This is a genomic window from Bradyrhizobium sp. sBnM-33, assembly GCF_032917945.1.
Lineage (GTDB): Bacteria > Pseudomonadota > Alphaproteobacteria > Rhizobiales > Xanthobacteraceae > Bradyrhizobium.
The window spans coordinates 6,383,289-6,498,631 of the sequence record NZ_CP136624.1 but is presented as its reverse complement, the minus strand read 5'-3'; the positions used below and the strand labels follow the sequence as shown (position 1 = coordinate 6,498,631).

Annotated in this window: 101 protein-coding genes, 1 tRNA gene and 5 pseudogenes (2 of these 107 cut by a window edge); 54 read left to right on the top strand and 53 right to left on the bottom strand. The window is 60.8% G+C overall.

Translation table 11 applies throughout. The annotated features are described in order from the left end of the window. The 4 genes in view from RX328_RS30725 to RX328_RS30710 are tightly spaced (at most 40 nt apart) and all read left to right on the top strand, a layout consistent with a single transcriptional unit that may run on beyond the window. Positions 1-572: the 3' portion of a branched-chain amino acid ABC transporter permease gene (locus RX328_RS30725; RefSeq protein WP_213253181.1), read on the top strand. 475 nt of this gene lie to the left of the window's left edge; 572 of the gene's 1,047 nt are visible here — the last part of the coding sequence; its start codon lies off the left edge, out of view; it ends in the stop codon at positions 570-572. Continuing rightward, positions 572-1,348 (top strand): ABC transporter ATP-binding protein, encoded by a 777-nt coding sequence (locus RX328_RS30720; RefSeq protein ID WP_213253180.1) that lies wholly within the window; start codon positions 572-574, stop codon positions 1,346-1,348. The genes RX328_RS30725 and RX328_RS30720 overlap by 1 nt, the downstream gene beginning before the upstream one ends. Next, positions 1,341-2,045, top strand: coding sequence for an ABC transporter ATP-binding protein (locus tag RX328_RS30715; RefSeq protein WP_213253179.1), 705 nt, complete (start codon positions 1,341-1,343; stop codon positions 2,043-2,045). The genes RX328_RS30720 and RX328_RS30715 overlap by 8 nt, the downstream gene beginning before the upstream one ends. 40 nt (positions 2,046-2,085) lie before the next feature. After that, positions 2,086-2,406 carry a Rieske (2Fe-2S) protein gene (locus RX328_RS30710; RefSeq protein WP_213253240.1) on the top strand — a complete coding sequence of 107 codons (321 nt, stop codon included), beginning with the start codon at positions 2,086-2,088 and terminating at the stop codon, positions 2,404-2,406. Here the strand turns inward: RX328_RS30710 and RX328_RS30705 are convergent. Next, positions 2,403-3,251, bottom strand: a complete 849-nt coding sequence (locus tag RX328_RS30705; RefSeq protein ID WP_213253239.1) for an alpha/beta hydrolase — start codon at positions 3,249-3,251, stop codon at positions 2,403-2,405. The genes RX328_RS30710 and RX328_RS30705 overlap by 4 nt on opposite strands. A gap of 180 nt (positions 3,252-3,431) precedes the next feature. Here RX328_RS30705 and pncA point away from each other — a divergent pair, with 180 nt between their 5' ends. Next, positions 3,432-4,055, top strand: a complete 624-nt coding sequence (gene pncA, locus RX328_RS30700) for a bifunctional nicotinamidase/pyrazinamidase (protein ID WP_213253178.1) — start codon at positions 3,432-3,434, stop codon at positions 4,053-4,055. Between the two features lie 115 nt (positions 4,056-4,170). Here the strand turns inward: pncA and RX328_RS30695 are convergent. From RX328_RS30695 to RX328_RS30650, 10 genes and pseudogenes are all read right to left on the bottom strand, one after another. Then, positions 4,171-4,707, bottom strand: a pseudogene (locus RX328_RS30695) (ABC transporter ATP-binding protein); the annotation flags it as partial. Further along, a complete protein-coding gene (locus RX328_RS30690; RefSeq protein ID WP_213253177.1) occupies positions 4,665-5,513 on the bottom strand; it encodes an amidohydrolase family protein in 849 nt (282 codons plus the stop codon). The gene RX328_RS30690 and the pseudogene RX328_RS30695, both read right to left, overlap by 43 nt. A 1-nt stretch (position 5,514) precedes the next feature. Beyond that, positions 5,515-6,492 (bottom strand): aldo/keto reductase, encoded by a 978-nt coding sequence (locus tag RX328_RS30685; RefSeq protein WP_213253176.1) that lies wholly within the window; start codon positions 6,490-6,492, stop codon positions 5,515-5,517. An 87-nt stretch (positions 6,493-6,579) separates the two neighbouring features. Continuing rightward, on the bottom strand, positions 6,580-7,512 hold the full coding sequence (locus RX328_RS30680; RefSeq protein ID WP_213253175.1) for a sugar-binding protein: 933 nt from the start codon (positions 7,510-7,512) through the stop codon (positions 6,580-6,582). An 89-nt stretch (positions 7,513-7,601) separates the two neighbouring features. Next, on the bottom strand, positions 7,602-8,684 hold the full coding sequence (locus tag RX328_RS30675) for an ABC transporter permease (protein WP_213253174.1): 1,083 nt from the start codon (positions 8,682-8,684) through the stop codon (positions 7,602-7,604). Further along, positions 8,684-9,448: an ATP-binding cassette domain-containing protein gene (locus tag RX328_RS30670; RefSeq protein WP_213253173.1), complete on the bottom strand. Its 765-nt coding sequence runs from the start codon at positions 9,446-9,448 to the stop codon at positions 8,684-8,686. Before RX328_RS30670 ends, RX328_RS30675 begins: the two co-directional genes overlap by 1 nt. Before the next feature lie 12 nt (positions 9,449-9,460). After that, positions 9,461-10,783, bottom strand: a complete 1,323-nt coding sequence (gene xylA, locus RX328_RS30665; protein WP_213253172.1) for a xylose isomerase — start codon at positions 10,781-10,783, stop codon at positions 9,461-9,463. Further along, positions 10,780-12,237, bottom strand: coding sequence for a xylulokinase (gene xylB / locus RX328_RS30660; RefSeq protein WP_213253171.1), 1,458 nt, complete (start codon positions 12,235-12,237; stop codon positions 10,780-10,782). The genes xylA and xylB overlap by 4 nt, the downstream gene beginning before the upstream one ends. 70 nt (positions 12,238-12,307) lie before the next feature. Continuing rightward, the gene (locus tag RX328_RS30655) at positions 12,308-13,354 is read right to left on the bottom strand and encodes a LacI family DNA-binding transcriptional regulator (RefSeq protein ID WP_213253170.1); all 1,047 of its coding nucleotides are present in this window, start codon (positions 13,352-13,354) and stop codon (positions 12,308-12,310) included. A gap of 194 nt (positions 13,355-13,548) precedes the next feature. Then, on the bottom strand, positions 13,549-14,232 hold the full coding sequence (locus tag RX328_RS30650; protein WP_312018054.1) for a LysR substrate-binding domain-containing protein: 684 nt from the start codon (positions 14,230-14,232) through the stop codon (positions 13,549-13,551). Positions 14,233-14,604: 372 nt separating this feature from the next. On the opposite strand from RX328_RS30650, the gene RX328_RS30645 reads away from it, so the two are divergent. Together RX328_RS30645 and RX328_RS30640 are read left to right on the top strand one after the other, a co-directional pair. Beyond that, entirely contained in the window at positions 14,605-15,600 is a 996-nt protein-coding gene (locus RX328_RS30645; protein WP_409410855.1) for an NmrA/HSCARG family protein, read from the top strand. A gap of 420 nt (positions 15,601-16,020) precedes the next feature. Then, the gene (locus RX328_RS30640) at positions 16,021-16,488 is read left to right on the top strand and encodes a metallophosphoesterase family protein (RefSeq protein WP_213253237.1); all 468 of its coding nucleotides are present in this window, start codon (positions 16,021-16,023) and stop codon (positions 16,486-16,488) included. Between the two features lie 339 nt (positions 16,489-16,827). Here RX328_RS30640 and RX328_RS30635 read toward each other — a convergent pair whose 3' ends face one another. Continuing rightward, entirely contained in the window at positions 16,828-18,363 is a 1,536-nt protein-coding gene (locus RX328_RS30635) for a serine hydrolase domain-containing protein (protein WP_213253169.1), read from the bottom strand. Between the two features lie 336 nt (positions 18,364-18,699). Between RX328_RS30635 and RX328_RS30630 the strand changes: the two genes are divergently transcribed. Beyond that, entirely contained in the window at positions 18,700-18,888 is a 189-nt protein-coding gene (locus RX328_RS30630; RefSeq protein ID WP_156439620.1) for a hypothetical protein, read from the top strand. Positions 18,889-19,483: 595 nt separating this feature from the next. Here the strand turns inward: RX328_RS30630 and RX328_RS30625 are convergent. Beyond that, a complete protein-coding gene (locus tag RX328_RS30625; protein ID WP_213253168.1) occupies positions 19,484-20,974 on the bottom strand; it encodes an Nramp family divalent metal transporter in 1,491 nt (496 codons plus the stop codon). Between the two features lie 367 nt (positions 20,975-21,341). Beyond that, positions 21,342-22,211, bottom strand: coding sequence for a cytochrome c (locus RX328_RS30620; protein WP_213253167.1), 870 nt, complete (start codon positions 22,209-22,211; stop codon positions 21,342-21,344). 245 nt (positions 22,212-22,456) lie between these two features. Here RX328_RS30620 and RX328_RS30615 point away from each other — a divergent pair. Together RX328_RS30615 and RX328_RS30610 are read left to right on the top strand one after the other, a co-directional pair. Continuing rightward, positions 22,457-22,806 (top strand): annotated as a pseudogene (locus tag RX328_RS30615) (molybdopterin cofactor-binding domain-containing protein); the annotation flags it as partial. A 55-nt stretch (positions 22,807-22,861) separates the two neighbouring features. Further along, entirely contained in the window at positions 22,862-23,125 is a 264-nt protein-coding gene (locus RX328_RS30610; RefSeq protein ID WP_213257595.1) for a hypothetical protein, read from the top strand. Positions 23,126-23,206: 81 nt separating this feature from the next. Here RX328_RS30610 and RX328_RS30605 read toward each other — a convergent pair whose 3' ends face one another. The 4 genes from RX328_RS30605 to RX328_RS30590 form a co-directional block, all read right to left on the bottom strand. After that, positions 23,207-24,934, bottom strand: a complete 1,728-nt coding sequence (locus RX328_RS30605) for a methanol/ethanol family PQQ-dependent dehydrogenase (RefSeq protein ID WP_317258542.1) — start codon at positions 24,932-24,934, stop codon at positions 23,207-23,209. Positions 24,935-25,019: 85 nt separating this feature from the next. Further along, entirely contained in the window at positions 25,020-25,607 is a 588-nt protein-coding gene (locus tag RX328_RS30600) for a ubiquinol-cytochrome c reductase iron-sulfur subunit (RefSeq protein WP_317258541.1), read from the bottom strand. A gap of 129 nt (positions 25,608-25,736) precedes the next feature. Further along, positions 25,737-26,018 (bottom strand): hypothetical protein, encoded by a 282-nt coding sequence (locus RX328_RS30595; protein WP_213256369.1) that lies wholly within the window; start codon positions 26,016-26,018, stop codon positions 25,737-25,739. Between the two features lie 554 nt (positions 26,019-26,572). After that, complete coding sequence (locus RX328_RS30590) at positions 26,573-27,850, bottom strand: S41 family peptidase (protein ID WP_213256367.1); 1,278 nt, start codon at positions 27,848-27,850, stop codon at positions 26,573-26,575. A 338-nt stretch (positions 27,851-28,188) separates the two neighbouring features. Between RX328_RS30590 and RX328_RS30585 the strand changes: the two genes are divergently transcribed. Then, on the top strand, positions 28,189-29,958 hold the full coding sequence (locus RX328_RS30585; RefSeq protein ID WP_249727199.1) for a Rieske (2Fe-2S) protein: 1,770 nt from the start codon (positions 28,189-28,191) through the stop codon (positions 29,956-29,958). 155 nt (positions 29,959-30,113) lie between these two features. Here RX328_RS30585 and RX328_RS30580 read toward each other — a convergent pair whose 3' ends face one another. Further along, complete coding sequence (locus tag RX328_RS30580; protein WP_213256365.1) at positions 30,114-30,599, bottom strand: adenosine-specific kinase; 486 nt, start codon at positions 30,597-30,599, stop codon at positions 30,114-30,116. Here RX328_RS30580 and RX328_RS30575 point away from each other — a divergent pair. Next, the gene (locus tag RX328_RS30575; protein ID WP_213256363.1) at positions 30,598-30,828 is read left to right on the top strand and encodes a hypothetical protein; all 231 of its coding nucleotides are present in this window, start codon (positions 30,598-30,600) and stop codon (positions 30,826-30,828) included. The genes RX328_RS30580 and RX328_RS30575 overlap by 2 nt on opposite strands. Positions 30,829-30,881: 53 nt before the next feature. Next, on the top strand, positions 30,882-31,208 hold the full coding sequence (locus RX328_RS30570) for a hypothetical protein (protein WP_213256361.1): 327 nt from the start codon (positions 30,882-30,884) through the stop codon (positions 31,206-31,208). Here the strand turns inward: RX328_RS30570 and RX328_RS30565 are convergent. Further along, complete coding sequence (locus RX328_RS30565) at positions 31,205-31,411, bottom strand: DUF2905 domain-containing protein (RefSeq protein WP_249727198.1); 207 nt, start codon at positions 31,409-31,411, stop codon at positions 31,205-31,207. The two genes, RX328_RS30570 and RX328_RS30565, sit on opposite strands and share 4 nt — an antisense overlap. Before the next feature lie 153 nt (positions 31,412-31,564). On the opposite strand from RX328_RS30565, the gene RX328_RS30560 reads away from it, so the two are divergent. The 10 genes and pseudogenes from RX328_RS30560 (at position 31,565) to RX328_RS30515 (ending at position 41,383) form a co-directional block, all read left to right on the top strand. Continuing rightward, positions 31,565-32,293: an S-adenosyl-l-methionine hydroxide adenosyltransferase family protein gene (locus tag RX328_RS30560; protein WP_213256359.1), complete on the top strand. Its 729-nt coding sequence runs from the start codon at positions 31,565-31,567 to the stop codon at positions 32,291-32,293. A 777-nt stretch (positions 32,294-33,070) separates the two neighbouring features. Then, complete coding sequence (locus RX328_RS30555) at positions 33,071-34,609, top strand: amidase (protein WP_213256377.1); 1,539 nt, start codon at positions 33,071-33,073, stop codon at positions 34,607-34,609. A gap of 293 nt (positions 34,610-34,902) precedes the next feature. Continuing rightward, positions 34,903-35,814, top strand: coding sequence for a protease modulator HflC (gene hflC, locus RX328_RS30550; RefSeq protein ID WP_213256358.1), 912 nt, complete (start codon positions 34,903-34,905; stop codon positions 35,812-35,814). Between the two features lie 35 nt (positions 35,815-35,849). Continuing rightward, positions 35,850-36,884, top strand: coding sequence for an acetamidase/formamidase family protein (locus RX328_RS30545; protein WP_213256355.1), 1,035 nt, complete (start codon positions 35,850-35,852; stop codon positions 36,882-36,884). Between the two features lie 43 nt (positions 36,885-36,927). Then, positions 36,928-37,539 (top strand): annotated as a pseudogene (locus tag RX328_RS30540) (cation transporter); the annotation flags it as partial. Next, positions 37,519-38,661, top strand: coding sequence for an FtsH protease activity modulator HflK (gene hflK / locus RX328_RS30535; RefSeq protein ID WP_312018137.1), 1,143 nt, complete (start codon positions 37,519-37,521; stop codon positions 38,659-38,661). The pseudogene RX328_RS30540 and the gene hflK (RX328_RS30535), both read left to right, overlap by 21 nt. Positions 38,662-38,731: 70 nt before the next feature. Then, positions 38,732-39,691, top strand: coding sequence for a protease modulator HflC (gene hflC / locus RX328_RS30530; protein ID WP_249727203.1), 960 nt, complete (start codon positions 38,732-38,734; stop codon positions 39,689-39,691). After that, the gene (hflK, locus tag RX328_RS30525) at positions 39,688-40,659 is read left to right on the top strand and encodes an FtsH protease activity modulator HflK (RefSeq protein WP_213256350.1); all 972 of its coding nucleotides are present in this window, start codon (positions 39,688-39,690) and stop codon (positions 40,657-40,659) included. Before hflC (RX328_RS30530) ends, hflK (RX328_RS30525) begins: the two co-directional genes overlap by 4 nt. A 3-nt stretch (positions 40,660-40,662) precedes the next feature. Beyond that, entirely contained in the window at positions 40,663-40,866 is a 204-nt protein-coding gene (locus RX328_RS30520; protein ID WP_312018135.1) for an amidase family protein, read from the top strand. A gap of 220 nt (positions 40,867-41,086) precedes the next feature. Then, a complete protein-coding gene (locus RX328_RS30515) occupies positions 41,087-41,383 on the top strand; it encodes an MTH938/NDUFAF3 family protein (protein ID WP_213256348.1) in 297 nt (98 codons plus the stop codon). A gap of 374 nt (positions 41,384-41,757) precedes the next feature. On the opposite strand, the gene RX328_RS30510 is transcribed toward RX328_RS30515, so the two are convergent. Both RX328_RS30510 and RX328_RS30505 read right to left on the bottom strand, forming a co-directional pair. Then, a complete protein-coding gene (locus RX328_RS30510; RefSeq protein ID WP_213256346.1) occupies positions 41,758-44,946 on the bottom strand; it encodes an efflux RND transporter permease subunit in 3,189 nt (1,062 codons plus the stop codon). Positions 44,947-44,987: 41 nt separating this feature from the next. Next, entirely contained in the window at positions 44,988-46,214 is a 1,227-nt protein-coding gene (locus RX328_RS30505) for an efflux RND transporter periplasmic adaptor subunit (protein WP_213256339.1), read from the bottom strand. A 203-nt stretch (positions 46,215-46,417) separates the two neighbouring features. Between RX328_RS30505 and RX328_RS30500 the strand changes: the two genes are divergently transcribed. Together RX328_RS30500 and RX328_RS30495 are read left to right on the top strand one after the other, a co-directional pair. Continuing rightward, positions 46,418-47,017 carry a TetR/AcrR family transcriptional regulator gene (locus tag RX328_RS30500; protein ID WP_213256373.1) on the top strand — a complete coding sequence of 200 codons (600 nt, stop codon included), beginning with the start codon at positions 46,418-46,420 and terminating at the stop codon, positions 47,015-47,017. A 288-nt stretch (positions 47,018-47,305) separates the two neighbouring features. Beyond that, positions 47,306-49,627, top strand: coding sequence for a molybdopterin guanine dinucleotide-containing S/N-oxide reductase (locus RX328_RS30495; protein ID WP_213256337.1), 2,322 nt, complete (start codon positions 47,306-47,308; stop codon positions 49,625-49,627). A gap of 821 nt (positions 49,628-50,448) precedes the next feature. Here RX328_RS30495 and RX328_RS30490 read toward each other — a convergent pair. Next, positions 50,449-51,480, bottom strand: a complete 1,032-nt coding sequence (locus RX328_RS30490; protein ID WP_317258540.1) for an IS110 family transposase — start codon at positions 51,478-51,480, stop codon at positions 50,449-50,451. Positions 51,481-51,984: 504 nt separating this feature from the next. Between RX328_RS30490 and RX328_RS30485 the strand changes: the two genes are divergently transcribed. Beyond that, complete coding sequence (locus RX328_RS30485) at positions 51,985-52,392, top strand: NUDIX domain-containing protein (RefSeq protein ID WP_312018105.1); 408 nt, start codon at positions 51,985-51,987, stop codon at positions 52,390-52,392. A gap of 62 nt (positions 52,393-52,454) precedes the next feature. On the opposite strand, the pseudogene RX328_RS30480 reads toward RX328_RS30485, so the two are convergent. After that, positions 52,455-53,500, bottom strand: a pseudogene (locus RX328_RS30480) (redoxin domain-containing protein). A gap of 313 nt (positions 53,501-53,813) precedes the next feature. Here RX328_RS30480 and RX328_RS30475 point away from each other — a divergent pair. Both RX328_RS30475 and RX328_RS30470 read left to right on the top strand, forming a co-directional pair. Further along, on the top strand, positions 53,814-54,266 hold the full coding sequence (locus RX328_RS30475; RefSeq protein WP_312018108.1) for a hypothetical protein: 453 nt from the start codon (positions 53,814-53,816) through the stop codon (positions 54,264-54,266). A 753-nt stretch (positions 54,267-55,019) separates the two neighbouring features. Further along, positions 55,020-55,223, top strand: coding sequence for a hypothetical protein (locus RX328_RS30470; protein WP_213255195.1), 204 nt, complete (start codon positions 55,020-55,022; stop codon positions 55,221-55,223). Between the two features lie 382 nt (positions 55,224-55,605). On the opposite strand, the gene RX328_RS30465 is transcribed toward RX328_RS30470, so the two are convergent. After that, the gene (locus RX328_RS30465) at positions 55,606-56,877 is read right to left on the bottom strand and encodes a hypothetical protein (RefSeq protein ID WP_317258539.1); all 1,272 of its coding nucleotides are present in this window, start codon (positions 56,875-56,877) and stop codon (positions 55,606-55,608) included. 703 nt (positions 56,878-57,580) lie between these two features. On the opposite strand from RX328_RS30465, the gene RX328_RS30460 reads away from it, so the two are divergent. Further along, positions 57,581-58,093, top strand: a complete 513-nt coding sequence (locus RX328_RS30460) for a hypothetical protein (RefSeq protein WP_213255190.1) — start codon at positions 57,581-57,583, stop codon at positions 58,091-58,093. Between the two features lie 454 nt (positions 58,094-58,547). Here the strand turns inward: RX328_RS30460 and RX328_RS30455 are convergent, their stop codons facing one another. Then, a complete protein-coding gene (locus RX328_RS30455; protein WP_213255188.1) occupies positions 58,548-59,933 on the bottom strand; it encodes a calcium-binding protein in 1,386 nt (461 codons plus the stop codon). Between the two features lie 713 nt (positions 59,934-60,646). Here RX328_RS30455 and RX328_RS30450 point away from each other — a divergent pair. Continuing rightward, positions 60,647-61,438 carry a hypothetical protein gene (locus RX328_RS30450; protein WP_213255178.1) on the top strand — a complete coding sequence of 264 codons (792 nt, stop codon included), beginning with the start codon at positions 60,647-60,649 and terminating at the stop codon, positions 61,436-61,438. Between the two features lie 267 nt (positions 61,439-61,705). On the opposite strand, the gene RX328_RS30445 is transcribed toward RX328_RS30450, so the two are convergent. The 4 genes from RX328_RS30445 to RX328_RS30430 form a co-directional block, all read right to left on the bottom strand. After that, positions 61,706-61,802 (bottom strand) — tRNA-Arg (locus RX328_RS30445). A 749-nt stretch (positions 61,803-62,551) separates the two neighbouring features. Then, entirely contained in the window at positions 62,552-64,192 is a 1,641-nt protein-coding gene (locus RX328_RS30440; protein WP_213255176.1) for an FAD-dependent oxidoreductase, read from the bottom strand. A gap of 7 nt (positions 64,193-64,199) precedes the next feature. After that, on the bottom strand, positions 64,200-64,784 hold the full coding sequence (locus tag RX328_RS30435; RefSeq protein ID WP_213255175.1) for a thiamine pyrophosphate-dependent enzyme: 585 nt from the start codon (positions 64,782-64,784) through the stop codon (positions 64,200-64,202). Next, positions 64,784-65,827 carry a thiamine pyrophosphate-binding protein gene (locus RX328_RS30430; protein ID WP_213255173.1) on the bottom strand — a complete coding sequence of 348 codons (1,044 nt, stop codon included), beginning with the start codon at positions 65,825-65,827 and terminating at the stop codon, positions 64,784-64,786. The genes RX328_RS30435 and RX328_RS30430 overlap by 1 nt, the downstream gene beginning before the upstream one ends. A gap of 117 nt (positions 65,828-65,944) precedes the next feature. Between RX328_RS30430 and RX328_RS30425 the strand changes: the two genes are divergently transcribed. The 6 genes from RX328_RS30425 (at position 65,945) to RX328_RS30400 (ending at position 71,967) form a co-directional block, all read left to right on the top strand. Then, positions 65,945-67,348 (top strand): FAD-binding oxidoreductase, encoded by a 1,404-nt coding sequence (locus tag RX328_RS30425; protein WP_213255170.1) that lies wholly within the window; start codon positions 65,945-65,947, stop codon positions 67,346-67,348. Positions 67,349-67,550: 202 nt separating this feature from the next. Continuing rightward, positions 67,551-68,501 carry a Bug family tripartite tricarboxylate transporter substrate binding protein gene (locus tag RX328_RS30420; protein ID WP_213255166.1) on the top strand — a complete coding sequence of 317 codons (951 nt, stop codon included), beginning with the start codon at positions 67,551-67,553 and terminating at the stop codon, positions 68,499-68,501. Between the two features lie 65 nt (positions 68,502-68,566). After that, positions 68,567-69,922 carry an aromatic ring-hydroxylating oxygenase subunit alpha gene (locus RX328_RS30415; RefSeq protein WP_213255163.1) on the top strand — a complete coding sequence of 452 codons (1,356 nt, stop codon included), beginning with the start codon at positions 68,567-68,569 and terminating at the stop codon, positions 69,920-69,922. After that, on the top strand, positions 69,919-70,767 hold the full coding sequence (locus RX328_RS30410; RefSeq protein ID WP_213255161.1) for an SDR family NAD(P)-dependent oxidoreductase: 849 nt from the start codon (positions 69,919-69,921) through the stop codon (positions 70,765-70,767). The genes RX328_RS30415 and RX328_RS30410 overlap by 4 nt, the downstream gene beginning before the upstream one ends. Continuing rightward, positions 70,751-71,341: a 3-phenylpropionate/cinnamic acid dioxygenase subunit beta gene (locus RX328_RS30405; RefSeq protein ID WP_213255159.1), complete on the top strand. Its 591-nt coding sequence runs from the start codon at positions 70,751-70,753 to the stop codon at positions 71,339-71,341. The genes RX328_RS30410 and RX328_RS30405 overlap by 17 nt, the downstream gene beginning before the upstream one ends. A gap of 218 nt (positions 71,342-71,559) precedes the next feature. Continuing rightward, positions 71,560-71,967 (top strand): hypothetical protein, encoded by a 408-nt coding sequence (locus RX328_RS30400; RefSeq protein ID WP_213255156.1) that lies wholly within the window; start codon positions 71,560-71,562, stop codon positions 71,965-71,967. Positions 71,968-71,997: 30 nt separating this feature from the next. Here the strand turns inward: RX328_RS30400 and RX328_RS30395 are convergent, their stop codons facing one another. Further along, positions 71,998-72,891 (bottom strand): IclR family transcriptional regulator, encoded by an 894-nt coding sequence (locus tag RX328_RS30395; RefSeq protein ID WP_312018104.1) that lies wholly within the window; start codon positions 72,889-72,891, stop codon positions 71,998-72,000. A gap of 499 nt (positions 72,892-73,390) precedes the next feature. Between RX328_RS30395 and RX328_RS30390 the strand changes: the two genes are divergently transcribed. Beyond that, positions 73,391-74,116 carry a Bug family tripartite tricarboxylate transporter substrate binding protein gene (locus RX328_RS30390; protein WP_213255153.1) on the top strand — a complete coding sequence of 242 codons (726 nt, stop codon included), beginning with the start codon at positions 73,391-73,393 and terminating at the stop codon, positions 74,114-74,116. Between the two features lie 96 nt (positions 74,117-74,212). Continuing rightward, entirely contained in the window at positions 74,213-75,211 is a 999-nt protein-coding gene (locus tag RX328_RS30385) for a Bug family tripartite tricarboxylate transporter substrate binding protein (protein WP_213255151.1), read from the top strand. 57 nt (positions 75,212-75,268) lie between these two features. On the opposite strand, the gene RX328_RS30380 is transcribed toward RX328_RS30385, so the two are convergent. Then, positions 75,269-77,026: a thiamine pyrophosphate-requiring protein gene (locus tag RX328_RS30380; RefSeq protein WP_213255148.1), complete on the bottom strand. Its 1,758-nt coding sequence runs from the start codon at positions 77,024-77,026 to the stop codon at positions 75,269-75,271. Between the two features lie 336 nt (positions 77,027-77,362). On the opposite strand from RX328_RS30380, the gene RX328_RS30375 reads away from it, so the two are divergent. Continuing rightward, entirely contained in the window at positions 77,363-78,904 is a 1,542-nt protein-coding gene (locus RX328_RS30375; protein ID WP_317258538.1) for an FAD-dependent monooxygenase, read from the top strand. 358 nt (positions 78,905-79,262) lie between these two features. Next, positions 79,263-82,367 carry a DEAD/DEAH box helicase gene (locus RX328_RS30370; RefSeq protein ID WP_213255142.1) on the top strand — a complete coding sequence of 1,035 codons (3,105 nt, stop codon included), beginning with the start codon at positions 79,263-79,265 and terminating at the stop codon, positions 82,365-82,367. Between the two features lie 49 nt (positions 82,368-82,416). Here the strand turns inward: RX328_RS30370 and RX328_RS43895 are convergent. Then, positions 82,417-82,575 (bottom strand): annotated as a pseudogene (locus RX328_RS43895) (hypothetical protein); the annotation flags it as partial. A gap of 829 nt (positions 82,576-83,404) precedes the next feature. Next, positions 83,405-83,677: a TetR/AcrR family transcriptional regulator C-terminal domain-containing protein gene (locus tag RX328_RS30360; protein WP_213255140.1), complete on the bottom strand. Its 273-nt coding sequence runs from the start codon at positions 83,675-83,677 to the stop codon at positions 83,405-83,407. Between the two features lie 488 nt (positions 83,678-84,165). On the opposite strand from RX328_RS30360, the gene dusA reads away from it, so the two are divergent. Both dusA and RX328_RS30350 read left to right on the top strand, forming a co-directional pair. Beyond that, positions 84,166-85,125, top strand: coding sequence for a tRNA dihydrouridine(20/20a) synthase DusA (gene dusA / locus RX328_RS30355; RefSeq protein WP_249727046.1), 960 nt, complete (start codon positions 84,166-84,168; stop codon positions 85,123-85,125). A 273-nt stretch (positions 85,126-85,398) separates the two neighbouring features. Next, positions 85,399-86,013 carry a hypothetical protein gene (locus tag RX328_RS30350; protein WP_213255135.1) on the top strand — a complete coding sequence of 205 codons (615 nt, stop codon included), beginning with the start codon at positions 85,399-85,401 and terminating at the stop codon, positions 86,011-86,013. A gap of 36 nt (positions 86,014-86,049) precedes the next feature. On the opposite strand, the gene RX328_RS30345 is transcribed toward RX328_RS30350, so the two are convergent. The 6 genes from RX328_RS30345 to RX328_RS30320 form a co-directional block, all read right to left on the bottom strand. Continuing rightward, complete coding sequence (locus tag RX328_RS30345; RefSeq protein WP_213255133.1) at positions 86,050-87,117, bottom strand: maleylacetate reductase; 1,068 nt, start codon at positions 87,115-87,117, stop codon at positions 86,050-86,052. Positions 87,118-87,181: 64 nt separating this feature from the next. Then, a complete protein-coding gene (locus tag RX328_RS30340; protein WP_213255130.1) occupies positions 87,182-87,709 on the bottom strand; it encodes a hypothetical protein in 528 nt (175 codons plus the stop codon). A gap of 147 nt (positions 87,710-87,856) precedes the next feature. After that, positions 87,857-88,285, bottom strand: coding sequence for an MFS transporter (locus RX328_RS30335; RefSeq protein ID WP_409410890.1), 429 nt, complete (start codon positions 88,283-88,285; stop codon positions 87,857-87,859). A gap of 311 nt (positions 88,286-88,596) precedes the next feature. Then, entirely contained in the window at positions 88,597-89,622 is a 1,026-nt protein-coding gene (locus tag RX328_RS30330; RefSeq protein WP_213255128.1) for an amidohydrolase family protein, read from the bottom strand. Between the two features lie 27 nt (positions 89,623-89,649). Beyond that, on the bottom strand, positions 89,650-90,882 hold the full coding sequence (locus RX328_RS30325; RefSeq protein ID WP_213255126.1) for a flavin-dependent monooxygenase: 1,233 nt from the start codon (positions 90,880-90,882) through the stop codon (positions 89,650-89,652). 52 nt (positions 90,883-90,934) lie between these two features. After that, a complete protein-coding gene (locus RX328_RS30320) occupies positions 90,935-91,453 on the bottom strand; it encodes a flavin reductase family protein (protein ID WP_213255124.1) in 519 nt (172 codons plus the stop codon). 174 nt (positions 91,454-91,627) lie between these two features. Here RX328_RS30320 and RX328_RS30315 point away from each other — a divergent pair, with 174 nt between their 5' ends. Then, complete coding sequence (locus RX328_RS30315; RefSeq protein WP_213255121.1) at positions 91,628-92,110, top strand: MarR family winged helix-turn-helix transcriptional regulator; 483 nt, start codon at positions 91,628-91,630, stop codon at positions 92,108-92,110. Positions 92,111-92,202: 92 nt separating this feature from the next. Here RX328_RS30315 and RX328_RS30310 read toward each other — a convergent pair whose 3' ends face one another. Next, a complete protein-coding gene (locus RX328_RS30310) occupies positions 92,203-92,394 on the bottom strand; it encodes a hypothetical protein (RefSeq protein WP_213255119.1) in 192 nt (63 codons plus the stop codon). A 336-nt stretch (positions 92,395-92,730) separates the two neighbouring features. On the opposite strand from RX328_RS30310, the gene RX328_RS30305 reads away from it, so the two are divergent. After that, positions 92,731-93,786 (top strand): IS110 family transposase, encoded by a 1,056-nt coding sequence (locus RX328_RS30305; protein ID WP_317258537.1) that lies wholly within the window; start codon positions 92,731-92,733, stop codon positions 93,784-93,786. Positions 93,787-94,068: 282 nt separating this feature from the next. Here RX328_RS30305 and RX328_RS30300 read toward each other — a convergent pair whose 3' ends face one another. Then, positions 94,069-94,701: a leucine-rich repeat domain-containing protein gene (locus RX328_RS30300; RefSeq protein ID WP_213252992.1), complete on the bottom strand. Its 633-nt coding sequence runs from the start codon at positions 94,699-94,701 to the stop codon at positions 94,069-94,071. A 180-nt stretch (positions 94,702-94,881) separates the two neighbouring features. Here RX328_RS30300 and RX328_RS30295 point away from each other — a divergent pair, with 180 nt between their 5' ends. Further along, positions 94,882-95,331 (top strand): hypothetical protein, encoded by a 450-nt coding sequence (locus RX328_RS30295; protein WP_213252991.1) that lies wholly within the window; start codon positions 94,882-94,884, stop codon positions 95,329-95,331. 76 nt (positions 95,332-95,407) lie between these two features. Here RX328_RS30295 and RX328_RS30290 read toward each other — a convergent pair whose 3' ends face one another. From RX328_RS30290 to RX328_RS30275, 4 genes are all read right to left on the bottom strand, one after another. Continuing rightward, positions 95,408-95,965 carry a TIGR02281 family clan AA aspartic protease gene (locus RX328_RS30290; protein WP_213252990.1) on the bottom strand — a complete coding sequence of 186 codons (558 nt, stop codon included), beginning with the start codon at positions 95,963-95,965 and terminating at the stop codon, positions 95,408-95,410. 28 nt (positions 95,966-95,993) lie between these two features. After that, positions 95,994-96,197, bottom strand: coding sequence for a DUF1289 domain-containing protein (locus RX328_RS30285; protein ID WP_213253000.1), 204 nt, complete (start codon positions 96,195-96,197; stop codon positions 95,994-95,996). A 46-nt stretch (positions 96,198-96,243) separates the two neighbouring features. Further along, a complete protein-coding gene (locus RX328_RS30280; RefSeq protein ID WP_213252989.1) occupies positions 96,244-97,848 on the bottom strand; it encodes a sensor histidine kinase in 1,605 nt (534 codons plus the stop codon). Between the two features lie 202 nt (positions 97,849-98,050). Beyond that, complete coding sequence (locus tag RX328_RS30275; RefSeq protein WP_213252988.1) at positions 98,051-98,923, bottom strand: NAD(P)-dependent oxidoreductase; 873 nt, start codon at positions 98,921-98,923, stop codon at positions 98,051-98,053. A gap of 172 nt (positions 98,924-99,095) precedes the next feature. Between RX328_RS30275 and RX328_RS30270 the strand changes: the two genes are divergently transcribed. From RX328_RS30270 to RX328_RS30255, 4 genes are all read left to right on the top strand, one after another. Then, on the top strand, positions 99,096-99,533 hold the full coding sequence (locus RX328_RS30270) for a VOC family protein (RefSeq protein ID WP_213252987.1): 438 nt from the start codon (positions 99,096-99,098) through the stop codon (positions 99,531-99,533). Between the two features lie 176 nt (positions 99,534-99,709). Beyond that, entirely contained in the window at positions 99,710-100,843 is a 1,134-nt protein-coding gene (locus tag RX328_RS30265; RefSeq protein WP_213252986.1) for an Mrp/NBP35 family ATP-binding protein, read from the top strand. Between the two features lie 181 nt (positions 100,844-101,024). Further along, positions 101,025-102,113 carry a TRAP transporter substrate-binding protein gene (locus tag RX328_RS30260; RefSeq protein ID WP_213252985.1) on the top strand — a complete coding sequence of 363 codons (1,089 nt, stop codon included), beginning with the start codon at positions 101,025-101,027 and terminating at the stop codon, positions 102,111-102,113. 171 nt (positions 102,114-102,284) lie between these two features. Further along, a complete protein-coding gene (locus RX328_RS30255; RefSeq protein ID WP_213252984.1) occupies positions 102,285-103,373 on the top strand; it encodes a TRAP transporter substrate-binding protein in 1,089 nt (362 codons plus the stop codon). 92 nt (positions 103,374-103,465) lie between these two features. On the opposite strand, the gene RX328_RS30250 is transcribed toward RX328_RS30255, so the two are convergent. The 6 genes from RX328_RS30250 to RX328_RS30225 form a co-directional block, all read right to left on the bottom strand. Further along, a complete protein-coding gene (locus RX328_RS30250) occupies positions 103,466-105,121 on the bottom strand; it encodes a TRAP transporter large permease subunit (protein WP_213252983.1) in 1,656 nt (551 codons plus the stop codon). Between the two features lie 28 nt (positions 105,122-105,149). After that, complete coding sequence (locus RX328_RS30245) at positions 105,150-105,731, bottom strand: TRAP transporter small permease subunit (protein WP_213252982.1); 582 nt, start codon at positions 105,729-105,731, stop codon at positions 105,150-105,152. A 238-nt stretch (positions 105,732-105,969) separates the two neighbouring features. Beyond that, positions 105,970-107,574, bottom strand: coding sequence for a TRAP transporter large permease subunit (locus tag RX328_RS30240; RefSeq protein WP_213252981.1), 1,605 nt, complete (start codon positions 107,572-107,574; stop codon positions 105,970-105,972). Beyond that, entirely contained in the window at positions 107,571-108,110 is a 540-nt protein-coding gene (locus tag RX328_RS30235; RefSeq protein ID WP_213252980.1) for a TRAP transporter small permease subunit, read from the bottom strand. The genes RX328_RS30240 and RX328_RS30235 overlap by 4 nt, the downstream gene beginning before the upstream one ends. A 212-nt stretch (positions 108,111-108,322) precedes the next feature. Next, positions 108,323-109,351: a GTP 3',8-cyclase MoaA gene (gene moaA, locus RX328_RS30230; protein WP_213252979.1), complete on the bottom strand. Its 1,029-nt coding sequence runs from the start codon at positions 109,349-109,351 to the stop codon at positions 108,323-108,325. Between the two features lie 269 nt (positions 109,352-109,620). After that, positions 109,621-110,307: an HAD hydrolase-like protein gene (locus tag RX328_RS30225; RefSeq protein WP_213252978.1), complete on the bottom strand. Its 687-nt coding sequence runs from the start codon at positions 110,305-110,307 to the stop codon at positions 109,621-109,623. A gap of 163 nt (positions 110,308-110,470) precedes the next feature. Here RX328_RS30225 and rpiA point away from each other — a divergent pair, with 163 nt between their 5' ends. The 5 genes from rpiA (at position 110,471) to RX328_RS30200 (ending at position 114,560) form a co-directional block, all read left to right on the top strand. Further along, positions 110,471-111,169, top strand: a complete 699-nt coding sequence (gene rpiA, locus RX328_RS30220) for a ribose-5-phosphate isomerase RpiA (protein ID WP_213252999.1) — start codon at positions 110,471-110,473, stop codon at positions 111,167-111,169. Between the two features lie 24 nt (positions 111,170-111,193). Beyond that, a complete protein-coding gene (locus RX328_RS30215; protein WP_213252977.1) occupies positions 111,194-111,739 on the top strand; it encodes a DUF2059 domain-containing protein in 546 nt (181 codons plus the stop codon). 96 nt (positions 111,740-111,835) lie between these two features. Beyond that, positions 111,836-113,221: a glutathione-disulfide reductase gene (gor, locus tag RX328_RS30210; RefSeq protein WP_213252976.1), complete on the top strand. Its 1,386-nt coding sequence runs from the start codon at positions 111,836-111,838 to the stop codon at positions 113,219-113,221. Between the two features lie 134 nt (positions 113,222-113,355). Further along, positions 113,356-113,619: a hypothetical protein gene (locus RX328_RS30205; RefSeq protein ID WP_213252975.1), complete on the top strand. Its 264-nt coding sequence runs from the start codon at positions 113,356-113,358 to the stop codon at positions 113,617-113,619. 89 nt (positions 113,620-113,708) lie between these two features. Next, entirely contained in the window at positions 113,709-114,560 is an 852-nt protein-coding gene (locus tag RX328_RS30200; protein ID WP_213252974.1) for a 3-hydroxybutyryl-CoA dehydrogenase, read from the top strand. A 129-nt stretch (positions 114,561-114,689) separates the two neighbouring features. Here RX328_RS30200 and RX328_RS30195 read toward each other — a convergent pair whose 3' ends face one another. Then, positions 114,690-115,343, bottom strand: partial view of a flavodoxin family protein gene (locus RX328_RS30195; RefSeq protein ID WP_213252973.1) — the 3' portion only. It continues 423 nt past the right edge of the window; only the last 654 of its 1,077 coding nucleotides appear in the window; its start codon lies beyond the right edge, outside the window; it ends in the stop codon at positions 114,690-114,692.

Here is a 115,343-nt window from a genome sequence, read left to right as displayed (position 1 = left end):
TGCCGGGTCTTGGATATCTGACCCTCCGCACCAAGCTGCAGAACTATTACCTCGTGCTTGCCGTCGCGATTGTCACCTACCTGCTGATCTCGCGCCTGGTCCATTCGCATTTCGGCCGCGCTATGCGCGGGCTGATGGAAAACGAAACGCTGGCGGTATCCGTCGGCATCGACGTGACAAAGACGCTCACTTTGGCCGCGGTGATTTCGGCCGGGATCGCGGGCGCGGCCGGCAGTCTTTACGCACACTACATCCGGATCATCGATCCCGAAGTGTTTGCTTTCATCAACACGGTGACGATGGTGATCATGGTCATCACCGGCGGCAAGGGTTCGCTGGCGGGGCCCATCGTCGGCGGCATGATCTTTGGGCTGTTGCCTGTGTTTCTGCGGCCGATCATGGCGCCGGAGGCGCAATGGATCGCGTATGGCGGCGTGCTGATCGTTATCCTGTTCGTATTGCCGCGCGGCATCGTGCCGTCGCTGGCGCTGCGATTTGCGAAACCGCGGAGCCGGGCCGAGACGGTTGCTCCGGTTGCATTCTCCGAACGCGAGTCCAAGGAGCACGCGTGATGATAGCGACCGCCTTGAAGGTCGAGAAGGTCGCCGTGCATTTCGGAGGGCTCGTTGCACTCTCGGATATGAACTTCACGGTCGGCGAGGGCGAGATCGTTAGCCTGATCGGGCCCAACGGTGCCGGCAAGACGACGGCGTTCAACGTTGTTACCGGCTTTCTGGATCCAACCCACGGCGCCGTGAGTTATCGCGGGACGGCGCTCAATGGATTGAAACCGCATCAGATCGCCGATCTCGGCTTGATCCGCACCTTCCAGCGCACCAGCGTGTTTCCCAACGACACCGTTTACGACAATCTGCTGGTCGGGCTGCATCGCGAGGGCAGGGTGAGCCTGCTCGAGGCCATTCTGGGCCTGCCGTGCGCCCGGTTGTCCCAGCGGCGCTTGCGGGAGCGGGCCAGCGAACTGGTCGAGTGGGTTGGGCTCGAACGCCGCGCCCACGATCTTGCGGGCTCGCTGTCCTATGGCGAGCAGCGGCTTGTCGGCGTGGCGCTGGCGTTGGCAGCAGATCCATCGATGCTGCTGCTCGATGAGCCGGTCTCCGGCATGAACGCCTCGGAAACCCACACCTTCGTGCAGTTGGTTCGCAACATCCGGGATCGCGGCGTCACCATCCTGCTCGTCGAGCACGACATGCCGATGGTGATGAGCGTCTCTGATAGAATTGTGGTGCTGAACTACGGCCGGATCATTGCCGAAGGACCGCCGGACGTGATCCGGAACGACCCGGCCGTCATCGAGGCCTACCTCGGGCAGGGAGCGACACGTGCTTGAGATCCGCGACATGGTCTGTGACTATGGCGGCGTTACGGCGTTGCGCGGCATTTCGCTGGAGGTCAAGTCCGGGCAGCTCGTCGCCCTGATCGGCGCCAACGGCGCCGGCAAGAGCACCACGCTGCGCGCGATCTCCGGGCTGGTTGCGCCGCGTTCGGGGTCGATGCTGTTCGAGGGCAAGGACATTGCGGGCGCCAGGCCGCCGCGCGTGGTGGCCAGCGGGATCGCGCATTGTCCGGAAGGACGGCGGGTATTTCCGCATATGACGGTTGAGGAAAATCTCGACATGGGGGCCTATCTGCGCAGCAGTGCCGCCGAGATAGCGGCTGACCGCGATCGGATCTATGCCGAGTTCCCGCGCCTGGCCGACCGCAAGCGGCAGGCCGCCGGCACCTTGTCAGGCGGGGAGCAGCAGATGCTGGCGATCGGCCGGGCGCTGATGTCACGTCCACGCCTGATCATGTTCGACGAGCCTTCCCTCGGGCTCGCGCCCAACATCGTCGAGCGAACGTTTGCGATCATCCGCGGCATCCGCGATGCCGGAACGACGGTCCTGCTGGTGGAGCAGAACGCCTTTGCGGCGCTCGAGATGTGCGATCACGCCTATCTGCTGGAAGGCGGCCGCATCGTTCTGTCCGGGCCTGGTGCGGAGATGATCGAGAACGAGCACGTGCGAAAGGCCTATCTTGGTGGATGACCGGCCTCCAATCGTCGCGTTGTCAGGCGCCGGACAATGGATGCCGGTATGCGGGCTCAGCCGGCTGATTTCACAAACAATCGTCTGCGTCCGCGTGACCGGAATCGATTTGATCCTGATCTGGAGCGAAGGACGCGCGGTGCCCTGCGAACGGATGTGCCCGCACGAACAGGCTGACCTCAGTCTTGCACACCTGTCGGGAGGACGCTTGTGCTGCCCCCTTCACGCGGCCTCATTCGATCTCCGAAATGGCCAGATTTCCTACGGCTGGCCGAGCCGGCCGTTGCGGCTATACCCCATCCGGATCAGAGACGATCAGGTCTGGATCGACACTGGAACGATCAAATCGCCCACGACCTAGCCGACGAGCTTTCGAGCGATATCGACGAGCGCGCCGTCAGGACGCCGCAGCTCGCTGAGGATGCTGAAATGGTCGGCGTCTTCGATCGGGACAAGCCTGCCTGGTGCGCCCGCGGCCATACGCGATTCATGAAGCTTGATTGAATCGAAAACCAGCGCCGGCAGTTCGGCCGTGCCGTAGGCGATGTCGAGCCGCTTGTGGACGGCGGGCAGCCGAAGCGGCGACAATCTTGCGACTTCCTGGTCGGTCAGCTTCAGCGCATTGTTAAGCCCGGTGTCGCGGATCGGTGCAAGATCGTACACTCCGGAAATCGCCAGTCCCGCGGTGACGCGTGGGTGATCGAGTGCCATGGCGACGAGATGGGCGCCGGCCGACCAGCCCGAGAGCACGACGGCTCCGGAGATGCCGTATGACTCTCCGTTTTGGGCCAGCCAATCGAGCGACCGGGATATCTCTGCCACGATTTCCGTCAACGAAGCGTCGGGAGCCAGCGAATATCCGGGAATGGCAACCGACCAGCCATGCGCAGCGACGCCTTCGACCAGCATGGCAAACAATTCGCGTGAGTTGCGCTGCCAGTAACCGCCGTGCAGAAAGACGAGGCAGGGTGCTGTCCTGTCGGCGGCCGGATAAAGATCGATCTTTGTCCTTTCGCGGTCGCCATAGGGTACATCAAGAAAGGAGTTGCGGCTGGCGCGCAGCGTTTCGGACAGCTGGTTTCTTTCCGCGATCAGCGCTGCGCTGTTCCTGACCGCCGCATTGTTGTCATAGGCGGCGTCGCGCTCCGCTTGGGAAAGCGCGGCCCAGTTCAGCCGGGGATCTGAAGACCTATCCTTTGTCGCCATGTCATCGTTCACACAAATTGCTCCTGCAGCAATATCCAAGCGCCTTTAAAGCCAGTATATTCACGTAGCCCGCACCAGCAATCGAAAGATCAGCAAGTGCTGTGCTATACATAGCCGTTTACTTTGGCAAACTCCGGTCTAGCACTAGAGTTTGATGATCAAGGCAAACACAGGTCCATAATGCAAATCCGACCAGGCAACGATGATTTGCTGCTGATAATCGATGTGCAGAACGATTTCTGCCCCGGCGGCGCGCTTGCGGTTGCCGATGGCGACGCCGTGGTGCCGGTTATCAATCGTCTCGCCGAACGCTTCGACCACGTAGTGCTAACCCAGGACTGGCATCCGCCAGGTCACAGCTCCTTCGTCACGTCGCATCCGGGAGCGAGCCCCTTCGAAACCGTCGCCATGCCATATGGCCAGCAAACCCTTTGGCCCGATCATTGCGTCCAGGGCACCGCCGGGGCGGCGTTTCATCCGAAACTGGTGATCGACCGGGCAGAGCTGATAATCCGGAAAGGCTTCCGTCCCGAAATTGATTCTTACTCTGCGTTTTTTGAAAACGACCGGCGCACACCTACCGGTCTGGCGGGTTATTTGCGCGACCGCGGCTTACGGCGAATCTTCCTGGCAGGACTCGCCACCGATTTTTGTGTCCACTATTCCGCCGTGGACGCACGCCAGCTCGGCTTTGACACCGTGCTTGTTGAGGCCGGATGCAGGGCCATCGATCTTGCGGGCTCGCTCGAGGCCGCCTGGGCAGGGATGGCCGCCGTCGGTGTGCAGCGTGTCAACGATCTTTAGCGCGGCCGTCGCTTAAGCCACCTCCCGGCTGACGTCGATCCGGGCAACTCGCCTGGCAGGCAGTCCGCTGTAGGACGATTCCGCTTATCGAGCCGGTCCCTTCCGCGTCTTCCGGTCAAAGAACGTCGGCCAGGGATTGCCCGTGCAGGTTTATATTGAGGCCCTGCAAGCCCTGGTCGCTGATTTCGCCTCCCATAGCTTTCAGGCTTTCCTCGCGGATCAACGACATCAGGCCGCGTCTCAGTGCAAGGAATTCCGACGACATCATCATCGACTGCTGGCGAGGCCGCTCAAGCGGAATGGAAATTTCCGCCTTGATCGAGCCGGGCCGGGCCGTCATGCAGTAGACGCGGTCGGACAGGAAGATCGCCTCGTCGATGTCGTGCGTCACGAACAGGACCGAGATTTTCAGCCGTTGCCACATGTTGGTGAGGATTTGCTGCATGATGACTCGCGTCTGCGCATCCAGCGCGCCGAAGGGCTCATCGAGCAGAAGAACTTTCGGCCCTGTCGCGAGGGCGCGCACAATGCCGACGCGTTGCTTCATGCCGCCGGAAAGACGATCGGGATAATGCTTTTCGAATGCTTCCAGGAGCGCTCGCGGCGGGCTTACGCGGCTGGCAATCGATACGCGCGCTGGGCGTTCGCCCTGAACGCCTTGTCGCGCACCTGCGGGCCAAGCTTCATCAGGCACTTATCAAGCGCGCTCTTGATCTCGCCATAGCTGCCGGCGAGCAGACACACCGGCCAGTCGGAGCCGAAGATCAGGCGATCTTCGCCAAAACATCTGGCGGCATGCTCGACCAAGGGGAACAGACGAGCCGAGTCCCAATCGTCCCACTTCGCCTCGGTAGCAAGACCTGAAATCTTGCACCATACATTGCGGCACTCGGCGAGCGCTGCGAGACGATCGGCCCATTCACGGCTGAAGCCGTCGGCGATCGGCGGCTTGGCGACGTGGTCGAGGACAAGCCGCGCATGCGGAAAGGCTTGCGCCGTCGCGATTGCGGCCGGCAACTCCCGCGTGCGCACCAGGAGATCATAGGCGAGATCGCGCTCGAACACCGCGGCCAAGCCGCGCTGCACGTCCTCGCGTAACAACCAATCGGGATCGAACTCGTCGTGCACCTGATGACGAATCCCGACCAGCTTGTCGCCGCCTGGCGAATCACGCAACCGGTCGAGCGTCTCATCGACCGCTCCGTCTGTGAGGTCGATCCAACCGACCACCCCAGCGATAAAGGGCGTGGCCGCGGCGACGCGCAGAAACTCTTCAGTCTCGCCGGTCGACGAGCGGCATTGCACCAGAATACTGGCATCGATCCCGTTCGCGCGAAGCAATGGCGCGAGATCGGATGGTCCGAAGGCGCGGCGGATCGGCGCGAGCTCGGCCGCCTCCATCCAGGGATAGTCGGCCCGCGCCGGATCCCAGAAATGCTGATGGCCATCGATCACCATGTTACGCTCCACCAGGCAACGGCGCCCGCGCATCGACCAGCTTTCGCGCGCGCAGCTCTTGCCAAAACCCCGGAGATACCGATGTCTCCGCCATGGCGATATTCTCGGCGACTTCCGCGGCTGTGCGCGCGCCCTGCACCGCGACCGTCACCGCTGGGTGAGCCCTGCAGAACTGGACTGCGGCGGCCTTGAGCTCGGTGCCGTGCTCGTGGCACAGAGCCTCCAATTCCAGCGCGCGGGCGACGAGCGCGGCATCGGCGTCCTCATAGTTGAACTTCGCTCCAGTGCGCGGGTCGGCGAGGATGCCGCTGTTGTAGATGCCGCCGAGAAGGATCCGGATGTTCTTTGCGCGGCAGATCGGAAACAACGTCGTCAGCGCGCCCTGGTCGAGCAGCGTGTAGCGGCCCGCCAGCAGAAAGCAATCGACCGGCGCGGCTTCGGCGAAGCGGGCGAGCATCTCGGATTGATTCATGCCGGCGCCGATCGCCTTGACCGTGCCATCATCGCGCAAGCGCCGCAGCGCGCGGAAGGCACCGGCGACTGCATCCTCATAGTGGTCGTCCGGATCATGGACGAGCAGTACATCGACGCGGTCGAGCCCGAGACGGGCGAGGCTTTCCTCAACCGATCGCATCACGCCGTCATAGCTGAAGTCGAATTGCGGCCGCTCGGCAGGTGTCCCTTTGTAGTGATCGTCTTCCGGAGCGGCAGTGGCCGGGCGCAGCAGACGTCCGACCTTGGTCGAGATCGCGAATGAATCCCGCTTCTGCCGGCGCAGAAAACTGCCCAGTCGACGCTCGGCCAATCCGAAACCGTAGAGCGGCGCGGTGTCGAAGAAGCGGATACCGAGCGACCATGCACGTTCGATTGTCGCTTCCGCATCCGCATCGCTGACCGGCGAGAACAATCCGCCGAGCGGAGCCGTTCCGAGGCCGATCGCCGTGACGTCGAGCCCCTCCGCAAGCCGCGCACGTTTCATTTCAAGATCCTTCCGAGGCCAAGAACAGCATTCACTCCCCCGCAAGCAGGGGAGTGAATGCGCCGGAACGTTGGGCTGCGAACGTTCCTACTTCAACAGTTGAGCGACGTTGTCCTTGGTCACGAGGTCGAGGCCGGTATAAATGACCTCGGGAACCTTCTCGCCCTTCTTGATGGCCAGCAGAGCGTCCATCGCCTTCTCGCCCATTTCGTACGGGCGCTGTCCCGTCAGCGCGTTGGAGTAGCCGTCGCGCAGCAGTTCGAGCTGCATCTTCAGCGTATCGGCGACGACGAGCGTCAGCTTGCCGGCGTCGATGTCCTTCTTGTTCTTGTTGACGAAGGCCTTGTAGCCTTCGGGTGCGAACATCGGCCAGCCGCCAACCGGCACGATCGCCCCCAGGTCCGGCGTCGCGGTGCGGAGGTCCGCCATCTGCTGGACCGCGAGCGCAGGATCGTCATTGCAGAAGGTCGGCGAGCCAGCAACCTCGACCCATTTCGAGCCCTTCAACGCCTCGCGCACGCCGTCGACGCGCTCGGCGAGGTTCTTGGCGCCGGGACCGCCGGAGACGACGGCATACTTGCCGCCCTCGGGCTTGAGCTGGAGCAATTGCTTGCCGAGCGCGAGGCCGAAGTCCTTGTTGTTGGTGCCAATATAGGCAATGCGTTTGGAGCCGGGCGCATCCGCGTCGAAGGTGATGACGGGGATGCCGGCCGCGGTCGCTGCCTCGATCGATTTCGTCATCGCCGCGACGTCCCCGACCGAGATCGCAAGGCCGTCCACCTTTTGCGTGATGAAATCCTGGATGATCTGCGCCTGCGTCGCCGGCTCATGCTCGACGGGCCCCTTGTAGATGCATTCGACGTTGCCGAGCTCCTTGGCGCGCTTCAGGCAACCGTCCCGCGCGACGTCGAAGAATGGATTGTTCATCGCCTTGGGCACGATCACGAACTTATAGTTCTGCGCGAAGGCCGGAGTCGCCATCATCGCGACAGCCATGCCGGCGAGAAGTATCTTCCTCATTGGTTTCCCTCCATTTTTGCCTATCCTTTCGAATTGAATGCTCCAGAAGGCGGATAGACGATGCGTTCGTTGCTTCTTCCGGAGTAACCTCAGGTGATACGTGAGCGGATGCGGTCGACCAGTACGGCCAGGATGATGATTACGCCCACGAGCGTCTGTTGCCAGTAGGAGCTGACCTGCGCGAGCACAAGGCCGTTGCGGATCACCTCAAGCAGCACGCAGCCGACGATCGCCCCAAGCGGACCGCCGACGCCACCCGCGAGATTGGCGCCGCCGATCACCGCCGCCGCGATTACGTTGAGCTCGTAGGATGTTGCCATGTTCGCGGGCGCAGACCCCAGCCAGCCCGAGACGATGATGCCCTGCAGCCCTGCAGCGAGCGCGCAGATCACGTAGACCTTGATCTTGACCCGTACGACCGAGATGCCGGTCAATTCCGCCGCCTTCTCGTTGCCGCCGAGCGCGAAGACGTGACGGCCGAAACTCGTGTGGTGCAGCACGATCGCCATTAGCGCCGCGAGGACCACGAGATAGATGAACGGCACCGGTACGCCGAACAGATCGCCCGAGGTCAGCGCGTAGAAATAGTCGGCGTCTGGCCCGCCCGGAAAGCTGCCGCGGCCGTTGGAGACGACATAGCCGAGACCGCGGACGATCGAGAGCATGCCGAGCGTGGTGACGAAGGGCGACAGTCCGAGCACGGCGATGCAGAAGCCGTTGACGAGGCCGACGATTAGCGCGGTGACAAGTCCCGCCACGATCGAGACCAGCAGGATCAGCCCCGGCACATTGGCGACCACGGTCTTGCCATCCGCGGCCAGATGCACGAACAGGGACGCGCCGGGCATGCCCGGCGTCGACAGGCCCGACATCACCATGGATGTGATCATGGCGGAGAAGCACATCATCGATCCCACCGACAGATCGATGCCGCCGGTGATGATCACAAACGTGATGCCGAGGGTGGCGATGGCGATGAAGGAAAAGTTCTTCGCCACGTTCTGCATGTTGCCCTGCGTGAAGAAGTAGGGGCTCGCAAAATGCATCGCGATCAATAGCCCCAGCAGCGCCAGCAAGACGTAGCCGGTTTGGGATGCAAAGATGCCGCGCTGCCACCACCTGATGCGGCCGACATTGGTGAAGGAAATCGGGGTTTCCAGGGGCATGGCCATCACGCAGCCTCCTTCGCACCGGTGATCAGGGCAGTGACTTCCTCGGGACTGGTATCGCGGATCGACTTATCCGCCCGCTTCTCCCCGCGGCGCATAACGACGACGCGGTCGCAGACCGCGAAGACGTCGGGCATGCGGTGGGAGATCAGCATGACGGCCACGCGCTGCTCTTTCAGCCGATGGATCAAGCCCAGGACCTGCTCGACCTGGCGGACTGAGATCGCCGCGGTCGGCTCGTCCATCATCACGAGCTTGGCCTTCGACAGGCGGGTGCGTGCGATCGCAACCGCCTGGCGCTGACCGCCGGACATCTGCTTGACGAGATCATGCGGTCTGGTCTCGGAGCGCAGCTCGCCGAACAGTTCCAGCGCGCGCGCCGCCATCGCATTGTGATCGAGAAAGGCGAACGGGCCGAATTTGCGGTTGAGCTCGCGGCCGAGAAAGACGTTGGCCGCCGCCGTGAGATTGTCGGCAAGCGCCAGGTCCTGATAGACCACCTCGATCCCGACCGCGCGAGCATCGATGGGACGGTAGAAATGGACCGCGTTGCCGTCGAAGCGGATCTCGCCGTGGGTAGGACGGAAATTGCCGGCGATGATCTTCACGAGCGTCGACTTGCCCGCGCCGTTATCGCCCATCAGGCCGACCACCTCGCCGGGGAAGACCTGCATGTCGACGCCGTGCAGCGCGCGGATCGCGCCGAACTCTTTGCCGATTCCTGTCAATTCCAGAACCGGTTGCCCGGCTACACCTGCGGTTTCCATGCTCGGCCTCGCTCAGACGTACCGGTTGACCACTGATTCCAGATATTCCTGACGACCCGAGCGCGGCTGTGGATCGAAACCGGGTGCCAGCGCGCGATCAGCGAGATCGGCAAGCGAACGCTGGCCAGCGAGGATGGCGCGTCCCTCGGCATCAGCCCATCCGGCATAACGTTCCGTAACCGGCATCGTGAGCGCCTCGGCATCGAGCATGTCGGCGGCGGCGAGGAACGCCCGCGCGCAGGCGTCCATCGAGCCGACATGAGCATGGATCAGATCGTCCGGATCGATCGATTGCCGCCTGATCTTGGCGTCGAAATTGAGACCGCCCGTCGTGAAGCCACCTGCCTTCAGAATGTCGTGGAACGCCAGCGCCAGCTCCGGTACGTTCATCGCGAACTGGTCGGTATCCCAGCCGAGCAGATCGTCACCGCGGTTGATGTCGAGCGAGCCGAACACGCCGAGCGCCTGGGCCAGCGCGATCTCGTGCTGGAACGAGTGGCCGGCAAGGATGGCGTGGTTCTGCTCGATGTTGAGCTTGACGTCTTTCAGAAGGTCATAGCGCTGGAGGAACCCGTAGCACGTCGCAACGTCGAAATCATATTGATGCTTGGTCGGTTCCTTCGGCTTCGGTTCGATCAGGAGCGGTCCCTTGAAACCGATCTTGTGCTTGTGCTCGACGACCAGCGAGACGAAGCGGCCGAGCTGGTCGAGCTCGCGCTTGATGTCGGTGTTGAGCAGCGTCTCATAGCCTTCGCGTCCACCCCAGAGCACATAGTTCTGCCCGCCCAAACGGTGAGTCACCTCGAGCGCGGCCCGTACCTGGCCGGCGGCATAGGTGAAAATGTCAGGATCCGGATTGGTCGCGGCGCCGGCCATGTAGCGGCGATGCGTGAACAGATTGGCCGTTCCCCATAGGAGACGCACCTTGGAGGACGCCATCTTCTGTTCGAAGAGATCGGCAATGGCGTTGAGGTTGGCGACGGATTCGGCGAGCGAGGCGCCTTCCGGTGCGGCATCGACATCATGAAAGGTGAAGAACGGCACATCGAGCAGGCGGAACAGCTCGAAAGCGATATCGGCCTTGGCGCGCGCCAGCGCCATTGTATCCGTGCCATGATGCCAGGGCCGCAGGAATGTCTCGCCGCCGAAGGGGTCGCCGCCGGGCCAGCAGAACGAATGCCAGTAGCAGACCGCGAAACGCAGGTGGTCCTCGAGCCGCCGTCCATGAACAATGCGATTCTTGTCGTACCAGCGGAAGGCGAGGGGGTTCTCGGCGTCCTTGCCGCCATAGACGACCGGCGCACTCGTCCCGAAGAATTTGGGTGACGCGTTCACAGCGAGATCTCCTTCAGCGCGGGATATAGTTTTCGCCACTGGTGATAGGCTTCATCATAGGCGGCCTTGGCAGACGCACGCGGCATGAAGCTCGCAAGCCGCCGCGGACGCGTGCAGACCTCTGCGGGGTTTTCGTTGGTTGCGGCAAGCCGGCCGAGCCGTGCCGCGCCAAGCGCCGCACCAACCTCGCCCTCCTCGACGCGGTGCACGGCAATACCGAGCACGTCGGCGCAAATCTGTGCCCACAGCGCCGAGCGCGATCCGCCGCCGACGAGGTCGACTTCGGTGATCGCCGAACTGGCGCCGCCGAGCGCTGCAAGATTGTCGCGCGCAGCAAAGGCCACGCCTTCGAGCACGGCCTGGACGATCTGATCGCGGCCCATCGCACCGCGAAGACCCACGAACGCGCCGCTGGCGGTGGCGTCGTTGTGTGGCGTGCGCTCGCCATCGAGATAGGGAAGGAACTTGACCGGGCTCGGTCCGCGGACGGTCTCGCCGAGCGGCGCCAGCAGCGCGGCGGCAGGCATTGCCATGACCCCTGAAATCCAGGCGAGCGAGGCGGCCGCCGCCAGCATCACCCCCATCTGGTGCCAGAGACCCGGAAGCGCATGACAGAAGGCGTGCACAGCCGACGCAGGCGCCGGCGCAAAGCTGTCGGTGACACGAAACACGACGCCTGAGGTCCCGAGCGACAGGAACGCATCGCCCGGCGTGATGGCGCCAAGCCCGATCGCGCTGGCGGCACAGTCTCCGGCACCGCCGGCAACCACGATATCTTTCGCCATGCCCCAGCGCTTCGAAAATTCGGGAGCGAGCGCCGCGCTGATCTCGCTGCCTTCGACCAGGCGCGGCATGTGGTGAAGACCGAGCCCCGTGGCATTTAGCAGCAACGCAGACCAGCAGCGCCCACCAACGTCGAGCCAGAGCGTGCCGGCGGCGTCCGACATATCCTCGACCATCTCGCCGGTCAGGCGGTAGCGCACGTAGGCCTTTGGCAGCAGCACTTTTGCCACTCGCTCGAAAATCTCGGACTCGTGACGCGCCACCCAAAGCAGCTTTGGCGCCGTGAAGCCCGGCATCGCCAAATTGCCAGCGATCGCGTGCAACGAGGGGCAGTGCCGCTCGAGCCGCTCGCATTCGGCATGCGAGCGGCCATCATTCCAGAGGATCGCCGGCCTCAGCGGACGGCCGTCATCACCGAGCAACGTGGCGCCGTGCATCTGGCCTGAAAGACCAATACCACGCACCTGCGCAACCTCGCGCGGATGCGCGGATGCAAGATCGTCGACGGCGCCGATCGCAGCGCCGACCCAGGCGTCCGGATCCTGCTCGGACCAAAGCGGCGCGGGATGTGACATCGCAAGCTCGCGCGCGGCCGTCGCGACGATTGCGCCGGCCTCGTTCACCAGCACCGCCTTCACACCGGACGTGCCGATGTCCATTCCGAGATACAAATTGTCATCCTCCCTTGCAGCCCGGCTGGCGATCTTCGTCGCCTTCCAGCATCGAAATCAGTGCTGCCGGCTAGGGCAGATTGTCCCGCATCACGATGTCGATCCGGATCTTCTCCTGCTCAATCAAGATCGGCTCGCCGCGGGCAAGCGCGAGCAGCACGCGCACGGCGGCCCGCGCCTCATGTCCCGGGTTTTGTGAGATCGCCGCGTCCATCACGCCCTGCAACAAGAGCTTGCGCGTCAAGACCGTGACGTCGTGGCCGACAAACACGACCTGCTTCTCGCGACCGGAATCGATCAGGGCCTTGGCAACGCCTTGCGTGCCCGCGCCGACATTGTAGAAACCGACGATGTCGGGATGTTTGCCGAGCAGCCGCGACAGGAGTTGTTCCGAGCGCTCGTCCTCGTCGCGACCTTCGAGCACGGGCAGCACGTCGAGCCCTGAAAACTCCGACGCCATCACCTGGTTGAAGCCGAAGATGCGCTCGGCGTGGTCGCGTAGGCCCTGCGAGCCCGCGACGATCGCGACCTTGCCCGATCGCGGACCGACGAGCCGGCCGACCAGCGCGCCGGCGGTGCGCCCGGCGGCGATGTTGTCGATGCCGACATAGTGATGACGCCGCGACGACGGCACATCCGAGACCAGCGTCACGACCTTGGCGCCGGCATCGACGAGATCGTTGATGGCGGCGCGGACGCTAGGATGATCGAGCGCCACCACCGCAACGCCATCATAGTCGCCGCCGGCAAGCGTCTCCAGCGAAGCCGCGAGGACGGAGGGGTCGAAAACGTCAGTCGCGACCATCTCGACCGCAAGCCGACGCGCCGACAGCCAGCCCGACATCTCGCCGAGATAGGAGTGGATCTGCTGCATGAACAGGTTCGGCCCGGACGGCATCACGAAGGCGAAGCGCCGTGCCCGGCCACGGGCGAGCTCGGCCGCGGCCACATGTGGCTGGAAGGAATTTCGCGCGATCGCCTCCTTGACGCGGCGAACCGTGTCCGGCCGCACGCCGGGGCGGTTGTGCAACACACGATCGACCGTCGCGAGGCTGACGCCAGCCTGGCGAGCGATGTCCCTGAGCGTCAGAGGGCTGTTGGCGTCAGCATCCTTCATGGACTGAAGGCTAGCAGAGGTTATTTGAGGTGCGCAACTCATTTTGAGGGACACGACACCGCGTAGCGGTAGCGCCCTCCGGGAGCGGTCGTCAGGGTCTGGTCAGATCAAGCGTCAAGAGGCCGTTGGGGTCCTCGACCTACCTGCAACCCAATAAGGCTTATCACCTTGCGGAGTTGAGCATAGGTAACTCCTTAAGCATTGATCAGTGACACGATCGCCTCTCGGATCCAGCGTTGTCCGCTGTGTCCGTGACTGCGCTCGTGCCACACCATCCCGACGGCGAAGCCTTCCACGGGGAACGGACAGTCCATCACCTTGAGCGTGTCGGAACGGTCGCGCACCAGCCTTTCCGGCACCAGAGCCACGAAGTCCGAGTCAGACACGATCTCGGGAACGAACAAAAATGAAGCGGCGGATAACACCGCATTGCGCTTGTATCCGAGAGCAGCCAAAGCGCTATCCACCGGTGTCACAAAGCCGCCGCCACCAAGGGACACGACTACGTGCTCCAGCCTGGCAAATTCTTCGACCGTGATCCCTTTCCGTAGTCGCGGATGCTTGCGGCGGCCGATAAGCACATAGCGCTCGTCGAACAGATGCCTGGTACGAAGACTGGGCGGCGCATCCTGTGGTGTCATCAGCACCAGGTCGACTTCACCGCGCGCCATCTGCGCCTCCAACTGCGGCAGGTCCAGATTGCGCAGGGCCACACGCACCCCGGGTGCCCGCGTTCTGAGTTCCACGACGAGCGGCTTGATCACTGCTGCCTGCAAATAGTCTGTGCAGGCGATGGCGACGGTTAGCTTGGCCTTGGCAGGATCGAAGTTCCTGTGCCTGGCGACGGTGGCGCGAACCTGGTCGAGCGCTTGGCGCAAGGGGGTCGAGCAGTTCGATTGCCTTGGCGGTCGGCGTCATTCCTCGCTGTGCAGGAATGAGCAGCAAGTCATCGAATTCATGCCGGAGACGGTTTAGCTGCGCGCTTACCGCTGGTTGGCTCAGATGAAGGCGGATCGCCGCCTTCGTGACGTTCTGCTCACCAGCAACGTCTCGAGAGTGACCAACAGATTGAGATCGAGGCGCTTGCTATCCATCGGATGGATAGTAGCCGAACACTTCTACGATTTCAAATATAGCTCGGATCAGTCGAGACTTCGTGCACCAGGGCAGACCCGCGCCGCGCTCACCTGCGAGGCCGTGGTGGGGATCGGGCGGCAGCGTTTCATGCCCTTGAGAAAAGGAGAAATAGCGTGATCCAGACCGATACCTCCAAACCTTTGATCACCGTAGTCGGTGCCTCAAGTAAGCAAGGTCGAAGCGTCGCCGAAGCCTTGCTCGACAGCGGGCGCTACCGGGTGCGTGCCCTGACTCGGCGCCGCGACAGCCAGCCCGCGCAAATCCTGGCGCAGAAGGGCGCCGAAGTCGTGGTCGCGCCGCTTGAGCCCGGCAAGCAGGCTGAGTTGACCGCGGCTATGAGCGGCTCGGCCGGGGCGTTCTTGATGACGCCGCCCATCGTCAAAGTGCCGCCCGCTGAACTTGAGTTTACCCTCGGCAAGGAATTGGCCGATGCGGCGGTGGCGGCCGGTGTCGAACATGTAGTTTTCAGCGGGCTCGAAAATGTCGAAGCGCGCACCGGCGGTACCAAGTGGGCGCCGCACTTCACCGATAAGGCGAAGGTGGCAGATTATATTCGCAGCCTGCCCATTCGCAGCTCGTTCGTGTACCTGGCGTTCTTCTACACCAACTTCCTCGAATATTATGTGCCGCAGCGCGGGAAGGACGGCATCACGTTTGCCATCTACTTACCGCCGCACATCCCCATGCCGTTCTGTGATCCGCTCACTGCGGCCGGGCCGGCGGTGCGCGAGATTTTCGATCGCCCGACGCAATACGCCGGCCAAACCCTGCCGGTTATCGGCGAGTTTCTCTCGGCGCAGGACATGGTGGACACGTTTGCGCGCGTCACCGGGCAGCGGGCGCGCTATGCCTCCGCTTACTCGCGCGAAGATCTGTTGCGCCACTTTCCGGGTTTTGCCGCCGACGAGCATCTTGTGCGCGAGTTGGTGGGCATGGTGGAATACGCAGTCGAATATGGTTACTTCGCCCCCGAGCGCGACCTGACGTGGAGCCGGAAAATCGATCCGCATGCGTTGACCTGGGAGCAATTCCTGAAACGCAGTCATTGGCAAGGCGACTTGCTGTCTTATGGCGCCGCTCCTGAGCCCGATCACGCCCTTCTTCGTTAGGCGCGGCTGGCTGGACCTAGTCAAACTTCCTCACGATGGGTTGGAGCGAGAGCTTAAGAATCTCAATTATTTGGACGACCGCCTGTGCACGACGTGTGCACCGGAAATTCAACAAAAATCTTGCGACAGCCAATGTGAGCCGGCCCTGAAGTGGGGCAGGGCACGTGAATTGGGCGTGGTGGACGACGAAGACTCGCCGAGGCGGGGAGCTGTGTGTGCGGGGACGAGCTCCGCTGTTGTCGGAGGCGAAAAGCGCCGCCAGGTTTGCCGAGCTGCGCTGATTCAACTTGAAAACAAAGATCGCCGTAGCCGGGTTGGTAGCGCTCCCCCTGATTTGAACGCCGATATTGTCTAGCCGTGTTATGCGTGATCGAGATAGTCGGACACGCCGTTCGGCCGCGCATCGAGGGATACTGCGCAGTGCTGAGGATTGGAATCGTCTCGGACACCCACGGGCTCCTGCGGCCTGAGGCTGAGCAAGGGCTTGCCGGGGTGGCGCATATCATCCACGCGGGCGATATTGGCCACGCGGACGTTCTTGTCAGACTCCGTCGGATTGCGCCCGTCACCGCGATCAGGGGAAACATCGATACCGGCGACTGGGCGAAACATTATCCCGACACCCAGGTGATACGACTCGGGGAGCGGTCCTTCTATGTCTTGCACGATCTTCAGCAACTGCAGATCGACCCAGCAGTTTGCGGAATTGACGTGGTGGTTTCCGGTCACTCGCATCGTCCTCGGATCGAAACGATTGACGGTGTGCTCTATCTAAACCCTGGAAGTGCCGGGCCACGGCGTTTCAAGCTGCCTATCACACTGGCTACTTTGGAGCTGACCGCAAGCGGCCTTCGGCCGATCATACACGACCTTAGTCGCGCCGAGTGATGTGGACGAGGCCGACTAACACTAAGCAGTGTCCTTTCTAGGATATTCGCAACCAGGCTCGGCGTGCTATCGTCGCTCGTCACTCGCAAGTTCGACCTTGGTATCGTTCGTGCGGACCAACGCACTGGATACACGTGTTGTGAATGTCACTGTGTGGTGAAAGCATCTAATCTGCAACGTCCCTAACTTGCAGTCTGTCGCGTTGGTTTTCGTATTTTTGATATCTCATATTGTTCAAGCGGCGAGATACCTGTTCGTCTTACCTATGTCTCCACTTCCATCGAAAGCGGACTGGTCAGCATGATTGGCATGTCTCATTTCCCAACAGACGGACTATTTCTACTGTCCTTTGCTTGGCCCGTTGGGCCCTCTGTTATCGGATTCTTGGGCAGGGGGCTTCTGTGCTTTTGGCACCGCCTCGATCAACAGCGCAAGCGCCTTGCTGAAGCCTGAAGCGGCGTAAGATGCGCCCCGATAGTGCCCGAGACGCACGACGACGAGATCGTGCGAGGGAATGATCAGCGTGGTCTGCCCGCCAGCGCCCGCCATGTAATAGGCATCGCGCGGGACTGGATACTGCCCGACGCCGTTGAGCCAGAAAAAGGCTCCATAGATCGGCCGATTGTCCGCGGCCCAGGCGGGCGCAAGCGTGCTGACGAATGTGGTGTAGCCCTCTGGGAGAATGCGCTCACCGTTCCAAACTCCCCCCTGAAGAAAGAGATTGCCAAGCCGCGCCCAATCGCGCCCGGAGCCCACCACATGACCTTGCCCTAGAAAATTTCCGAAGGGATCAGTTTCGATCACCATGGTACGGATGCCGAGCTTGTCGAACAGCACCCGCTGGGGAAATGAGAGATATTCGTCGCCGCGTTTTTCGACACCGAGCCGGATCAGATAGTTGATCAGGACCGGATCGGTGTTGCGATAGCGTCCGACCGTGTCGGGAGGCCATTGCAATGGCCGTGTTGCCGCGTAGTGAAAGGAATCGATGCCGCCGGTATAAAGATAGACGTGATCCGGATAAGGCCCCGTTGGGTCATAATCGGGGTCTTGGGGCGCCCTGATCCGAAGGCCGCTCGACATGTGAAGGAGATTCGCAATGCGTATTTTGGCGCGCGGGTCGCCGGGTGTTTGCCATTCAGGGATCGGTGCCTCCTGGTCCAAATCATAGACGCCGTCTTTGACCAGAATGCCAAAGAGCGCTGCCGTAGCGCTCTTGCCCATGGACCAGCTTTCGAGCGGCGTGTGCGCCGTAATGCCTTCCGCGTAGCGCTCGGCAATAAGGCGGCCTTTCCATGTCACAACGAACGCGGCGGTCAATCCTTCGGCCGGCTGGAACGCGGCATTCACGGCAGCTTTGAGTTTCTCGGCGTCGATCTCTGTCGGTAACGGATCTTGCGGCAGCATGTCGCCCGTGGGCCACATTTGGGTGGCGGGATCGGGCAATCGGCTCTTGACGGCGACCGGCTTGAAATTCACGGCGCTCTTGCCGATCGGGAACGTGACGCAACCCTGGCTTCCGAGGTATTTGGCCGTCCGGGTTACGCCGCTAGGGAGCGTGACATGGACCGCCTTGTTGACGCGATCGATGACCGGCTTGCCGAGCTTCGCGCGCTGTGGGTAGGGCGCCGTGAAAAACCCAACATTTTCGGCCGCGAAATCGGGCGCTAGACCGGTCATGAATACAGCTGAGCACATGACCTTTGCATATCCGGCGGCATGATGCGTCAAGGGGCCGCCTGGCGGCGGCACATAGGGCGTGTCGAGTTCGAATGATTTCGCGCGGGCGATGAGCGCGTCCTTGGCGGGAGCCTGCGCAGCCGCCGCCGCACCGGCGAGGGCCACAAAAATCGTCGCCAGAAGACACTTATTCATGATCGCTCCCGCGAAAACGAACAATAATCGTTTGGTTCAATTGCTGCGCATGCAACACATCAATATGCCCTAACGCGGATCTGAGTGAGAGTATGGACCAGCCCTCGCGGCGCAGGATATCAGATCTGCGGCACAACCGCTCGGCCGCTAGCTACGGCCGGCGAGTTCCGTTTCGGGCCAAGCGGACCAATACGACAGGCCTGCCTGCAGATAGTGAGCATGCTTCTTCACCCCCAATCATGATCGCCCGCGCAGCAGCGTTATCTCGCAATTGCCGCCTTGTGGGGCCGGTTGAAATAGACACAATATGCTCGCTTCGGGATCGAGGAGGATGCCATGCCCGAAGCACCAAGCGACATTGATTATACGGTTGATATAGGCAGACACGAGACGATGTTCCGTGCAAACACCCCCAAAGGAGAGGAATTCCTCGGCGGCGGTGAACTTACAATGTCCAATGAGGAAGCGCATACATTCATACAGGATGCCCGCGCAGCAGGGCTGACGGTCAAATCGTTTTTCTAACGGTTTCGCAAGCAGGTCCTGGACCTCGCTATTGGTCGAAGGCCAAGCCATCGGATGCAAGAGGCGCACTGCTTTAACGCCATTCTAGATCATCAGCCCGGTCCCGTAGGTCCGAAGGTGCCGGTCTCGGAAGTGCAGCGTAGGACGCAGCGCTGCGCTCTTCATGTCCAGCGCCGCTTAAACACGCAGTGCCGGGCGTACTGTCCTAACTAGTACACTAGCGAAGGCAAATTAAGACACGCTCCGACGCGACCGTCACGAGGCGCGCGCCAACCTTGGCGCTCATGGCTCGCATGGACCAGCTAGAAAACCAACCAGACAGGATCAAGATCGGGGACCTGATAGGTGACGTCCGTGCCGCCAATAGCGTTCGCGCCCATAAAGAAACGCCAGCAGCCAAAGAAGGCTACCCATGACGAGCCAGAGCAGTCCGGTGACGGCATCCTGACTGAACTCCAGCTTCTCGAAGGCCGGCCACATCCACCACCCGCCCCGGATCAGGAGCGCGAGCCATACGAGCATCAACACGTGCCAAAGGACGACTCTCACCATCGCTTGATCGCGAACCGCAAGTAGCGGTTCTCCCGTCGCTCCGTCACGCTGCAAACCGCTTCATGATGTCAGCCCATGAGTGGTACGCCCAATAGCCGACGGACACGAGGCCGGTGACGAAGCTGAACCAGAGGATAATGGCGTTCAGCGTACTGACCCTAAACTCCGGCGGCAGACGACGGTTATTGATCATCATGATCTGCAGCGAACCGATCGAGCGGTAAACCACTGCCGCCACAGCCACCATTAGCCACATGAAGAACGGCTGTTGCTGTAGGATCAGATAGAAGCCTGCCAAAACCGCGACGGTTACCACGATGAAGTACCACACGCGGTAAGGAATCTTGTCTTCTAGATCGGTGGTCACGGCGATGGCATCGGTCGTGGTGCGGCCGACGAAGGTGTCATAAAACGGGAACTGGGCATCATAAAGCGTGACCATGATCACGATCAGCATTAGCGCCCCAGCGGCCGGCCCGAGAACGCCCTGTGCCACGATCGCCATCTGCAGGGGCACCTCCACGCCCGTCGGCACCTTACCGGTATTCAGGAACTCGTTGTGGAGGTACGCATAGCCGGCGACCGAATAGAGGTAGGTCATGATCAAGCCGCCGATGATCGCCCACCATACGACAAGGCTCAAGCCACCCAGCCGGACCCACTGCTTCATCTTGGCGACTTCCTGCGGATCGTTGCTGTTCCACCGTATCTCCTCGGCAGTAATCCGCTCGGGCGGCCGCAGGAAGCCCGTGACCTGGCCCGCGTAGCGGCCCATGCCCCATCCTGCCGCGACTACCCAAAAGCTGACCCACATCAGGCTGCCGCCGGGCTGATTGTAGAGCGCAACAATATCGAGCGGCGTAACATCCTTGGTCCATTCCGGCGAAAAGAATAGCAGCCCCAAATAGGCCTGCAGAATCGTAATATAGTCGCTGGGTTTGGCGGCAATGACAGTGACCGCCAGGACCAGGACGATATTCAAAAACATGATGACCTTGAAGAACCATTCGAGAAACGCGTAGGTGCGATTAGAAAAATAGAAGACGACGAGAACCAGCACGGCCCAGATGTATTGCGGCGGCAACGCCTGTCCAAAAAGGGTCCAGCCCTGAGGCGTGGAAATGCCGGTGAACCTTTGCGCAGCGATGACCGCGCCTCCCATCCACGCCGGCCACGCCCACGTCAGCACCGCGGCGATCGCCCAAAACCACGGCCAGAAGCCACGTGGCGCCAGCTCGTTGGTGCCGGCGAAGAACGACCGACCGGTGCAGCAGCTGTATTTGATGCACTCATATACCAGCGCCGTCTCGACGATGACGGAGATCACCAACAACCAGTGCCAACCGAGCGCCCCGCGTGCTGCCACGTTGGGCAGCAGGTAAGCCTCACCCCCACCGATCGAAATGCCGAAGTTGATGGCTTGGGGTCCCACTGCGGCAATGATGCCGCCAATCGTCAAAGGCAGCGGGTCTGGAACATTCTGAAGATCGCGCGGATCGCTGGTCGCACCGCTGGCTGCTGCAACTTCGGCCATGCTCGCCCCCTCAGGTCCCTCGAACGGGTCGGCACACGTCCAAATATTAGGGCAGGCTGCTCTCCAGACAGGCAGGTGTCAAGGCATGGGCAACGGGTATTGCCCCTCCATCGGTTGTTTGCGGTTCACGCAGTTCACAAGCAACGCGGACTACCGGCGCACTGCGCTCAGCAATGCAAAAGTGTGGGACGCCGTGGAGAACAGGGCAACGATTTCGGGGCCTCTCCTTGAGGCGCGTCGTCTTGAGCGCGAGCGCCTGGCTTCTGCCGATCGGCCGTGTCGAGCTGCCTCTGCGAGCGGCGATGACACCTGTCGGCGGCGGCTGCGCCCTCATTGTCGCTAACCGTACTCAAGTTTTACGATTTACTTAGCGTTTGCTGCTTCCGCCCTCCGTTGCTCGGTTCTTCCTATCCGCCATGTGATTCAAATACGCCAAGATCAGCCCGAGTTCCTCATCGCTCAGGTCCTCTTCGGAAAAGCTGGGCATCCGCTGCTCGGGCCAAACCCGAACCGAGCGTGGATCTCGGATCAGCGCGCGCAAACCGGCATCGGTGAAGTACTCGGTTGGGTTCATCGGCAAATTCAGATCGGGGCCAGCCGACGCCGATCCTGCCTGGTTCATCGTGTGGCATGTGAAGCATTTGTTCACGAAGAGGGTTTGCCCGTCTCGCGCCGGATGGAGGGCAGGGAGCATGGGATCAACCGCGAGCGAGGGCCACCGCTTGGCTGGCGCGTCTTGCACCGATAAACTGACAAGTTGGTAGGGCCACATCATGGTTGGGACGGATGACGCTTGATCGCCGAGCCATACGATATAGAAGGCGCCTGCGCTCTTATCCTTACCTGGAATTGGTGGCCACCGCCTGTCGGCGGCTTCGATTGCCATATACGCGACGACGCCGTCTTTGGCGTACACCAGATCGCGAGGGATTTGCGTCACGAAGCCGTCTTGCGCTACCGCTTCCACCACGGCATCGGGCGGAATGGCAACTCCTTCAAGCAACTTCGCGAGCGCCACGGCTCGATACGTCCGAGGAGTACGGTATGCGACATCACGCGACGTGGTGATTTCGACGACATCCGTGCGGGCAAGCAGCGCGTCCCGATCGAAGATATGGGCGCGACCATCGGCTGACACCGTCAACGTCGGACCGGTTGCACAAACCGATGTTGGCACTGTGAAGGCAACCAGCGAGAAAGCCAACGTAACAGCGAGCCCGATCATCGTTGTGGGCATATCCGAAACATCCCTCCAACGCGGCAATGGTAGACGCACAATGCGACTATTGCAGAGTTACACCTATTCCCAACTCCTCCAGCAGCGAAGCCCAACCCTTCGAAAAAATCTCGTCTCGTGTGGGCCACTGCGTAAGGGTTCTTGACCAAAAGCGCGCCGTTCGAGAGACAGCCCTCGCTAAATCCAAGAGCAAGCAAGGCGTTGTGAACCCTACTTGCCCCGAGTTGTGGTGGCTTTTCAGACGTCCATGCCTTGATATCGCTATCGATTGCGGAACCTAGTCAACCCGGAGCGGATCCAGGCGCAGATGGAAGGCGCTGTGATCATGGGCCTGAGCTTCGCCAAAACTGGCGCGATCACCTTCAAGGACGGCAAGGTGCAACAGGGCAATTTCGACGATTTCCCGGTGCTCCGGATCGACGAATCCCCTGCCGTGACCAACGTCTATATCGTGCCTCCCGGACCCGACACCCCGCCCAGCGGCGTCGGTGAGCCGGGCGTGCCGCCCGTTGCGCCGGCGCTGATCAACGCGATCTTCGCCGCGACCGGCAAGCGCATCCGCGCACTGCCGATCGGCAAGCAATTGGAAGCGTAAGGGGGAACGTTAGACCGCACGGGCCGTTTTCGTTGATCTAGGAGGAGCCAGACCGATGAAACCCAACTCAACGGCGCTCGCGGTGTCGCTGCTGTCGAGCGTGCTTCTGTTGACTGCCCAGGCGGCGACCGCTCAAACCACGTCGCCGCCGCCCGCGACCGCAACGCGGCCAGCAACAACACCGCCGGGGCAAACCTCGATGCCAAGCGAAAGCCCACCGGCCACGACAACGCAGACCACCGGCGAAGCCAGCCGGGATCCGATGATCAAGCAAATGAACGAAGACGAAAAGCGGAAGGTCGAGACCAAGGGCAAATAAAAACAAGCCAACCTGAAAGCGGCGGACGTTCGTCCGCCGCTTTTTTCTTCCGTTGCCGTCTCGGCAAATTACCTCTGGCGGTTACTTCTTGAGGGCAAACACCCAGACGACGCCGCCCTGCGGCACGTTGTTCTCGATACCGATGTTGTTGGTCGTCAGCGCGTCCTGGATGCGCTGGGCGTCTACACCCCACCCGGACTGGATCGCGATATACTGTGTCCCGTCCACTTCGTAGGCGACCGGCATGCCCATGATGCCGGAATTGGTCTTCTGCTCCCAAAGCAGTTCGCCGGTCTTGGCGTGGAAGGCGCGGAACATCCGGTCGTTGGTACCTCCGACAAAGATCAGGTCGCCCGCGGTCGCCGTCACCGACCCAAACAGGTGCGATCTGGGGAAAAGATGCGACCACACCTTCTTTCCCGTCGCCGGATCCCACGCCTGCAGCTCACCAAAATGCGTGGCGCCGGCGCGAACCTTCAGACCGATATCTTCGGGCTTGGTCCCGAGCCAAAGCTGACCGGGCACCAACGGCACCTTCTCGCCGGTAAAGCCGCCGCAGAAATTCTCGTTGGCGGGAATATAGACCAAGCGGGTCTTCGGACTATAGGCCGCCGACGGCCAGTCCTTGCCGCCCCATAACGACGGACAGAACTCAACCCGCTTGCCCATAACCGGCTTGTGAGCCGGATCGACGATCGGCTTGCCCGTCTCGGGCTCAATGCCCTTCCAGACGTCGGTATAGACATAAGGCCAGCCGGCCACATACTTGATGCTGTCCGGCTTGCGCTCGAGTACCCAGAAGATCGCGTTGCGTCCCGGATGGATGAGGCTCTTGAAGATGCGACCATCCCGCTGCAGGTCGATCAGCATTGGCGCATCCACCTCGTCCCAATCCCAGGAATCGTTCTGATGGTACTGGAAATAGGTTTTGATCTTGCCGCTATCCGGGTCGAGCGCTAGCACCGAGGTTGTGTAGAGATTGTCGCCGGGGTGAGTATCTCCCGGCCACGGGGCGGCGTTGCCGGTGCCCCAGTAAATGGTCCGGGTGTCGGGATCGTAGTTGCCCGTCATCCACGCAGAGCCGCCGCCCGTTTTCCAGTCGTCGCCGCTCCAGGTCTCGTGGCCCGGTTCGCCTGGGCCGGGAATGGTGAAGGTCCGCCACAATTCTTTGCCGTTATTGGCATCATAGGCGACGACATAGCCGCGCACGCCGAATTCACCGCCGGCGGCACCGACGATAACCTTGCCATCGACAACCAGCGGCATCAGGGTCAGGTACTGACCCTTTTTGTAGTCCTGGACTTTGGTATCCCACAGGACCTTGCCGGTTTTGGCATCGAGCGCGACCACATGGTCATCCGTTGTAGCCAGGTACAGCTTGTCCTGCCACAATCCCACCCCGCGGTTGGTCGGGTGCAATTGGAAGAGATCGTCGGGGAGCTGGCGTTTGTAACGCCAGTACTCATCGCCTGTCTTGGCGTTGAGGGCGATCACCTGGCCCTGTGGGGTGGCGACGAACATCACGCCATTGTTTACGATCGGCGGCGCCTCGTGCCCCTCAATCACGCCGGTCGAGAAGGTCCACACCGGCACCAGGTCTTTCACGTTCGAAGTATTGATCTGGTCGAGCGGGCTGTATCCCTGGCCGTCATAGGTTCGGCGATAGAGCATCCAGTTGCCGGGTTCCGGGTTCTTCAGGCGGTCGGCGGTCACCGGGGTGTATTTCTCAATCGGGCCGGCAATGGCAGCGATTGAAAACAGGCACGTGGACGCAACAAAGCTCGACAATAGCCATTGCTTCATGGTCATGGACGTCATCTCCCTAGCTCTTTCTCTCTGCCGCCCTTGGTGGTGCGATCATCTGGGGCAGGGGATCCGATGCGACCGCGCCCCATCACCCTTGTTGAGCACCTACCTTTCCAACGAATGTCGCAGCTATGGTGAGCGAGCCGTCGGCTATTACCAGCGGGAGTGCCGCAAGGCGCCGCGGCGCTGGTCCAAACACCACTTGTGCGCCTTCCCGCGGATTGAATTCGGAGTTGTGACAAAAGCACTTGAGAACGTCTTTGTCGCCCGTCTCGGACTTCAGCCAGCCGGTGACAGAACATCCGGTGTGAGTACAGATGGCCGAATAGGCTGCAATGCCCTCAGCAGAGCGTGAGCGGGTCTCCTCATCCATTTCGCCGGGATCAAGCCTTATGACCAGGATCTCGTTCAACCGCGAGCCGTTGCGGACGACCGAAGTCTTGGGGTCTTTTGGCCAGGCGTGCAGTGGCGGTTCACCGCGCTTCACGTCATCGGGCGCGATGACGGCGCCGACGCGTTCGCCTTCGGAGACAACAAGAAGATCGCCTTTCTTCGGCCGGTCGCTGCTGCCGGGTTGATCTTCTTGTGCCGCAGCGAACCTCCGCCCCGTCAGAAACGCTCCGGTGGCCAGCGTCGTCAAAAGGAGCGAGCGTCGCGTTTGCTTTGGACACCACATTTGTCTTCTCCAGCTCCGCTATGAGCCTGGATCTCAGTGGCGTGTAACCTCAGCGCTTGACGGCAAGGATAATGAAGCCCGCGTCAGGAAGACGAGGTTACGCTCAGTCGTGCTACACCTCCAGAAGGCTCAGCGCGACTTTTCACCGCTGCCTGTCGCCCCGGTCGAGGTGCCTGTGGCTGAGCCCGTTGTCGGCGGAGCCGAGTCAGTCTTCCCAGGGGGGTGGGCGGAAGCACCGGGCTTTTCCTGCTCGCCGACATACCCGGACTCACCGGACTGGCGAGTCTTGGCGCCCTTGTCAGCCTCCTCCTGCATTTGTGGGTTCGGTGCCGGCTGCTGCTGCTGCGCCAGCGCTGGCAGGGTGATCATCGTTCCGCTCGCGACAAGCATCGCAACTACTGTGGTTCGCATGGAAAGTCCTCCCCGTCGTAGCGTCACTTCTAACAATACCAACGCCCCGGCTCGCGATGGTTTCCTAATTCATCCTCTTATTTTCAAGATAAGGGATGCGGCAAGACGCGCAGCCGCGCCGCTAGTGAGATGCGCAACACAGAAGGCATAACGCGCCGATTCGCGTAAACATGATCCCAGCGCCGAACGGCCTTAGCTGTACTTCCGCTGACTGAAACTCGATAGGATACTGTTGTTCTTCGATGCGACCGAGTTCTCGCAGGCTCACGTAGCTCACGCCCGAACGGCCGACATCGGCATTACCATGACAAGCACGCCTATTCGGCTCATTTTTGGTTGCTGAGCGCGTGCAATTAGCGGGGATGCTACCGTGCCGCCGAGTATACCCAGTAAGGCACGCCCCACCTGCGCTAGCCGAGGCGATTGGGCACACGAGTGGACTGGACCAGCTCTAACCTAGCTGCCGTGGGTGCGAATGCTCAGGCAAGCAGGATTTGACCGGTGGCGTCCGGTTCTCCGGAACAGTGTAAAGCCAGCAGGCTGCCTCCCGAGGATCAGACCCCGGATAGGACCGCGATTGCACGATTGAGTTGAGGATCACTACGATCCATGGAGTCCGGGTCAGCTTGGACTTCGATCGTGGGTGCGACGCCAACGCCTTCCAGCCGCTCGCCGTCGACACGCACGTCCTCGACAGCGAGCAACAGCAAGCCGCCCCCAATGAGGAATGCCGTGGCAGCGAGAACAGCTCCCTCGGTACGGGTACCGATGACCTCGCCAAGCCGGTATTTTTTGAAGCCATAGGCAAGGATTTCCTTGCCACTGCGGGTGCCACCGTTGACAAGCATGGCGACAGCCTTGCGCCATTTCACGTTCCGGAGTTCGCTGGCGCCATTGCGATCAGTGACTTGCATCGTCGGCGCTCGCGTGTTGAACAAATCAAGATACTCGGGAATCGCGCCACCCCAGCCATCGCGCAGGTCCCAGATCAGCGCGTCGGCTTCGTTCAGCGGACTTTGCGATAGAAGATGCTCGAGCGTCCGCTGATACACCGAGCCAGCGTAACACCAGACATGAACATAGCCGATGCTTCGGCCGTTGGCCCGTATTATGCGGGCGCTGGCCCTCAAGCCGTCCAGGAACATTTTGTTGGGCTCAATATCGACTGGGGTAGCCGATAGTTGCATAAACGCGCCGCCACGACGCAGGCTCAACACTACTTCCTTGCCAATTTTGTCGCGGAACGACTGTACCGGCTGAAATGGTGCACCGTCGGCGGAGACGATCACATCGCCAGCGAGCAGGCCGGCTTGTTGGGCCGGCGTGCGCTCTATAACACCGGTAATCACGCTGCGGCCCTGCATGTCGAGACGCGAGAGGATGCCAATGCCGGGATAGGAGATACGGCCACCCGGAAAAGCGCGTTCCAGTCCGCGTCGCCTTAGCGCACCGGCAAAGATATCGCAAAGCTGGTAGTATTCTGGTTCGTACCGTGTGTAGTAGCGGGTGTGCGAAGCATGCAGCTCGGAGAGCATGCTATTAGTGACGCTGGCCAGCGCCTCTTCGGAACTCGCGCGTGTGGCGTTTGGCAGGTAACGTTCCCGAACAGCCGACCAATCGAGCCCGTGTAGGTGCGGATCGTAGAATCGGTCCCTGACGGTCCGCCATACCTCCTCGAACGCGGCGATGCGTGCGGACACGGGCTGGGATGTAGCCGAATCCGCTTGTTCTAGCTGCTCGGCCCACGCTGGAGTCAGGGCTGATGCCGCAGCCATTGATGTTAGCCGCAAGAAGTGGCGGCGCGACGGTACCGAGTTGATTGCCTCCTTCATCGTGCAACCTTGGAGCTCGTCGCTTCACATCAGGTTGGAACGTGATGATTAACAAGCTCTCTTCTAACCTTCATGGTGTTTGCCTGGTCAAGATGTACAGCCTGCCGTTTCGAGGCTCCATCCGATCGTTCGAACTGATATCAAATAGCATAAAGGGATCGCCAGAAGGATTGGAAGAGGCGTTTGTAGCGCATTTTTGAAATACCTTGGGCCATCTCGTCATGGCAGTTCGCGCCCTTTGCGCGGCCCCACATGGTGTTCTCTCGCCTTTGCGCGAGAGGATGCCTATGTTGTGGGGTACCTGCAGCGCCCCCAAAGCGACAATGGGAGTTATGCTCATGGACATGCCTAGCAAGGAATTTGCGCTGGCGGGCAGCCTTGAGGAGCTGAAGATCAAGGGGCACGGTGGCCACCGTCCGATCCTCGTCGTCTACGACCGCGGGCGCATCTTCGCCCTCGACAATCGGTGCCCGCATATGGGCTTCCCGCTCGAGCGCGGCAGCGTCGAGGACGGCATCTTGACCTGTCACTGGCACCACGCTCGCTTCGATCTCGAAAGCGGCTGCACCTTCGATCTATGGGCGGACGACGTGCCGATCTGCCCGGTCGAGGTGCGTAATGGTGACATCTGGGTGAAGACCACGTTCACTCATGCCTATCCCGCCGCGCACTGGCATCAGCGGCTTGCGAACGGCCTCGCCCACGACCTCGGCCTCGTCATTGCCAAGGCCGTGCATGGTCAGCTCGCGGCCGGCGTACCGCAGGCCGAAATCGTACGGCAGGTGGCACTGTTCGGGGCGCAAAATCGCGACGGCTGGGGCGTGGGTCTTACGATCCTGACGGCACTCGCCAATCTCCTGCCTGTGCTGCCAGCGGAGGAAGCCTATCTCGCTCTGTTCCACGGCGCACGCCGCGTGGCGGCGGACTGCGACGGCAAGGCGCCGCGGCGGGAACGCGCGCCGCTTGGAAGCCGACCGGATCCGGTCGCGCTGAAACGCTGGCTGCGGCGTTGGACAAACGTGCGCCATCGCGAGGCGGCCGAGCGCACCCTGCTCACGGCGATTGCGGCCGGCCTCTCCCCGGCTGAACTCGCTGATGCCCTGTTCGCCGCCGAGACCGAGCGGGCTTTCGCCGACACCGGGCACTCGCTCGACTTCATCAACAAGGCATTCGAGTGCCTCGACCTGGTCGGCTGGCAACACGCGGCGGCTCTGCTGCCGACTGTCGTCGGTCAGATGGTAGCGGCTCGTGGCGCCGAGGAATCAACTGCCTGGCGCCAGCCCGTCGACCTTATTGCGTTGTGTGAGGAAACAACCAGCGAACTCGCGGACCTGTTTGCTGCCGGACGCGGCTCGCGCAACTGGTCGGGCTACGCCGCACTGGCTCAAGAGCTGCTCGGTGACGATCCGGCCAGGATCGTTGACGCGCTCAAGGGGGCGATCCGCGCCGGTGCGGCTGCTGCTGACCTTGGCCAATCCCTCGCGTACGCGGCAGCGCTCAGGGTGGCGCGCTTCGGCAATGCCAACGAGCACGCCGACTGGGAGACGGCACATCACGTCTTCACCTACGCCAACGCAGTCCACCAGATGCTGACGCGCATCGGGACTGCCAACATCGACGCTCACGTCACGGCCGTGCGCGGCGTATTGCACGGGGCGATGGCGCTCTACCTTGCTCGCTATCTCAATGTGCCGCCGGCGCGCATCCCGGGCGACGGCGGCGAGCAGCTCGATGATCTGCCCGCGGATCCAGAGACGATCGGCGCCGCCTTGCTCGACGCCTTCGACCGGCAGAGACAGGTCGATCTCGCCGCACGCCTGGTGGCACGGCATCTCACGCTCGGCCATTCGCCGCAGGCGCTGATCGCTACGCTCGCGCATGCGGTGCTGCGAGAAGATGCAGGCTTCCATGCGTATCAGATGCTGGAGGCGGGAGTCCGGCAATTCGGCGCGTGGGGCGACACGGACGAGGGCCGGCACATCCTCGTTGCGGTTACCCGCTATCTGGCGGCCCATTTACCGACCGAACGCGCGTCACTGCAGACAGCCGACATCGCCCGCCGCTTAATGCGGGGTGGTGAGCTGCATCAAGAGGCTGGATCGTCCTGAGGTCACGCACTGAGGGCGCACCAAGGGCGATCTGAAAGCAGACCTGACGCGCTGCGATCTTCGCCGCGATCCTGGCGCGCGCTTCGTCGCGTTCGATGGGTGACAGTCAGCTGCAGGTGGTGGTGCATCCTGTCGGCTTCGGCTTCATCCAGCCACTACAGCTTGTAGCCGATCTGGCGCAGTAGGTCTTTCCGCCACGCAATGTCGGCGTCGGTTTCGACACCCAGCGGCGAGGCGCCATCCACCACGCCGAGCACGCCTCGGCCCAGCTCCGTTTGTGCGACGATCACCTGTGTCGGGTTGGCCGTCGCGCAATAGATGCGGCAGACCTCCGGCACCGCGCGCACCGCAGCCAGCACGTTGACGGGAAAGAACCCGTCGCCCAGAAAGATCAGGAAAGTGTGGCCGGCGCCGATGGCCAATGCGTTGTCGCGTGCGAGGGCGAGCGCGGGTTCGTCATTACCCGACCAGCGCACCAGCCGCTTGCCAGAGGCCTCGCAGAAGGCCAGCCCGAAGCGGATGCCCGGAACCGCGCCCACCAGCGCCTCGTGGAGGTCTTCCACGGTCTTGATGAAATGCGACTGGCCGAAAATGAAGTTGGCGTCGTCCGGCTTGACGATGGGCACCACGGTGAGTTCCATGGCTGCGCTCCTGCAGGTGAGCTACGCATTCCATGGTAGGCCGCCGGAAGGTGATTGCAAGCCGCCACAGGCGGCCGATTTCGCTGCCACCCACGCTTCGGCTTCCTCGTGGGGCTCGAACACCTGGACCACTTCGCCGGCCGTGTTGATGGCGCGGAACATCACGGCGGCCCGCGGGAGCGGCCATGGTCGCGGCAGCAAGTCCGCGAGCTTTCATTACCGGGAATGATGAGCGATAATCACCAGCGGGATGGAAGCGGTGCACAGAGATGGTGAGGGCCGATGCCAGAGCGGACATTCAGTCGAGAGAGCGAGATCGATGCCACAAGAGCAAGCGCCCGTTTGCCCGCCCTCGACATCGACATCATTCACCGGCAATCGCCGAATGGTGATTGGGAGCAGATATCAATCAACCTGCGGGCAACGCCATCCTTCGAAGCGCTCGGGTCCTCGTTCGAGGCCGCGAACCCTTTCACGTTCTGGGTGCAAGCTACACGATTTATGTGGATGCCGTGGCTGCTCACGGCGCAGACGATGCTGCTGCCGGAAGACCGGCCGCGAACGCTCCCGACCGCGGTCCACCCTGAGCAAAGAGACGCCGACGGCTAACGGTTAGCGAGCCAAAGGATCAGGGAAAGAATCACGCTGACCAGCAGTGATGTTGCGAGCGGGATATAAACGCGGAAGTTATCGCGCTCGATGACAATATCGCCGGGCAACCGGCCCAAGCCGATCTTGTTGATCACTGGCCATAGCAGCCCAAGCGCAACGAGCGACAAGCCGAAGATGATGAGCAGACGCGAGATCGACATTGCGCCGAGCCTACGATCACAGTGGGCGAGCCGATTGAGGGAGAGCAAGCGGGACTTGGCGTGCTGCTGTGACCGCGTCCGTCGCACGGCTCGGATGGTCAGTATAAGCGTTTTCGAGCGAAGTGGACACACGCACTTGGGCAGGCTGACACCATGATTGTGCTGTTCACGGATTTTGGGTTACACGGCCCGTATACGGGTCAGATGAAGGCGGTGCTGCACCAGATGGCGCCGGGCATACCCATTATCGACCTCTTCGCCGATGCGCCAGTCGGCAATCCCAAGGCATCGGCGTATCTGTTGGCGGCCTATGCGACATGGTTTCCGGTGCGAACCGTCTTTCTCTGCGTTGTCGATCCCGGCGTCGGCGGGACGCGGCCATCCATTTTTCTCGAGGCCGACGGCCGCTGGTATATCGGTCCCGGCAACGGCTTGTTTGAGCTGATCCAGCGCAGAGCTCAAGAGACGCGCAGTTGGGACATCGACTGGAAGCCAAAGCATCTCTCGGCCAGCTTTCACGGGCGCGACCTCTTCGCCCCGGTGGCAGCTATGCTGGCGCGCGGTGATCCGCCCCCCGGCCGGCCACGTCACGATGGCGCAGATCGCAGGGCAAACTGGCCAGATGACCTCTGCGAGATCGTTTACGTCGATCACTACGGCAATGCGATGACCGGGCTGAGGGCGGCTATGCTGCCGCCCGGCGCAAGGCTCACCGCGGTGGGTCGGGTTCTGGACCGCGCGAGGACCTTCAGTGATCTGCCGCCAGGCGCGGCTTTCTGGTATGAGAACTCCAACGGGCTTGCCGAAATTGCCGTTAATCAGGGGCGGGCGGACCGCGATCTCGGCCTTGCCATCGGCAGTCCGGTCGAGTTTGTCGCATGAACAAAGGCCTGCCGCTTTGACCCGAAGGCAACATTCGACCAAACAGCGCCCTCATCAGCATCGGCCGAAGCCGCCGGAACGCCACGACAAGCCGCAGGCTAGCGCTAACAGGCGCCTTGCTGAGCAGGCCCGCAAAATCCTGCGCAAACACTACATGAGCAAATACCGGGTGCAGTGAAATCGCGAAGACTGAACTTTGAAGCAAGTCTCCGGCAGTTTTCAAGCTTGCCACGGAAAGACATCCCGCGTGTGGCTTGACTGTGCGTGTGTCGCGAAGGTGGAAGTGCTCCGCGACGTGGCTGCCGAGCGCGGACGTGAAAGATGCAAGCTCTTGAAATCGTCGGTGGCTGCGCGATAATCTGCTGCTGGACGGCGCGTCGCTCCGCAGTCTCCCCGAGGATGCCGGAGGCATCCAGTACAGGCCTTAATTGCCGTCACGATCCGCTCGGCCAGGCCTCACGTCCCAACCTCATGCGGCTGCTGCGCCTCAGCCCTGTCCGGATGCAAGGCTCATTGTGATGTTACAGCTTGGCACGCCGGCCGCGGTGTCGGCGGCCGCCGCTTGGTGACCGTCGCGGCCACCGACCACCAGACGGTCCCCGACACTTAGGGCGAGCGGTGGATTGAGAACTTAACCCATTGGTCGAGGGAGGATATGCCATGAGAGCGTCGCCAAACTATTCGCGTCGTCACGTGCTTCATGCTGGCGCGGCCGGCGTAGCAGCAACCGTCGTTGCCGGGGCGACAACGCCCGTTCGTGCGGCCGCCGAGGCCGGCATGCAAGCGCCACCCTCAGCGGCGACGGCGCCGCGGATTCTGCGCAAGCCACCGCTGCCTGAATTGGAGCGCATCGCCAAATCCTACAACTTGGCTCTTAGCCGCGACGATCTGACGTCGTTCCGCAACCTCATGGACGGCGTGCTGGCGTCGTACCGTCGCTTGGACCAGTTTGCGGAGCCCACATTGGCGGTGAAGTACCCGCGGGACGCGGGATTCCGTCCAGCCGCCTCGGACAATCGGCTGAATGCCTGGTACTGGAAGTGCTCGATCAAAGGCGCAACGTCGGGTCCTCTTGCGGGCAAGAAAATCGCCATCAAGGACAATGTGTGCGTCGCCGGCATTCCGATGATGAACGGTTCCAATGTGCTGGAGGGCTACGTCCCTGACGTGGACGCGACCATTGTTACCCGCATCCTCGATGCCGGTGGGGAGATCGTCGGCAAGGCCGTATGCGAGCATCTTTGCTTCTCGGGCGGTAGCCATACCTCCGACACTGGGCCCGTACTCAATCCGCACGATCCGAAGCGATCTGCCGGAGGCTCCTCCAGCGGCAGCGCGGCGCTCGTCGTCGCCGGCGAATGCGACATGGCCATCGGGGGCGACCAGGGAGGGTCGATCCGAATTCCCAGCTCTTTCTGCGGAGCGGTTGGCCACAAGCCCACCCACGGCCTTGTGCCGTACACAGGTGTCTTCCCGATCGAACTAACACTTGATCATACCGGGCCCATTGCCCGTACCGCCGGCGATGCTGCCCGGCTTCTCGAGGTGCTCGCCGGGGCCGATGGCCTCGACCCACGCCAACCCGCGGGACTGCGTACGGAAGCGTATACAAAGCAGCTCACAGGAGACACCCGCGGCCTAAAGATCGGGATCGTCAAGGAAGGATTTGGCTGGCCCAATTCCGAGCCCGATGTCGATGCCATGGTGCGCGAGGCGGCACAGCGCCTGACGCGAGCGGGAGCAACTGTGAACGAGGTATCGATCCCTCTCCACCGCGACGGCATCCATATCTGGAACGCTATCGCCGTAGAGGGCGCCACAGCGCTGATGGTCGCGGGCAACAGCATGGGAACCAACTGGAAAGGACACTACACGACTTCGCTCCTGGACTTCTACGGCCGGAGCCGGCGAGCGCGTGCCAACGACCTTTCGGAGACCGTCAAGCTGGTAGTCCTGCTCGGCCAGTACATGCAGGACAATTATCAGGGCCGCTACTACGCGAAGGCCCAAAACCTCGCGCGTGTGCTGCGCGCCGCCTACGATGAGGCACTCAAAGGCGTCGATCTCCTGCTCATGCCGACCTTACCTTTGAAGGCCACGCTAATCCCGGCCCCGGACGCGAGCCGCGAGGAGTACGTTGCGCGGGCACTCGAGATGATTTCCAACACTTGCCCGTTCGACGTCACTGGCCATCCCGCCGCCTCGGTTCCGGCAGGCATGTCGGCAGGGCTTCCCGTTGGCATGATGCTGATCGGACGTCACTGGGAGGACGGCACGGTGTTGCGTGCGGCTGACGCGTTCCAGATCATCGGGTAGACGGAAGCAACAAATTGCCGGCTAACGGCACCGCCGGCGTCCAAGGTGCGGAAGATGCCGCCCAGCTTCTCGAGGTGCTCGCCGGAGCCGACGGCCCCGACCCGCGCCAACGGCGGGACTGCGTACGGAAGCGTAGACGAAACAGCTCACCGGAGAGACAAATGCCTTGACCACCCCAAGCACGCCCTACAGAATGAGAAAAGCCCAGCTCGTTAGGCAAATGAGCAATGGCCAGCTCAAGCTCGAAGCCTAGGCAAGCTATTCTGGGCGCCGCGGGAGTGCTTGGCGCTGTCGTGGCGACTACGTTATGTCTTTTCGCCGTTGGCGATGGGGAGCGGGCTGTCGTCACGTCGTTCGGCAGGCCGGTGCAGGTAGTCACCACGCCGGGTCTCGGCGTGAAGCTGCCTTACGAAAGCGTGACCAAGTTCGACGGCCGGCTTTTTGTTTACCAGCCCCCATTGAGTGAATTCCTGACGCTTGAGAAGACTGCCGTGACGGCGGCGGGCGCCGTCATGTGGCGCATAGCCGAGCCGAAACGTTTCTTTGAGACGGTTCTCAACAAGGCGGGTGCGGAATCGCGCTTGGGCGACATCCTCTCTGCGGAGCTTGGCGCCGCCATCGGCCAAAGTCCGCTCGCTGCCTTTGTCTCGGCCGAAGGCTATCGAGCAGAGGCCCTGCTCGCCGAGGTCGCCGCGAAGTGCCGGAATGTTGCGCTTCGCGACTACGGCATCGAAGTCCTTGACGTGCAGCTGTTGCGCTTTGACTTCCCTAAGCGCAACCGGCTCACGGTCTACGCTCGCATGCGCTCCGAGCGCGCCGCGATCAGCATGCGCTACCGCTCTGAGGGCGAGGAGGAAGGCCTCAAGATCCGTTCCGCGGCTCAGGGCGAGAAGACGAGCATTCTGGCCGAGGCCTTCAAGGTCGCCCAGCGGCACCGCGGCGCTGGCGAAGCGGAGGCCGCCCGCATCTACGCCGACTCGCTCCGCGAGGCACCGCAGTTCTACGCGCTACGGCGGACGCTCGACGCATCGCGCAAATTCGTCAAGGAGGGCACGACGATGGTGTTGCCGGCGAGCTCCGATCTCTTCGGCCTGCTGTACGACAGCGGCTTCTATGAGCGCGCCAAGCCGCCGGCAAGCTTGCCCGACAGTGCGAAAGGAAACACCCATGAGATGACCAGCGGAAGTCTTACGCCGCCTCCATAGCAACAATCTACGCTGCCAACACAGGAGGAATTCCTATGATTCGAATGAACGAGCAGTCGGCGCGAGCGGCAATCGTGGCTCTATCTTCGGCACTCATAGTTATTGGGGTCGCACCTGCCTCGGCCGCGGAAGTCCGCTATGACCCGGGAGACACTGTTTACTTCACCTATTGCCATGCGCATCCGCCGGCGATCCGCATCAAGCCAGGCGACACGGTGATTACAAGGACCAAGGACGCGGCGAACGACGTCTTCCAGCCGAGCGACAAGACGGTGTTTCCGAGACTCGACCTTACTAGAGTCAACCCACAGACCGGGCCATTCTTCATCGAGGGCGCCGAGCCCGGCGATACACTCGTCGTGCGTATCGACAGGATCGGCCTCAACAGAGACTGGGGCTGGGGAGCTTCGATCCCCTACTTCGGAGCATTGGCGCCCGAATACAAGACCGCGATGGTAACCGATCCGGTGCCGGACCGGCTCTTTATCTGGCGGTTCGACAGATCGAGAATGGTCGGTGTGCTCGACCTACCCAACAGCAAGATCGGCAAAGTCGAGGTCCCGTTGCGGCCATTCTTCGGGACAATCGGCACCGCACCTCCTGGCAAGGAATGCATCAGCTCGCTGATACCCGGCCCTCATGGCGCGAACATGGACTTCAATGAGGTCGTTGAGGGTGTGACGATGTCCTTCCCGGTTTTCGAGCCGGGTGCGCTCTTCATGCTGGGCGACGGGCACGCCGCACAGGGTGACGGCGAGGTGGACGGCGCCGCTGTCGAGACGTCGTTTGACGTCACCTTCACGGTGAATCTCATCAAGGGAAAAAAGATCAACTGGCCCCGGCTCGAGAACGACAGAATGATCATGTCGATCGGCAGCACGCGGCCGTTGATCGATGCGCTGCGGATCGCCTGCGTCGATCTCGTCAATTGGCTGGTGCAGGATCACGGCTACGACAAGATCGAGGCGGTTCAGCTTCTGGGCCAAGCAGCGCAGCTCGAGATCGCCAACGTTGTCGATCCAAATTACTCCGTGGCTTGTCAACTCGACAAGCGCTACCTGCCGCGGTGAGGTTGCACTGAATGGAGACTTCAGGAAGAGTAGGGCTCTGAACATGGGCGTAGCCTGTTGCGGAGAAGGCGCCACCTTCGAAGGCTTGTCGGCTGATTACAAGCGGCGGCTTTGGATCGTCATTGCGATCAACGCCGCGATGTTCCTGGTGGAAATGGGAGCCGGCGCACTCGCCGGCTCGCAAGCGCTGCAGGCCGATGCTCTCGACTTTCTGGGCGACGCGGCGACCTACGGTATCAGCCTCGCGGTCATCGGTGCATCCGTTCGGGTCCGGGCGCGTGCGGCCTTTGTAAAAGGCGTCAGCCTCACGATGATGGGCTTGTGGGTGTTTGGGACGACCGCTTATCACGTGCTTGTGCTCGGTGTGCCCCGCGCCGAGATCATGGGCGTCATCGGCTTCCTGGCTCTCGCTACCAACGTGGCTAGCGTCGTCATCCTCGTGCGCTACAAGGATGGCGACGCCAACGTGCGGTCCGTGTGGCTTTGCTCGCGTAACGATGCGATCGGCAACGTCGCCGTGATGCTCGCTGCGCTCGGCGTTTGGGCAACCGCGACCAAGTGGCCCGACCTGATCGTGGCCGCCATCATGGCGGGATTGTTCCTGTGGTCATCCGCTCAAATCCTGCGACAGGCGGTGCGTGAGCTCCGGACCGGGGAAATCTCGCTCCACACGCACGTGCCGCACACGCACGCGCCGCCGGCATGGGTCCGGCTGCGCGACAGGTTTGCGGCCGCGACCCGCGTGTTTGTTACTGACACCCGGGTGAAGAGCGCGGCATTGGCAAGCCTGGTTCTCCTCTGGCTCGCAAGCGGCTTCTTTACGATCCAGTCCGGGGAGATCGGCCTACGCCTCCGGTTTGCTCGCATCGTCGCGGCCGACCTCGGCCCAGGCCTACATTACCGCCTGCCCTGGCCAATCGAGACGCACCGTCTCATCGAAACCGAACGCACGCGGAGTGCGGAGCTCGGTTTCCGCAGTCAGGCGGACGAGAGCTTGACGACGCGCACACTCGCCCGCGAGCGGCTCACAGTGGGCGGGCCCTCGAATCCAGTGCCGGAGACGATCAAAGCCAAGGGCTCCTGGTTCCAGCGCGAGGTGCTGGAGGGCGAGTCCTTCCTCCTGACCGGTGATGCCAACCTCGTCGATCTTCGGTCAACCGTGCAGTACCGCGTCAAGGATCCGGTGGCCTACGTCACAAACCTGGCGGAGCCTGAGGCGCTCGTCCGGAGCGTTGCTCGAGCAGCGCTGCGTAGCGTTATTGCCACTCAGCGAATCGATGCGTTGCTAACAAACGCCAGAGCCGAGGTCGAGGCGCGACTGCATGAGTTCGTTCAGGCGCGCCTAGACGGTCTGAACGCCGGCATCGCGCTCGTCTCGGTGCGCTTGGTCTACGTGCATTCGCCCCAGGAGGCACACGACGCCGAGCGGGACGTGGCTAGTGCACAGGAGGACAAGCTGCGCACCATCAACCGCGCCAAGGGGTTCGCCGCCGAGGAGGTGAACGACGCCAAAGGGGAGGCCGCGGCGACGGTCGAGGGTGCCCTCGCCGTCCAGGAGGAACAGGTCCGCCGTGCTCGCGGCGAGGCGCTAGCGTTCAGCCTGCAGGTCGAGGCGTTTCGGCAAGCGCCCGAATTGGCCGCATTCCGCTTGCAGCTGGAGACGATCGAGGACGTGTTGCCGAAGGTGCACAAGCTTGTCCGGCCGAAGGCGAGTGCCATCAAGGACTTCGACCTTTGGCTCCTTGAGCCTCCGATTAGCGCGGGCGGCAACCGATGAAGGCAGCTCACCCTGGAGTTGGCAGATGAGTCGCGTGGGCGGCAGACGGAGGGCAGCGCTCCGCGTGTTGATGCCTGCCGCTATCGCGGTGCTGGTGCTGTCGGCCCTCGCGAGCCTCTACACGTTAGATATCACTGAGCACGGGATGGTCACGCGCTTCGGCCGGATCGTGCAAATCGTTGAAGAGCCGGGCCTAGGCTTCAAACTGCCCTTCGAGCGTGTGCAGCGGTTCGACAAGCGCCTCCTATACTTGAGCACTCTGCCCGTTGAGTACGTCACGGCGGACAGGAAGAACGTGTCCGTTGCCACGCTTGCTACTTGGCGCATCGCCGAACCGACGCGCTTCCTCGCGACGCTTGCCACGCGCGGCGATGCCGAGCAGCGACTTACGGAGGCTATCGTCGGTGAAGTCGGTGCAGTGCTCGGCCGCCATAGGTTCGCCTCCCTCATCGCGCCGCATGCTTCGGACGACCAGTTCGGGGCGATAGTCGCGGAGGTACGTGCCGGCGTTCAGGCTCTTGTTGCGCCCGCCTACGGTATCGAGGTGATCGATCTCGGTGTGCGTGAACTCGCCCTGCCTCAGCAGAACCGGCAGAGCGTCTTCGAGCGGATGAAAGCGGAGCGGGCCCGCATCACCATGCAATTGCGCTCCGACGGGAAGGCCGAGTCGAGGCGGATCATCGCCGAAGCTGATCGGCAGAAGGCACGCATCCTCGCCGAGGCCAACGAACATGCAAGGCGACTCGACGGCGAGGGGGAGGCTGAGGCGATGCGTGTCTACGCGCGCGAGTTTGGCGCCGATCTACCCTTCTTCAAGCTCGTCCGCACGCTCGAGGCCTATGATCGTATCCTCGACGACAAGACGACCCTGTTCCTGCCGGCCGAGTCCGAACTTCTGCAGATGCTGCAATCTAGCGGATCGGTCGCGCGGGATCTTAACCCGCCGCCCAAGGCTCCTCCCAGGAATGGCGAGAACGTGGGCACTGGTGTCAAGGGTCAGCAGCCACCGTCACGCGGGGAATCGCCATGACAGCCAACCACGAAGATGTGGTGCCGCAGGACCGCGCGGGAAGCGCCCCCAGACATCCGCGCTGGCGCGCTCACGCGCTCCGGGGCGGTGTCGTCTTCTTGCTCCTGGCGATCGCGGCCTACTTCGCCACGGGCTTCCATCTCGTCGCAACGGACGAGCAAGCCTTGGCGCGCCGCCTCGGCGCGCCCCATGCCCGCCTGGGCCCCGGCATGCACTGGCGTTTCCCCTGGCCCGTCGACCGGGTCGATGTACTTAAGACCACAAGTGTCTCGAAAGTCGGCGTGGGCTTCGCTTTGCCCGAGGGGGAGCAGGAGACCGTGATTGGGATGGAGCTGCTGACTGGTGACACGAACATCCTAAGCATCGCGCTCGTGCTACAATACGTGATACGCGATCCTGCCGACTTCCTGCTGCATGTCGAGGACACAAGAGCGCTGATCGGCGGACTTGCCGAAAGTGTGCTCACCCAGGTTTTGGCCGGCATGTCAGTTGATGAAGTCTTGACCACAGGCCGGCTTGCCATCCAGGATAAGGTGAAGATGCGGACTCAGGAGCTCCTTGATCGCTACCGAAGCGGCGTTCAGATCACGGCTTCCAGCATCATGGCCGTGACGCTTGACGCGGCGGTGGCACAGGCTTTTCAAGACGTGGCGGACGCCATGGCCGATCGCGAGCGTTCACGCAACGAGGCGCGGGTTTATGCGGCCAACCTTCTGCCTAAGGCTCGCGGGGAGGCGCACACATTGGTCCAGGCAGCGCAGAGCCGGCGTGAGCAGCGCATCGCGCAGGCCATAGGCACGACCACCCGCCTCAAAGCCTTACAGCGAGAGTATGCGAAGGCCCCCGAGCTCACGCGCAGCCGTCTCTATCTTGAAGCCATGGAGAAGACTCTGCCCAGAGTGAAAGCCTACATCCTGGACACGGAAGATGGACAGGCTCCGGTCAACCTGCGAGTGAGAGGGCGGTAGATTGTGTCCAGCGAACAGCACCTGATCCCCACCGGGGCACTCGAAACGATTTCCAACACTTGCCCGTTCGACGTCACTGGCCATCCTGGCGCCTCAGTTCCGGCAGGCATGTCGGCAGGGCTCCCTGTCGGGATGATGCTGATCGGACGCCACTGGGAGGATGGCACGGTGTTGCGTGCGGCTGACGCGTTCCAGATCTTCGGGTAGATAGCAGCAGCGAATCGCCGGCTAACGGCACCGCTGGTATCCAAGGTCGGAAACAGGAGGCCCGCAGGCCGGCGAGCGAGCAGGCTGCCCTGACATCGATGGCAGGCTCATCTGCCGGCGCGGAGTTGGCGCCTCGTGCCGGGATCATGAGGAGGTCAGGCCATGGAGATCGAACGCACTACATTCGGCACCATCACGATTGACGGAAAGACTCCACGACGTGATTATTCGTCAGTCCGGCGAAGTTGCAAAGCGGAAGAAGAAGCTGTCGAAGAAGTACTACGGCACTTCGCATGTCCTCTCGAAGGACGAAGCGAAGTTCGTCTTTGAGGACGGATGCGAGCAGCTGATTCTTGGCTCGGGCGAGATGGGCAATGTGCATCTATCCCTGGAGGCTGAGGCGTATCTTGCGAAAAGGGGTTGCACGGTCCTGTTGCAGCCGACCCCTGAGGCGATCCGTACGTTCAACAACTCGCGCGCGAAGAAGATGATTGGCCTTTTTCACGTTACCTGCTGAATCGGGCCCGCCGAGACCCGAGCCCAAGATTGGTCGAAATCCGCTGACTCGATGCGGCGCGCTTGCGGTCAGCAGCGGTTAGAGGTATGGCGGGCCGAAGGGCTGTTGTGTGATACGTCTCTGCCTCGCGCGATTCTCGAGATCGGGTGCTTCAGCTATTGGATTCCCGACTGGCCGTGGCGTTGTCGGGCGATTTCGCGCGGGGGTGAGTTCGATCATGTCGCGTAACTCGGCTTTGGCGTGGCGATACCAACCAATGGGTTCGGGTCGGTCAAGCCCGGACTTGTAGGACTTTCGATCCGTTGTAAGGAACGCATGCGGAATCCGTATGGCTGCCGGCCAACCACTGTCCCTCGTTCGACCAGCGTGCCGCATTAGCGACTGGGCTCTGGCGCGTGACCGGTCGCCGCATTGGCGGAATGGTTGGTCAGTGGCTTCAGTCCCGTGACGGTGCGCAACAGAACATAGAAGACGGGTGTCAGGAACAGGCCAAACACCGTGACGCCGATCATGCCAGAGAAGACGGCGACGCCCATAGCTCGGCGCATTTCCGAACCGGCACCGGTCGAGAGCACCAGGGGCAAGACGCCCATGATGAATGCCATCGAGGTCATCAGGATCGGACGCAGCCGCAGGCGGCTTGCCTCGATCGCTGCCCGTATCGGCGAACGACCTGCGAACTCCAGTTCGCGCGCGAATTCGACGATAAGGATCGCGTTCTTGGCAGACAATCCCACCAGCACGATCAATCCGATCTGGGTGAAGACGTTATTGTCGCCCTTCGACATCCAGACGCCGAACATCGCGGCAAGCAACCCCATTGGCACGATCATGATGATCGACAGGGGCAGGATCAGGCTCTCATAGAGCGCAGCCAGCACCAGGAACACGAGGAGGATCGCGAGTGGAAAAACCCAGATGCCGGAGTTGCCGGCGATGAACTCCTGATAAGTCAGGTCGGTCCATTCAAAGGCGAAGCCAGGCGGTAGTACTTCGGAGGCGATGCGCGTGGCCGCTTCCTGGGCCTGGCCGGAGGAATACCCGGGCGCTGCCGCGGCGTTGATGTCGGAGGACAAGAAACCGTTGTAACGGATCGCGCGTTCAGGCCCGGCGCTCTGGCGAATCTTCAAGAGCGCCGAGAGCGGGATCATGTCGCCGGACGCAGAGCGCACCTTCAATTGCCTGATGTCGTCGGCCCGCGCGCGGAACGGCGCGTCGGCCTGCACACGGACCGAATAGGTGCGCCCAAACTTGTTGAAGTCGTTGACGTAGTACGAGCCCAGATAGATCTGCAGCGTGTTGAAGACTTCTGTCACGGGCACGCCGAGCTGCAAGGCCTTGGTGCGGTCAATGTCGGCGAACAACTGTGGCACGTTGACCTGGAAGCTCGAGAAGACGCCGGCGATTTCCGGTGCCTTCTGCATCGCGGCCATGAACGCCTTGGTCGCCTCGTTCAGCGCGTCATAGCCGAGGCCGGCGCGGTCCTCGATCTGGAGTTTGAAGCCGCCGATGGTGCCGAGCCCGTTGACCGGTGGCGGCGGGAACATGGCGATGAAGGCTTCCTGGATCCCGGCATATTTCTTGTTCAGCTCGGCCGCGATCGCGGGGCCACTCAACGCGGGATCCTTGCGCTCGTCGAACGGCTTCAAGGTAGAGAACACGATGCCGGCGTTGGAGGAGTTGGTGAAACCGGAGATCGAAAGGCCGGGAAACGCTACCGAGCTCTCGACGCCGGGCTGCGTCAGCGCAATGTCGCTCATCTTGCGGATGACCTCTTCGGTGCGGTCGAGCGCGGCGCCGTCGGGCAGGCGTGCGAAGCCGACGAGGTACTGCTTGTCCTGACCCGGGACGAAGCCGCTCGGCACCTGCTGGAAGAGTAGGGCGGTCAGGCCAATCAGGAGCACATAGGCGCCCATCACCGCCGCCTTGCGAGAGATCACTTTGGACACGCTGCCGCTATAATTCTCCGAGGCGCGCGCGAAGGCGCGGTTGAAGCCGCGGAAGAACCAGCCGAGCCCTTTCTCCAGAATGAGGGTAAGCCTGTCCTTGGGCTCATTGTGGCCCTTGAGCAGCAACGCCGACAATGCCGGCGACAGCGTCAGGGAGTTGATCGCGGAGATCACGGTCGAAATCGCGATCGTCAGCGCGAACTGCTTGTAGAATTGTCCGGTGAGGCCGGAGATGAAGGCGAGGGGAACGAATACGGCAATCAAGACCAGTGCGATCGCGATGATGGGGCCGGAGACCTCCCGCATTGCCTGGTAGGTGGCGTCTCGCGGCGACAGCCCGGCCTCGATGTTGCGCTCGACGTTCTCGACCACGACGATAGCGTCGTCGACGACGATGCCGATCGCGAGCACCAGGCCGAACAGGCTGAGCGCATTGATGGAGAAGCCGAACACGTGCATCACGGCGAATGTGCCGATGATCGACACCGGCACGGCCAGGAGCGGAATGATGGAAGCCCGCCAGGTTTGGAGGAACAGGATGACCACCAGTACCACCAGCGCGATCGCTTCCAGCAGCGTGTGGATCACCGCCTCGATCGACGAGCGCACGAACTGTGTGGGGTCGTAGACGATCTGGTAGGATACGCCCTCGGGCATGTTCTTCTTGATCTCGGCCATGGTGGAGCGGACTTGGTCGGAGATCTGGAGCGCGTTGGAGCCTGGCGCCTGGAAGATCGGGATCGCCACCGCCTGTTTGTTGTCGAGCAGCGAGCGCAGGCCGTATTCGGACGCACCTAATTCGATGCGCGCGACGTCGCGCAGCCGCACCACCTCGCCACGCGAACCGGTCTTGACCACGATGTCGCCGAACTGTTCTTCACTCGCGAGCCGACCTTCGGCGTTGACCGACATCTGAAGGTCGATGCCCTTGACGCTCGGCGAGGAGCCGACCACGCCGGCGGCGGCCTCGACGTTCTGCGCCTGGATCGCCCTCACGATGTCGCTTGCAGTCAGGCCGTGCTCGGCGGCCTTCTGCGGGTCGACCCAGACGCGCATCGAGTAGTCGCCGGCACCGTAGAGCTGGACATCACCGACGCCGTCGATCCGCGCAAGGCGGTCCTTGACGTTCAGCACCGCGTAGTTGCGGAGATACGTCATATCGTAGCGGTTGTTTGGCGACAGCAGGTGCACGACCATGGTGAGGTCGGGCGAGCTCTTCTTGGTGATAATGCCGAGCTGGCGAACTACCGCCGGCAGGCGCGGCTCGGCCTGTTGCACGCGGTTCTGCACAAGCTGTGTCGCCTTGTCAGGATCGGTGCCGAGGCGGAACGTCACTGTCAGCGTCATCGCCCCGTCGGTGGTTGCCTGGCTGCTCATGTAGAGCATGTTCTCGACGCCGTTGATCTGCTCCTCGATCGGCGTTGCCACTGTCTCCGCGATCACCTTCGGATTGGCGCCGGGGTAGGTCGCGCGCACCACCACGGAGGGCGGCACGACGTCCGGATACTCCGAGATCGGCATGGCAAAGAGCGAGATCAGGCCGGCCAGGAAGATCACGATCGAAAGCACACCGGCAAAAATCGGCCGATCGATGAAGAACTTTGAGAGATTCATTGCTATGCCCCAAGCGCTGACGGTCGTTAGCGCTGCACGATTTACCGGCTGCCGGCGTTCGATGCTTGCTGCGGTCCGCGCGAGCCCATCTCCGCAATTTCGGTCTTCAGGAGCGCGCCCGGGCGTACCCGCTGGAGGCCGTTCACGACGATGCGGTCACCGGATTTTAGGCCACCCGTCACGATGCGGAGCCCGTCGACGGCGCCGCCGAGCGATATTCCGCGATAGACCGCGCGGTTGTCGTCGCTGACCACCATAACGGACTTCTTATCCTGATCGGTACCGATGGCTCGCTCGTCGATCATCACCAGCGTCTGTTGCTGAGGCTGGCCCATCCGCACCCGCGCGAACTGGCCGGGGATGAGGCGTCCATCTTCGTTCTGGAATACCGCGCGGACGCGTATCGTGCCGCTCTGGCCATTGACCTGGTTGTCGATCAACTGGATATGGCCTTTGGCCGATGTGCCGCCAGAGGTGGTCATCTCGACGGGTATTTGATCAAGATTGCCGCGCTTGCCGGAACTATCTGCAATGGAATTCAGCGCCCGCAGCACGATCTCTTCGTCCGCATTGAAACTTGCATAGATCGGGTTGACAGAGACCAGAGAGGTCAGGACCGGGGAGGCAGTCCCTGCGGCCACGAGGTTTCCGACCGTCACCTCGATCTTGCCGACGCGGCCATCGACGGGTGCACGGACCTCGGTGTAGTCTAGATTGAGCTTTGCAGTCTGCAGCGTCGCCTCGGCCGCCTTCACATTGGCGATGGCTTCGCGATTGGCGTTCTCGCGCTGATCGAAATCGCGCCGCGTGACGACGGCGTTGCCGACGAGTTGCGCGCCGCGCTCGACTTCGCTCGCAGTGAAGATCGCACGCGCTTTTGCTGCCTCGAGCTGCGCGCTCGCCTTATCCACTTCGGCGGCGTAGGGCGCGGGATCAATCTTGAACAGGACATCGCCAGCTTTCACCAACGCGCCCTCGGCAAAGTTGGCCGACAGGATCGCGCCAGCGACGCGTGGGCGGAGCTCGACGCGGTTGACGGCTTCGAGACGTCCAGAGAAGTCATCCCACAGCGCGGTCCGACGCGGCTCGATCACCGCGATCGTGACGGAGACGGCCTGCTCGGGTGCGGTCCCTGTGGTCGCCTGGGCCGCATGAAAATAGCGGCCGCTCGCGATCGAACCGGCCGCCGCGAGGACGCCGATGATGGCAACGCCGCCGACAACGCGTCGGAATTGGCCGGAACGGGAGGTATTGGCGGATGGGGGCATTTGCGCGCTCCATAAATGTAGTGTTCACTACAGATATGGAGCTGGACGATGGTTCGCAAGATACTTATGTACTGCACACTACGAAAATCTTATGTCGCAACCCGCAAGACTGGAAATCAAATAAAAGAACCACGATAGATCAGAAGGTTAGAGGATTGAACGCCGAGCGGAAAAACGGCGTCGACATCAAGGGAGTAACGCGAATGGCCATGGGACGCCCGAGAGAATTCGACGCCGATGCTGCATTGGATCAGGCGATGGAAGTCTTCTGGAGACATGGCTATGAGGGCGCGACCATTGCCCAGCTTACCGAGGCGATGGGCATTAACCCGCCGAGCCTCTATGCGGCATTTGGAAATAAGGAAGGTCTCCTGAAGGCGGCCCTCGACCGGTACACGGCCAAACGTGCCGCCTGGATGGAGGGGGTTTTGAGCGCGCCGACCGCCCGCGACGTCGCGGAGCGGATGCTCATGGGTACCGCAGACAGCCAAACCGATCCCGACAATCCGCCCGGTTGCCTGCTCGTGCAAGGCGGCCTTGCGTGCGGTACCGGTTCGGAGAACGTTCCCTTCGAGCTCGCAGCGCGCCGTGCACTGACCGAGGATCAACTCCGCGAACGCTTCGTCAGGGCGAAGAAGGAGGGCGATCTGAAGCAAACCGCCGACGCTGCCGCGCTGGCGCGCTATCTTTCGGCGGTGTCCGCCGGCATGGGCGTGATGGCGTCATCAGGCGCCGATCGCGAAGTACTGCGACAAGTGGCGAACGTATCCGTCAAAGTTTTCGAAGAACAGTCGACAACGTGAGAAGTCATCTTCTTGCCGAGCCGAACTCCGCGACGGACGACGCGAAATCGACTACCTAAGGAAGAGACGGCATAGCCCGCGCTGGCTAACACAACGGCTGAAACCACCACGAGATCGCGCTTTCTTGTGGCGTGGCACCTCAACCAGATTGTGTACGTGACTGCCCACTCGGGTACCCCTGCGTTTCCAGCAGTGCTGAACCGACGACATTGGAAAGCAGATCAGTATACTGTTGGATAGTTGCGACCGGGCTCGGCCCGACCGCCGCTCTGCGATAAGGAAGACGTGATGAACGAGATGATTGGCTACCCCGATCCCGGCCTCGATCTGTCGGACGGCTTCAAGCCGCACACCTCGCACTGGGGCGTGTTCTCGGCGCGTCACAGCGAGGCTGGACTCGAAGTCAGGCCGTATGCGGGGGATCCTGATCCGAACGGCATCATCGGCAACTTCCCCGGCGCGTTGCACCATCAGGCGCGCATCGCGCAGCCGGCGATACGCCGCGGCTGGCTTGAGCGTGGCGCCGGCCCCGATGATCGCCGCGGCCGCGACGAATTCGTCTCCGTTAGCTGGGACAAGGCGCTCGACATCCTGGCTGGCGAGCTATCGCGCATCCGCGACACAAGCGGCCCTGGTGCGGTCTTCGGCGGTTCCTATGGCTGGTCGAGCGCGGGCCGCTTTCATCACGCGCAGAGCCAGGTTCACCGCTTCCTCAACATCGCGATGGGCGGCTATGTGCGTTCGGTAAACACCTATTCCTCGGGCGCGTCCTCCGTGCTGCTGCCGCAGATCCTGGCGGGTTACGAAGACATCACCAAGCGCAACGTCACCTGGGAGCAGATCGCGGCCGAAAGCGAAATCGTGCTGGCATTCGGCGGCATGGCGCTGAAGAACTCCATGGTGGCCGGCGGCTCGATCAGCAAGCATGTCGAGCGCGGCGCCATGGCCGCGGCGCGCCGGCGTGGCTGCGAGTTCATCCTGGTCAGTCCGCTGCGCGACGATCTGCCCGCGGAGGCCGGTGCCGAATGGATGACGGCCGTGCCCGGCACCGACACGGCCCTGATGCTCGGGATCGTCCACACGCTGGTCAGCGAAGGCCTGCACGATCAGGCCTTCCTCGATCGCTATACCCAGGGCTGGCCGATCTTCCTGCGCTATCTGACCGGCGAGACGGATGGGCAACCTAAGAGTGCCGAATGGGCCACCACGATTTGCGGTATCGACACGAACACGATCAGGAAACTTGCCCGTCGACTTGCCGGGCGGCGCGCGCTGATCACCGTCTCCCATTCGCTGCAGCGCTCGGAGCATGGCGAGCAGCCGGTGTGGATGGGCATGGTGCTGGCGGCAGCTCTCGGCCAGATCGGCTTGCCTGGAGGCGGCTATGCTTATTCGCTCGGTGCGATCGGCTATTACGGCCGCCGCGTGAACGATGTGCCGGGGCCGACGCTAGGGCAAGGCCGCAATGGTGTCACGGACTTCATTCCAGTGGCGCGCATCGCCGATATGCTGCTCAATCCCGGCACCACCTATCGCTACAACGGCGAGACACGCGTCTATCCGGACATCCGTCTCGTCTACTGGGCAGGCGGCAATCCCTTCCATCACCACCAGGATCTCAACCGCCTCCGCAAAGCCTTCGCCCGGCTCGACACGCTGGTTGTGCATGAGCTCGCCTGGACCGCCACGGCCCGCCACGCCGATATCGTCCTGCCCTGCACGATGACGCTCGAGCGCGAGGACATCGGCTATTCCACCAACGATCCCCTGATGGTCGCCATGCACCGGATCGCGGAGCCGTTTGGCCTTGCGCGCGACGACTATGAGATCTTCACCGATATTGCCGAACGTCTCGGCGCCCGTGACGCCTTCACCGAAGGCCGCACGGCACGGCAGTGGCTGGCGCATCTCTACGAACCGACCCGTGCCTCGCTCGCCGCGCGCGGCCTCCCGGCCCCGAGCTTCGAGGAATTCTGGGAGCGCGGCAGCCTGATCGTGCCGCAACACCTCGACGACGGCGGTAAGCTCCGCCGCTTCCGCGAAGATCCGATCGCTCATCCCCTTCCGACACCAAGCGGACGGATCGAGATTTTCTCGAAGAAGATCGCGGGCCATGGCGATGCGGACTGCCCGGGCCATCCGGTTTGGCTCGAGAAGACCGACGTGCCCAAGCCGGGCTCGCCGTGCTTCCTTGTCGCCAATCAGCCGGTGACGCGTTTGCATAGCCAGCTCGACTTTGGCGGACATTCGACCGGGGCCAAACATCGCGGCCGCGAGGTCGCGCGCATGAATCCGCGCGACGCGGACGTTCGCGGGATCATGGATGGCGACATCATCCGCCTGTTCAACGAACGCGGAGCCTGTCTTGCCGCGGTGGATATCACCGACGGCATCGCTCCCGGTGTCGTCCAGCTACCGACCGGCGCGTGGTACGACCCGATGGATCCGGAGGAAGAGACACCGCTCTGCGTTCACGGCAATCCGAATGTGCTCACACGCGACATCGGTACCTCATCCTTCGCGCAAGGCTGCACCGGCCAGCTCACGACTGTCGAGGTGGAGCGGTTCAATGGCAATCTTCCGCCGATCCGCGCTTTCGATCCGATGTAGCGGACGTGGCGTCAGCTCCTGACTTGCGACGCGCATCCTCTAACAAATCTAGCTCGGTTCAGCGCCTCTCCGCGCGGCTTTGGGCACGTTATGAAACAGCTACGTCGCGAGCTATGCTACCCTCCGGTAAGAAAACAGTGGCTCGGCGATAGTGGGTTTCGCGATGTAGCGGACCAGCAACTCCAGCCCCCGATGGTTCACAGAACACTTAACCACCTCGCCGCAAGAGAGCCGCAGCATGCCGTCCTCGCGAGGGAGCCGAACCAACAAATACCGCTTGGGCGGCGGACCACTGCTCCGAGTCGCCAAGCGCATCGGGCATCCGAAAAATTCCCAATGCTCCGGCGAGTACCGTTCTCGTTGAGAACAGCCGCAACGAAATCGCAACGAATTGGGTGAAACGACCGTGAACAAAACGTGGCGGAAACGCGCGTCACAGCAAGAAAATCAATATCTTAGAAGATGTTCACTGTGTTCGGGACGGGTCTCCAGCCAATTGACCGGCGTCCCGATGATCCGCATGTCGCCGTCAAAGCGGCATTCATAACTGATACAGCCATGTCCGGTGTTCAGGGGATAGTGTTCTCTAATTCCGGGTCTGGGTGTCAAGCTCTCCACGATCATCCTTGCCGGGCCCACTGTTCTCTCCGCGGTAGGGGTGAACCCTCCGCATGATGGCGTAAGGTGACGTTGGCGGTTCAATGTTGCAATCGCGGTCGTCCTTTCCGACGCTCGCACCAAATCTGTCGAACTCACCATCGCCATCGTCCCGGCTGGGACGTCTTTTCCCGCCGTTTGGCAGAAACTCTGTAATGCCCTCGCTAGGCAGCAATTTCCTTTTTCGACCAGTTGAACTCGGTTCCGTCGATCCACATGCGATGCAGAATGACCGCGAGCTTACGCGCGACTGCGACCTTTGCCTTGCGGAGTCCGTTGCGCTTGACGAGCCTAACCCCCCAAGCCTTCACGGCGGACCACTTCGGGACGCGCGTCAGCAGAACCCCGGCTGCTTCAAACAGGTAACTTCGTAGCATCGCGTCGCCGCACTTCGAGATGCGACCTGACCAATCGAGCTCTCCGGAGGCGTGGCGTCTACTGGTTAGCCCGACATAAGCACCTACGCTTCTCGATCGCGCAAACCGTGCCGGATCGTCAATCGTTGCCTTGAAGGCGAGCGCGGTGATCGGACCGATCCCAGGCATCGTCATAAATCGGCGGACCTGCGCATCATGGCGGGCCAGTTTCATAACCTTGCGGTCAAGCTCGCTAACCTGCTGCCCAACGGCATTGCGCGCTTCGAGCAGCGGTCTGATCGCAGCTATCAGCTCAGGACGGCCCTCGATCAACTCCTCGGTTCGTACGGCGAAGACATTGAACGTGGCGCGGCCGATGACAAGACCGAGGTTCTTGAGAAGGCCGCGAACATGGTTCTCAAGATCGCGCTTGATCTTGACCAGCAGCGCCCGACTCGCCAGCAGCGCCCTGACCGAATGGCTGTCGATATCCTTGACGTGCACCTCTTTGAACCAGCCGGTCTGCATGATGCGGGCGATCCCGATAGCATCGTTGCGGTCGCTTTTGTTGATCTGCATCTTGAGCACGGCCTTGGCATGGCGCGCGTCAATACAGATCACCGGTAGGCCAAGCTGCTTAAGTTCGGTCCACAGCCAGGTGGACGTTGGGCCGGTCTCGAGGCCGATGCGTACTGCATCCGGCGCTTTTGACCTCACGTAAACTGAGATCGCCTCAGGATCTGAATCGACCACGCCCTCTCGCACGACCGACCCCGTCTGATCGACCACGCAGATCGATGTCTGCTTCAACGATACGTCCAGTCCGACATAGTATTCCATTGCCGCTCTCCATCGTTGCGAGGCCACATGAGGCTGGCCTCTTACGTTCCTGGAGAGCTGATTCCTTTGCCTTTTGTCTGGCTCGATCCCGGAATTACCCCATGTTGCAAAACTTCGGTTGAGGCGACTCGCGAACCGTGATTCCGTCTGTTGAGACGGCATTTGCGGGAGCGGCGGATATTAGGGCGGCAGGAGAGCGGTCACGGCCAGTTCTTTTATTCCTTTGATCTCGACAAGGTCGTGCCACCGGATCACCTGGTACGGCAAATCGATGGTTTGCTCGACCTGAGCTGGGTGCACGACAGCTGGCTAAAATAGTCGACGGAGGAGTCCTCTTCGATTTCCCCAGTTCCTTCGCTCGCGATTTGACAGCTTCATTAGCCAACACCGCACTTGACCGCGACAATGTGCTAGACTTCAGGGTCATGCCTGACCGCGTCTCGTCGAAAATACAAAGCGCAGGTCTCTTACTATTCCGAAGGGCCGGGGGGCGTCCAAGTCCTATTGGGGGGTGGCCCGTTTTGGAGTCGTAAGGATCAGGGTGCCTGGACCATTCCGAAAGGCCTGATTGGGCCTAGCGAATCCCCGCTTTCGGCCGCACAGCGTGAGTTCGCCGAAGAGACCGGCTATCGTCCGGGCGGCGAAGCCATTCCGCTTGGCAGTGCCAAGCAACCGGGCGGCAAGGTCGTCCACGTGTGGGCAATTGAAGAGGACTGGGACCTGGCCGATCTTCAGAGCAACACGTTCGAGATGGAATGGCCTCCGCGGTCTGGGCGACGGCAATCATTTTCTGAGATCGATCGCGCGTCCTGGTTTGGCATTGCCGAGGCGCGACTTAAGATGCTGAAAAGCCAAGCAGCGTTCCTGGACCGTCTGTTGGAAATACTGGGTCGGGCTGAAGGCAGCAAATAGGCCTTGGCTACTGGCCGACTTCTTCCATAACAACTGATCTGGCGAGGATCGCGATCGGTAGGTCAGCCGAACGTGAACGCAAACGCTTCGGCGCCCGGGCCGAAGAACTCGATTTCGAACGTTCGGTCGATGACGGGCTTCGTCTGTCTTATCAGCTGGTAGAGGCGCTGTTCGGTCACTGCGCCGTAGCCTTGCTCATCGACGTCCAGTCCGTGGGCGTCGCTTGGCGGCTTTGCGTCGATCAGCACGCGGAATCGCACCGGCGTTCCCGGGGCCGTCGGGCCCATGACAAGATGAAGATCGCGCGCGTGAAAGCGGTAGGTAACGCCGCCATTGGATTGGTCAGCATCGCCGCCTCGCTCCGCACCGTCCAGTCTCCGGCAAGCGCCCATTCATTCAGGCGTAACCGCGCGGGCGATTCATAAGTGTGGAGTTTGTTTAGGACCGGCCTCCCGGGGGATGCAAAGTTCTGAGTGCGATCGTACCCTAAACAGTTTTCCCTGGACTTCAGGCTGTCCCAATCAGCCGCGGCCTCGATACCGCGGGCAAGCACCGACACGGGATCGCGGGCGATGCCGGCGGCTCCGGTTTCGGCCAGCAGTTCTTGAATGATTTTTTCCGACTGCTCGTATGAACCCTCACCAAAATGGTGATGCCGCAGGCGACCCTGCGCATCGATGAAGTAGAGCGCCGGCCAGTAGTTATATCTGAAGGCGCGCCAAATGGTGTGCTCGTTGTCAACCGCGACCGGGTAGTTGATCCGCATCTCTTTCACCGCCCAGCGGACGTTGTCGATGTTCTTCTCGAAAGCGAACTCCGGCGCATGGACGCCGATCACCACCAATCCCTGATCCTTGTACTTCTCGGCCCAGGCGCGAACATAGGGCGCCGTCCGCAACCAGTTGATACAGGTGTAGGTCCAGAAATCGATGAGGACGAGTTTCCCGCGCAGGGGCGCCCTGCTCTTTCTTGAGACGGTCCCGCTCGTCACAAAGGCCCTCGGTCTTCGCCAGTATCCTCCCCAGCAAAAGCTCAGCCGATGCTGTCCCGAGCCGGCGCGTTGAAGCTGCAGGATCTCTTTGCGCTGTCTTCCGACCTGGACGCGCATGTGCTCAAGTATGTACTCTATCTGCATAGCGCTCCTTCAATTCTCTCTGGATTGTTCGGATGAGCCCTTCGGCGCGGCGCCCGCCAACGGCGCAAGGGTCACGCGGTATTCTAACATGGCGGGTGCCGTCACTCCCTGAAGAATGGCAGAAGCAGTACTGTCTGAGACCAGCACGCGCGCAGCAAAAGCCGGTCCGGGTCAGTGAAAAGCTTGAGCAAGTGGGGAATGCCCCTAATTTGGGTATTGCCCGCGACTCCAGGTTGCCCTTGGATGCCCCGGGTCTGGGAGGCTATTTTCGACGCGTATTTTGGCAGTGGTGGCGCTGTGCGCCACGGTTGGCGGCTGCGGCCTAATCGCTCGCAAGGAATTACAGGAAAAGCAGCAAGCAGCCATTGCCGAGATGCAGGCGGGCTTCGCCGAATGCAAGGCCCGCTTCCCTGAAGGCTCAAAGCAGTACGTAGCAAAGCAACAATGCGACAGCGCCGCCGCTCAGGTGATCCGGCCGTACATGACATACCCTGATCTGTTTGACCGTGCGCAAGCCGATCGGGCTGTCATCGCGGAACGCTTGCAGGCCGGCAGGATAACCGTTGCGGAAGCCAACCAGCAAGCAACTGCAAATAAGTCTCAGATCGCGGAAGATGAGCAGCGGCGGAACTTAGCAGCGCGATCGGTCGAGGCCCAAGAATCGGCGGCAGCTGCGGCCTGGCGCGCTTCGGCGCCGGTGTCCTGCACGGGCATAGGCAACACGACGAACTGCTACTAACCGGAAAGACGGCAAGCACGTTGCCTATTTTGGCGCCCGGAAAGGCCACAACTCAGAGGTAGCCCAAGTGACGCTGTGGAGCCCCAACACGTCGATTGTTTGGTGTCGATCTTCAGGCGATTGAGGACACTCCGCGCACGGTCAGCAAGCAGGCGGTAAGGAGGCATTTTCTTAGGGCTTACGTTAGGAAGACTCGATAGGGGCTTGTATGTGAGGGGCCGGCCCGGGTGATGGCTCATGCGCACGGTCAGGAAAACGAAGAACTAGACGCGCCGCCGACGAATTAATCGAATTGTTTTGGATTTTCGACGTGTTTTTTGTCCTTTGAAATTGGGCACAAGTGCCACTTCTGGCATTAAAAAAATCCGTCTTTATGGAGCGGGCAAGTCGGCCGGCATTTTGCGCCCACACCGGCCGAAAATTCCCTTTTTGCTGCTCGCAGTCGGAGCATGGGGCCCCAGGAAGGGCCGGTACCGTTGAATAAAAAAATCCCCAGTGCTTCGGCGGGGGGCCGTGCTGTTGCTCCCAGTACCGTGATGGGGAATCATGGGTGGGCTGCTGGGGACACCGTCATGGCGCTAAGAGTCGTAAGCGAGCAAATCCGAAAAGTCCTCAAGAAGCGGGCTCATGATCAATTGACCCGAGACCTTCGAAAGTTCGCACCAAATTTCCTTCGGATAACCAGTGGGTCAGGCAAGTCGCTCGATCTCTTGCGCCAAACGGAAAGAAGTAGCGTACCCTGCGTGAGGCCCAATGACAGTTTCAATCCGCTTTTGCATCTTTGCCGATGACGGCCTTCAGCGCCTCTCGCAGCGGGTGATGGAGGGCTTGGTTCACGGCTCCGACGCGATGCCTCAATTCGCCGGCACCAAGCAAAAAGTTGCAAACGTGATTGTAGAGCTGGAGGAAGGCAAGCCGGCTCGGATTACCAGGGCCGAGCAATTTCCTGCATCTTGACGCCGGCGGTAAAGTTCCCGAATCTCATCAACAGTGGCTTCGAGCAATGGATACGTTCGATGCCCTGGAGCTGCGCCCCCCTTCAAACAAGGGCGCACATGGAGAATCCGGGCGCACATGAAATCGGAAGGGGAGCGAGATAGATGGCAAAATCACGGGAACGCGTTTGCCTGCAGGACGGTCTAAGCTCGACCTGAAAGATCTTCGCTCGCAACTCTAGTGGCTGAGGCACCATAGATTATTGGGAAACAGGTAGGACAATTGGTGGAGTCCGATCCCGCAACAACAGAGGATGCGGTGTGTGCTGTCCCCGACGGCATTATCGCCGATCGCGTTGTAGTCCGTTGTTAGAAGTGGTGACTGAACTCAACTATCACTACCATCAAGTCGGGCGGCCATTACAAGAAGCATCCAGCGCGGGCTTATCGGTCAACGTGTACAGCGCCGCCCCCTGATATGCGAAGAGGTTGGACTTTCTCCTGATGACAGCAACCTTCGCCTCAATATTTTCCGAGTACTTGCCCAACAAAATAAAGTAGTAGACCGAGCGAGCAAGCCGTGTCGTATAGTTGGTTCCGTCGATAAGGTCTGCCTGGACAGTTCCGTCAGGCTGCATCAACAGGTCCGCCGTATTGGCGAGACGGCGTAGGAGCGCTTGGTCAACCGCATACCCAGCTTCGTGCGCCTCTATGAGGAACTTGACGACGTTATTCGCGTGACCGACGTCCTCGCGACGCTTGATATAGCTGGAATAGTCCCAAACCAGCGTCTCGCGGCCGTTACGCTCCGCAAAAGCGAGGACGCGCTCTTTCATAAAGGCAACAAAACCGTCGACAAGCTTGCGCTGGCGGGCAGCCTCCGCCTTGATACCTTCGCGTTCCTCTGCACAGGAAAGATGCAAAATGGATGAGAACAACGCGGCATTCAAGTTCGGTGGGTAGGGAGAGCCAGGTGCGCCACGGTTCTTTACTGGCAGGTTACTCGGCAATCTAAAGTACGCGAAACCCTGCTGCTGAACGAGATCAGTGTTCGAATGGATCTCTAGCCCAGCTTTAAATTCATTCATGTAACTGACCGCGTGATCGTGGAAGGAGCGTCCTTTGTACGTTTTCTGCCCGAGCGCGGGATTGTTCAGAACGATCTGCGCAAAATGCATTAGCGGTGCGAAATTGTGTCCCGTAAACCCTCCCCAAGCGTACGGACGATCGACACCTGGAGAACGGTCGAGCCATCCGAAGGGGTGCCCCTGTTCTGTAGTTGCATCACGCTCGGCGAGCATCGCGTCGCTGCGGTCGACAATCTGCTCCCCCAGGTGAGGGTCACCCGTTGCGATCAAGGAGTAGGTTAGCGCCTGAATAACATAGGCCAAGGAGAAGTCGTTAGCTCCATCAACTCCAAGAACGCTTGCTGCGGAAGGTGGCACCGCTATCATGCTCGCTATCTTGATGCCGTTCCTGTTTGGAGAGATAGCGTCTGCACGCACGAGTTCTGCCAAATCAGCGCCGGCAATCCAGCCTCGCATTCTTGAGGCTTCGGGAGTCTCGGAACCGCCATCGAGGCTAGAAAAATCGCTAGCTCGTACTGCGGTAACGCCAGATTCGCTTCGAGTGATAAGGGAGCATAGAATTAGAAACGCTATTGCCAGCTTCGCCATATTACCCTCGACCGAGGTTAAGTGTTGGCAGATTATAAGATGGCGGAGCTAATACCGAAAGTGTAAGAGCAGGACCAAGCCGTTCGGTTTTCGGCTTTGAGTATCGCGAACTAGGCGACGTTCGACAGTTTGCCCCACCTCAGACGACGCGCCCTTCTGCTTGACGTTCACCTTGGCTGCGATTTGGCGCGCTGATCGTTCTGCTTCACACGCACTTCGCGCATGCCGCTTTCACAACCGAAACTCGCGATTTCCCTCCCGGCGCCGAGGGTCAAAAGCAGTACGTAGCAAAGCAACAATGCGACAGCGCCGCCGCTCGGGCGATCCGGCCGTACATGACATACCCTGACCTGTTTGACCGGGAGAAAGCCGATCGGGCGGTCATCGCAGAACGTTTGCAAGCCGGCAAAATGACCGTTGCGGAGGCCAACTAGCGAGCAACTGCCCATAAGTCGCAGATCGCAGAGAATGAGCAGCGGCGAAATTTGGCCGCGCGATCTGTCGGGGCCTGAGAATCGGCGGCGGCGGCGGCATGGCGTGCTTCGGCGCCAAATCAGAGCCGGCGTGCTGCTTGAAATGATGCAAAAAGAGCCTCACGGTGCCTTCGATTGGTACCCTGAAGGCTGCTTCGGCGGCAGTAGCGGTATCAATCTAGGGCACACATATAGCTTACCAGAGGGCGTAGCCCGAAAAATGAAATCCAATGAGCAAACTGATCCAGGCGATATTTGACTGGTTTAAATCGGAAACCCGTGAGCGGCGAAAGAAGGTTAGGTTGGACCGCAAGCACGTTGAAGAACGAGCTCGTCGTTTTCTGAAAAGCTATCTGGAAGCCGACGAAATGCGGAAGCGTCACTTTTATCGTGCCGTTCAGGATATAAGCGATATGTGTCAACCAGCCGAATTAATCGGCCGGTCTGATGTGGATGACGGCCGCATTCCTGAAACCATGTCGCAAAGGGCGATGAAAATGGTCTTGGACCGCACGGGTGGGATAAAGGAAGATGACTCTGTGGCTAACTTCGTCACCGATGCCTGCGCCACAGTGGCCGTTGCTTACAACCGGGCGGCAGGGGTTTACGTGGGGGACGATGAGATGCAGAAATTGGGAACTGCCGCCGTCCATCTTCTCACCATGGCTACGTCATATACGAGTGCGCATGAAGATGACGGACAGCAGTTTAACGGTGGATCAATTAAAGGATCAATCGACTAGGTTTCCTGCAGCGCTTGCCTGATCGTCGAGAAGTCTGAGTTGCCGAGCCCGTGCCGTCCTCCTCGAAATCGCCAAAAGGCCACGACAGGACCAACAATGGCAGGCTCGGCCTTTCAGTTCGCCGGGCTCCCCAGCGATGCAACATCGCACGCGGAACAGCCCAGCGCGCCTTCCTCGAACTTCAGGAGCGCGGCTTTGTCGATTGCATGAAGAAAGGAGCATTCAGCCGGAAGGCACCGCATGCCACGGAATGGCGTCTGACTTGGTGGAGCTGCGATGTCACCGGCGAACTTGCGAGCAAGAAATTCATGAGCTGGGGCCGCGAAAAAGAAAACGCGGTATCAAAATATCCCGTCGCGGTATCAAATCAAATCCTCCGCGCCCCATGAAGAAACGCGAACGGTCTCAGGCCGAGTAATACTGCCGGAACGATGTGTTCCGGCAGTAAGGACGTTCATGGCAGAGCCTCAGAGGACAAAGTCCCACGTCGCCAGATTCCATCCCCCGAGCCGCCTGGCAGTGCGGCGGTTGGCGAAGTGTAAATCTGGAACGAGAAGTCAGCGGCACAATCGCCGTTGACGTCGCCCTGCAGCAGATAGCCCTTCACGCCCGTCGGTGAGACGCCTGTTAGGTCCCACTGAAGCTGACCCGCAGCTCCCGTAAAGTCCGACACGAACGTAAACGCCTGATCGCCGCCGACGAGGCTGTTCGCGTCGATCGCGGCCAGGTCGATCTTGTCGCCATGGGCGAAGGTGTTGATCACATCCCGGTTGGCAAACGCCACGCCACTATCGGCCAGCGAAGATATCACCATGCGGTCGAGGCCGCCGCCGCCGGTCATGGTGTCCTTGCCGGCGCCGCCGTTGAGGAGGTCCGCGCCCAGGCCGCCGAGGAGTGTATCGTTTCCGCCGGCGCCAAGCAGCGTATTGGCCCCAAGGTTACCGGTTATCTCGTTGTTGAGACTGTTGCCGGTTCCCGTGAGCGTGGCTGTTCCGCCCTGCAGCTTCAGGTTCTCGACCTGCGAGGGCAGCACATAGTTGTTGAGGGCGGTAAACACCGTATCCAAGGTGCCCCCGCCGGCCGCCTCGATGATGATATCGCCGACATTGTCCACATAGTAGAAGTCGTTGCCGGTCTCACCCGTCATCGTGTCGGTGCCAAGGCCGCCGAAGATTTCGTCGTTGCCGGCGCCGCCGTTGATCTGGTCGGTGCCAGCATCGCCCCACAGGGTGTCGCTACCACCAAAGCCGAAGATGACATCGTTACCGATACCGCCCGACACGAAGTTGTTTTGGTCGTTGCCGTTGAGGGTGTCGTTGCCCTGTTCTCCGAGAGCGTCGAAGCCGACGCTGCCCGTGGACGCTCCAAGCGAGATGGTGTCGTTGCCGGCGCCACCTACCACGCGCTCACCCGCCCCCGGGGCGGTGACCACGTCCACCCCCTCAGTCATAAAGACGTTTGTGACACTGGCGCTGCTAACCCAGACCGAATATTCTCCTGTAGGAACCGCTGCGCTGAACAGCGCCATGTCGATGTAATACGTTCCGGTCGCGCCCGCAGTAAGTTCGATGTAGGGGTTGAGGCCAGCGCCCGCATCATCGTTGGTGGTCAGGATAACTCCCGCGGAATTGCGGATGCTCATAGTAGTATCGGTCGTGCCTGTTGATCCTATGCCGGATCCGTAGAAGCGATAAAGGGTTCCGGCCGTGAGCGTGACGGCGATCCAGTCGTGGTCGCCGGCCGTTTCGAACAAGCCGGAAAAGGAACCGCCCGGGCTGAGACCGTACTGCGATATTTCGAGCCGTGCGCTGGTGGCCGTAGAGGCCGGAATGTCAACCATTGGATGCTCCAAAAAATTAGTATCGACGCTTCAAGCGCCCAAAAGAGAAAAAGAATGCTGTCAATGCTCGAAATAGACGGGGAAGAATGATGAAACGAATGGGCCATTGATTATCGATCAAACTAATGAGTGGCGCAAGAGCCGCACGCCTGCAGAAGGACTGGGGTGATGAGCGCGGGTCTCTGCGTGAAGTGATGCTGCTAAAGTTCTGCCGTCCCAGAGGGAAGCTGAGCGTTGCTCCATCTTTTGTTACGAAAGGCGCGTTCAGTCGGAAGTCGCCGCCGCGAGCGAATGGCGACTGACGTTCAACACCTGCGACGTGACCGGCGAACTCGCAAGCAAGGCATTCATACGATGGGGTCGGGAAAACAAAACGCGGTATCAAAATCCCGTGAGGTATCAAGTCAGAGCCAGCGTGCGGCATGAAATCGCGCGAAAACAACCTCACGGTGCTTTCGACTGGTACCGTGAGGACAGCTTCGGTGGCGGTCGCGGTATCAATCTAGGGCACACATATAGTTTACCATAGGGGCAGTGGGAACGGCGTTGGTGAACGAAGCTACTAGAGCGCCGCAGACAGCATTCCGCCGATTGGATGGATGCGTCTCGGATGTCTAGATGCTGGAATAAGTCCGAAGACAATCCAGGCCGCACTGGCCGGATCGTTGTTGCTTATCTTATTGTGGCGAGCACCCAGAGCAGGAGCAGTTCGAATGTTCCATAGGCTGGCTATTTGCGTTCTCTTAGTGGTACTGTTTTCAACGCACTTGATTGGAACGGCGAGCCCACAAAGTGAAATGCACTTGCATTGTCTTACTAGCGCCCGAGCCGTTATCCGATCCGATCCGATCCGGATTTCCGACGCGTTTTCCAATTGTAAACCAGAACTCGCCGCCGCTCTTTCAGATCTGGGCCTCGATGATGATGGATTAAGAGTCGCGTTCTCGGGGATTACCGCTCACAGCATGGCCCCTTACGGCGCCAGCAGAGCATCAACGCTACCGGATTTGATGGCCGCTGAAAAGCTCACCTGCATCGGTTACGTTTTTCTGGCGTCGTATTTTGTAAAGGCGTTGCTGCCGTCGGCCAAAATACAGATCGCCGGATTTGACGGCGGCGTGATTGGCAACCACTCGCAAATGTTCGTGCCAGCGTATCGCTTGCTGCTCGATCCCACGATTGGCCTGGTTGCCATTGCAACATTCGATGAAGTCTTGAGCGGAAAAATAATCTCTGGCGACGCCATACGTGTTTTTAGGGTACGCGAGTCAACCGATATCGAGGCGTTCGCGGGGAAGGTTCACGCTGCCCTTCTAGAGGGTAAATACAAGCCTTCGGATATCCTGTACTTTTATCACGGCCTTGGTCAGGCGCTTGATGCCGTCCGAGAGAACGGGCCGTTATGGGAGGCGAAGGATATTCCGGCCATAATCCGGACCTTGCCGACCCCCGCGTCCGATGACCTAGAGAGCAATCTGCGGTCTATTTGGTCCAAAGCCGACTAGAAATGCATGTCAATTTCCGGCCACTCTTAAAACGACGTATCCGTCGCTAATCGCGGGAGTGTCCGCGCGGTATCTGCCGTTGCGGTATCAAGTCAGAGCCACCGTGCCGCATGAAACAACCCGGAAACAGCCTCACGGTGCCATCATGCAGCGAAGCAAATTCCCCGAGCGTTCATTCAAATATCCCCAAAAGCCGAATGGTGCTTACCCGGTGCTACCTGAGCAAACCCCGGAGCAGCGCCAAATTCAAGAAATGCCTGATTCTATTGGCGCACCCGACACGATTCGAACGTGTGACCTTTGCCTTCGGAGGGCAACGCTCATTCTTCGAGCCCAATATGGGCCGAAGCTTTCGCAAGCTTGCGGTTCTGATAGCGCAAACGCTAGCCTCGGGATCGCCGCCCGCAGGTTTCCTTGCTCTATCGCCGCCAAATCTACGATGGCGCTTGTTCTATCCTAGGCGTGGCCAGAGCGGCACGTTACTTTGCGCGGGATTGGTAAGGAGGGTCGGAACTAGCGCGGTACTGCATGAACTCGTTTGGTACTGCAATGCTGTACCAGAGAAGGTGCGGCGTCATCGAGGGACGGAAGGCGATCGACTTAAAAACTTGAAACGAAAGGAAAATGCCCCAATAGTCAGCTTTGAACCTCAGTCGACCCAAAAATCAGGATTCCTGATGAGACGACAAAGCTATCTAACATCAATATGTTATCGCATCGATTTTGCATTGCACCCATGATGGACTGGACCGGGACATCTCAAAAAGCGAAGCGCGATCAGCACTTAAGCACGCGCGTTGCGAGTCATGCTGTACCAAATGCTGTACCGTCCGACTGACGATTTCCCTTTAGCGAACAAAATTCTGCGTTAGGCGGCGTACGGCGGCCACAGGGAGCAGTAGTCGTGTCCGCAAAAACTGAGCGGGCCGTGAACTTACGATAAAGGTTGGAGAAGATGTTGGCGTGGGTTGGTAGCGCCCCCCGCTACTACGGGCGATGATTCAGCCATGCCTTTCGACCATTTCTCTCGCTCGACTACGATCAGGCGACGAGCCGTGGTTGAGTAAATTATGACGTTTGGCGTTGAGGTGCCCGATCCGTGCAAGCGTTGACTTAAGCTCTGCCCGCTAACGTTCTAATTAGACCTAACGAATCCGTGGGCGATGTATTAGACCGCCACGCGACGTGCCGGTCAGAGCGAACGATAATCAGCTTGTGATCCAGCTCAGATGGTCCCCCTGCAACATCGAGAAGCACGAGCGGCACATTGTGCGCCTCTGCGCTTTTCAACATGGGAGCTACGTCCACGCTAGGATCCGATCGGACCAGCGTGTAGTAAGGACCCAACCTGTCATAGACAGCCTCGCCCTCGCACAGCCAAAAATGCGGTAGTCGCGCACCAGGCACTGTCGAGGGGGTGAAGCTTCCCATCGTGTATTCCGGTGCTGTTGCGCCATCATATGTGATGATGGGGGAGTTCGCGTAAAAATATCCGAAGTTCAGACCGGCGCAGCAATATTGTTGAACATTCAGTTCATACGCAGCCTTACCCAAGGCTTCCCTTAGTTGGTCGCCACGGGGCCCGCTTGCCTCAATGTCATCTGGTACTGCGCTTCGTTGCTCGAACATCGCGTGCGCGTGGTTCATGGCGAAGTGAGACACTTGAGCCGTGATCGGCATGCGTTCGGCTTCATAGGCGTCGAGTATTGCATCGCTGGCCCAACCCTTCAGATGAGCGGCAAGAAGCCACGCCAGGTTCTCGGCGTCCGCAATCCCCGCGTTCATGCCATACCCTGCATAGGGTACCCAGATGTGACTGGCGTCCCCGCATATGAAGACGCGATGTTGCCGGAATCGATCCGCGACTAATCTTCTCCCAATCCAATCCTCCTTGCTTAGAACTTTGTATTGGAAGTCTGGAGGTACGCCCAGAATGGTACGTATGGATGCATGCCGATCCACACTTTCGAAGTCCGTTTCGTTAGGCCCGAGATAGTTATGGACAAGCCAGCGCTTCTTGCCGTCGATTGCGTATACGTTTCCGCTGCGCCGCGGGTTGAGTGAAAACATCGCCCAAGCCGGCGGCGCCGCCATCCTTCCAATGAGATCCGGCGCCTCTATATACGTGGACTGAACGCGTTGAACGACCGGGTCGCCCTTGAACGTGGCGCCAATCTGCTTGCGCACGGTGGAGCTGCCACCGTCACAGCCGACGAGGAACCTCGCGCGGAACTGCTGTTCGTCGCCAGATGACGATGTGGCAAACGCAGTTACGCCAGACTGATCCTCTTTGAATCCTGAATAGGCAGTCTCGTTGAAAGTGGTGATGCCGTTCGTGCTAGCTGCTCGCTGAAACAGAATGGGCTCCAGGAATATCTGGTTGATGCGGTGTGGCGGTTCAGGAGTTGGCCACCAACCGTCGGGTCCGGACTTGTCCGAGTAGCGATACTTCCTCGCGGGGATCTTGATTCTTGCTATCTCGATGCCAAGCGTCGTGGTTCTATAGCTGACGTCGTTGGGATAGTCCTCCGGTAATCCGGCATTTCGCAGTTCTTGCGATACGTTGAGGCGGCGAAAGATCTCCATGGAGCGGGCGGAGACGTGATTGCATTTCACGCTCGGCGGTTCACCGGCGCGGCGTCTCTCTATGATCCCGACGTTAATCCCGCGGGAAGCAAAATCGAGCGCCAGCGTGAGTCCTACGGGACCGGCGCCCACGATAAGCACATCAAACGATGCGGTTTCAGCCAGCATGAAGGGATCACCTCTTGGCAAAGGGCGGGGGCACGAGCCGAAGCAGATGCCAGGGACTCGGCATGGGGCCAACCTTGGCCTCGATCAAAATCGGTCCAGGATTTGATACGCGTTCGACAAGAAGCCGCTCCAGATCGGATGGTCCTTTGGCAAGTTTGTAGGGAATCTCGAAAGCGGCCGCGAGCCGGTCATATTTTGGATTGTATAGCTGAACGCCGAACTCTTCGCCGAACTGATCTTGCTGCATGTTGCGTACATTTCCAAAGTGACCGTCGTTGAAGACGATAATCGTCACGTTGAGATTGTACTTCCTCGCCGTCGACAGCTCCTGTAGTCCCCAGCCAAACCCGCCATCCCCATTAATGCTGACGACCATGCGCTTGGGATTGGCCGCGGCGACCCCGAGAGCGGTCGGAAACCCATATCCAAGCGTGCCTTGATAGCCTGGTGTAAGGAACGTGTTCGGTTGATAGACCGAATAAGCCAGCCGCGCGAAATAGCCAACTTGCGTAAGTTCGTTGACCAGTACTCCGTCATCGGGAATTCCTGCTCTCAGGGCCCGAACCCAGGCCCCTTGGGGTTCGATCAGCATCATCTGCTCACGTGCAAAAGCCTTAGTTTCCCAAAGTCGATATTGGAGGGGCGGCGCTTTGAACAGGCTGCATCGAGTGCGGAGAGCGCTACGCGACAGTCGGCCTTGATCGCGATATCAGCCCGTCTCGGCGATCCGAACACGCCTTCATCGAGGTTGACGAAAATGTAGGCCTTGTCATCGGGCGGCCAGGCCGGCTTCCCCATTGCCGTCTCGACAAAGCGGCTGCCGACGACGAGAACGACGTCGGCCAGAGAAAAGAGTTCGCGGCCTTCAAGCGTGTTGAATGCCAGGGGATGCCGATTAGATACAGAACCTTTGCCGTTCTCGCCCATAACTATCGGCATTTGAAGTTTTTCAGCGAGGGCCTGCAGTTCGAGGGAGGCGCCCGACGCGATCACGCCGCCCCCTACATACAGTACGGGAAAGCTGCAAGTCGAAAGCGCCTCGGCGGCGCGTTCAATCTCCGCAAACGGAACAGGATCTGTCTCGGTCGGTTCCGCAGGGTCGACCAGCGGTATATCGGCAGTTGTGCTCAAGAGATCATGCGAGATCTCGATCCCGACTGGTTGGGGGATTCCTTTCTTTAGTTGCTGAAATGCTTGCCTGACCAGATTGGGGATGTCCTCGGCGCGGGATGCACGTCCGTTCCACTTCGTCACCGTTCCCAAAATTGTCGACTGGTCGCGAACTTCATGAAGCAGCCCGAGTCCCTTCCCAACGGCTGACGAATGAATGTCGCCGGCGATGCAGAGGACGCGTGAGTTGCAGGCATAGGCGGTGGCGAGCCCCGCCATTGCGTTTAGAAGCCCGGGGCCTGGTACCACCATACAAACGCCGATCCCGTTCGTTGAACGAGCATAACCGTCGGCCATATACGAGGCCGCCTGCTCGTGTCTCGCTACAAGGTAGCGAATTCTGTCCTGCATCTTGCGAAGCCCGTCGACAGCCCAGTCGAGCTGAACGCCTGGCACACCAAAGACATCAGTGACGCCCTCCAGCGCGAGCTGACGCGCAAGAGCGTCTCCGCCGGTCTGTTCCATTCAATCGCCTCCGGTGCCCTTCACCACAAACATCGAGGACGTTATGTTGACTTGAGACAGATGTCCACTCCACGAACACTGAATTGAATAGCGGCAAAGCCACTCGAAGGAAACTGCATGGACGCGTTGAACACACTGAAGGCGACCCTGACTCGGCCTGGTCTCCTCATCTCCGACCCCCAAATCGTGGATATGGCAACCACCGATTTCAGAGGGTGGTACAAAGGAAACGCCGTTGGTTTGGCACGACCCCGGTCGGTGAGCGAGGTTCAGGACGTCGTCCGGGCCTGCCGCACCGCCGGTTGCGCCATCGTTGCGCAGGGCGGCAACACCAGCATGTGCGGAGGCGCGGTGCCGGCGGCGGGCGGGCCCTCGCTGATCTTGAGTACATTGGGGCTTGATAAAATCAGGAGTGTTTCTGCCTCCTCTTGGTCCCTGGTGGCAGAAGCCGGATGCTCGATCAAAGGCGTGCAAGACGCAGCAAGGTCCGTGGGGCAACACTTCGGTCTGGATTTCGGCGCGAGGGACAGCGCAACGATCGGAGGCGCCATTTCAACGAATGCAGGCGGCATGAATGTCGTGCGATATGGCAATTGCCGCGATCAAGTCCTCGGGCTCGAAGTGGTGCTTGCCGACGGAACTCTCTGGAATGGATTGCGCTCGCTGCGCAAAGACAACTCCGGTTTTGATATCAAGCAGCTCTTCATTGGCGGGGAGGGGACTCTCGGCATCATAGCGGCGGCCTCACTGAAGCTTCATCCGGCCGAGACCGAGAGCCGCTCTGCGCTCCTTGCGGTGCAGTCCTTGCAGTCTGCCACTGATCTCGCAGACCTCGCGATGGAGCTTGCGGACGGGCGCCTATCGGCGATCGAGCTGCTTCCCCGAATGGGGGTTGAGCGGGTCTGTCAGCAGATTCTCGGCTCAGTGCCTCCAATCAGGCTCTATCGCGAGTGGTACGTGCTCGTGCGCATGGCTGGCCAGGACGACCCGTCCGAAAAACTGGAAGCCATCATTTCTCGGGCGCTGGAGCGAGATTGGGTGAGCGATGCGATCATTGCCCAGTCGTCTTCGCAGGAGGCGAAGCTCTGGCTCATTCGGGATTCCTTTTCCGAGTTGCACCGCTATCTCGGGGTTTCATTTCGCTTCGACTACTCAGTGCCGCTCGGGAGGATTCCGAAGTTGTATCCGGAACTCTGCGAAGCGATCCGGAAAGTTGAACCGCACTTCCTGCCGTTTGCATTCGGCCATCTGGGCGACGGGAACTTGCATTTCAGTGCCTGCCAGCCCGACGCGCAGGATGGCGCTGCATTCGAAGCGAAACGGCGACTTGTCGAAGATGAGGCCAACAGAGTCGTTTGGAGTCTGGGCGGAAGCGTTAGCGCGGAGCATGGCATCGGGCAGCTTCATCGCGACGAACTTGTGCAGCAAAAGGGTGACGTAGAGGTCAACGTCCTCCGCAGGATCAAGAACACCCTGAATCCCAGCTCTTTACTCAATCCTCACAAGACGCTTCCAGCTTGAGCCCGTTCCTTCGAGCGCCGCCGTGCTACTTGACCCATTTCTCTCACGTCACTAGAATTGAACACAATGTCCACCAGATGGACAACCCAGGAGAACGTGAGAAACGCAGATGGTGGCGCCGGGGCCATTGGAATCTCGTCGTGATGAGTTCGCTCGATCGCGCTTCAACTTGCCGTGGCGGTCGTCATTGCGGCGAACGTTCATGGGCCTTCTGGCAATGCTGTTCACTGTTCTGTCTAGTTCACAGGGGATAGCGCAGGAGTCGCGGCGACCCGTCACCATTGTTGTGCCGTTTTCGCCCGGAACCGGCCCCGACATCATCGCGCGAACAATTGCTGAAAAACTCCAGCCGAAGCTCGGTCAGCCGGTTGTCGTCGACAACAAGACGGGAGCGAGCGGTGGTATTGGATCGCAAATGGTCATGCGCGCCACGCCGGATGGCCATACGCTGGTCGTAACTGCTGACCCTCCGTTCACAGCGAATGTCAGCCTGACGAAGCCGGCAATCTACGACCCGGTTAAGGGCTTCACGCCCATCATCGAAGCTGCGGTCGGAACACTTGCGCTCGTCGTGCATCCGTCCCTGCCGGCAAATTCGATCAAGGAGCTGGTCGCGTACGCGAAGAGCCGTGCTGGAGAGATCAACTATGCTTCGCCAGGAGTCGGCACGCCGCACCATCTCGCGATGGAATTCTTCAAGCTCACGGCAAAGATAGATTTGATGCATGTGCCGTTTCGAGACTCCGCGGGCGCGATCTCCAATCTCGTTGGCGGCCATATCAGTGCGATGTTCTTGCCGGTTCACGTGGCACTTCCCCTAGCGCCGGACAAGATAAGGATCCTTGCGGTAGCGACTAGAGCGCGCGCGCCTCAGCTTCCGGATCAACCGACGTTGGACGAGCTTGGATTCTCAGGCTTTGATGCGGATATCCGCTACGGAGTCCTTGGGCCCCCTGGCATGCCGCCTGCCATCGTCGCCCGCTACAATTCGGAGATCGGCGAAATTCTTCGCTCCCCAGATGTGACGGAGAGATTGGCAAAACAAGGGTTGAGGTCTGTTGCTGAAACGCCGGAAAAGTATGCGGGCAACATTGTTCAGGACCTCACGAAGTGGAGCAACGTCGTTACCGACGCAAAGCTCTCGACAGACTAGGCGCTTTCTGCCGGCCAAAGCCTAAGTAGCCGATCCCATTCGACCAACTACGTGGAGAACACGATATGTCCCATAGCCGTTTTGATGATCCTGACAAGCTCGTTGATACGGATAGGGGCTTCGTCAGCCGCGAAATCTTCGTTGATCCCGACCTCTACAAAGAGGAATTGGAGAAGGTTTTCACGCGTGCCTGGCTGTTCATCGGACACGAGAGCCTCGTCCCGAAGCCTGGCGACTTCTACACAACCCGAATGGGTGAGGAATCCGTCATTCTGTGCCGCGACAAGCAGGGCATCGTGCACGCGTTTCTCAATTCGTGCCGTCATCGCGGCATGAAAGTGTGCCGCTATGAATCCGGGAATACCTCGCTCTTTACGTGCCCATATCACAGTTGGACATACACAACGGATGGCAAGCTCCAGGGCGTGCCCCACTTTAGAACTCTGTATGAGGGGCTCGATCGGGAGGCAAATTCGCTCGTCTCCGTTGCCAAGCTCGCGATCTACAAGGGAACGATCTGGGCCACCTGGGACAAGGATGCTCCGGATTTCATTACCTATCTCGGCGACGCGAAGATTCATCTCGACCAGGCTCTTGATTGCCGCGATGGCCGGAGCGGGGGGTCGGAGGTGATTGGCGTACACAAGTGGATTTTCCCGGCGAACTGGAAGTTCGCCGCGGAGAACTTTCTCGGCGACACCTACCACAATCCGAGTCACCGCTCGGTCGATCTTATCGGTATTGGGCCGAGCGCCGCGGCAGGAAAAAAGGGACGCCGGGACGACGAGCTGGAAAAGGCCCAGCACGTTTGGATCAGTTTCCCGGAAGGACACGGCGTTCATAGCGCGATCCAACCCGAAGAGAATGAGTATATCGAATCGTTTCTCGACAACCCCGTGCTGGAGCAATATTTCCGTCACTGCTTCGAGGAGCGCAAACGGCGACTCGGAGAACAGGCGAGGCTGTTGCCGTTCGTTGGCACGATTTTCCCAAATACGTCCTATCACGGGCGTCAGCCTCGGGGACTTTGTGCTTGGCACCCGCACAGCCCGACCTCCACCGAGGGGTGGCGGTTTTTCCTGGTCGACGCTGATGCGCCGCAGGAAGCCAAAGACTATCTACGTCGCTACTACATGCGCTACTCGGGTCCGGCTGGGATGACCGAGCAGGACGATATGGAGAACTGGCTCTATGCCACCGCTGCCAGTATGGGGACGGTCGCTCGCCGCTATCCGTTCAACTATCAGCAGTCGCTTGGCGCCTGGACGAGAGATCATGCCCTTGGCGGTACGGTCAGTCTCCAGATTACCGAGGAGATTGCGCGCGGCTACTACGCGCGCTGGAAGTCGTACCTCAGGGGTGCCGCGTGGGATGAACTCCTTGGTGTTAGCGGAAACTTACCTCAGAGGGCAGCAGAGTGAATCCCCCGCGCGTAGTCATCGTGACGGGCGGGACTTTCGGGATTGGTCGCGCCATCACTCTTAGTCTTGCAGCACGAGGGCACTCTGTCGTGGCGTTCGGTCTTGAGACGGCGCAGGTCTCAAGCACCGCCGCCAATGCTATTCCAAACTTGGAGGCTGAGCTCGAACAGCGCGGTCTCCAAGCCGTGCTGATGGAGGCAGACGTTTCCAGTGCGGGGGACGTCGCTCGGGTCGTCGATGAAGCGCTGGCGAAGTACGGACGAATCGACGCGCTCGTGAACAATGCCGCAATTGGTCCACTCGGTACCGTGCTCGACACGGATGAGGCCTTGTTCGATCGCATTATAGCCGTGAACTTGAAGGGGCCGTATCTGTGCAGCCGCGCTGTGCTCCCGCACATGATCAAGACCGGCGGCGGCGCAATTATCAACGTAGGCTCCGGGGCCGGCTGGGGAAAGCCAAACATGGCTGTTTACAGCGCGAGCAAGGGCGGACTGCTTGCGCTCGGGGCGGCGACAGCCTACGATTTTTTGCACCATCGTGTTCGCGTCAACACGGTAGTGCCCGGCGGCGGCGGCATTGTAACCGGGATGAGTCTCGGTCGGGTGGGCGGCGATCCGTCGCGGTTCGGTCAGGGCGCGCCCGGGACCGCAGCCGGCCGTTCCGTGAATGGGGAAGATGTCGGCAACGTTGTTGCCTTCCTGATATCGCCGGAGGCGGAGACGATCTCCGGAACAATCATCGACGTGGGTTGCTTTGCCCATCAGGGCGGCCCCGTACCAGCGAAGTCCGCGACCCACACCCCTCCAGGCTCTCGAGGAGAACAGCATGGCCGCCGGGCTTGAAACCAATCCCCCGTCGCCGACCGGATCCGCCGAACTTCCTCGCAACGATGCTTACTATCGGCTCAGGGCGGACATCGAAGAATTCCTCTATTCGGAAGCTGAACTGCTCGACGAGCGCCGGTTTCGCGACTGGCTCAATCTCCTTGCTGATGACATTACCTATTTCATGCCGATCCGCCGCAACGTGAAATTTGGGCAGCATGGCGAGCGAGAGAACACCCGCACAGGAGTCGGGATTAGCTGGTTTGATGAGGACAAGTGGACGCTGACGAAACGAGTCGACCAGATCCTGACCGGCGTTCACTTCGCCGAGGAACCGCTGTCGCGCGTCTGCCACATGGTAAGTAACGTCCAGATCAAGAAAATCTTGCCATCCCTGGATGATCCGCGCGAGGTCGAAACGCGGTGCCGTTTCCTGATCTACCAGAACCGGGTCGAGTACGAGACATACACGTTCGTCGGGAAGCGCACAGATGTGCTTCGCATGACGGATGACGGCTGGAAGATTGCGCGGCGGGAGATCATCCTTGACCAGAATGTCCTGCTTGCAAAGAACCTGTCGGTGTTTTTTTAAGGGCGGCAATGATTAATGTGCTGACCCTCAGACCTGGCGACCGCTTGGAGCTTGAAGATGGGACGATCGCCGAGGTTCTCGAGAATATGGAAGACGGCATGTGGGTTCAGGTTCGCTACCTCCAGGTCCCGAGGTCGGCGCCATTGAGCTCTGCCACGCGCAGGATATTGCAAAGCTTTTGAATGCGACCTGAAATGTCGACACCGTGGGATCGACCTATGCTGCGTTTCGATCACCTGCCAAGTGACTTCCACCCGCTGTTCCTGTTTTTGGGTGAGAGCGAAGACCTGACTGCGTTAGCTGGTCTCCTTCGTACGTTTGCAGAGGGGCGGAGGTCTCTCAACGTCGGCGAGCAACTGCCGGCTGCCCGTTCGAAAGCGAAATTGACTATTGTTCCGGAAGAAGGAAGCACGGGCAACTATGGATTAAAGCCTGATGGACCGGGCAGTTTCCGTTGGGGCCTCAATGCCTGGCAGGCTGAAGAGATCGCGCGACGTATTGAGCTTCTCGCCGCCGCCAATAACAAATCGGGATCCGAGATCATCGAATTGGGTGCGGAAGACGAGATTCCCGTCAAGATTTCCCTTGGAGAGTTCACGGACGACTTTCTCGTCCGACGCTTCTAACGCGGTAATTCGAGGATGGCGAAGAACTATCTAGGGCTGTCGTCGAACCTTGCGGGGGCTTTCAACCTCAGGCGCCGCGACCCCAGAGCGTTTTGGTCTGTATCCGAGCTGAGTTGAAAGCGTGCCGGCCGCATCTACAACTAACCTGGCAATCTTCGGAACGTCAGCGTCGTTCACGCGTGCGGTCGGCCCGAAAACGCCAATCGATCCGGTGACCTCGCCGTTGTGATTGAAAAAGGGAGACGCGACCGCGACAGCGCCAAGAATGACTTCGCTTCGACTCGTTGCATATCCTTGGGCGCGAATGGCCTTCAGCGCGCTGACGAACTCATTTTGCCGTGCCTTGCTGAGAGCCTTACTGATCGTTGCCGCTTGCCGATCCTCGTCAAGAAACGCAAGGATTGCCTTGCCGGTTGCTCCGACGACTAGGCCGCCTCTATCTCCGATGCCGCGTGCAATATGCAAGACGTGATGGCTCTCCAGTTCAAGAACGCAGATCCGATGGTCGTCTTGCAGAACAAACAGTGCGGCGGTTTCGCCGGTTTTTTCGCGAAGGCCCGCGACGATGGGCCTTGCCACGTCTATGAGTTTGATTCCAGACAGCCACGCATGGGCGAGATGCATCACGCCATGGCCGAGCCTGAAGCGTTGAGGATCACCTTCGGCAGTGATCAGCCCCGTGCCTGCGAGGGTTTGCAGTAGCCGGTAGAGGGTCGGTCGGCTCAGGCCCACCAGACGCTGGATCTCAAGTACGCTCATCACGGGCGTTTCGGCCGTAAAGCACTGCAAAACCGCGATGGCTCGATCGACAGCCCTGACCGTCGACAGGGATTCGCCGCCGCCGGACTTCTCCGCGCGACGGCGTTCACGAACTGCGCTGTTCGCGTCGGAAGATGAGGCGGTTTTTCCGGGCTTACGTTTCACGGACGATCACGAACTGATGGAATTTCCTTGTACCGGCCGCCTTAGCGCCGGTCAAACCGTCGCATGTGTTCCGGAGGGTATCTTGGGGATCGATCCTCGGCCACGGCGCCAACCTGCGAAGGGACCGCCTTCGAAAGGCGCCTTCAGCAGAGTTGAACCATCTTGACGCTCCGCAGCTGACCCTTTAGCCTTTATAATGAACATGACGTCCATACAATGGACGCATCGGCGCAGGCCGGCCATAAAGAAAAATGACAGGGAGAAAACGGATGAGCGCGATCTCGCGTCGGACGGTTTTGCTAACCGGCTTGCTGGCTCCGACGATTGCCTACGGACAGCATTTTCCCTCTCGTCCGGTCACGATCATCACGCCGTTCGCTCCCGGGGCCTCCAGCGATGGGGTGGCGCGCATCCTGGGAGAAAAGCTCACGCAGCTTCTGGGGCAGCCCTTGGTTGTTGAGAATCGGCCTGGAGCAGGGGGGCCACGGGACTAATCGCTTTGACGCGGTCTAGTCCCGACGGTCATGCAATTGGAATTGGGGCGACGGGAGCGCTTGTTATCAATCCTCATGTCGCCGATGCGAGCGCGAACTTCGAGCCTCTGCGCGAGCTAACTCCAATCGCGAAGCTCGTCGATATTCCTCTGGTGCTTGTCGCCAATCCGGATGCCGGCGTTAGATCGCTCAAGGAATTGATCGACCGCTCCCAACAAAAGACGGACGGGTTTTCCTACGGCTCGACGGGCGTGAACTCCGCGCAGCATCTTGCGATCGAGCTCCTCAAAATGGCAACCAAGGCAAACCTTGTTCACGTGCCTTATCGCGGGAGTGCTCCAGCCATGACTGACGTTCTCGGCGGCCAAATCCCGCTGTGTTCGGTAGACCTAACTTCGGCGCATCCGCACATCAAGGCTGGAAAGGTCGTGCCCCTTGCGATCATGTCGGCCCGGCGGGTTGATCTAGTCCCCGATATTCCAACGGTCGCAGAACAGGTTGTGCCGAACTTCGAGGTCAGCGCGTGGCTTGGCATGTTTGGGCCGGCAGGTATTCCGAACGACATCGTCGTGCGGGTGTCGGAACATATCAAGATCTCGCTTGCTGATTCCTCGGTGCGTGAGCGGGTGCGCCAAATTTCCTGCGTCGACGCTTATCTCGATTCGTCAGGTTTCGCGGCTTTTCTCCAGAAAGAGGCTGCGAGGATGCGCGACCTTGTCTGCTCAGGCTGAAACTACTGGCGCGAATAGCTGAGAGGCCAGTTCTGCCGACGAACTGACGGCAGCGACGATCGCATGCCGGCCGCTGACAAACATATGGAGAGCACCATGAAGGGACTTCGTCGCACCTGGTTGCTGCTGAGCCTTATAATAGTAGCCACCATCGCGTTCTCGCCGTGGATCGCCAACGCGCAATCGCAGGCATCCTCCTCTTATCCAAACCGACCGATTCGCCTGGTTGTCGGCTTTGCTCCCGGCGGTAGCAACGACATTCTGGCACGTGTGCTGGCCGAAAAATTGCACAAGGTCCTTGGCCAGCCGGTGATCGTGGAGAACAAGCCAGGAGCGGGCGGGGCCACTGCAGCAAGCTTCGTCAAGAGCCAGGAGCCGGACGGATATACGCTGATGGTCGGAGCGAGCGGCGCGATGGTCGTAGGACCGGCCGTCTCGGCGCACACGCCTTACGACACCAAGCGCGATTTCGAACCGATCAGCATCCTGGCGACTTTCCCCCTCGTATTGGTCGTCTCGGCGGATGCGCCCTTCAAGTCGCTGCCTGATTTCATTGAATGGACGAAGAACAACTCGTCCAGCGCAAACTATGCGAGCGCCTCTCCGACGTTCACGCTCGCGTTTGAGCTCCTGAAACTCAAAACCGGCGCGACGCTGCAGCGCGTTTCATATCGAGGCACCAACGATGCGGTGGTGGCGGTTCTATCCAAGCAGGTGACCGCGGCGATGACGGACACGCTTCCTGCCATGCCACTGATCCAGGACGGTAAACTTCGTGCCTTGGCGGTGACAGCGTCAGCCAGACTGCCGCAGCTACCAAATGTCCCCACGACCGCGGAAGCTGGTGTTGCCGGCGCCGAAGCCATCTTCTGGACAGGACTGTTCGCACCCAAAGGCACGCCGAAGGACATCACGGCGCGCCTTGAAGCCGAAGTTCATAAAGTAATGCAGGAGGACGAGGTGCGCCAACGTCTCCGAACCGTCGCCACTGAGGCGGCGAGCAGCACGTCACCAGAGTTCGCCGCGAGGATCGCGTCCGAGCTGCAGTCGTGGAGCGCGATAGCGAAGTCGGCGAATGTTCAGCTCGATCAATGACAGCCTGGAGCGTGCGAGCGTCATTGGAGCCTGCGCCCTGGGGAAGCGAACTTCCCTTCAGTATGACACCATGACATCAAGCAGCGCTTGCCGCCGAGACGTGCGCACGTGTTCGAATGCGCGTTTCAGCGCGCTGGGCAATTCCTCGCCTCGCTCAACTCGCTCGGCGTACGCGCCATGTGCGCGCGCGATGCCACAATAGTCGGGAGACGGTTCTAGGGACGTAAGCGGCATTTTATTCGCATGAGCCGCTGCGCCGTTCGGATACATGCCTACTGTAGCGCGCCGGACTGCGTTCCAGACACCGTTGTTGAAGACGATCGTGAGGACGGGCAACCGGTGTGCCGACGCCATATGATGGCAGGCGACGGCGTTCGAGAATATGTATGACCCATCGCCCACGCAGGCAATGACTTCGCTGGCCGGATCGGCAAGCTGAGCGCCAAGGGCTGCGGGCAGCGCCCATCCAAGGCCACCCGCTTGTGGAACGGTGAAAAGCGTCCGAGGCTTCTCGAAGATCATCGCGGCGGGTTCACATGCCAACTCGGAAAACACGACCGCTGAAGGATCCTTGGCTTGCGACATGCAGTAGCTCACCCAGGCCGGGCTCATTGGCGAGCCGCTGCCCGCTTCGATCCGGCTTCGAATCTGCTGCCGGAGAGCGTCGCGGCGGGTGTGGATATCGCGACGTCGATCGCTGATCTGCACGGCGTCGAGGTCCTTGTGAGTGGCTAGCGCCTCGTCGAGACCTCTTACCGCCTCTGCGGGGCTGCCCGTCAGCAAGACATCAAAGGGATAGCCGCGCATTGGAACGCGGGAAAATAATGGATCGGAGCCAATCGCGATGGTTTTACAGCCCGCGGGCGGCGCCATCTGGTCCGGAATCCACGGGACCATCGAATCCAGCACGAGCACGACGTCGGCTCTGCGCAGCCAGTCAGTCGGATCCCGGCCAATGTGCATAGGGTGGCTAGTGGAAAGCGAGTTACGCGTTGCCCAGAATTCGCAGGTTGGCAGGGCATACCGATCCACGAATTCTGATAACGGATCGAAATCGCCGGAGCCTGTGCCTCTCTGCGCAATGACGAGAGGAGACTTCGCGTTCGCAAGCAGTTCTGCGGCTTTCTCAACAGCGTCGGTACGCGGCCGGCCCAACTGTGCGGCTACAGACTCGCGGATTCGAACATCGGAAGCAGAGACCTCCGCCAGTGCTTCCCTGGGGAGGCTGAGATATACCGGGCCTGGCGGATCGCTGGTAGCCAGTGAAACTGCGCGTGAAACGACGTCAATGGCTTGGTCCCCATACCGAAGCTCGTAGTCCCACTTGACGAGTTCCCTCACCATCGCGGCTTGGTCGCGCATTTCCTGCCCCCAATGGATCGGGGTTGTGCGGCTGCCGACCCGTCCTGTCTCCGTGATGGGTGTCCGTCCCGAGCAGACGATTACCGGGACATTGTCCGACGCGGCGTTGATGATCCCCATGGTCGCGTTCGCAAGTCCAACATTGACGTGAACCATGACAGCCTGGGGGCGACCTGTAACAAGATAGAAGCCATGCGCCATGCCCATGGCAACTGCTTCGTGCGACACGAGAAGTGGAGTGGGAAACGACAATTGTGTCGTCGACGTTCTGGCAAAGGCTTCGATGATGGGCGGAAAATCTGTCCCTGAGTTCGAGAACAGGTACTCGACCCCACTTGCTTTCAATTGCGAAAGGAATGCCTCGGCACCTGATAGAAAGCCAGCTTCGCTTTCTCGGTCAGCTTTTCGCGCATCGCCTGACCCGAGCGCATGTTGTGTGCGTTCCGTATCCATCCCATCGCTCCCTTGATGCCGATCGAACCGCCGCGCTTTCGCCGTTGGAAAAGAACTGGGACGGAGATCCGATACAGTTTCACGCCATTCTTCGGCTTGCCTAGACGAGGATGTCCGTATAGTGGACATTAAGATCATTTTTGCACAGCTTGAGGAGCCGGTCGCTTGGTGTCAAGCGACAACGGGCCTTACGATACGATGGGAGGAATGCATTGAGCCATCACCGCCGCAAACCATCGAACGAAGGCTGTTCGCCGAGAAGCTTCTGCAGAAAGGCCTAAGGTCGCAGCGATGAGTAACGAGCCTGTTCTTATTGTAGGTGGCGGTCCCGTCGGAATGGGACTTGCAATCGAGCTTGGTCAGAAGGGCATCAACTGCACCGTCGTTGAGCGCTACAAGCAGCCGCAACGCATCCCCAAAGGCCAAAATCTTACGCAGCGCACCATGGAACATTTTCATTTCTGGGGCATCGAGGAAGAGCTGCGGGCTGCGCGAACGATTCCGCGCGAATACGGAATCGGCGGGCTGACTGCCTACAAAACACTTCTCGGCCAATATACATATGACTGGCTCCAGCGAGAGCTCGTTCGTCCCTTCTACTTCACTGACAACGAGAGATTGCCACAATACGCAACGGAAGCCGTTCTACGCCGGCGCACTAGCGAGATACCCGCAATCCGGACTCTGTACGGATGGACCGCCGAAAGCGTCATCCAGGATGCTTGCGGCGTCGATGTCGTGGTTGCCGAGCGGGAAGGGGGTGAACGCCGGACACTAAGGGCCGAGTACGTGGTTGGTTGCGATGGTAGCCGTTCGCTTAGCAGAGAACATGCGGGTATCAGCCAAACCCGTTCGGAGCATGACAGGCTCATGGTGCTCCTCGTTTTCAAGTCGCACGAGCTGCACCGGCTTTTGGAGCGCTACCCCGGCAAGTCCTACTACAACATCCTTGACCCCGAGCTTAAAGGTTACTGGAAGTTCTTCGGCCGAGTAGATCTGGGAACCACCTGGTTCTTCCACGCCCCGGTGCCGCTCGGCACGACGAAAGACAACTTCAATTTTCGCGAATACCTCCATTCCGCCGTCGGCACCGAGTTTGACCTGGAGTTTGAACATATCGGCTTTTGGGAGCTACGGGTTGCCATCGCGGATAGCTACCGAGAGGGGCGGATTTTCATTGCAGGCGATGCAGCTCACAGCCACCCGCCCTATGGCGGCTATGGGGTCAATACTGGCCTGGAAGATGCGCGGAACCTCGGTTGGAAGCTTGCTGCCGTGTTTGAGGGATGGGGCGGAGAAAAACTGCTTGATTCCTATGATGAAGAGAGAAGGCCGGTCTTCAAGTCGACTGCGCGGGATTTCATCGAGAGATCTATTGAGACAGATAGGTCGTTCCTGGCCGAATACAGTCCGGAACTGAACAAGGACGCGTTTGAGCGAATGTGGGAAGCGCGCCGTTCCGGTGCTGCGTCCGAAGTCAATGCCTTCGAACCGAACTACGAGGGCTCGCCGATCGTATGGGGCCCCACTGACGCCAATTGCAGTGCGATTGGCGCACATACATTCAAGGCGCGGGCCGGGCATCATCTGGCTCCCGCGCGCTTGTCGGGCGGACGCAATGTCTACGATGAACTGGGAAAAGGCTTCACGCTGTTGGCCCTAGATGTCGATGACGCTGCGGTGAAGGCGTTTGCAACGGCAGCGAAGGCACTGAATGTGCCCCTCACGGTGATCGAGGACCGCCGTACCGGCGAACGTGCGCGTTACGAGGCGGCGCTAATGCTTGTGCGACCGGATCAATTCGTCGCGTGGACGTCCAACAACGGTGAAGTCGATCCGGAAGCAATTCTCAAACGAGTGACAGGCTTGGAGCAATGACGGTCCTGCCTGCCGAGGCCTAGGCTGAGGCGAGCGGGCAATCGTCAGGAATCGGGAACCTACTATCGGGCGGAGAAGGGGGCGATCAGACGCCTCCGCTCCCAAGCGACGTTTCACTGGACGACTAGATTGGATACGTGCGTCCGCGATCAAATTCGCATATGTACGCAGCCCGAGGCGTAGCTCTCGCATCAGAGCGGGCCTGTTCGAAGCAACACTCGCCATCAGCCCCAGTTGGTGGCGAATCAACGACGGGTTCAATGTGGGCCAATCTAGCAAAGCGCGTGTTGCCAACAAGGCAACGAAGCGAAAGAATTCTTCATCGCGGACTGCGATCTCCTCTTCATTGCCCCTAGGCATGGTGGCCCTCCATCTGCTCGCACAGTGGAGGAAGTCGGGTCGCAAAGGCGTCGTCTTTCTTGCTGAAAACGAGAATAGGGCCGAGCGGCTGGGTGCCGTCATTCATGCCCTCGCGCCTTCGTGCGATGTGCTTGTTTTTCCAAGACTGAATACGCTGCCGTTCGATCAGCTGGAGCCGTCGCACGAACTCGCGGGTAGACGAAGCTCGGTCTTGAGGCGCCTTGCCAAGCCTGAGAAGCCGATCCTGCTCGTATCCACGGCAGAGGCCGTGATGGAGCGCCTTCCCACGGCGGCGAGTTGGTCTCGCGTAATCCTTCGGTTGAAAGTCGGCGCCGCGTTTTCTGAACAAGATCTCCGGGCGCGGCTTGAGCCCCTCGGATACGACCTTGACGAAGAGGCGGACTATCCCGGCGGCGCGCTGTTTCACGGGAAGACATTCGAGATTTTTCCCGCCGGCGCGCTCGGTCCGTTCAGAGTAGAGCATTCTGGCGGGGTGATACGTCGGATCGTGGCGTTCGACCCGATAGAACATGACATCGTTTTTGAGACGGAAGAGCTTCTCATCGACCCGATGTCGGAGCGGCTGGCGTTCGGGAACATGCGCGGAAAGCGCTCGACCCTATTCGACTATTGTGGTCGAGCCAAGTGGGTCGCGGATGCCGGCGTTTCAGCGCACGCTGATAGCTGGCTTAGCACGATCGAGGAGGCGGCGGGTCGCACGGACAGAGACCGAGAATACCTCGGGAGGCGCGAATGGAAGCAGGCGACCAGGCGTATGAACGTGCTGTCGCAAAAGGCACCTTTCGCTCCCACACCGGACTTTTCGCAGGTTGCATCGCCCAGGAAGGCGCTTCGTGCGTTCGTCGACGATACGCGGCGCGCCGGTTCGCGCCTGGTTTTCGTCGCAGCGCATGAGGACGACCTGCGCGTGCTGGAACGGATGAGCGGAGTCAAGGCGGAGCACTTTGCGGATTGGAACGAGGCGACGGCCGGACGCAACCGTGAGGCGGCGCTGCTGGCCGATTTTGATAGAGGGTTTGTCGTACCTGGCCGGAAACCTCTTGTCGTCGTAACTGCTTCCGATGTGCTCGGCAGCAGGGCTCATCATCCGCAGCCCCTGGCTAGAAGCTGGAATGCGGCTTTCGACCACGCAGATGTACCGGAGCAGGGCGCCGCGGTCGTTCATCTGCAGCGGGGACTGGCCTTGCTCGACGGCTTGCAGACCGTGGCAACGGGGGGCGGGTCGTCGCGCGAAATGATCAGGCTGGTATTTGCGGGAGACGATGCAGTGCTCGTTCCGCCCTCTGACCTGGCCTTGATCTGGCCATATGCGTCGGAGCGCGGCGAGCTCACCCTCGACAAAGCGGATGGAAGTACATGGTGGAGCCGGCGTACTGAGGCGGAGCACGAAATTCAAATCGCCGGCAAGCAGCTCGCCAAATACATCAGCCAGCGGCGCCGCCGGCGGGCTCCGAAGCTCGTACCTCCTGGTCCCATCTATGAGAGGTTCGTCGCGCGTTTTCCGTATTTCACGACAGTCGACCAAGCGAAGGCCATTCGGGACGTTTTGGATGATCTTGCGTCGGGCCACCCCATGGACAGGATCATTTGCGGCGACGTCGGATTCGGCAAAACCGAGGTGGCGTTGCGAGCCACGGCCGCCGTCGTATTGTCAGGGAAGCAGGTGGCGATAGCAGTGCCGACGACCGTCCTGGCAAGACAGCATGTCGCGACTTTCCGCAAACGCTTCGCTCCGTTTGGCATCGAGGTGGGGAGTTTGTCGCGAACCGGTTCGGGCGCAGAGACAAGAGAGGTGAAGGAGGGGCTCAAGAGTGGCAAATTGAAGGTCGTAGTCGGAACGCAGGCCCTCACCTCGAAGGACTTGAAGTTCGCCGGCCTCGGCCTTGTCGTCATCGATGAGGAACAGCATTTTGGGGCGACGGAGAAGGCGAGACTTTCCGGGCTGGCCAAGGGTATTCATGCCCTTTGGATGAGCGCCACGCCGATTCCGCGGACTCTCGCGGGCGGTCTTGCTGGCTTCAGGGATCTTAGCGTCATCGCCTCTCCGCCCATTCATCGACTCCCGGTCGTCACAAAGGTTGCTCCTCTTTCGGATGCTGCTATTGCCTCCGCATTGCTGCGCGAGCAAAGGCGGCACGGGCAAAGCTTCTTGATCTGTCCGCGAATTCAGGACCTTGATCCGATGCTGGCGCGCGTTCAATCGGTGGCCCCGGATCTCCGCATCGTCTGTCTGCACGGCAAGTTGCCCGCCGACGACATAGATGACCGAATGATGAGCTTCGTCGAAGGCGCGGCGGACGTGCTGCTGGCGACCAACATCGTAGAGAGCGGTCTCGATATCCCACGTGCAAACACGATCGTGGTCTGTTGGCCCGAAAAGTTCGGTCTTGCGCAACTTCATCAGCTCAGAGGAAGGGTGGGCCGCAGCGGGATACGCGCGTTTGCGCATTTGCTGACCGATTCGGAGTCGGAGCGATCTGAGAAGCGATTGGCCGTTCTGGAGGAATTCAACAGACCGGGCGCGGGTTTCGCGATCAGTGCGCGGGATCTGGACCTCAGGGGAGCGGGGGACGTGCTTTCAGAGCGACAGTCGGGCCATGTGCAGGTGTTCGGACCCGTGCTCTACAGCCACCTTCTGAAATTGGCCTCGGAGAAAGCCGACGACAGAACAGCCGACCTGTGGGTGCCTGACCTGAATCTGCCGGTAGGGGACATGTTGCCCGCAGGCTACGTGCAATCGGAGGCGGTTCGGCTGGAAATCTACGGCCGCGTCGCCAGATGTCGAAGCGAAGATGAGTTGGACGATCTCGAGGAGGAGACTTCTCGTCGATTCGGCAGATTGCCTCCGGCGGCCCGCGATTTCTTTGCCGCAGCAAGGCTCAGGATCGACTGCAAGCGAAGAGGAATCATAAGACTTGATGTAGGCCCGGATGCCGTAGCCGCAACTTTCCTGCCGGGACGACTTCGGAAATCCAGAGCACGATCCCTGCAACGCGATGGCGATCGGGTTGTCTACATCAGCAACGGACGCGAGGGACCGCTTAGAAAGGTCGAAGAGTTCCTCGACCTTCTGGACGAGTGATCGCGGCGACGGCTGTTCATCTAACATGAGAGACAACTGATCCTCGTCTTCAGCTTCGGGCCTGTTGAATCCGGAAACGGAGATTCCGAGCAATCGTGTCGTCTTCTTGCATTAGATGCCTCAGCAGGTCGAGGACCAAGCTCAGCGTCGATGACGGGACTGACCTGCTGTGGGTGATCAATTCGAAATCGGCGAACTTTACCTTGAGGGTTGCCGTCCGGTCCCGCGCGCCGGTAGCTTCACAATGGCTCCAAAACCTTGTCGACCAGCGGCTGCAGCTCCGCCGCTAGCGCAGCACATTCCCGATGCTATTTTTCTTTGAAGCTGCGCCCGGAATGATTGTACGGCCAAACCAGCAAAGACCGGTTCTTTCGCAGCTCAAGTCAGACAAGGATTTGCGCTGGATTTTCGCCGTTAATGGATTGGACCGGGACATCTCAAAAAGCGAAGCGCGATCAGCAGTTAAGCACGGTCGTTGCCAGCCATGCTGTACCAAATGCTGTACCGTCCGACTGACGATTTCTCTTTAGTGAACAAAATTCTGCGTTAGGCGGCGTAGGCGGCCACAGAGAGTAGTAGACGTGTCCGGAATCTGAGCGGTCGATCTTGCCGTGAACTTCACGATAAAGGTTGGAGGAGGGTTGGCGTGGGTTGGTAGCGCTCCCTCGATTCGAACCCCCAATACTGAGACGAGACCGAGCGTCGCGCGAATGTCACTTGCGCTTGGCGTGCGCCAACCGAGCAACGCTTGAGTGGAACGCGACTAGAGGGTGGTGTGCATGATGTGTGCAACGAGAGATCCAAGAAAATCGAGCAACATCCAGCATGCGGAGGCCGAACTGAACATGCTGCGCTGTCACTGGAGGTTGATGTTTCGGGAGGGGGAGCGCCTGGGGACGGCCCCGTGCTTGCTGAAATGGAAGCGAGGGCAGCATCAAGATGACCGGCGCGATGTACAATTTGGAGACGGATGCGGTGGAGCTCGGCTCCTAAAGCGGGCCAAATGGAAAACCGTCAGAGCATGTTCGATTCCCTTCTCATGCTATTAATGCTGCTCGTGCAACGATTGGCGCCGTCTCGACAGGAGAGGCACCGTCGAGAAAGGCTTTCACGGCGGTGCGGGCGCGCAAATCGATCTCGGAAAGCGTTGGTATGTCGCCGAGCTGAAGCACGGCCTTCAGATGGACTTTTCCGTGGAGCATTCCAAGGAACTGGCGGGCGCCGGCTTCGCAATCCGCAAGATCGACTTCGCCGGCCTGCTTCGCTTTTGCCAGAATTTTCGTAAGGACCGCGACGGCCGGCGTGAACAAATCTTTCGCTGGCGACGATTTAGGGCGCGCAATCCCTCCGTAAGTCCCCCAAGCGCGACGGCTAGGCTGATGGCTTTGCTGACGCGCCGATTTGCTCGACCTCGGTTGTCATAGCGAAAATGCTAACCTCCGACCCACAGCGCGCAAGTTTTCTTACTGTATCATCGCCAGAACTACGACCGCGGTCCTGAAGCGCTGGGCTTCGGGAGAGCGGCACGCTACTTTGCGGCCTAAGTAGATGGGATTGATCAGGAGGGTACAAACTAGCGCGGTACTGCATGAGCCCATCCGCTACTGCAACGCCGTATCGGGCAAGGCGCGGCATCATCGGAGGACGAACAGGCGATCGACTTAAGCACTTGAAACGAAAGGAAAATGCCCAAATAGTCAGCTTTGAATTTGTGTTGGCCCAAAAATCAGCTATTCCAGACGAGACGATAAAGCGAAATAGTATCAATATGTTAGCCCATCGATTTTGCATTGCCCCCATGATGGACTGGACCGACCGGCACTGCCGCGTGTTCCACCGTCTGATGAGCCGGCGTGCGCGGCTGTATACGGAGATGCTGACGACCGGCGCCATCATTCATGGCGACCGGAGGCGGCTGCTCGGCTTCGACCGACGTGAGCATCCGGTGGTGCTGCAACTCGGTGGTTCCGTTCCGGATGATCTCGCGATCGCCGCGAGGATCGGCGAGGAGTTTGGCTACGACGAAATCAACCTTAATGTCGGCTGTCCGTCCGACCGCGTGAAGGATGGCCGCTTCGGCGCCTGCCTGATGGCGGAGCCGGCGCTGGTTGCCGAGGGCGTCGCTGCCATGAAGCGTGCGGTCGAGATTCCCGTGACGGTGAAATGCCGGATCGGCATCGACGACCAGGACCCGGAAGTGGCGCTCGACGTGCTGGCGCGCGGCGTGGTCGCGGCCGGCGCCGACGCGCTGATCGTCCATGCCCGAAAGGCCTGGCTCAACGGATTGTCGCCGAAGGAAAACCGCGACATCCCGCCGCTCGATTGCGACAGGGTTTACCGGCTCAAGGCCGCGTTGCCGGGTGTGCCCATTATCATCAATGGCGGCATCGGCAGTATTGCCGAGGCGAAGCGGCACCTCGACCATGTCGACGGCGTGATGCTGGGCCGGGCGGCCTATCAGGAGCCGTGGCGTTTGCTCGACGTCGATCCGGAATTGTTCGGCGAGGTGGCACCTCACGCGACGATGAAGGACGTCTTCGAAGCGATGTTGCCCTATATCGAAGACCAGTTGGCGCAAGGCGCAAAGCTGCATGCGATGACGCGGCACTTCGTCGGCGCGTTTCACGGCGTGCCCGGCGCGCGCGCCTTTCGCCGCCATCTGGCGGAGAGGGGCACCAGGCCGGGCGCCGGCGTCGATGTGCTGCGCGCTGCGATCGCGCTGGTCGAGGATCGCGCAATGGCCTCGATTGCAGCGTGAGCGCTAAGCGCTCAAAATTATCCCGCATCGCGCGCTCTTTATCTGTTGCGATCGGCGTCGCCCGATTCAGCTAACGCCAGAACAGCGCCAGCAGCAGGATCACGGGAAGCGGAATTCCCAAGAGCCACAGCAGCGCGCCTCGACCAAATGTCATGTCCATCCTCCTAGAACTGTTTTGGAGTCCAATCGACAGAGGCTTCCAGTGGTTCCGCACATAGGAACCAAAGTTTGCTGACAGCATTGGAACCAAAAACAGCAATGGAGGAATTGGTCATGGCTATGCTCAGATTTCCCAACGCTTTCTTCGGTTGGACCTGGTCGGCCGTGCTGGCCGGCGTCTTTGCGTCGCTGGTAGTCCAGATTTTGCTAACCATGCTCGGGTTCGGCATTGGCTTGCTTGCGATTGATGTCCCGACCGCCCAATCAGCGCCCGCCGGCGCCGGCTGGGCGGCGTTCGTGTGGTGGGCGGTGTCAGGGATCATCGCCGCCTTCGTGGGTGGCGCAGTTGCGGCCGCTAACTCTCCGGATCAGACAGGCCTCGGCCGCGTCGGACATGCCCTGGCCGCTTGGGCGGTCGCTACCGTCGTGGTGGTTGCGGCGGCGGCGACGCTTCCGGCTTCCGCGACCAGCGTTGCCAGCAATCTGGTTGGGCCATCATATGCTGCCAGCGCCCGCATCGCGTACTTGTCGGGTGTTCCTGGACGCGAGACGGTCGGTGCAGCCACCAGATCTCCGACGCAGGCGCAGATCGAGGAGGCGCGCAAACACTTCGCTTATGTCATGTTTGCCAGCTTCTGCGCTCTGCTGCTTGGCGCCGGTGCGGCCTATGCGGCTGGAATGGCGACCACGAGCCAGGCGGTCAAGGAGGCGGCGCGACCTGTCACGTAGAAGGTTTCGAGGCATGTCGATGTCCGGTCGAGGGGATCATTGGGCGATTTGTGGAGCGTCTCCGCGCCACGCGCGCATGATCAATTCGCGGATCGCCTCTCGCTCGATCGGGCGCGGATTCCAGTAGGGGTTCTTCACGGCGAGGTCGACGGCTTGATCGACGCCGCTCTCGGGCATGCCGATCTCGCGCAGCGACAGCGGCGCGGCAAGCCTTCGTGCCAGATCGTGGAGGCCGAGCGCCGGGTCGCCCACGCCAAGCGCTGTGGCAATGCGTGTCATCGCGTCAGGTGCGGCAGGCGCATTGTAGGCGAGGGCGTGCGGGAGAATGACGGTGTGGGTCTCGGCATGCGGCAGATTGAACAGGCCGCCCAGCGTGTGGCAGAGCTTGTGATGCAGGGCCATGCCGACCGCGCCGAGGCAGACGCCGCAAAGCCAGGCGCCATAGAGCGCGTCGGTACGCGTCGTCTTGTCGCTTGGCTCAGCGCAGATTTTCGGCAGCGCCCGCGCCAGCGTGCCGATGCCTTCCTGCGCCATCAGCGATATGATGGGGTTGCGGTCGCGGGCGTAGAGCGCCTCGACCGCGTGCGCAATGGCATTGACGCCCGATGTCGCCGATAGCCTTGCCGGCATCGTCATGGTGAGGTCGACGTCATAGATAACGATCTCGGGGAGAATTTTCAGGCTCGACTGTGTGGTCTTGATCCCGCCGCTGGTTTGGCCGACCACCGGCGTCATCTCGGAGCCGGCATAGCTTGTCGGCAGCACGATCTGCGGCAGATCGGTGCGCAAGGCGATCGCCTTGCCGAGGCCGGTGGTCGATCCGCCGCCGATCGCGACGATGCCACCGGCCTCAATCTCGCGCACGGTTTCCATCGCCCGTTCCGTCACCTCGACGGTCGTATGCATGACCGCCCCGGTGAAGACGCCGGCGAAGCGCTCGCCGATCATCTCCCGGATGCCGGCAACCAGATCTTTCTGCCGCGGCGTCGCCAGCACTAGAGCGCGGGTGATGCCGAGCCGGGACAATTCATCGGGCAATTGACGCAGCGTGCCGGTGCCGAACACCACCCGCATCGGCGCGCTCTGGTAGGTGAAGTCTTGCATGGTTGCTCCTTGCGGACGAATGACCAGCTCCGGGATCAGGCCGCCCCGGAGCCGGACTTCCGGCTCAAGAGGCGGGCTGTGCAACCTTGCGCAAGCCGGCAGCCTCTTCAAGACTGCTTGCGGGTGCGCTCGCCGGCCGCCGGGCCAGCAAGATGATCGCGCCGGCGGCAATCGCGGAGGCGCCGATCGACAGGAACATCGGTGTCGGGCTCTGGTAATATTGCTGAAGCGCACCAGCCACGAACGGCCCGAGAATGGCGCCGACGCGGGCCACCCCGAGCTCCATTCCGACCGCGGTGGCGCGCACGCCGGTCTCATAGGAAGCCGCAGTGAAATTGTTCAGCACGAATTGCGCGCCGATGATGAAGAAGCCGGCGGCGGCGACCGAGGTGATGTTGACGATGTGGACGTTCAGCACCACGAGCGACAACACGGCGAGGCCGCCAAAGGCCCACCAGGTCGCGATCAGCCCACGGCTGTTGCCGGACCGGTCGACGAGGTGGCCAAGCGCAAGGCCGCCGACGAACGACATGATCTGCATCAGCGCGCCGAAGCCGAAGCTTGCGGCAAAGGTTTCTCCACGCTGCTTCATCACCGTCGGAATCCATCCCGAAAGGCCGAAGATGCAGAACAGGCTGAGGAAGGCCGAGGCCGAGATCGCAATGTGGTCCGTCGATATTTCGACTGTAGCAGCACCGCCACCGAATTGACCGGCTTCGCCGCTTGCCCGATGGCAATTTCAGCCGACTTGTAGGCGCCGGCGCGCTCGGGCCGAAGCTTCGTCAGCATGTCGCGGATTTCTCCGGTACGACCCTGGAGTGCGAGGAATTTTGGCGATTCCGGCAGCATCATGTGCATGAACGGCAAGAGCAGAAACGACAGCGAGCCGATCCAGTACAGCGATGTCCAGCGAAGATTGGCGTTGCAAACACGCCGGCGACACCGGCGAGCGTGCCGCCGAGTGCCCAGCCAAGCGCGACGCCCCATAGCGCAAAGTATTCGCGACGCGACGCGGCGCCAGCTCGTTGATGTAGGTGGTCGCGAGCGGCAGCAGCACGCCGAGTCCGATGCCGGTCAGGAGCCGCAGGATGCAGAAGGAGAGGAACGAGTCCGCCGAAGTCGCGGTGAGCAGGGTGAAGATAATGGTGATCCACAAGCCGCCGAGCAGGGTGCCGCGGCGGCCGAGCCGATCGGCAATGATGCCGGATGGCGGCCCCGAGCAGAAAGCCGACCAGTCCGCTGGAGATCAAGAGTCCCGCCTGGCCGGCCTGCAAGCCCCAGGGCTTTGCGACGTAGTGAATGACGTAAGCCGGGTTGAACGTGTCATAGCCGTCAAACAGCGTTAGCAATCCCATGATGGCGCCGAGGCGCCAGTGAAATTTTCCTACCTTTGCTTCGGCGAGTTCCTCGTGAAGATCGATTGCCTGCGCGGCCATGGCCGTATCCCTCCCAGATGGTGATTATGTCGTTGGAGGCCGCTTATTCCGCGGCTTGATGGATACCGTGCTCGGCGATGGCATGCTCGCCGAGACCGAGCTTGAACAGGTCGATGGCGTTGCGCCGGCCGATTTTCAGGCGATCGTTCTCGCTGATGCTGGCGCTGTTGAACCAGTCGGAAGCATGGTCCACGTTCTCGAACGGCCAGTCGACCGAGAACAGGATGCGGTCGGCCCCGATTTCGAGAATGGAATCGATCAGCGTTTGGGTGCGGAAATTGCCCGACGTTGTCAGGAAAAAGTTGGCGTTGAAGTAGTCGCAGATCTTCTTTTTCGCCTTGTGTTTCGGCGGCGCCTTGACCCAGCCGTTGCGATGATCGACGCGCCACATGCTGTAGGGCAGGCCGTCGCCCATATGGCCGAGGATGATCTTCAGTTTTGGATAGGCGTCGAACAGGCCCGATCCCATCAGGCGCAGCGCATGCACCGCGGTCTCCTGTCCGAACGCCCAGGTCGGGCCCATCAGCCACGGATGCCCTTCATAGATCGCGCAGTCTTCCGGCAGCGGATTGCGCGGGTGCAGATAGAAGGGCAGGCCGGTCTGCTCCGCCGCCGCCCAGAACGGCCAGTATTGCGGCAGGTCGTAATAGACCGGCCGCTTGCCGTCGCCGATTTGCGAGAAGCCGTTGACCAGCGCGCCGCGGAAGCCGAGCGTCTTGATGCAGCGCTCGAGTTCGGCGATCGCGAGATCGGAGTCCTGCATCGGAAGTGCGGCAAAGGCCTGGAATCGCGAGGGCCGTTTTGCCACCTGTTCGGCGAGGAAATCGTTGGCGCGGATCGCAATCTCATTGGCGTGCTCGACGTCGGGGATTGCCTGAACCGCCGGCGCATTCAGTGACAGGATCATCATCTCGACGCCGTGGCGGTCCATCTGCGCCAGCCGCTTGTCCTGGATATCGAGGAGGCGATTCTTCAACTCCGGCCAATAGGAGTCTGGAACGAAACCCGCTGAGTCCATCAGCGTATCCGGGATGGCGAAATGTTCCTCTAATGCGATTTTGCCCTGCATGTCGTCCTCGCTGATGTCTGATGTTGGTTAGTATTGTCCCTGCGGCGTCAGCCCAAGCGCGAGCTGGCCGTACATGGTGCCGACCGCATCCCAGTTCATGCTGATGTGGCGGCCGACGGCATTGGCATCGCGCCACGCGCGCTGCACTGGGTTGGAAAGGTCGAGGCCGAGCCCGCCGGTCGAGGCGTTCAGCGCTTCGCTGGCGCGGATGGCCAGCGCGACCGAAAAGGCCTGGCCGCGGCGGCTGACGATGCGATCCTCGATCGAAACCGGCCTGCCGTCGCGGATTGTCGCCGCGCGATCTCGGAGATCGCGCAGCAGCACTTCGCGCGCCGCATCCACGGAAGCGGTCGCTTCCGCCACGCGCAACTGAATGGTCGGAAAATCCGCCATGCGGTAGTTGTGGCCGGCCACCGCACCGCGCGTGATCCTTCTCGAGGTGACGGCAAGATAGTCTTCCAGCGCGCCGGCAGCGGCGCCGACTGCGGCCGATGCGAGGCACGAGGGAATATTCGACAGCATCGGGATCGAGAAGGTGGGGTTGGCGGCATAGAGCGCAGCGCCCGGTGTCTTGCCGGACGTGGTGTCGGCGAATGACAGTAGGCGGTGCGCCGGTACGAACACGTCTGACAGCACCAGCGTCTTGCTGCCGGTGCCGCTGAGGCTGACGACATTCCAGGTATCGTCGATGACGTAGTCGGAGGCCGGGACCAGCAGCAAAGCCGGTGCAAACTGGCCGTTTTTGGTCTTCGACGGCACCAGTGCCGCGCACAACGACCATTGCGCGTTGTCACAGCCACTGGCAAACGACCAGCGTCCACTGAGGCGATAGCCGCCCTCGACTTCGATCGCCTTGGCGGCCGGCGCGTAGGAGCCGCAGGCCAGCGCATCGGCATTATCATCCCAGACGTCGCGCTGCGCCGCTTCCGGAAATCCCGCGATCAGCCATTGATGGGCCGCGAGCAGGCCGCCGACCCACGCCGTCGAGGCGCAGCTTTTCGCAAGCTCGATGTTCAGTTCGACCAGCACGTCGAAATCGTGCTCGTAGCCGCCGAACAGCGCCGGCTTGACGATGTCGAAATAGCCGATGTTGCGCAGTACCGTGATGTTCTCTTCCGGAACGCGCCCGGCCTTTTCCGTGGTGTGGGCGCGCGCCTTGATTTGCGGCGCGATCTGCGCCACGCGGCTTCGCAACTCGCTGATGTCGGGGCGAGGGGCGGGCGGCGCAGGCACATCCTTCAATTGGGCGACTGAGACCATTGGTTTGCTCCGTATCTTCGATGGGCTGAAAGGCGGCTTGCGGTCGGTGAGGTCACGCAGCCTGGCTGTCGTGGGGCACCGAGAAGCAGTAGGTCGCGTCCTGGTAGATCAGCGGCTCGATCGGATCGCGCATGTTCACGGTCTCAGCTTCGCCGATGAAAATCGTATGCGTGCCGTAGGGCACGGCGGCGGCCTTCTTGCAGAAGATGTTGATCTGTGCGTCGGCGAGATAGGTGACGCCCTCGGCCGAAGTCATCCATTGGCCGAGCTCGAATCGTTCCTCCGCCGGCACCCCGCCGCTGAAGGCGGATGACAGCGTGATCTGATCACGGCGCAACACGTTGACGCAAAACCGGCGCGCCAGCAGCATGATGTCATGCAGCAGCGTCTGCTGGTTGACGCAGACGATCAGCGAGGGCGGGTCGAGCGACAGCGACGTCACCGCGGTCGCCGTCATGCCGTGGCGGCGGTTCTGGTCCGCAGACGTGATCACCGACACGGCGGCCGGAAATCGCCGCAACGCGCGCTTGAACGTTTCACGCAATTCGTCGGATGCCGAATCCAGCGACATGTTTCCTCCACTGAACGGTCCCGCTCTTGCTCGGCGGTTTAACTTTCATGACAATAATTGCATTTGCAAATGATAACTCAACGGAAACTTTCAGATGCAACAATTGTCTTGAAAACTGATCGCCGCACAGCTATTGGATAGGTGCAAAAGTTGCACCAAGCGGGATGCAAGATCTTGTACCGGTTGACGAATTCCTTGCCCTACATGCTCAACCGCGTCGGCGTGCGGATGGGCGATCTGTTTTCCCGGCGCATCGCGGGCTACGGCGTGACGCTACCTATGTACCGCGTCATGGCGGCGCTTTGGGAAAAAGGCGATCAGCGCCTCGGCGATCTCGCCGATATGACGACGATTGAGATATCGACGCTGTCGCGCCTGATCGGCGAGATGAAGCGGCGAGGCATCGTGACGCGCACGCGGCTGAAGGACAACGCGCGTACGGTTGCGATCAACCTCACGCCGAAGGGACGCACGCTGGTGGAAGAGTTGATTCCGATCGCCGTCCATTTCGAGGAAGTGGCGGTCCGCAATTTTCCGTCGAAGAACGTTTCGGATCTGAAGACGGTGCTCGCAGAAATCTACGAGAGCCTGAATTCGATCGAGCCCGAAATCGAGGAAGTCAACAGGACGCGCAGGGCGGCAAAGTCGAAAGGCTGATGTTTGCGGATGCGGCGCTGTCTTTGCCAGCTATGCGGGGCTGGTGCTCGATGAACCTCCTCGCGAATTTTGGATCCGGACTCTGCCAGCCTTTAACCGCGCATGGCGGCGCGAAAACCGATGAAGCTCAACGCGCCAGCCACGACGACCGCAATCCAGCTTGCCCAGAACGGCACATCGACGCCAAAGGTAACGGACCATCCCATCACGATCCGGATTAGCTGCAGAAGTGCGATCAGGGCAAAGATGGCGGCGGCTAGTGTGCAAAAGCTCCTGATGGTCATTGCCGATCCCGTGGCACACGACGACGTGCTCGTGCCCGCCGCGGCCAAAACGGGGAGGGCGGACGCGCCAGCTACTCCCTTAAGCAGGAAAGTAGCTCAGCGGAGCCATCTCGATCTGTAGCACAATCGGCGTTTCGCGGCGTCGCGAGTCAGGATCACTTCTGCCTTTGAGGCGTCCTGGCGGCAATTGAGGATGTCTGCTTATCGGCGTAGACCAGAAGTGATCGGTTCACTGTCAAAACGTCGCGACTGATGTGGTGGACGACGCCCGCTCCCGGCATCGAATGTGCCAAAGGGTGATCGTTGAACAACGAATCACCGGAGGGGGTCGTCCACATGCAGGTTAGCACCATCGGCGTTGATCTCGCCAAGAACGTGTTCCAAGTGCACGGCGTGGATCGTGCGGGCAAGGTCGTCATCACTCGTCAGTTGCGGCGCAAGCAGGTCATTGGCTTCTTTAGCAAGATTCCCCCTTGCCTGGTCGGCATGGAAGCCTGCGGAACCGCTCATCATTGGGCGCGTGAAGTCTCCAAGCTCGGTCACACCGAGCGCCTGATGCCGCCGAGTTACGTGAAGGGCTATGTCAAACGGTCGAAAAACGATGCTGCCGACGCAGCCGCCATCTGTGAGGCCGTGACACGCCCATCGATGCGGTTCGTGCCGATTAAGTCGGCCGATCAGCAAGCCTTGCTGATGTTGCATCGAACGCGAGATCTTTTAATCCGTCAGCGCACGCAGCTGATCAATGCGCTCCGAGCTCACCTTGCCGAGTTCGGCCTCGTTGCGGAGACGGGGCGCGAAGGTCTCGCGCAGCTTGCCGCGATCATCACGGACGAAAGTAACCGCGAAGCTCTTCCAGCTGCGATGAAACAGGCGCTGCAGGCCATTGTCGATCAACTCGCTGCTCTGGAATTGCAAATCGGGACTCTGGATCGCGCCATTCACGCCCATCATCGTGCCAATGACATGAGCTGCCGCCTCGAGACCGTGCCCGGGATTGGCGTGATCGGGGCCACGGCCATTGCTTCTGCTGTCACAGACCCGAGTGACTTCAAATCCGGTCGGGATTTTGCGGCATGGATCGGACTTGTGCCGCGGCAGCATTCGACGGGGGGCAAGGAGCGGCTCGGCGGCATCTCCAAGCAAGGAGATCGCTATCTCCGACGGTTGCTCGTCATCGGTGCAACAGCCGTTGTTCGACACGCCCGGCAGCAGCCGCAAAAGCATCCTTGGGTCATGAGGCTGCTGGCCAAGAAGCCGGCCAAGCTCGTCGCCGTTGCCGTTGCCAACAAGATGGCGCGCATCGCTTGGGCGATCATGGCCAAGGGAGGATACTATCGAGCGCCGGAGCTTGCTGCAGCCGCCCGAAGAGGCTTGGCAATGGGAGCCTGAGGCGACGGCGGAGCAAGACAACCGAATTGCGAGGGTGATGATGGCGTGATGCGAAACGGTCGAGCCGTCGATTGGGACAACCCGCTTCTGGGTCATGGGCGGCAAAGCCCGTGCGAATGATTGGGACCCGATCCGCGGACTACATCAGGGCCAGCGGTCATGGTGCCGCGCAAACAGGCCGGACACATGACTTGTACCCGACCGCAAGCCGAACGTCAGATTCTTCTTGCAACGCGGGCGTCGTCCACACATGACCCACTGCCGACGTTGCGAACGCAACCGCTACAGGTAAATCGCGCAACCTCGTTCTTCGAGCTCAGCGAACCAACTCGGACGTGAAATCGTCGTCACCCAGCGCAGATCAAGCTTTTCGAGACGTGGAAGCTTGAGCAGCGCTTCCGGCAAGGTGGCGACGGGGTTCCCTCTCAAATCGATCTGTCGCAGCTCCGCCATTGCACCGATCTCTTCCGGCAAATGGGTCAAGCTGTTGTTCCTGAGATGTAGCTCACGCAGCCGTGTCAGTTTGGAAATGGTCGCAGGCAGAGTGGTCAGGCGATTGTCGGTCACGCGAAGTTCGAGAAGTCCGGACATCTCGGTAACCGCGTTGGGCAGGCTCTCGAACTCGTTTTCGCTGATGTTAAGGTAGCGCAACCGAGTAAGACGCCCCAAAGACGGCGGAAGCTCCTTCAGCGCGTTGTCGTGCAAGTAAAGGAAGTCGCTCAGGCCGATGAGTTCGCCTAGCGCAGCCGGAATCTGCCGCAACCGGTTGTGGCCCAGGTCCAGCGTCCTCAGGGCGCGTAGCTCGCCGACCCTGTCTGAGAGCTCCACCAGTCCATTGTCGGCCAGCACGAGCGATTGCAGGTTTGTCCGATCCCAGACGTGATCCGGCACGACGCCGAGCGCCTGTTTCCACAAGGATAAGTGCAAGTCCGACGCGGTCCTCACAGCCAGATCATGCCTCTATTCACGCGGAGACCAAGGCCGCTTCTGGTCCGAAGCCAATGTTCCAGCCAGGCGCGGAAGCGTCCGCTTTCGGGATGAGAGCGGGCGCGCAGCAGGAGAGGGCTGGACCCTACGCAGACGCTTGAGTATTTTTTGCAAGCTTACAACGATATCTCGGCGGCGCGTGCCGCAGGTAAAGACAGGGCCGTAATGGAGATTATTGGTCACCCACCCAAATTGGCCGGACTGCTATGCGACGCATTGATTTGTGAGGCGTTCGTTGGCAACGGAGAGCTTCTGGCGAATGCCAATGTTGTTCATCTGTGTTTTGAAGGCGTTTGGTATAGACTCGTCTTGGATTGTGGCGTGATGATTTGGCGCCAATCAATTGAAAGTCCCAAGCCTTGGGCGATTGAGGAACTGGGTTGGCAATATCCTCACGTGAACGTTGGCGAAATGGCAGGCGTGATTGGCCGTCGCCTCGAATACTACCGGATGGACAGCCTCCCTCCCTCCGGCGCTGACGTCATGTTTTCCTTCGACAACGGCTGCACCGTCGTTATCAACAACGCAGAAGACCGATCGACATTTCGGATAACATGAACGTTCACGCATATGGCAGACTCGCTCCGGCGCTACTAGATGCTAAGCGGACCTGATCAATCTATGAGTCCGCGCACTAATTCGCTGCCGACCGGGTGCGTTTGCGGTTGGACGCCGCCACCTCGGGATAGCCGTGCAGCTTCAGCTTGTCGGCCTGCACGCCCCAGCTTTCCAGCCGGTCCAGAAAGCTCATGCCGAGCAGGTTGGTCTTCATCAGCCCGCGCGGCACCACCAGCGCGGGGACCGATTTCTCGACGAGCGCACCGACTGCGAGACGATCGAGCGTTAGCCGCGCCGCCTTGGTGTGGCCGCCGGCGGTTTCGACATCGACATTGTATTCCAGCATCTCGATCGGCAGGCCGATCGCCTTCGCCGTCTCCCAGGTCAGCACCACGGACGTCGCGCCGGTGTCGATCACCATCGGCGCCTTGACGCCGTTGATCTTGGCGTGCAGCGCGAATTCGCCGGCCTTGCCGCGTGCGATCTCCACGGCAGGTGCCGGCTCCAGGCTGCGTTGCCGCAGCATCTTTGATACCGAGTCGCCGGCGCGCGCGATCTGGCCCGGATCGCCATAGGCGACGACGGCGCCGGCGGTGGCGGCGAGCATCGCCAGAACGAGCATAATGCGGATCACTTGGTGCCTCCGCCGTTTCCTCCGATGATCAGCCGCGTTCGATGCGCGGCGGCATCGGAACCAGACCCGCATCCACCATGCGCGCCGCAAGCCCTTCCATGACAGCCAATCGTTCCGCCGTTTTCATGCGATGCCAGCGCGCGATCTCCGGCAACGTTCGTCCGCAGCCGAAGCAGAGTTTGGTTTTGGGATCGATCATACAGACTGCGATACACGGCGTTTCTTTACTCATTCCTTGATAGTGAGGTGCTTTGTGTCCTTTGCGCAAGCGCTTGCGGCTACAACCCCGTGCCGGCACTCATGATCGGTTTGTGACGCACCCGCCGCTTGTCCTCGACGGCTGCCGTGACTGCGGGATCGGGCTGCAGGGGCGGGGCCTCCTCGGCCATCGGCGCCAGCGCGCTCATCACGCGCTCCGGCGGGAAGGTGACGATGACTTCGGTGCCGATGCGCAATTTCGATTTTAGCGTGAAGGTGCCGCCATGCATGTCGATCAGGCTCTTGGCGATCGGCAAGCCCAGGCCCGCGCCCTGTTCGGCCGACTTGATCGAGTTGGAGCCCTGACCGAACGACGCCAGCACGATCGGGATTTCATCCTCGGCAATGCCGGAGCCGGTGTCCTTGACGCTCAGATACTGTCCGCCGGACGCGGTCCAGCCGACCTTGAGCCAGATATCGCCGCCCGGCGGAGTGAACTTGATCGAGTTGGACAACAGGTTGAGCACGACCTGGCGCGTCGCGCGCTCGTCGCCCCAGATCCTGGGCATTCCGTGCTCGAACACCTCATGAATGGTGATGCCGCGGCTGGTCGCGCGCAGCTTCAACAGATGGTGGCAGTCGGCGACGACATGCACGAGCGACACCGCTTCCTCGTTGAGTTCGTAGCGGCCGGCCTCAATCCGCGACAGATCGAGAATCTCGTTGATCAGATTGAGCAGATGGACGCCCGAATTGTGGATGTCGGCGGAATATTCCTTGTAGACCGGCACGGTATGCGCGCCGAAAATCTCGCTCTTCATCACCTCGGAGAAGCCGAGGATCGCGTTCAGCGGCGTGCGCAGCTCGTGGCTCATCTGCGCCAGAAAGCGCGACTTGGCGACGTTGGCGGATTCGGCGCGGTGCCGCGCTTCGTCCGAGATCGCCTTTGCCTGTTCGAGCTCGCCGATCAGCGCGTCCTTTTCGGCGCGCGCTTCCAGCGTCGCCAGCGTGGTTGAATGGAGCTGGTGCGCGAGCAGCGCAAAATAGCTTTCGGCGGCGACCGCCAGCAGCGCGAGCGCGTAATTGTCGAACGTTCCGCCCATCACGAAGTTGAGCGCGATTGCCGCCGTCACCGGCGCGGTTGCCGCCACCGCCGCAATCGGCAGCGTCGCTGCCAGCATGCTCGACACCGCGATCACCAGGAGCATCAGGAACATCATCATCGTGTTCGAGACGACGTCGAGGCCGGCCGGGTGGAGCAGGATTGCCGTCCAGCACAGGCCGTAGAGCAGGTCGAGCAGCACGAAGCGCGTCTGCCATCGGCGCGTGGCGGCGAGCGTGGGCTGCTCGCCGAGGAAGCGCTTGCAGTTGCGAATGATGGCGGCATGGATGCAGAGCATGCCGACGGTCCAGACCGCGGCCGGCACGGCATACTTCCAGAGGCCGAACAGCACGCCGGTCGCAACCACCAGCAGCATGACGACGAAGGAAGCCGATACCCGGGTCTGCGCGTATTGTCGGAGCAATTCAGTATCGAAGGCGGGACGGGTTCCGCTGGTCGACGTTAGCCGATCCCGCGCCTCGCGCACCCGCTGCGCCGCCACGCGCCGGGTATTGACCGCTGGTGCGACCGGCGCTTCTGCCGGAAGCTGGACAACCTCGGGCTTCTCTGCGGGACTACTCATTGAACAACACAAAATCCTGCCCGCGAACCGCGCGGGCTTTTGCATTGTCTATCTGTGCCGCTAAATCATTAAGCGATGACTTAAAGAGCTAAAAATTCTCGTTAGCAGGAAGTTAAAATTAACCTGTCGGGCAGACGGAACCCCGCTTCTAATTGGATAAGAAGCGGGGGCTTTGCTCGTTGCCTTAACCTGTTTCTTTAACTCACCGCTCCAGCCGGGCCAAAAGGCTCGACGTATCCCAGCGCTTGCCGCCCATCTTCTCGACCTCGGCGTAGAACTGATCGACGAGGGCGGTCACCGGCAGGTTGGCGCCGTTGCGGCGGGCCTCGCTGATGCAGATCGAGAGGTCCTTGCGCATCCATTCGACGGCAAAGCCGAAGTCGAACTTGCCGTCATTCATGGTCTTGTAGCGGTTCTCCATTTGCCAGGACTGCGCTGCGCCCTTGGAGATGGTTTCGATCACGGCCGCAACGTCGAGCCCGGACTTTTTGGCGAAATGAATGCCCTCGGACAGTCCCTGGACGAGACCTGCGATACAGATCTGGTTGACCATTTTGGTGAGCTGCCCGGCGCCGGCGGGCCCGAGAAGTTTGCACATTCTTGCGTAAGCGCCGGAAATGATCGGCTCGGCAGCGGCATAGGCGTCTTCCTTGCCGCCGCACATCACCGTCAGCACGCCGTTTTCTGCACCCGCCTGGCCACCGGACACCGGCGCGTCGATGAACTTGAAGCCGGCCTTGACGGCGGCAGCATCGAGCTCGCGGGCGACTTCGGCGGAGGCGGTGGTGTGGTCGACGAATACCGCGCCCTTTTTCATGCCGGCGAAGGCGCCGTCAGCGCCGATCGTGACCGCGCGCAGGTCATTGTCGTTGCCGACGCAGCACATCACGAAATCCTGACCTTCCGCCGCGGCCTTCGGCGTCGGCGCGGTGCGCCCGCCGAACTTGTCCGCCCACTCCTTCGCCTTGGCTCCGGTCCGGTTGTACACGGTCACCTCGTGGCCGCCTTTTTTCACCAGATGTCCTGCCATGGGGAAGCCCATTACGCCGAGACCGAGAAAAGCGACTTTAGCCATGTGAGTTACCTTGGAGTTTTCCCCGGCGACGTTGGGCCGGCCGGACGGTGTTTTTGGAGGAGCCGCACCATAACCGCTGCGCACGGGAGGGCAACGCCTTCGTTGGTGGGCGGGGCCGGATTCGTGCTAGGATAGGTTCCTCAAGAACCTCACAAAAAGGGAGTGACATCGCATGGGCGTCAGCGTGGGCGTGCTCGACCATTTCAACATCCGGACCCGTAACCTGGCCGATACGGTCCGGTTCTATGAGGACATTTTGGGCCTGGAAAAGGGCGCCCGGCCGAACTTCGCATTTCCCGGGGCGTGGATGTACAGCGAGGGCAAGGCGGTGGTGCACCTCGTCGATATTTCCAAGACCGACGAGCCGCAAAAGCCGGATTCCGGCGTTGTCCATCATGTGGCGTTTGCCAGCTACGGCTTTGACGGCATGAAGCGGCGGCTGGAGCAGAAAGGCATGACGTACGACTCCCGACAGGTTCCGGGCGGTGACCTCTGGCAGATCTTCGTCAATGATCCCAATGGCGTCATGATTGAACTGAACTACGAGGCGGCCAAGGAGCAGGCGGCTGCAGCCCCCGCGGAGCGGCCGGATGACGTAGGAGCGAGATAGCCTTTTGCGCTGAACCGCTCTATGGGTCGCATCGGACTGGCATAGCGTCTTGGAACGAGGCTCCGCTTCCGGACTTGGTCCGGAGCGGGTCGGGTTCGCGTCAAGAATGCGCGTCAAAACAAGCGAGTAGGGCCCGGTTCTCGATCAGAACCGCAAGGGCTTCAGGAGATGCGCGAGTGAGCGTAACGCAGCAACAGGTTCTCGATGCCCTCGGCCGGGTGGCCTCGCCGCGCGGCGTGCCGCTGACCAATGCCAACGTGCTGTCGGCGATCTCGGTCACCGACGGCAAGGTGTTTTTCTCCATCAATGTCGACGCCACCGAGGCTAGAGCCTGGGAAAGCGTGCGCGCGCAGGCCGAAGCCGCGGTGCGCGCGATCCCCGGTGTCAGCACCGCGATGATCGCGCTCACGGCCGAACGCAAGCCCGGTGCTCCGCAAGCCGCGCCCGCGGCGCATCGGCATTCGCATGGCGTGCAACCCGCTTCCGCCCACCGCCCGCCGCAGGGCGCGGCGTCGCCGATGTCGAAGCAGGCGGAGATTCCTGGCGTTGCCGCCATCATCGCGGTGGCGTCGGGCAAGGGCGGTGTCGGCAAGTCGACCACCGCGCTCAATTTGGCGCTTGGCCTGCGCGACCTCGGCCTGCGTGTCGGGCTGCTCGATGCCGACATTTACGGCCCGTCGGTGCCGCGGCTGACCGGCATCCGCGAGAAGCCGCAGCTTAACGACGACCGCAAGATGATTCCGGTTAAGCGTTTCGGGCTTTCGATCATGTCGATCGGCTTCCTGGTCGAAGAAGACACCGCGATGATCTGGCGCGGGCCGATGGTGATGTCGGCGATCACCCAGATGCTGCGCGACGTGGCGTGGGGCACGCTTGATATTCTCGTCGTCGACATGCCGCCCGGTACGGGGGACGCGCAACTGACGCTCGCGCAGAACGTCCCGCTGAAGGGGGCGGTGATCATCTCGACGCCGCAGGATCTCTCACTGATCGACGCGCGGCGGGGGCTTGCGATGTTCAAGAAGGTCAACGTGCCGGTGCTCGGCATCGTCGAGAATATGAGCTACTTCCAGTGCCCCGAGTGCGGCACGCGCTCGGACATTTTCGGCCATGGCGGCGCGCGGCATGAAGCGGAGCGGCTGGGTGTCTCATTCCTGGGCGAGATCCCGCTGCACATGTCAATCCGGACCACCTCGGATGAAGGTAATCCGGTGGTGGCGAGCGAGCCTGATGGCCCGCATGCCGCGATCTACCGGGCCATTGGGACCAGGGTTCGCGACCAGCTTCAGGGCGCCATTGCGGCGGCCTGAGGTCCCTTTATCCGCGCCCATAAGACTTTCGTTTAATCAGTGCAGTCATGCCTTTGTCGCGTTTTCGAGCGCGAACTTCCGTGTTAAAGCGCGCCCGCCAGAACGCCCCGGATGACGTGGAATTCGCCCCGCCGGAGGAACGTTCGAGGAAATTTGGGAAACGACCCGAAGGAGAGCTTGAATGAAGCGTCGTGATTTTTTGAAGGTTTCAGCGGCCGGTGCTGCCGCGACAGCCGTTGCCTCGCCGGCAATCGCGCAATCGTCGCCTGAGATCAAATGGCGCCTGACATCGAGCTTCCCGAAGTCGCTCGACACCATCTATGGCGGTGGCGAGTACTTGGCGAAGCAGGTTGCCGAGATGACCGACAACAAGTTCCAGATCCAGGTCTTCCAGGCCGGCGAACTGGTACCGGCTCTGCAGGCGCTCGACGCCGTCTCCAAGAACACGGTCGAGATGTGCCACACTGTTTCGTATTACTACGTTGGCAAGGATCCGACCTTTGCGATCTTTGCCTCCGTGCCGTTCGGCCTCAATGCACGCCAGCAGAACTCATGGCTGGCGCAAGGCGGCGGTAACGAGCTCGCCAACGAGTTCTTCAAGAAGTCCGGCGTGATCGGCTTCCCCTGCGGCAACACGGGCACCCAGATGGGCGGCTGGTTTCGCAAGGAGATCAAGACGGTTGCCGATCTGTCGGGTCTCAAGATGCGCATCGGCGGCATTGCCGGCCAGGTCCTCCAGAAGTTGGGCGTGGTGCCGCAGCAGATCGGCGGCGGCGATATCTATCCGGCGCTCGAAAAGGGCACCATCGATGCCGCGGAATGGGTCGGCCCGTACGACGACGAGAAGCTCGGTTTCGCGAAGGTCGCAAAGTACTACTACTATCCCGGCTTCTGGGAAGGTGGCCCCACGGTTCATGCCTTCGCCAATCTGGAGAAGTGGAATGAACTTCCGAAGGGCTATCAGGCGATCCTCACGAATGCCGCAGCGAACACCAACGCCTGGATGAATGCGCGCTACGACATGCAAAATCCGGCGGCGTTGAAGCGCCTCGTCGCCGGCGGCACGCAGCTTCGTCCGTTTACCAACGAAGTGCTGGACGCTTGCCTGAAGTCGACCAACGAATTGTGGGCCGAAATCTCCGGCAAGAACGCGGACTTCAAGAAGGCAATCGATGCGATGCAGGCCTATCGCTCCGACCAGTATCTGTGGTGGCAGGTCGCCGAGTATACCTATGACAGCTTCATGATCCGTTCGCGTACGCGCGGCTGATCGGAGCCCGATACCTTTCCCAAATTGCTACAAGGAAGCCCGGCGTTCGCAAGAAGGTCGGGCTTTTTTTGTTTCCATCCAATTACTTATGGAAATTGGCGGCCGGATGCTCCATGCTTGGTTCCAAGCCTCGACACGAAGGCTGACCGGTATAACCAAAAGGGATGGAATATGAAGCGAAGAGATTTTCTCAAAGTATCCGGCTTGGGTGCGGCAGGTGCTGCAACGATTGCAGCGCCCGCGATTGCGCAGGGCCTGCCCGAAATCAAGTGGCGCATGCCGACGAGCTGGCCAAAGTCCTTGGATACGCTTTATGGCGGCGCCGAATTGATGGCCAAGATGGTCGGCGAAGCCACCGACAACAAGTTTCAGATCCAGACATTTGCCGGCGGCGAAATCGTCCCCGGCCTGCAGGTTCTCGACGCCGTGCAGAATGGTACCGTCGAGATCGGCCATACCGCGTCATACTACTATTTCGGCAAGGATCCGACCTTCACCTTCGGCTCTGCGGTGCCGTTCGGGCCGAACATGCGGCTCAACCAGGCTTGGTACATGCTCGGCGGCGGCAGGGACCTGCTCAACGAGTTCTACAAGAAGTACAATGTGACCTCGCTGCTCGCTGGCAATACCGGAGCGCAGATGGGCGGTTGGTACCGCAAGGAGATCAAGACGCCCGAGGACCTGAAGGGGTTGAAGCTGCGCATCGGCGGCTTTGCCGGTCGTGCGCTGCAGAAGCTTGGCGTGGTCCCGCAGCAGATCGCCGGCGGCGACATTTATCCGGCGCTCGAAAAGGGCACCATCGATGCCGCAGAGTGGGTCGGCCCCTACGACGACGAGAAGCTCGGCTTCGCGAAGGTTGCCCCCAATTACTATTATCCCGGCTGGTGGGAAGGCGGCCCGATGCTGCTGGCCTTCGTCAATCTCGACAAGTGGAATGCCTTGCCGAAATATTACCAGTCGGTTCTCGAACAGGCCGGCCATTACGCCAATAACTGGATGATGGCGAAGTACGATCAGGCCAATCCACCCGCGTTGCGCAAGCTGATCGCAGCCGGCGCCAAGCTGCGCCCGTTCCCGGCGCCGGTGATGGAAGCCTGTTACAAGGCGGCGAAGGAGTTGCACAGCGAAGTCGCGGCGAACAACGCCGATTTCAAGAAGGTGTATGAATCGCTGACGTCGTTCTCGAACAACGGCTACTCATGGTTCCAGGTGGCCGAACTCGGATACGACGGCTTCATGGCGCGTCACTCGCAGGGCTGATTTCGTCGAACCTGCCAAAAACAAGCATGAACCCCGGAGCGAAAGCTCCGGGGTTCATTATTTGTGGGAAGCGGATGATTTGAGCAGGGGCGCTACTGTTTGGGCTGCCCGAAATCGAGCGGCGGCAATTCGATCTGCGGCACTTCGATCTTGATCGTATTCGGATCGATCGTGGAGGCTGCGCCTTTGTAGTGCATCACCATCGCCGGGAACATGATGACCAGTATCACCATGATGACCTGGATCACCACGAACGGCACCGCGCCCCAATAGATCTGGCCGGTCGTCACGGGATCCATGCGCTTGCCGGTGACGCGATCGATATAGGATTCCTTTGGCGCCACCGAGCGCAGATAGAACAGCGCGAATCCGAACGGCGGATGCATGAACGACGTCTGCATGTTGACGCCGAGAATGACGCCGAACCAGATCAGGTCGATGCCGAGTTTTTCCGCCGCCGGTCCGAGCAGCGGAATAATGATGAAGGCCAGTTCGAAGAAATCGAGGAAGAAGGCCAGGATGAAGACGAGGGCGTTGACGAAAAGAAGGAAGCCGATCTGGCCGCCGGGCAGGGAGGTCAAGAGATGCTCGACCCAGATGTGGCCGTTCACGCCGTAGAACGTCAGCGAGAAAACGCGCGCGCCGATCAGGATAAAGATCACGAAGGCCGACAGCTTGGCCGTCGATTCCGTCGCTTGCCGGATCAGATCCCAGCTCAGCCGGCGCTTGGCGGCACCGAGAATGAGCGCGCCGGCTGCACCCATCGCGCCGCCCTCCGTCGGCGTGGCAATGCCGACGAAGATGGTGCCGAGCACCAGGAAGATCAGGAATAGCGGCGGCACCATCACGAAGGTCGTCTGCTGCGCCATCGCCGACAGGAAACGGAAGCCGGTGAACTTATGAATGAGCCAGTTCGCCACCGCCACGAAGAAGGCGAACAGGATGCCATAGAACATGCTGAGCACGACGTAGTCGGCGCCGCGCGATTCCGAATGGCGCATCATGAACCAGCCGAAAACGCAACTGACTATGAAGAGGACGCCGAGCGACCAAAGTCCGCGGCTGCCATCAGGCTCACGGAAACCGACCGCCTCCACTGGCAGACCCGGAGCAGCCTTGGGAAAGATCATGCTTACCAGGAACGCGTAAACGGCATACAGACCAGCGAGCACAATTCCCGGGATGAACGCGCCCTCGTACATGTCGCCGACCGATTTGCCGAGTTGGTCAGCCATCACGATCAGGACGAGAGAGGGAGGAATGATCTGCGCCAGCGTACCGGAAGCGGCGATGACGCCGGTCGCCATCCTTCGGTCGTAGCCATAGCGCAACATGATCGGCAGCGAAATAAGGCCCATCGAAATGACGGAAGCGGCAACGACGCCTGTGGTCGCCGCGAGCAACGCGCCGACGAAAATAACAGCATAGGCGAGGCCGCCGCGGATCGTGCCGAACAATTGTCCGATAGTGTCGAGCAGATCCTCGGCCATGCCTGACCGTTCGAGCACCAGTCCCATGAACGTGAAGAACGGAATGGCGAGCAGCGTGTCGTTGTTCATCACGCCATAGACGCGCTCAGGCAGCGCTTGCAGGAAGTCAGGGCGGAACTCGCCAAGCTCGATGCCGACAAAGGCGAAGATCAGCCCAACCGCGCCGAGCGAAAATGCCGCCGGATAGCCCAGCAGCAGGATAATCACCAGTGACGCGAACATGATCGGCGCCATGTTGGCGATGAGAAAAGCAGTCATCTAGTCCCCCTGAGATCGCGCCCGACGATCAGCGTTTTTCGATCGCCTCGACGAGGTGTTCGACCTCGGCTTCGAGAGCATGCATCTGCGATGCGTGTGGATCCGGAATCAGGCCGCGCATCACGGCGATTCGCTTGATCAGTTCGGAAATGCCCTGAGCGAACAGGAACACGAATCCGATGATGATCAGCGATTTGGCCGGCCATTGCGGCAGACCACCGGCATTGCCGGACTGTTCGTTGATTTCAACCGAGCGCATGAAGAACGGACCGCCAGTGATGATCATCACGATGCAGAGTGGCAGCAGGAAAAATACGTGGCCGATAATGTCGACGATATCCCGCCAGCGCTTGGAAAACAGGTTGTTTACGATATCGATGCGGATGTGCTCGTTGTCGAGCATCGTCCATGGCGAGCACAGCAGAAAGACAACGCCGAACAGCACCCACTGCAACTCCAGCCAGGAATTCGACGAAACGTCGAAAGACTTACGCACGATCGCGTTGATGGCCGAGATGAGCACGGCTACCAGAATGAGCCACGCCAGGCGTTTGCCGGTCCACCGTGTGAACGCGTCGATTCCCCGGCTCAATTTCAAGAGCGATTGCAACGATGACCCTCCCAGACTGACGCCTCTGCTGTCTTGACCGCGCTGTTGGGCGCAGCCGGCTTATCCTGCCGAGCTAGCATGAAGCCGATGCACCAAACCAGCGCTCGCTGCCGCCGTCAATCGGAAGTTTGTTGATATTGAAGGGGAATATTTCGTCTGCGGAATACTATTGCGCCTTGGCCCGGGAGGCAGGCCGCAGGCACGATTTCATCATCATTGTTTGCCGGAGCGACCTCTACTACTGCTTGAGCGGACCGAAATCCAGCGTCGGCAGCTCGATCTGCGGAACCTCGATTTTGATCTTGCTGAGGTCCTCGGCGCTCACCGGCTTGTCCAGCAATGCGGTAACGGTCCAGGGGAAAGCGATCACCAGCACGACCATGATGACCTGCAGGCCGATCCAGGGGATCGCTCCCCAATAGATGTCGGAGCTCTTGACCTCCTTGGGCGCCACGCCGCGCAGGTAAAACAGCGCAAATCCGAATGGCGGATGCAGGAACGAAGTCTGCATGTTGACGCACAGCATGACGCCGAACCAGATCAGCGCCGCATCCGCACCGACCACCGGCGCCAGCACCTTTTGCGCAATCGGCGTAACCATCGGCAGGATGATGAAGGCGATCTCGAAGAAGTCGAGGAAGAACGCCAGGAAAAAGATGAACAGGTTGATGAAGATCAGGAAGCCCCAGACCCCACCGGGTACCGAGGTCAGCATGTGCTCCAGCCAGACGCCGCCGGAGACGCCGAGGAACACCACGGAAAAGCACGTCGAGCCGATCAGGATGAACACCACCATCGAGGTGAGCCGCATCGTCGACTGATAGCCCTGACGGATCAGGTCGCGGAGGTCGGGAATGCGCACGGCTTCCAGACAAATCCAGATCACGGCGAGATAGGTGATTGCGAAGGCGATCTTGAACAGAAAGCTGCCCGTGTAGAGGATTCCGAGAATCGTTCCGACGCCTGCGGCGATGATGCCGATCAGCAGAACCCTGTTACCGGCCGCGCTGAATTCCTTGTGGTGTATTGCGGCAAGCACGACGGCGCCCACGGCGCCCATCGCGCCGGCTTCGGTCGGTGTCGCTAGGCCCAGCATCATGGTGCCGAGCACGACGAAGATCAGCACCGCCGAGGGGATAATTCCCATCAGGCATTTTCGCCATAGCGGCCAGCCGGTCAGCGTCAACGCCGACCTCGGCACCGGCGGCACGTGGTCCGGCTTGATGATGCCGAGAAGAAAGGTGTAGCCGGCGAACAGCGCGATCTGGAACAGCGACGGTCCCCAGGCGCCGAGATACATGTCGCCGACCGACTTGCCGAGCTGGTCGGCCAGTACGATCAGCACCAGCGACGGCGGCACCAGTTGGGTGATGGTGCCCGAGGCCGCCAGCACGCCGGTGATGTAGCGTATGTTGTAGCCATAGCGGATCATCACCGGCATCGAGATCAGCGCCATGGCGATGACCTGGGCCGCCACCGTGCCGGTAATTGCGCCGAGAATGAAGCCGACGATGATGACGGAGTAGCCTAGTCCGCCGCGCACCGGGCCGAACAGCTGGCCCATTGAATCCAGCATGTCTTCGGCCAGGCCGCATCGTTCGAGGACGGCGCCCATGAAGGTGAAGAAGGGGATCGCCAGCAGCAATTCGTTGGCAAGCACGCTGCCGAAGATGCGGCCCGGAATCGCCTGCATGAAGCTGAAGTCGAAAAAGCCGAGATGGATCGCGAGAAAGCCGAACGAGAAGCCGACCGCCGCCAGCGTGAACGCGACGGGAAAGCCGATCAGCATCGCCAGAATCAGTCCGCCGAACATCAGCGGCGGCATCATTTCCAGCGTGATCATTGCACCGGTCTTTCGTACCTGGCGTCGATGGTCACCAGATTCTGCAGCGCGGCGATGCGCTTGATGACCTCGGAGACGCCCTGCAGTGCGAGCATCACGAAGCCTGCGGGCACGACGAGCTTGATCGGCCAGCGCAAGAGGCCGCCCGCGTTGCTGGATTCCTCGCCGACGGCGTAGGCCTGCAGGAAGAACGGCCAGGACAGCCAGGTCAGCAGCAGGCAGGCCGGGATCAGGAAGCACAGAGTTCCGATCAGGTCGAGCCAGAGCTGGCCGCGTTCAGAGAGCATCAAATAGAAGATTTCGACGCGAACGTGCTCGTTGCGCTTGAAGGTGTAGGAAGCGCCGAACATCACGAAGATGGCGAACATGTACCACTGCAGTTCGAGCCAGCCGTTGGAGCTATAGCCGAAGGCGTAACGGATCATCGCATTGCCGGCGCTGACTGCGCACGCTGCGAGGACCAGAAAGTTGCAGAGATTGCCGATCTTTTCGTTGAGCAGATCGATGCCGGCACTCAGCGCTAACAACGGCCGCATCGTACCTGCCCAGGCGGTGGCCACGACGCCAGCGCCAATGTCGCGATCGATTGCATCGATCGTCCTCCCCCGTTTTGCGCTTCCGCCGTCTTTGCCGCTCCGTTTAGGTGCGGTGGCCTGTCCGGCCATGCTGGCGTGAAGCCGCCGCACCATTCCAGCGCGCTGCAACAGCGTCAATCGGAAAATGCGTCGGACGATATGGGCTGCGGTAACTAGCCGCCGGTCACGCTCATGTGGCGCGAGACGCTCGGGCGGTTATGCCGGCGGTCGATGATGAAGTCGTGGCCCTTCGGCTTCAGCCCAATGGCGCGATCAATCGCTGCCGAGAGCAGGTCGTCGTCGGCGGAGGCCCGCAACGGTTTGCGCAAATCGGAGGCATCCTCGTGGCCGAGGCAGGTGTGCAGCGTGCCGGTGCAGGTGATCCGTACCCGGTTACAGGATTCACAGAAATTATGCGTCATCGGTGTGATGAAGCCGAGCTTGCCGCCAGTTTCCGCGACGCTGACATAGCGGGCGGGGCCGCCGGTATCCTCATCGAGGTCGGTCAGCGTGTAGTGCTGGGCGAGGCGGGCGCGCAGCAGCGACAGCGGCACATACTGGTCGATCCGTCCTTCGCCGATGTCGCCCATCGGCATCACTTCGATCAGCGTCAACGCCATGCCCTTGCCGTGTGCCCATTCCATCAGCGAGGGAATCTCTTCCTCGTTCATATTCTTCAGCGCGACCGCATTGATCTTGACCGCAAGCCCTGCATCCCGTGCGGCCTTAATGCCGGCCAAAACCTGGTCGAGATCGCCCCAGCGCGTGATGGCGCGGAACTTTGCGGGATCGAGTGTGTCGAGCGAGACATTGACGCGGCGAACGCCGCAGTCGCGCAACTCGGTCGCGAACCGAGCCAGTTGCGAGCCGTTGGTGGTCAGCGTCAGCTCATTGAGCGCGCCGGTTCCAAGATGCCGCGACAGCGAGCGCACCAGCGACATCACGTTGCGCCGGACCAGCGGCTCGCCGCCAGTGAGGCGGATCTTGCGCACGCCCTTGGCGATGAAGGCCGAGCACAGCCGGTCGAGTTCCTCCAGCGTCAGGAGATCTTTCTTCGGCAGGAACGTCATGTCCTCGGACATGCAGTAGAAGCAGCGCAGGTCGCAGCGATCGGTCACCGACACGCGCAGATACCGGATGGTCCGGCCGAAGGGATCGACCATCGGACGTATAAGCTGATCGGGTGACGGGGAGCCGCTCATTCAAACTGCCTCTAAAGGGGCCGCATGCTGGTTCGCTAGCACAATCTAGACACCTTGTACGGCGCCTACAATCCGCAACCCGTCGGAGGTGGCTCCTAGGGGGCGGGACCGCGACTAGCGCGTGGCGGACTCTGCTGCGGGGGCAGCCGGCGCAGCGGCAGCCTTGGCCTGCTTCTTCGCCGCATCGGCTTGCGCAGTTTCGGCAGCGGCGCGGTCGGATTGAGCCCGCGAACACCGATGGTAAGGTAAATTACAATGAAATCAAGTGATTAAGCCCGCAAGGCAGCCTTGCTGAGCCCATCCACGGCGGCCGGTAACTCGCGCATATGCCCGATCAGCCGGTCGGGCTTGAGCTGGGCGATCGGAACGTCGGTGTAGCCGAATTCGACCCCGATCACGGGAACGCCCGCCCGCCTGGCGACGCCGACGTCAGGTCCCGCGTCGCCCACCATGATGGTCGCGCCAATATCCCCGCCAGCGCGCGCCACCGTCTGCTGCAGGATCACGGGGTCAGGCTTGGAGACGCCGAACGTGTCGGCGCCGCAGATCGCGGCGAACCGTCCGCTCAAGCCCAGTTCGTCGAGCAGCCGCTTCGACAGCCATTCCAGCTTATTGGTGCAAACCGCAAAACGACAGCCCTGCGCCTCGAGATCGTCGAGCGCGGCCTCCAGCCCCTCGAAGGGGCGCGATTCGACGGCGATATGGGCGCCGTAATAATCGACAAAGTTCCTGGTAAGCCGGTCGATGTCGCCGGTGCTTATTGGACGGCCTTCCAGCTCCAGCCCCCGTTCGATCAGCTTGCGGGCGCCGGCACCGATCATGTTGCGCGCGGCACGCATCGGCACCGGCGGCAATCCTTCGCGATCGAGCACGAAATTGAGCGCGGCGATCAGGTCGGGCGCGGTGTCGACCAGGGTGCCGTCGAGGTCGAAGACTACAGTGCGGGGAAGGCTCATCCGGAATTCGCTATCCGCCGGCGCGCGTTCGTGCAAGTGCCGCCCCGACACAGCGGACAACCTTATTCGGGCAATTTAGACGGGCCACGGCGCTGTTCCTGCCGACAAAACGACGCTAGACATGCGCCCGCGGATCGGCGGATTCTGGGAGCATTGTCAGCACGTGGATATGAATGAACTTAAGCGGCAAGCGGCGGCACGGGCGCTGGAGCATGTGCAGGATGGCATGAAGCTCGGGCTCGGCACCGGCTCGACCGCCAAGCATTTCGTCGAACTGCTCGGCGAGAGGGTTGCGGGCGGGATGAAAGTGATCGGCGTGCCGACGTCGGAAGCGACCCGCGCCCAGGCCGAAGCCTGCAAAATTCCGCTGACCACGCTCGATGAAGTCGACCGGCTCGACCTCACCGTCGATGGTGCCGACGAGGTCGATCCCGCCCTCAACCTGATCAAGGGCGGCGGTGGGGCGCTGCTCCGGGAGAAGATCGTGGCGGCGGCGTCGGATCGCATGATCGTGATTGCCGACGATACCAAATGGGTCGATGTTCTCGGCCGTTTCCCCCTACCTGTAGAGGTCGTTCCGTTCGGGCTGGCCGCCACCCGGCGGGCCATGGCGGCCGCATTTGCCCAAAGCGGCGTTTCCGGGCAAATGGGGCTCCGCAAGGGCAAGGACGGCCACGTTTTTGTCACCGATGGCGGCCACTGGATTGTCGATGCCCATCTCGGGCGCATCGCCGATGCGCCGCGTCTGGCGGGCCTGTTGAGCCTGATCCCGGGCGTCGTCGAACACGGGTTGTTCATTGGTCTGGCCAGCACCGCCGTCCTGGCAGGTGCCCAGGGAATTCGCGTAATTGAGCGGCGGTAACGCCGGTAATCGAGGAGAATCGGAATGAAGAGGCTTTCACGGATTTTGTCGGCGGCCGGCCTTGCGGTGGGTCTTGCCCTGACCGGCGTTCCGGCCGGCGCACAGCAGAAGAACGCGCCCGCGGCGCCTGGGACCGCGCAACTCAAGCCCGGCTCACCGGCGGCGATTGCCGCCGCCAAGGAAATCCTGGCGATGAAGAACGCGAGCGCAATGTACGCCAACGCCGTTCCCAATCTCGTCGAGCAGACCAAGAACGTGCTGATGCAGAGTAACCTGAACTACCAGAAAGACCTCAACGAAGTCGCCGTGATCGTCGCCAAGAATCTCGCTGGCCGCGAGAAGGAAATCGGCGAAGGCATGGCGCAGGTCTACGCCAACGAGTTCACCGAGCAGGAGTTGAAGGACCTCGTGACCTTCTACAAGTCGCCGCTCGGCCAGAAGCTGCTCGCGAGCGAGCCCCGCGCCATCCAGTTCAGCATGTCCTACATGAACCAGTGGGCGCAGGCCTTTGCCGAAACCATCAACGGCCAGTTCCGCGCCGAGATGAAGAAGCGCGGCAAGGATATTTGAACCATAGCGTTTTCGAGCGAAGTGGCCTTCCGGTTCGCGTGAAGAAAACGCGTCAAATAAAAGAGCTAACCAGAAGCGGCTTCGGGCGGGGTTGAGATGGCTGAGTTCGATGTCGATCTATTCGTCATCGGCGGTGGTTCGGGCGGCGTTCGCGCCGCCCGCATCGCCGCCGGCCATGGCGCAAAGGTCATGGTTGCCGAAGAATACCGGATGGGCGGCACCTGCGTGATCCGCGGCTGCGTGCCGAAAAAGCTGTTCGTGCTCGGCTCACACGTCCGCCACGAGATCGAGGACGCAAAAGGTTTCGGCTGGACCATTCCCGAAGTCTCCTTTGATTGGCCCACACTTGTTGCCAACAAGGACAAGGAGATCGCCCGGCTGGAAGGCATCTACGCCGCTAATGTCGAGAAATCAGGCGCGCGCATTGTCAAGACGCGCGCGGTGCTGGAAGACGCCCACACGCTGCGCCTGTTGACCGGCGAAACGATCACCGCAAAATACATCCTGATCGCGACCGGTGGCGCGCCTAACCATGGGCGGGAGATCCCCGGCATCGAGCACGTGATTTCTTCCAACGAGGCGTTTCACCTCACCGGGCTGCCGAAGCGTATCGTCATCCAGGGCGGCGGCTATATCGCGCTGGAATTCGCTGGCATCTTTGCCGGCTTCGGCTCCGACGTGACCGTGGTCTATCGCGGCGACAATATTCTGCGCGGCTTTGATGAGGACGTCCGCAAGCATGTCCGCGCCGAGATGGAGAAGCAGGGCATTACGATCATCACCGGCTGCACCATCGATAAAGTGGACAAGCACGGCAATGAATACACCACGCATCTATCCAGCGGTTCGAGCATCGCCTCGGAGAAGGTGATGTTCGCGATCGGCCGCCACCCGAACGTCGCCAATCTCGGGCTCGAGAAGCCCGGCGTCGCCATCAATCCCGTCAATGGCGGCATCGCCGTCGATGAGTGGTCGAAGACGTCCGTGGACAACATTTATGCGATCGGCGACGTCACCCATCGCCTCAATCTGACGCCGGTCGCGATCCGCGAGGGCCATGCCTTTGCCGACACCGTGTTCGGCAAACGCCCGGTGCAGGTCGATCACTCCACCATTCCGACGGCGGTGTTCTCGCAGCCCGAGGTCGGCACGGTGGGCCTGACCGAAGCGCAGGCGCGCGCGCAAGTGAGCCATGTCGATATCTACAAGGCCGATTTCCGCCCGATCAAGGCGACCGTGTCCGGCCGCGACACCCGCGTGCTGATGAAGCTCGTGGTCGACGGCACGACGGACCGCGTGCTCGGCTGTCACATCGTCGGCGACACCGCGGCCGAAATCATCCAGGCGGTCGCCATCGCCGTGAAGATGAAGGCGACCAAAGCCGATTTCGATGCGACAATCGCGCTGCATCCGACGGCGGCCGAGGAATTGGTGACCATGCGGACGCCGACGGCGCGGTATGTGAGGCAGGCGGCGGAGTAGGGCCGTAGGATGGGTTGAGCTCTTTGCGAAACCCATCACCTTCCGTGAAGCGCCGTAGCTGGCAATTGATTGGTTGTAGTCCTGTGTCATGCGAGCCCGAAATTTCTCTGGTAACGAGTCGGCTCGCAGCGGACATGGCTTCGCTTCATCCGCAACATCGGGCGGCACTCGAAAGCGCGCTGATCCGTCCGCGTACAGTCGGCGTGAGCGACTCCCCCGGAGAATTAGTTGTTGCTGTGGCGGTTCTCGACGAGAAACTGCTCTATTGGTCGGACATCGAGGAGGGGTGGGAGCTTGAGGCACCCGATGGCCGCGGCAACATTGCCTCTCGCGGTTGCAACCAGTTTGAACTCCGGCATGTGCTCTATCAGGTTTTCGGCGCCCCCGATGCGTCGTAGGAGCGGCCGAGTGAGCGCGCCAAGGGCTACCGATGGCGGCGGCACTCTGATAACGGTGCAGGCAAGCATTCAATAACGGAGTTTTCCCCATGGTTGAGTCAATCGGGATCGTAGGCGCAGGCACGATGGGTAACGGCATCGCCCAAGTGTGTGCCGCTGCCGGGCTTCCTGTCGTCATGACCGACATTTCCGATGCCGCGCTCACGCGTGGCATGTCGGTGGTGTCGAACAGCCTGGAGCGGCTGGTCAACAAGCAGAAGATGACTGACGCCGACCGGCAGGCGGCGCTCGCGCGCATTACGACGACCACGGACACGGCGAAGTTTTCCACCTGCGATCTCGTGATCGAGGCGGCGACCGAGAATGAAGAGCTGAAGGTGAAAATCCTGAAGGACCTTTGCCCAAAACTGCGGCCGCAGGCGCTGCTCGCGACCAACACGTCCTCGATCTCGATTACGAAACTCGCCGCGGCGACCGACCGGCCGGACCGCTTCATTGGCATGCACTTCTTCAATCCGGTGCCGCTGATGGCGCTGTTGGAATTGATCCGGGGCTTGCAAACCTCCGACGATACCCATGCCAAGGCGGAAGCCTTTGCAAAACGGATCGGCAAGGTGTCGATCACGGCGAAGAATAGCCCGGGCTTTGCAGTCAACCGCATCCTCTGCCCGATGATCAACGAGGCGATCTTCGCGCTGCAGGAGGGACTGGCGACCGCGGAAGACCTCGATGCCGGCATGAAGCTCGGCTGCAATCACCCGATCGGCCCGCTGGCGCTCGCCGACATGATCGGCCTCGACACCATGCTGTCGGTGATGGAAGTGTTCTACCAGGGCTTCAACGACCCGAAATACCGCCCCGCGCCGCTCTTGAAGGAAATGGTCGCCGCCGGTCATCTCGGCCGCAAGACCGGGCAGGGGTTTTATAGTTACGGAAAGTGAGGGTAGCGGGAGGCGTGTAGGATGGGTAGAGCGCAGCGAAAGCCATTCTTTCTTGCGCGGGAGGGAGTATCGCTCCTCCTTCGCTCTGGCGAGCTACGGCGGACAAGTCGCTCCACCCTTCCTACGTAGCTATTTCGGATTTGGATTGACGAGCCCCTCGGCGGGATTTTTGAGCTTCCCCGCCCGCGCCAGCATCAATGCATTGCCCAGCGCGCGTGCCGCATTGCGTACTTCGTCGTGGAATTCGCGGTCCTCATCCAGCGCCTGATGCGAGGTGGCGTAGGGCTCCATGTAGCCGACATATCCCTCGGCTTCGGCGGTGCGGCCGGCCGAGATCAGCGCCATGTCGGTCAGCCAGTCCGACAGCGAGCGGCGCATCGTCTCCGCGCCTCCGCTGTCGCCGTGAATCACAAGCCCGAAATGCCGGCCGGCCAGATGGCGCGGATACGGCCAGCCCTTCAATTCGAGCGCTTTGGCCTGGTCAGCGTGCTTGCCGTGGGTGGACGTCGGATCGGGATTGCCGCCGTCGGCGCAAACCAGGCGATCCATCATCGCCTTCAGCGGCGTCGACGCGTGATACCAGTTCACCGGCGCCACGATCAGGATGCCGTGCGCTGCCACCCAGAGCGGATAGATTTCGTTCATCCAGTCGTCGGTCTGGCCGAGCGAATAGTTTGGATAGCAACTGCAGGGCCAGTGACAGAGCGGCATCGCAGTGGCGATGCAGGATTTGCAGGGATGAATCTGCCGGCCATATTCCGACGTTAGCCGCGACAGATCCAG

Coding starts and splice junctions, on each gene's coding strand:
- RX328_RS30545 (WP_213256355.1), top strand. CDS start 35,850: ATGATTCGAATGAACGAGCAGTCGGCGCGAGCGGCAATCGTGGCTCTA.
- RX328_RS30275 (WP_213252988.1), bottom strand. CDS start 98,923: ATGGCTAAAGTCGCTTTTCTCGGTCTCGGCGTAATGGGCTTCCCCATG.
- RX328_RS30560 (WP_213256359.1), top strand. CDS start 31,565: ATGATTGTGCTGTTCACGGATTTTGGGTTACACGGCCCGTATACGGGT.
- RX328_RS30570 (WP_213256361.1), top strand. CDS start 30,882: ATGCCAGAGCGGACATTCAGTCGAGAGAGCGAGATCGATGCCACAAGA.
- RX328_RS30575 (WP_213256363.1), top strand. CDS start 30,598: ATGGCTGCGCTCCTGCAGGTGAGCTACGCATTCCATGGTAGGCCGCCG.
- RX328_RS30590 (WP_213256367.1), bottom strand. CDS start 27,850: ATGAAGGAGGCAATCAACTCGGTACCGTCGCGCCGCCACTTCTTGCGG.
- RX328_RS30235 (WP_213252980.1), bottom strand. CDS start 108,110: ATGCGGCCGTTGTTAGCGCTGAGTGCCGGCATCGATCTGCTCAACGAA.
- RX328_RS30340 (WP_213255130.1), bottom strand. CDS start 87,709: ATGAAGCAGCGTGGAGAAACCTTTGCCGCAAGCTTCGGCTTCGGCGCG.
- RX328_RS30270 (WP_213252987.1), top strand. CDS start 99,096: ATGGGCGTCAGCGTGGGCGTGCTCGACCATTTCAACATCCGGACCCGT.
- RX328_RS30325 (WP_213255126.1), bottom strand. CDS start 90,882: ATGGTCTCAGTCGCCCAATTGAAGGATGTGCCTGCGCCGCCCGCCCCT.
- RX328_RS30425 (WP_213255170.1), top strand. CDS start 65,945: ATGGACGCGTTGAACACACTGAAGGCGACCCTGACTCGGCCTGGTCTC.
- RX328_RS30250 (WP_213252983.1), bottom strand. CDS start 105,121: ATGACTGCTTTTCTCATCGCCAACATGGCGCCGATCATGTTCGCGTCA.
- RX328_RS30710 (WP_213253240.1), top strand. CDS start 2,086: ATGCCGGTATGCGGGCTCAGCCGGCTGATTTCACAAACAATCGTCTGC.
- moaA (WP_213252979.1), bottom strand. CDS start 109,351: ATGAGCGGCTCCCCGTCACCCGATCAGCTTATACGTCCGATGGTCGAT.
- RX328_RS30685 (WP_213253176.1), bottom strand. CDS start 6,492: ATGAAACGTGCGCGGCTTGCGGAGGGGCTCGACGTCACGGCGATCGGC.
- RX328_RS30405 (WP_213255159.1), top strand. CDS start 70,751: ATGGCCGCCGGGCTTGAAACCAATCCCCCGTCGCCGACCGGATCCGCC.
- dusA (WP_249727046.1), top strand. CDS start 84,166: ATGATGGACTGGACCGACCGGCACTGCCGCGTGTTCCACCGTCTGATG.
- RX328_RS30620 (WP_213253167.1), bottom strand. CDS start 22,211: ATGCCCACAACGATGATCGGGCTCGCTGTTACGTTGGCTTTCTCGCTG.
- RX328_RS30440 (WP_213255176.1), bottom strand. CDS start 64,192: ATGCTGGCTGAAACCGCATCGTTTGATGTGCTTATCGTGGGCGCCGGT.
- RX328_RS30200 (WP_213252974.1), top strand. CDS start 113,709: ATGGTTGAGTCAATCGGGATCGTAGGCGCAGGCACGATGGGTAACGGC.
- RX328_RS30470 (WP_213255195.1), top strand. CDS start 55,020: ATGACAGTTTCAATCCGCTTTTGCATCTTTGCCGATGACGGCCTTCAG.
- RX328_RS30435 (WP_213255175.1), bottom strand. CDS start 64,784: ATGCTGATCGAACCCCAAGGGGCCTGGGTTCGGGCCCTGAGAGCAGGA.
- RX328_RS30600 (WP_317258541.1), bottom strand. CDS start 25,607: ATGTGGTGTCCAAAGCAAACGCGACGCTCGCTCCTTTTGACGACGCTG.
- RX328_RS30370 (WP_213255142.1), top strand. CDS start 79,263: ATGGTGGCCCTCCATCTGCTCGCACAGTGGAGGAAGTCGGGTCGCAAA.
- RX328_RS30350 (WP_213255135.1), top strand. CDS start 85,399: ATGGCTATGCTCAGATTTCCCAACGCTTTCTTCGGTTGGACCTGGTCG.
- RX328_RS30565 (WP_249727198.1), bottom strand. CDS start 31,411: ATGTCGATCTCGCGTCTGCTCATCATCTTCGGCTTGTCGCTCGTTGCG.
- RX328_RS30630 (WP_156439620.1), top strand. CDS start 18,700: ATGCCCGAAGCACCAAGCGACATTGATTATACGGTTGATATAGGCAGA.
- RX328_RS30605 (WP_317258542.1), bottom strand. CDS start 24,934: ATGACCATGAAGCAATGGCTATTGTCGAGCTTTGTTGCGTCCACGTGC.
- RX328_RS30305 (WP_317258537.1), top strand. CDS start 92,731: ATGCAGGTTAGCACCATCGGCGTTGATCTCGCCAAGAACGTGTTCCAA.
- pncA (WP_213253178.1), top strand. CDS start 3,432: ATGCAAATCCGACCAGGCAACGATGATTTGCTGCTGATAATCGATGTG.
- RX328_RS30705 (WP_213253239.1), bottom strand. CDS start 3,251: ATGGCGACAAAGGATAGGTCTTCAGATCCCCGGCTGAACTGGGCCGCG.
- hflC (WP_249727203.1), top strand. CDS start 38,732: ATGCCTGCCGCTATCGCGGTGCTGGTGCTGTCGGCCCTCGCGAGCCTC.
- RX328_RS30255 (WP_213252984.1), top strand. CDS start 102,285: ATGAAGCGAAGAGATTTTCTCAAAGTATCCGGCTTGGGTGCGGCAGGT.
- RX328_RS30655 (WP_213253170.1), bottom strand. CDS start 13,354: ATGAAGGATGCTGACGCCAACAGCCCTCTGACGCTCAGGGACATCGCT.
- gor (WP_213252976.1), top strand. CDS start 111,836: ATGGCTGAGTTCGATGTCGATCTATTCGTCATCGGCGGTGGTTCGGGC.
- RX328_RS30375 (WP_317258538.1), top strand. CDS start 77,363: ATGGGACTTGCAATCGAGCTTGGTCAGAAGGGCATCAACTGCACCGTC.
- RX328_RS30285 (WP_213253000.1), bottom strand. CDS start 96,197: ATGAGTAAAGAAACGCCGTGTATCGCAGTCTGTATGATCGATCCCAAA.
- RX328_RS30215 (WP_213252977.1), top strand. CDS start 111,194: ATGAAGAGGCTTTCACGGATTTTGTCGGCGGCCGGCCTTGCGGTGGGT.
- RX328_RS30330 (WP_213255128.1), bottom strand. CDS start 89,622: ATGCAGGGCAAAATCGCATTAGAGGAACATTTCGCCATCCCGGATACG.
- RX328_RS30680 (WP_213253175.1), bottom strand. CDS start 7,512: ATGAGGAAGATACTTCTCGCCGGCATGGCTGTCGCGATGATGGCGACT.
- RX328_RS30580 (WP_213256365.1), bottom strand. CDS start 30,599: ATGGAACTCACCGTGGTGCCCATCGTCAAGCCGGACGACGCCAACTTC.
- RX328_RS30240 (WP_213252981.1), bottom strand. CDS start 107,574: ATGATCACGCTGGAAATGATGCCGCCGCTGATGTTCGGCGGACTGATT.
- RX328_RS30345 (WP_213255133.1), bottom strand. CDS start 87,117: ATGCAAGACTTCACCTACCAGAGCGCGCCGATGCGGGTGGTGTTCGGC.
- RX328_RS30495 (WP_213256337.1), top strand. CDS start 47,306: ATGAACGAGATGATTGGCTACCCCGATCCCGGCCTCGATCTGTCGGAC.
- RX328_RS30505 (WP_213256339.1), bottom strand. CDS start 46,214: ATGCCCCCATCCGCCAATACCTCCCGTTCCGGCCAATTCCGACGCGTT.
- RX328_RS30420 (WP_213255166.1), top strand. CDS start 67,551: ATGGGCCTTCTGGCAATGCTGTTCACTGTTCTGTCTAGTTCACAGGGG.
- RX328_RS30310 (WP_213255119.1), bottom strand. CDS start 92,394: ATGACCATCAGGAGCTTTTGCACACTAGCCGCCGCCATCTTTGCCCTG.
- RX328_RS30280 (WP_213252989.1), bottom strand. CDS start 97,848: ATGAGTAGTCCCGCAGAGAAGCCCGAGGTTGTCCAGCTTCCGGCAGAA.
- RX328_RS30635 (WP_213253169.1), bottom strand. CDS start 18,363: ATGAATAAGTGTCTTCTGGCGACGATTTTTGTGGCCCTCGCCGGTGCG.
- RX328_RS30465 (WP_317258539.1), bottom strand. CDS start 56,877: ATGGCGAAGCTGGCAATAGCGTTTCTAATTCTATGCTCCCTTATCACT.
- RX328_RS30690 (WP_213253177.1), bottom strand. CDS start 5,513: ATGGTGATCGATGGCCATCAGCATTTCTGGGATCCGGCGCGGGCCGAC.
- RX328_RS30720 (WP_213253180.1), top strand. CDS start 572: ATGATAGCGACCGCCTTGAAGGTCGAGAAGGTCGCCGTGCATTTCGGA.
- hflK (WP_213256350.1), top strand. CDS start 39,688: ATGACAGCCAACCACGAAGATGTGGTGCCGCAGGACCGCGCGGGAAGC.
- RX328_RS30450 (WP_213255178.1), top strand. CDS start 60,647: ATGTTCCATAGGCTGGCTATTTGCGTTCTCTTAGTGGTACTGTTTTCA.
- RX328_RS30555 (WP_213256377.1), top strand. CDS start 33,071: ATGCAAGCGCCACCCTCAGCGGCGACGGCGCCGCGGATTCTGCGCAAG.
- RX328_RS30430 (WP_213255173.1), bottom strand. CDS start 65,827: ATGGAACAGACCGGCGGAGACGCTCTTGCGCGTCAGCTCGCGCTGGAG.
- RX328_RS30260 (WP_213252985.1), top strand. CDS start 101,025: ATGAAGCGTCGTGATTTTTTGAAGGTTTCAGCGGCCGGTGCTGCCGCG.
- RX328_RS30675 (WP_213253174.1), bottom strand. CDS start 8,684: ATGGCCATGCCCCTGGAAACCCCGATTTCCTTCACCAATGTCGGCCGC.
- RX328_RS30500 (WP_213256373.1), top strand. CDS start 46,418: ATGGCCATGGGACGCCCGAGAGAATTCGACGCCGATGCTGCATTGGAT.
- RX328_RS30585 (WP_249727199.1), top strand. CDS start 28,189: ATGGACATGCCTAGCAAGGAATTTGCGCTGGCGGGCAGCCTTGAGGAG.
- RX328_RS30670 (WP_213253173.1), bottom strand. CDS start 9,448: ATGGAAACCGCAGGTGTAGCCGGGCAACCGGTTCTGGAATTGACAGGA.
- RX328_RS30460 (WP_213255190.1), top strand. CDS start 57,581: ATGAGCAAACTGATCCAGGCGATATTTGACTGGTTTAAATCGGAAACC.
- RX328_RS30510 (WP_213256346.1), bottom strand. CDS start 44,946: ATGAATCTCTCAAAGTTCTTCATCGATCGGCCGATTTTTGCCGGTGTG.
- RX328_RS30455 (WP_213255188.1), bottom strand. CDS start 59,933: ATGGTTGACATTCCGGCCTCTACGGCCACCAGCGCACGGCTCGAAATA.
- RX328_RS30385 (WP_213255151.1), top strand. CDS start 74,213: ATGAAGGGACTTCGTCGCACCTGGTTGCTGCTGAGCCTTATAATAGTA.
- RX328_RS30225 (WP_213252978.1), bottom strand. CDS start 110,307: ATGAGCCTTCCCCGCACTGTAGTCTTCGACCTCGACGGCACCCTGGTC.
- RX328_RS30625 (WP_213253168.1), bottom strand. CDS start 20,974: ATGGCCGAAGTTGCAGCAGCCAGCGGTGCGACCAGCGATCCGCGCGAT.
- RX328_RS30595 (WP_213256369.1), bottom strand. CDS start 26,018: ATGCGAACCACAGTAGTTGCGATGCTTGTCGCGAGCGGAACGATGATC.
- RX328_RS30610 (WP_213257595.1), top strand. CDS start 22,862: ATGAAACCCAACTCAACGGCGCTCGCGGTGTCGCTGCTGTCGAGCGTG.
- RX328_RS30415 (WP_213255163.1), top strand. CDS start 68,567: ATGTCCCATAGCCGTTTTGATGATCCTGACAAGCTCGTTGATACGGAT.
- RX328_RS30380 (WP_213255148.1), bottom strand. CDS start 77,026: ATGGATACGGAACGCACACAACATGCGCTCGGGTCAGGCGATGCGCGA.
- RX328_RS30490 (WP_317258540.1), bottom strand. CDS start 51,480: ATGGAATACTATGTCGGACTGGACGTATCGTTGAAGCAGACATCGATC.
- RX328_RS30320 (WP_213255124.1), bottom strand. CDS start 91,453: ATGTCGCTGGATTCGGCATCCGACGAATTGCGTGAAACGTTCAAGCGC.
- RX328_RS30205 (WP_213252975.1), top strand. CDS start 113,356: ATGGCTTCGCTTCATCCGCAACATCGGGCGGCACTCGAAAGCGCGCTG.
- RX328_RS30400 (WP_213255156.1), top strand. CDS start 71,560: ATGCTGCGTTTCGATCACCTGCCAAGTGACTTCCACCCGCTGTTCCTG.